Raw genomic sequence first — 111,003 nt, forward strand, 5'->3', positions numbered from 1 at the left:
TCTCCCCCGACAACCAGGACGACGCCATGCAGGTGAGCTGCGACGGTCAGGTGACCCTGGCGGTACACCCGGGGGACGAGATCCTCATCAAGAAGAGCCAGCACAAGCTGCACCTGGTGCATCCGCTGGATTACAGCTACTTCCACGTGCTGCGCAACAAGCTCGGCTGGGGCAGCAAGCTGTTCTAGCCTTGGCCCCCAGGCGGGCCACGCTTCAGCCGCAGCGGCTCGGGGTCGGCCTGGAAATGGACGCCATTTCGCCCCGTCGCCTTCACCCGGTACATGGCCTCGTCGGCCCGGGCCAGCAACTGCGCCAGCCCGGGTTCACCCCGGGCGCAGATCCCCCCCACGCTGACCGTCACCCCCTCGCACGGCGGGCAGGCGCCCTGGCGGGAGCCCGTCTCTATCTGGCGGCGGATCCGATCACAGATGGAGTGCGCCATCTGGCTGCTCACTCCTTCCATGATGATGGCGAACTCCTCGCCGCCGATGCGCCCCACCAGATCGTCCTTGCGCACCTCGGCCACCAGCACCCTGGCCACATAGCGGATCACCTCGTCACCGCAGCCATGACCATAGCTGTCATTGACCCGCTTGAAGTGATCGATGTCGAGCACCACCACGCAGCGCATCTGCCCCGGCGCCCCCCGCTCCCCCAGCCTGAACAGGCCGCGCCGGTTGAGCACCCCGGTGAGGGGATCCCGCTCCGAGAGGGCCAGCAGCGCCTGCTCCGTCTCCACATAGGCCACCAGGGGCAGCAGCAATACCGAGCCTATGGTCAGCACCATGTGCATGAAGAAGATGCCGTCCAGCAGCCAATGCCCCTCCCCCGTCTCTCCCCCCTGCGTCTGGGCCAGCAGCAATACCCCCTGGCTCAGCAGGATCGCGAAATGAAGCAGGTAGATGACAGAAACCGTGTAGAGCACCCGCTTCTGATGCTGGCTGAGGGAGAAGATCAGACAGGCGCACCACAGATAGACAACAGACTCCATCAGCGCCAACACCAGCCGCACGTCGGCCAGGCTAGACAGTCCCAGATAGGCAAGCAGCAGCAGGGCAACCCCTGTCCACAGGGCTCGGGGGCGCCAGGACAGACCATAGAGGGCATAAAAACCGGCCAGCAACAGCAATATGCTCATGAGGGAGGCAAGACCCCCGACCCGCAAGCCCAGGGCCGGGTGACCGGCCAATACCCCCAGACTGAGCAGCAAGATGGAGAGGGAGAAGAGAAAGGCCGACAGGGACCAGAGCAGGAAATTGCGCCGACCGGGCTTGAGGGAGTGGATGAATAGCATGAGCAGCGCCGACATCAGATTGATTGCCAGGGAGATCAACAGCAGGGTCGGGGTGTGGATCATCTTGACGCATCCTTGGTGAAGGCGGGAGGGCCTGCCCCGGCTCATCCTGAGCCATACCTGTCTCGAGTGTGTCTCAGCCATCCCGACTCCACAAGGCCCCTCCTCGACAAGCCCCGCAGGAGGCGAGCGATCCCGAGCCTGGCCCCTTCCTTCGCGACCCCCATCCAGGTTCACCGCCCCCCATCTGGAAAAAATCCCGCCACGCACACTTTACTGTATATAAGACCAGTATATACTGGATGCATACACAGTAATGTTGACCCATACAGGATGAGACCATGCTGACCCAGCTGACCGTCAACAACTTCGCCATCGTCAAGTTTCTCGAGCTCGATCTGCAACCGGGCATGACCTGCATCACGGGGGAGACGGGGGCGGGCAAGTCCATCGCCATCGACGCCCTGGGGCTGTGCCTCGGCGAGCGGGCCGAGGCCGCCATGGTGCGCCCCGGCAGCGACAAGACGGAGGTGAGCGCGCGCTTCCTGCTCGACGGCAACCCCCTGGCCCGCGCCTGGCTTGCCGGCAATGAGCTAGAGAGCGAAGGAGAGTGCATAGTGCGGCGCGTGGTCTCGGCGGAAGGGCGATCCCGCAGCTATGTCAACGGCGTCCCCGTCCCCCTGACCCAGTTGCGCAGCCTGGGGCAGCTGCTGGTCAACGTCCACGGCCAGCACGCCCACCAGCTGTTGCTCAAGCCCGACTACCAGCTCGCCCTGCTCGACGGTTATGCCGGCCATCATCTGTTGCTGGCGGACGTGCGCCAGCACTATCAGCAGTGGCGCCAGCTGCAAAACGAGCTCAATCGCCTCAAGGCCGAGCAGCAACAGCGGGAGGCCCGCCGCCAGCTCATCGAATATCAGGTGCAGGAGCTTGACGAGTTTGCGCTGCAACCCGGGGAATTCGAGGCCATCGAAGAGGAGCATCAGCGCCTGGCCAACGGCACCGAACTGATGCAGGAGTGCGGCTTCTGCCTCGACCTGCTCCATGACAACGAAGAGACCACCATCGCCGGCCTGCTCCAGGTGGCGGTGGACAGGGCGGAGGGGCTGGTCGCCATGGATGCCCGCCTCGCCCCCGTGCTGGAGATGCTGAACGAATCCCTGATAGGGGTGCAGGAGAGCCACAGCGAGCTGCGCAGCTACCTGGATCGGCTGGAGCTGGATCCCGAGCGTTTCAACGAGCTGGAAGCCCGGCTCTCCCGCGCCATCAATCTGGCCCGCAAGCACCATGTCAAACCCGCCGAACTGGCCCAGTTTCACCAGGATCTGGCCAGCGATCTCGCCCGTCTCCACTCCGATGAGGAGCGCCTCGAGGGGATGGAGAGCGAGCTGGCCGAGGCCCGCACCGCCTTCCTCCAGGCCGCCGAGGCCCTGAGCCAGAGCCGGCAACGCTACGGCGCCGAACTGGCCACCCAGGTCACCGCCAGCATGCAGGAACTCTCCATGGCCGATGGCCGCTTCGCCATCGAGATCAAGCCGGATGCCAGTGCCAGCCTCTCCCCCCTCGGCATCGATCGGGTGGAGTTCATGGTCACCACCAACCCGGGCCAGCCCATGCAGCCGCTGGGCAAGGTCGCCTCCGGCGGCGAGCTGTCTCGCATCAGTCTGGCCATCGTCGTGATCAGCGCCCGCAAGGTCGCTACCCCCACCCTGATCTTCGACGAGGTGGACGTGGGGATCAGCGGCCCCACCGCCGCCGTGGTGGGCCGCCTGCTGCGCCAGCTCGGCGAATCGACCCAGGTGATGGTGGTCACCCACCTGCCCCAGGTTGCGGGCAATGGCCACCAGCACCTGGTGGTGAGCAAGCACACCGATGGCAAGACAACAGAGACCCGCATGAGCGCACTTGACGACAGGGCCCGTCTCAACGAACTCGCTCGCTTGCTCGGCGGTGATCAGATAACCGACAACACCCTGGCCAACGCCCGTGAGCTGCTGCAGGCCTGATCCAGGCCCAGAGGCTGGCGGTGAAACAAGCGGCCACTGTGCTGAACGGCGCCCAGGCGGGAGCCGCAATAGAGACAAGCCGCCACTGTGCAGACCAGCCCCCATACGCCGCCGCAACCGGGTGTGAAGCAAATAGTCGGATAAGCCGCCCTAGCCGACGGGATGACAAACCCGGCCCATGGCGGCCAATGCTTATGCGATGCCGCAACCGGACACGGAGCCAGGCAGCAGGCAGACAAAAGTGCCCCCGCCCCACCCCCTGTTGTTCCCATTCGATATGTCCTCGACTCCGCGCCGATCCATGTCCTCTGGCCCCCTTGCCACCCCCCCCAATCCTTGGCGCCTTGCATCCCTCAGGCCCCTTGTCACCCGTCCCCGTGACCCCACCCCTTGGCTCCTTGCATCTCTCTGTCCCCCTTGTCACCCGTCCCCGTGACCCCAGCCCTTGGCTCCTTGCATCTCTCAGGCCCCCTTGCCATCCATCCCCGTGACCCCAACCCTTGGCGCCTTGCATCCCTCAGGCCCCATGTTCCCGGCCCCGGCTCTTTGCAATAATGAGTCCCCATCGTTTGCCTCGGCTGTTATGCTGATGCCCCTGCGTCCCGTGCCCAGCCCATCTCATCCGGAGGCCCTCATGATCCACGTATTCGGTCATCGCAACCCAGACAGCGACAGCATCTGCTGCGCCCTGGTGCTGGCGGACTGGCTCAATAGCCAGGGCCGTCCCGCCACCCCCTGGCGCCTGGGGGAGCTGCGCACCGAGACCCGCTTCATTCTCGCCAGTGCCGGCGTGGCGCCCCCCGATCTGCTGGCGCGGGAGGTCAGCGGGCTGGATGTCTGGCTGGTGGATTTCAGCGAGCTCGAGCAGGGGCCCGAGGGGCTGGCCAGGGCCAACGTCATCGGCCTGGTGGATCACCACAGGCTGGGTTCCCTGCGCACCGAGGCGCCGCTCGATGCCTGGATCCGCGCGGTGGGCAGCTCGGCCACCATAGTGCTGGATCTCATCGGCGAGCCGACCCGCTCCCAGGCCCGCCTGCTGCTCGGCGCCATCCTGAGCGATACCCTCTGCCTGCGCTCCCCCACCACCACGGCCCAGGACGAGGCCGCCTGCCAGCGGCTCGCCCCCCTGGCCGGGCTCGACCTGGCCGAGTTTGGCCAGCAGTTGTTGGCGGCCAAGACGGATCTCGGTGGACTGGACGCCGTCCAGCTGCTGCGCCAGGACGAGAAGGGCTACCAGCTGGCGGGGCGCAACCTGGTGATGAGCCAGATTGAGGTGGCCAGCCTGGGGCAGATAACGCCCCTGCTGGCGGCCCTCGAGGCCGAGATGGCGCGGCGGGTTCGGGAGGAGAACCTGGATGCCTATGTGCTGATGGTGACGGACCTTGGCGCGAGGGAGAGCCGGATCTCGGCCTGCTGCCACCCGGATCGCCCGGATCCCCGCCTGCCGTGCCAGCCCGTGACCCTGGCCGGCGTGGTGAGTCGCAAGAAGCAGGGTCTGCCCTGGCTCGGCGCCCAGCTGACCAGGGAGTGACCCGGACGCCCCGGCCGAAGCGCCGCGAACGGGCCGGGGCGACAAACGTTGTTACACCTTGGCGGCTGTCTTTTGGCCGCCTTTTACTGCAGGATATTTCCTTTTGTCTCTTCCTCTTGTGTGGATGTCAGCGAAATCATGAAGATGCCCCTTACTCCCAGGCTGCGCTGGCTGCTCGCCGCCCTGCTGCTGGCCCTGACTGTCTGGCTGCTCTGGCCGGCCAAGGCCCCCTCCCCCCAGCTCAGCGCCCCCGTGACCCGCGAGGACATCGAGGATGCGGTGCTCGCCAGCGGCGTTCTGGAGGCGGTGGAACAGGTCGATGTGGGCGCCCAGGTCTCGGGCCAGGTGACCCGCCTGCTGGTGGAAAATGGCCAACGGGTCAAACAGGGAGAGCTGCTGGCCGAGATAGATCCCCTCATCGCCCAGAACGACCTCAAGACGGCCCAGGCCGAACTCGCCAGCAGCCAGGCCCAGCTCAAGATCAAGCTGGCCCAGCTCAAGCAGTTCGAACTCGCCTGGCGCCGCCAGCAGCAGATGTTCGGCCAGCAGGCGAGCTCGAGAGCCGATCTGGAGAGCGCCGAGGCCCAGCTCGCGGTGACCCGGGCCGAGGTGCAAAATGCCCAGGCCAACATCGACAGCGCCACCATCAAGGTCGAGCGTGCCCGCACCCAGCTCGGCTACACCAAGATCCTGGCCCCCATGGATGGCACCGTCATCGCCATCGTCACCCGTCAGGGTCAGACCCTGGCCGCCACCCAGACGGTACCCACCCTGCTCAAGCTCGCGAACCTGGACACCATGACGGTCAAGGCCCAGATCTCCGAGGCCGATGTCAGCAAGGTCCATGCCGGCATGCCGGTCTATTTCACCCTGATAGGGGATCCCGACACCCGCTACCAGGCCAGGCTGCGCACCGTGGAGCTGGCCCCCACCAACATCAACGATCAGACCACCAGCACCAGCGGCACCAATGTTGCCGTCTACTACTATGCCCTGTTTGACGTGGCCAACCCCGACCATGCCCTGCGGGTCGCCATGACCACTCAGGTCACCATAGTGCGCGACCGGCGCCAGGGGGTCCTCACCATCCCCAGAACCGCCCTCGGCAAACGGCTGGGGCCGGGGGAATACCAGGTGCAACGGCTCACTGGCGACGCCCCCCAGACCCTCACCATCAAGACCGGGCTCCAGGACGAGATCAAGGTCGAGGTGCTGGCCGGGCTCGAGGAGGGTGACCGGGTGGTGATAGGCCAAGCCCCGGCGGCCAATGGCGCCCCCGATGAGACTGACGAGGACGAGCTGTCATGAACCAGGCTTCCATCGACGCCCCCCTCATCGCGCTCGAGGGGGTCAGCCGCCGCTACCTGAGCGGGGAGCAGGAGGTGACTGTGCTGCACCCCCTGAGCCTCACCATCCAGGCCGGGGAGATGGTGGCCATCGTCGGCGCTTCGGGCTCGGGCAAGTCCACCCTGATGAACCTGCTGGGCTGCCTGGACAGGCCGAGCGAGGGTCACTACCGCTTTCGCGGCCAGGAGACGGCAAGCCTGGACGCCCTGGCCCTGGCCAGGCTGCGCTGCCACCACTTCGGCTTCATCTTCCAGCGCTATCACCTGCTGCCGCACCTGGATGCCGCCGCCAACGTGGAGATCCCCGCCGTCTATGCCGGCATGGCCAAGGCGGATCGCCATGCCCGCTCCCGGGCCCTGCTCACCCGGCTGGGCCTGAGTGATCGCAGCCACCACACCCCGGGTCAGCTCTCCGGCGGCCAGCAGCAGAGGGTCAGCATCGCCCGGGCCCTGGCCAATGGCGGCGAGGTGATCCTGGCCGACGAGCCGACCGGTGCCCTCGACAGCCAGAGCGGCAAGGAGGTGATGGCCATCTTGAAGGAGCTCCATGGCCTGGGCCACACCATCATACTGGTGACCCACGACATGGCGGTGGCGGACCATGCCGATCGCATCATCACCCTCAAGGATGGCCGGGTGCAGAGCGACAGCGGCAGCCCCGCCTCCCTGCCTCCGCCACCGACCCCTGCCGCCATCCCCAAGGGCAGCCAGGGGCTGGATCGTTACCGCGAGGCCGCGCGCATGGCGCTGCACGCCATGCTGGCCCATCGCATGCGCACCTTCCTCACCATGCTCGGCATCATCATCGGCATCGCCGCCGTGGTGAGCGTGGTGGCGCTGGGCCAGGGGGCCCGCGCCAAGGTGATAGGCCAGATCAATGCCATGGGGACCAACACCATCGACATCTTCCCCGGCAAGGGCTGGGGCGACGAGAAGGCCGCCAGCATCCGCACCCTGAACGAGGGGGATCTGCGCGCCCTCCAGGGCCAGCCCTATCTGGAGGGGGCCAGTCCCCAGCTCTCCACCTCGGCGCAGCTGCGCTATCGCAACCAGACCAAGAGCGGCACTGTGAACGGGGTGAGCAGCGACTTCTTCCGGGTCAAGGGGATGACCCTGGTCGGCGGTCGCCTGTTCAGCGAGCGGGACAGCCTGGATCGGGCCTCCCTGGCCGTGGTCGATGCCGACAGCATCAAGGGGCTGCTCGGCGACGAGGATCCCATCGGCAAGGTGCTGCTCATCGGCACCCTGCCGGTGCGGATCATCGGCCTCATCAAGGAGGAGACCGGCTTTCGCCAGCCGAGCCAGTCGGTGAGCGTCTGGCTGCCCTACCGCGCCGTGATGAGCCGCCTCATCTCCCAGAACCACTTCAACCAGATCACCCTGAGGGTGCGCGATGGCGTCCAGCCGGCCCTGGCGGAGCGAGAGGTCATCGCCCTGCTGCGCCAGCGCCACGGCGGCAAGGATTTCTTCACCTTCAGCAGCGACAAGATATTGCAGTCGGTGGAGAAGACCACCGCCACCCTGACCCTGCTGGTCTCCGCCATCGCGGTCATCTCCCTCATCGTCGGCGGCGTCGGGGTCATGAACATCATGCTGGTCTCTGTGGTGGAGCGCACCCGGGAGATTGGGATCCGCATCGCGGTCGGCGCCCGCCAGTCCGACATCTTGCAGCAGTTTCTGATTGAAGCCGTGATGGTCAGCCTGCTGGGGGGCGTGCTCGGGGTCGGGCTCGCCCTCCTCATCGGCCTGCTGTTCTCCTCCCTGGTCGATGCGATGCAGATGCAGTTCTCCCTCTTCTCCATCCTGATGGCGTTTGCCTGTTCCACCCTGATCGGCATCCTGTTTGGTTACCTGCCCGCCCGCAACGCCGCCCGCCTCGACCCCGTGGTCGCCCTGGCCAGGGAGTGATGATGAGATCCGCAATGGTGAACATGAAAAGACTCAGATTACCCTGGTTCGGCCTCGCCTTGCTCCTCGGGGCCTGCGCCCAGCCAAGCCCCTATCACAGGGGGGATTACGCCCTGCCCGCCCAGTGGCAACAGCAAGATGCCCTGGCCGCGGCCCCGTCGTCCGGCCCCTGGTGGCGAGGCTTTCACGACCCGGCCCTCGACGCCCTGGTCGAGGCGGTGCTCGCCGCCAACACGGATCTCCACGTGGCGGGACTCAGGCTCAAGGGAGCCCGTCTCGCCACCGATCAGGCCGACACCAACCTGACCCCAGGGGTCAATGCCAGCCTGGATGCCAACGGCAACAAGAACCTCAAGAGCGGCGTCAGCAGCCACAGCATGGGCCCCACCCTGACCGTCAGCTATGAGCTGGACTTGTGGGGCAAGCTGGCGGCGGTGCGGGATCAGGCAAGCTGGGAGGCAGCCGCCAGCGCCGAGGATCTCGCCGCCACCCGCCAGAGCCTGATCCGCCAGGCCCTGCAGCAATACTGGCAACTCGGCTATCTCAATAGCGCCATCACCCTGGGGGAGCGCCAGCTCGCCAACCTCAACCAGATCCTGCGCCTGACCCAGGTGCGCCATGAGGCGGGCGCCGTGCCGCGCCTGGATCTCGTGCAGGCCAGCGCACAGCTCGCCGGCAAGCAGGCGGCCCAGGCCAGCCTGCGAAGCCAGAGGGTCGCGGCGGGCAATGCCCTGCTGCAGCTGCTCGGTCGCAACCGCGGACCCGTGCCGTTCGAACCAAAGGGGCTGCCCCTGACCCCGATCCCGGCCATCGCCGTCGGCATCCCGGCCGACCTGCTGGCCCGGCGCCCGGACCTGAAGGCCGCCGAGCTGCGCCTGCGCAAGACCCTCGCCAGGGGGGATGAGGTGCGCACCAGCTTCTACCCGGCCCTGACCCTGACCGGCAGCGCCAGCACCGCCTCGGACAGGCTGGCCCAGGTGCTGGAAAATCCGGTGGGCAGCCTGGGCGCCGCCCTCACGCTCCCCTTCCTCGAGTACAACAACAACCGGATCGCCGTTGCCAGCAGCGAGAACGACTACCAGATAGCCCAGGCCGAGTTTCGCCAGCGGCTGTTCGATGCCCTGTTCGAGGTGGAGAACGCCCTGGCCGCCCGCCGCTATGGTGAGGCCCAGCTCACCAGCCTCGCCCTGCAGCAAGGCTATGCCATCGAGGCGGATCGCCTGGCCCGGGTGCGCTACGAGGCGGGCAACAGCCCGGTACAGGAGTGGCTGGACGAGCAGAACCGCCGCTGGGATGCCGAGCTGGCCCTGCTCGCCCAGCAGCAGAGCCAGCTCAACACCATGGCGAGCCTCTATCTGGCCCTGGGGGGGCGCGATGACCCGGCAGGGGAGGCGCCCTCATCTCCTGAGCCCGCCAGCCGCCCCTAGGGCCAAGGTGGGAGCCCCGTCGATGGCATCCTCCCGTCTATGCCACATGCCGCACTGCCTATGCCCAGGCAGGGCGATGACTCACCGAGCGTGCCCATGCTCGCCCTGCAGACGGAAGACGTCGATCACGGCCCGCAGCGCCGCAGGCAACTGCCTGTGGCCGGGATAGTAGAGAAAGAAACCGGGGTAGCTGATCGACCAGTCGGCCAGGACCCGGATCAATCTGCCCGTGGCAACCAGCTCATCATGCTCGGGGCTTTGCGCCGTGTAGACTAACCCTATGCCGTCCAGTGCGATGCGGGTCATCATGCCGATGCTGTCGACCGTCAGAGGGCCGCTTACCGGCACCGCCAGGCGTCTGCCCTCTTTCTCGAACTCCCAGCGATATAGGGATCCCCCGCTGATCTCCCGAAGACCGATGCAGTCATGGTGTTGCAAGTCGGCAGGGGTCTGAGGGATGGCGCGCTGCTCGAAGTACGCCGGGGAACCGTACACAGCGACATGGAAATCCGCGGTCAGACGCACCGCGCTCATATCCTGCTGGATGTCGTCCCGGATCCGCACGCCCGCGTCGAAGCCTTCCCCGACGATATCCACGAAGCCATCATGGGTGGTCAGCTCCAGCCGGACATCCGGGTACCGACCAAAAAATGCCGGCAGCTGCGGCAGGAATACCAGGTCGGCGGCGATCCTGGGCATGTTGATCCGTACCCTCCCCCGCGGACTCTCCCTGAACGCATTCACGCTCTCGACGGCATTGGCAATGGTGTTGAACGCCGGGGCTATCTCCGCCAGCAGGGCCAGACCCGCCTGGGTCGGTGACACTGTGCGCGTGGTGCGGTTCAGCAGTCTCACGCCGAGCCGCTCCTCCAGCGCCCGCAAGGCGTGGCTGAGTGTGGATGCCGTGAGATTCAAGCGGGCAGCCGCCTTGCGAAAACTCTTCTCCTCTGCGACGGCCACAAATGCCGTCAGTTCGCCAAACTCACTCGTGCGCATGCCACCCCCTATTGATGAATATAAGCCAGCAAATCATGGGATATAACCCAGCTTATTCACAGCAATAAATCGACTTATAGTCTGGCCTCGGTTCAACATGCTCATTTGACGAGGTACAAACATGTCTCAATCATTACGTCTGCAAGGTCGCGTCGCGCTGGTCACGGGTGGGGGGAGCGGCATTGGTCGGGCGGCGGCGCTGGCGTTTGCCCGGGACGGCGCCAGCGTGGTGGTCGCCGGACGACGAGAGTCCGCGCTGCTGGACACGGTTCGTCTGATCCGCGAACAGGGGGGCGAGGCGCTTGCGGTGCCCACGGACGTCTCGAACGGCGATCAGGTACAGGCATTGATAGCCACGACACTGGCCCAGTTTGGGCGGCTGGATGCGGCCTTCAACAATGCGGGGGTGGAAGGGTTTGCCCCCATCAGCGAGATGAGCGAGGCAGAATTTGACCGCGTGATCGCCATCAACCTGAAGGGTGTCTGGCTGTCGGTGAAACATGAGTTGGCGGCAATGAGCGCCGGCCACGGTGGCGCGATCGTCAATACCTCCTCCTGGCTGACTCGCGGCGCGAGTGTGGGCTCGGCGGCGTATTCCGCCAGCAAGGGCGGGCTGGATGCCATGATCCGCGCCCTTGCGCTGGAGGCTGGCCCGCACAACATCCGCATCAATAACGTCAATCCCGGCATCATTGACACCCCGATGGCGCAACGAATGGGCGCCAATGAGGAGACCCTCAAACCCTTCGTGCACCTGACACCGGCAGGGCGCATCGGGAAAGCGGACGAGGTGGGCGACGTGGTCGCCTGGTTGTGCAGCGACGAAGCCCGGTTTGTCACAGGGCAGAGCCTGCTGGTCGACGGTGGCTTCACCATCGCCGGGTTGCGTTAATGGGCGGCGCGACTGCCCAGAGATAGCGCATCAGTCTGCATGGGTCCCAGCCCAGGCCCCATCGGCCTGGGCTCGGGACTCATTACCTTGGCGAAGACGTGGCGTGCTCAGACCCTGATCCGACGGGTGACCGCCACCGGCTATGCCCGGGTGTCGATCAGATGTTGCGCTATCCTGGCATCGGGCATCATCTGCAACAGCCCCTCCACCAGATCATTCGCCGCCGCCTGCAAGGCCTCAAGGGGCATGGGCGGCAGGCTCTCCAGGATGAACCACATCTGCTGCGCCGTTGCATCGAGGCGCGTCCTCACCCCCTGACGCCAGTTCCAGCGGCGGCAGGTCACCCCCTGCTCATCGCGCCAGATGACCTCCCCCGGCGCGGGGGATTCCTGGATGATGATGCCCTCCTTGACCGTATCGAACCGCTCACTGCCATCGGCGATGGTCAGGTGCGGCATCCCCACATAGGCGCCATAGTTTTCCCCACCGATCGGCACCCCATACATCAGGCTGGTGGCGTTATAGAGATCCACGACCGGGTCTATGGTCGGCAGGCTGCCGCCACGTTGGACGCGCTGGTAGAGCGCCTGCGCTGAGTTGGGGGTGCGCTGCGCCTTGGCACCAAAGCGCCGAAACACCTCAGCCCAGGCCGTGAAGTGCGTCTCCCCCCACTCGGGGCGACTGGCGAGGAGAGACTCGCAGGCCCGGGCTAGCCGCGCCCTGGCCACGTCGGGATGAAGGAGCGGGCCCGCCGCCACCGTGATGCTGATGGCACGAAAGCCTGGGGCTATCTCGGCGATCCTCGGGTCAATACGCGGTAAAACGGGGGACATACGCTCTCCTGTGATGGGGTTGGGTTGCTCGGACTATCCCCCTCAACCAACCGTCGCGGGGAAGCTGGCACCGGATCCCCCGCCATCGCGGCCTGAGCGGCCGGTCGGGGCACCTGGGTTCAGGGCGGTGATTTCCCATGGTAATCAGTAATATGGCGAGGCTGGGACAGTGCCGGTGTGCTCGCATTCTTGTCCGGCAAGCGCATTAGCTCAAATGATTAAAGTAGATATGCCATTAATTTTACTAAAGCCCACCCCGTTCCCAAGGCGCAGACCAGCTGACCGCAGACAACCCCACCAGCCGGTTTGGCGCCCGAGTCAGCCGAGCCGGTGCATCGATGTCCTGGTATGAGCCCTGCGGGATAGAGATGAAAAAAATCCGGAACCCATGCGGTGTTCCGGACTCTCCAGCCCTGTACTGGGCGCTTAACGGATCGGTTGTGTGGGTGACCCCGCCTTGCCTATCTGGCTGCCTGGCACCACCAGCGCCCAAACAGGCGATCCACCTGTGGGGTCAACCAGGCCAGTACCCGCTCGCAGAGCGGTGTGAGTAGCAACCAGGGCAGCATGATGAGGCTGATGGAGAGCGACCCCATGTAGATATCGGTGAACCAGTGCGCCCCCACCATGATGCGCGGCAGGGTAAACAGCACGACCATGGCGCAGGCAGCCCACCCCATCCAGCGTGGTGCGAAGCGCAACATAAAGGTGGCGAAGATCATCAGCATCAGGCCATGATCGCCAGGAAAGCTGTCACTAGAAGCGTCCTTGGTCGGAAAATCGATCAGGGTGGTCAGACGCAGCGCCCCCGGCATGCTCAGGGTCGGACTCGGACGCTCGAGCGGGATGAGGTGGCCAATGCGATTGAGCAGCAGGGCCGTCACCACCATCAGCAGACCCATGGCCACCCAGCGGGCGCGCCCCTGGCCGTCACTGCGCAGAAACAGCGTCAGCAACATCCCCACCATGCAGGAGAGGGAAACCAGATCAAACAGACGGTGGTTGGTGATGGCCATGAACAGCCGCCACGGGCCAGGCTCGGCGAGCAGGACGTTGAAGCCCCGGAAGATCCCCATGTCCCAACGCGCCCAGAGGCCGTGTCCAGGGAGCAGCCACCAACTCAATGCGACCAGGGCGCCCAACAGCGGGGCCACATACAGTCCAGCCTGTCTGTTCATGCTCGATTCTTCTCTCATCTGGGTACGAAGGGGGCAAATGTTAGTGCGCGCCCCTGGAAAAACAACCCACCAACTGTTTCCAGATGTTACACGCTGCCTTGGCGCGGGCGCCCTTTTCGAGCTAGTATGCCCCGCCCTCTTCTGACATGGATCCCGTCATGCGCAGCTATCTGAGAATGGTGCTGTTCGCCCTCGGCCTGCTGGCCGGCGTACAGCTGCCCGGCCTGCTCGAACTCTATTTCCAGCGGATCGATGCCCGCCTGCAGCAGGCCGAGCTCAGCCTCTCTCCCTTCCAGGCCAACGCCGAGCGTCACTTCGCCGGCGATCTCGGTGCCCTGCTCCACCATTATCAGGAGAGCCAGGACCCTGTGGTGCGCGACGACGCCGGCAGCATTCGCCAGCTGATCGAACAGCGGCGCATGCTCAGGCAGGAGCAGGCCCTGGCCGCCGCCCCCTGGTATCGCCAGACGCTGCACCTGCTCGGCGGAGCCAGCCGAGAACTGGTCAGTGACACCCTGGCCCACTACGGCTATGTGGTTCCCCTCAAGCAGGAGGCCATCGTCTGCGGTCTGCTGGGCGGCGTGCTCGGCGCCCTGCTCGGGGATCTGTTCTGGGCCTTGCTGGCCTGGCCATTTCGACCGGCGCCGCGCCGGCGTGGGGAACTGCGCTGACGCCATGGCACCGCCCGGTCCCAGGGCATCCCTGCAGATGCCGTTCAACGCATGTCGCCGGATCCCATGCCAGCCAGCGTCACATAGCATGGCGCGCAAATAAAAAGCCCGACCTAATCAATAGGTCGGGCTTGGTATGTGGCGGAGAGACAGGGATTCGAACCCTGGGTGGCATTGCTGCCACAATTGATTTCGAGTCAATCCCGTTCGGCCACTCCGGCATCTCTCCGTGGCGGCTATTCTGACTCACTCCCGGCGCGAAGATCAATCTCAATCTCTTTGAAGATCAACCAACTGGATAGAAATGCGCCGCCTGGGGCAACGCCCTGGGCCGCGCCCTCCTCCCCACCAGGGGAGAGGCTTGACCTGACTGGCTCCCACCTTGCCCCGGCAGGGACGCCGCCCTCCCCGGTTCGACTGCCGGGCTGGCTTTCACGGCCCGATTGGTTGACAATTTCGCCCTCATTTTCCCCTCCCAGAGGGACCCATTTCGACGACTTGGACTCATGATGCTCAACTTGCGTATTCTGCTGCCGCTCCTGACCGCCTGCTGGGCAGGCTCTGCCCTCGCCACCCGTTACCCCCTGCCCGAGGCCAACAGCCGCCTCATCGGCGCCCCCGAAGACTACATAGTGCAACAGGGGGATCACCTGGAATTGATCGGGGCGCACACCCAGACAGGCTTCCTCGCTCTGCTGGAGGCCAATCCCGGGGTCGATCCCTATCTGCCCAAGCCGGGCACCCGGCTGACCCTGCCGACCCAGATGCTGCTGCCGGACGTGCCGCGGGAGGGGATCGTCATCAACCTGCCGGAGCTGCGGCTCTATTACTTCCCCAAGGGCAAGGCGGAGGTGGTGGTGCTGCCCATCGGCATAGGTGACATCGGCCGCGAAACCCCCGAGATGACCACCACCGTCATCGCCAAGAACCCGAACCCCACCTGGACCCCAGGCCCCATGGTGCGCAAGTCCTGGCTGGAGCAAAAGGGCATAGACCTGCCCGCCGTGGTGCCCCCGGGCCCGGACAACCCCCTTGGCAAGTTCGCCATGCGTCTGGGCTATGGCAACAAGGACTACCTCATCCACGGCACCAACAAGGAGTTCGGCGTGGGGCTGAGGGTCAGTGCCGGCTGCATCCGGCTGCGCCCCGATGACATCGAGTCCCTGTTTGCCATGGTGCCGGTCGGCACTCAGGTTCGCGTCATCAACCAGCCGGTCAAGAGTGCCATCGAGCCCGACGGCAGCCGCTGGCTGGAGGTGCACTCCCCCCTGTCTCGCACCGAGCAAGAGCTGGAGCAAGGCGCCCCCCTTGTGCTGAGCCCGGCGGTCAAGGGCTTTATCGACGCCCCCGAGGTGGATGCGGGTCAGGCCAGCCTGGCGCTGGAGCGCAAGAGCGGCATGCCGCTGCTGGTGGGTGGCTGAGCCTGGCCATGATGCACTCCCTGATCCGGCTGCGGCCCCTGCTTCTCCTCTGCCTCCTGCTGGGGGCCGGCCCGCTCGCTGCCGCCGACATCCTCTGGATGCACAACGGCGATCGCCTGAGCGGCAAGGTCGAGGAGATGACCGACAAGATGGTGCGCATCAAGCTGCCCTATGGCCAGCCCCTCACCATAGCGCGCAGCGCCATCATGCGCTGGCGGCTCGACAAGCCCTACCAGCCCAGGCCCACCGCCAAGGGAGGGATCGACTTCAATCCCCTCGGGAATGCCGAGCGCGTCTGGCACATGGCGGGCAACGGTGACGTCAACATCAAGCTCAAGAGCAACACCAGCAGAAGCAACGACGTCAACCTCAAGGGGAACCTGGAGGTCGCCAACATGGATTGGCGTTACACCCTGGAGGGGGAGTACAACTACGAGACCAAGGATGGCAAGACGGACAACCACGACTACCAGCTCAAGCCCATCGTCGATATTTTCTTCGATCAGAGCTGGTTCTGGCGCAGCTCGCTGGATTACGAGTATGACCTGGTCGACACCAACTACCTCTCCCTCGACCTGGGTACCGGGCCGGGCTACCGCTTCTGGAACGACAAGAAGCGCCGCCTCGAACTCATCGCCCTTGGCGGGGTGCGCCACGCCTATTGGAACGATGACAACGACGCCATCATGGAACTGTTTGGCAAGCTGCATGCCTCCTACCCCTTCGCCAACCTCGGCTGGGACTATCGCCAGCCCATCTGGCACGAGCGCATCGAGCTGTTTAGCAAGGGGACCTATCTCAAGTACCTGGATCAGGACACGCCGCTGTTTACCCTCAACCAGAGCATCAACGGCAGCATAGGCATGCGCTACTACTTCAATGACAACGTGCGCCTCTCCTGGTCCAGCGAGCTCGACTGGGACGACGCCTGGTTCAATGGCCCGCAAGGGCGCGTCACGGTCGATGACAAGGAGTGGCGCCAGTACATCAGCCTGGGGGCCAGCTTCTAGGAAGGCGGCCCCTCGCTCGGGGCCAGCCATCAACCATCCACAAGCAGGCCAGCGGCTAGGGAGACGGTCCCATCCGGGGCCATCCATCAGCCATCAACAAGCAGGCCCGAGGCTAGGGACACAGCCCCTCATCCGGGGGCCAGTCATCAGCAAGGGGGCCAAGGCCCCCATGGTCGATGCGGCGCGCGGCCCCAGACGTTGTGCTCAGCCGCCCTTGACGCACTTCTGGATAAAGCTGCTTTTAGCCGCCCCCGCCAGCTGCTTGGCGCTGGCCGCCTGCTCGCACTGGCTCGCCTTGGCAGAGCCCCCCGCCGTCCCATCCTTCACGCATTTTTGGACAAAGCTGTTTTTGGCCGCTCCCGCCAGCTTCTTGGCGGCGGCCGCCTGCTCGCACTGACTCGCCTTGCCAGTGCCCCCCGCCACCCCATCCTTCACGCATTTTTGGATAAAGCTGGTTTTGGCCGCTCCCGCCAGCTTCTTGGCGCTGGCAGCCTGCTCGCACTGGCTCGCCTTGGCGGTGCCACCCGCCGCCCCATCCTTCACGCATTTTTGGACAAAGCTGCTCCTGGCCGCTCCCGCCAGCTTCTTGTCGGCCGCCTGGGCCTCGCACTGCTGTTGCGCCGTCATGGTGGCGCCGTGGGCCATGCCCACCCCCATCAAACAGACGCTCATCAGGATGACAATACGCTTCATATGACAACTCCCTACCCTTGGTTCCATTGTTGTTTTTCCGCATAGATCGGGCCAAACGAGGCACCCTCGCTACCTGCCCTACTATAGTCGTCCCGCCCCGTGACGAAATTTTGGATACGAAATGTGGGACACCCACCTTTTTAAGCAAGCCATCACCCGGCAGCTGGCTGTGAACAACCTGGTGGGGTGACCCAGGCGTCGGAGTGCCTCATCCATGAACTGGGTTCCATGCCGTATGTATCACCGGGGAATATTCCGAAGGGGTGGCGGAGCAGCAGGCGGGGCAATTTGTGCTGCCGGCACGCAGGGAGCGAGGTGACCCCCGCGGCGTGAGACCAAGGCCACAGCAGCACGGTGTGAAACAATCCAATAAAAACAATGCCAGTCCGCCTTGACTGACTGGCATTACGGCCTGGAGGGCGCGGTTTGCAACGCTTGTTGTTGATAGCGCGCTATGGTCCCCTCCTGCTTCATGTGTCGAATCACATCGGCCAGGGGGGCCAGCAGCGCTCTGTGTCTGCGATGGAGATAAACAAATGACTCGGCCGTGTCCATGATGCCTGCCACATAGACGCTGGCGCTCGCCCCCGGCCTGCCTCCCTGCTCCGCCAGGGCCTGCTGGGCGACGATGGTTTGCTCGATATAGATATCGCTGCGGCCGATCAGCAGCTTGCCCATTCCCTGCTCTACCGTGCCAATATCCGACAGCTTCTCTGGCGCGACCACCTTGCTCAGCGCGGCCTGTGCCAGCTTGGCCCCACGGCGATATTCCACCCGATAATCGGTTCCCCTCAGGCTATCCCATCCCCTCAGATGGATACCCGGGGTCACGGCGTACGCCTCATAGGAGAGCGTGAAGTGAGATTCGGGGACTTGCAGCAGGGTGCGGGTCTGCCGTTGATACTCGGCGGAGCGGTGGATCTCGCCATCGACCTCCCCCCTCTCGGCCATCTGGGGGGCCCGGCCGCCCGGATAACCGACATAGCTGAAGTCGTAACCCAGGCGGGCAAAGGCATCCTGGTAGATAAGCTCGAGCCAGCGTCCGTACATGGACTCCTTGGTATCTATCGAGCTCACCAGGGTAATCGTCTTCGTGGGTTCCCCCCAGGCCTGGGAGGCGAAGAGCAACCACAGCAGTGACGAGAGGCAGATCCTGGATACCGGCAGCATGGATTTTCCTGATGAGCAACGAGTCTTGACAGGAAACGGCTGGCGCAGCCTGATCCGCGGCGATTGCCGGTTCAGATGGCATGGCACTCAGCCGAGCCTGAAGAAGCGATGAGTCCCCAGCCCTTTCTATCTCCATGGCTGAAAATACCTCTTAACAAGTCATCTTCATACAACAAAAACAACCGCGGGCGCTCATCACTGGGGCCAGGGGAGTGATAACGTCATCCGTTGACCGCTTCGGCCGGTCAGCGCACGATCACCTTGGGGGTGCCGGCAATCGGGTCCGGGTGTATTTCTGCATCCAGGCCAAATACCCGGGCCAGCAGGGCCGGGGTCATCACCTCCCCCGGCGAGCCCTGCGCCACCACTCGTCCTGCCGCCATCACCACCAGCCAGTCGGCATAGCGGCACGCCTGATCCAGGTCGTGCAACACGGCCACCAGGGTCTTGCCCCTGGCCCGGAGATCGCCAAGCAGCCCCATCAGCTCCACCTGATGGTTGAGATCCAGATAGGTGGTGGGCTCATCGAGCAGCAGGTGATCCGTGTCCTGAGCCAGGGCCATGGCGAGCCAGGCTCGCTGGCGCTGACCGCCGGAAAGCTCGCTCACCGGCCGCTCGGCCAGGGCTTCGATGCCGGTGGCGGCCAGGGCCGCCGCAACCTGGGCCCTGTCATCGGCCCCCAGCCGCCCCCAGAACCCCGTGTAGGGCGCGCGGCCATAGCCGACCAGCTCCCTCACGCTCACCCCCTCAGGCACCTGCTGCACCTGGGGCAACAGGGCCAGCTCCCGCGCCAGCTGGCGAGCGGGCACGCTGGCGATGGGGCTATCCCGCCACAACACCCGACCGGCACTGGGATGAAGGATGCGGGCCAGCGCCTTGAGCAGGGTGCTCTTGCCACAACCATTGGGACCGATCAGGGCGGTGATCCGTCCCGGCGGCAGCACCAGATCGATGCCACGCACCACGGGCTCGCCGCCATAACCCACCACCAGTTGTTCCACAGCCAGCACTATGCAGCCCTCATCTTGAAAAGCAGGTAGAGAAAATAGGGGGCCCCCAGCAGGGCCGTCATGATGCCCGCGGGCAGCTCCAGCGGCGGCGCCAGGATGCGCCCAGCCAAGTCCGCCAGCAGCAACAGCAACGCCCCCACCAGCATGGCCATGGGCAGCAGACGCTGATGGCAGCCCCCCACCAGGGCCCGTGCCAGATGGGGGGAGACCAGACCGATAAAGGCGATGGGGCCGCAGATGGCCACGGTGGCCGCACTCCAGCATACCGCCACCAGCAAGGCCAGCAGCCGCACCCGGCCCACTCGCTCCCCCAGGGTCGTGGCCTGCTCTTCCCCAAGCCCGGCCAGGTTGAGCCGCTGACAGAGCCAGAGCACCAGCGGCAGCAGGCTCAACCAGGGCAGGAGCCCGAACAACTGGGGCCAGCCCCGTCCCCACAGGCTGCCGGTCAGCCAGAGCAGGGCGGCATTGATCTCCACCGGACGGGTGAGCAGCAGAAAATCCGTGATGCTGGCATAGAGGGCCGACAGTGCCACCCCGCACAGCGCCAACTTCACCGGCGCGGTGCGATGGGCACACACCAGCCAGAGCAGCAGGGCCGCCAGCAAGCCTCCGGCCAGGGCGATCCAGGGCAGCAGCCAGAGCGAGAGGCCGGGCAGCAGGGTCAACAGCACGACGGCCGCCAACCCGGCACCATGGCTGATCCCCAGCACATCGGGAGAGGCCAGGGGGTTGCGGATCACCCCCTGTACCATGACCCCGGCCACCGCCGACATGCTGCCTACCAGCAGCGCCAGCAGCAGGCGGGGCAGACGGTACTCCTGAATGGTGAAGTGATCGGCCCCGCCCCACAGCCCCTGCCATACCTCGGCCGGACTCAGGGGGACGGCCCCCAGGGCGAGGCTGACCAGCGCCCCGGCGACCAGCAGTGACAACAGCAGGGGAAACATCAGCAGACGGTTCATCGGCGTCCCCGCACCAGATAGAGGAAATAGGGCGCGCCCAGGAGGGCCAGCACGACCCCGACCGGGGTCTCGCTGGGGAAGACCAGGGCCCGGCCCAGCAGATCGGCGGTCGCCACCAGGGCGCCCCCCAGCAGCAGGCAGAGGGGCAGCACCCGGCGCATGTCCATCCCCACCAGGGCACGGGCCATGTGCGGCACCAGCAGGCCGACGAAGCCGAGGGCGCCGCAGGCGAAGACGGTGATCCCCACCAGCATCAGCACCAGCAGACTGCCCCAAAGCCGCAGCCAGCCCAGCCGCAGCCCCAGGCTGATGGCCCTCTCCTCCCCCACCCCCAGCAGGTTGAGGGCGGGGGCCAGCAGCAGGGCGAGCAGCAGCAGGGGCAAGGTCAGAGGCCACAGCAGGGCCACCTTGTCCCAGTCCGCCTGGGCCAGACTGCCCGCCAGCCAGCCGAGCACGGCCACCGCCTGATCCTCGGCCAGCATCACCAGGGTCTTGGTACCGGCGCCGCACAGCGCCGTCACCGCCACCCCGGCCAGCACCAGTTGCCCCTTGTCCCGCCCCGGCTGCCAGCCGCCTCCCACCAGCATCACCAGCAGCCAACCAAGGCCGCCGCCAAGCACGGCAGCCAACCCGCCCGGGACAAGGCCAAGCCAGGCCGGCAGCGTCGAGACCAGCGCCATGGCAAACCCGGCGCCGGCCGTGACGCCAAACAGGCCGGGGGAAGCCAGCGGGTTCTGGGTGATCCCCTGCATCAGGGCCCCGGCCACCGCCAGGGCCGCCCCCACCAGCAGTGCCAGCAAGAGGCGTGGCAGGCGCAGATCATGCACCAGCACCTGGCTTATCTGATCCCGATCCGGGCCCCAGACGCCCGCCAGGGCCGCCTCGGGGGTAATGGGGAACGAGGAGAAGGCAAACAGGCTGGTCCAGCAGATGAGCAACAGCAGACACAGCATACCGAGCAGCCGCATCAGGGAAGCAGTCCGTGCACCAGATCCTCGGCCATGGACTCGGCCGCCAGCAGACCCCGGCTGCGGGCCCAGCGATTGCCATCCACCTTGAGCAGATGACCCTCGCGGGCCGCCGTCAGCAGCGACCAGAGGGGTTCCCGCTGCCAACCATCCACCACGTTGGGGGAGGCATAGGTGCCGAGGATCAGATAGTCGGGATTGAGGGCGAGCAGTTGCTCAAGGCCTATCTGGCGAGAGGCCTCCTTGTCTCGCGCCGCCACCTCGGGCACCGTCAGGCCGAGGGCGCGGATCACCCCGGCGGCAAACGAATCGGGCGCATGGAGATAGAGGCCGTTCTCCCGTGCCACCGCAAACTGCACCCGGCCGGCCAGCTGCTTCAGGCGGGCACCCTGGCGGGCCATCCGCTCACCGTGCTGGGCGATGCGCGTCGTCATCGCCTCCCCCTGACCCACCAGGGTGGCGATGGTCTGGGCCGCCACCAGGCTCTGTTCATAGGTTTCGCGCCGGGAGGAGAGCATCAGGGTCGGGGCAATCTGACGCAGGGTGGCGGCGATGGCACCGTGACGCTCCCAGTCGGCGATGATGAGGTCCGGCTTGAGGGCGGCGATCACCTCCAGGCTGGGCTGAGCCCGGGTGCCCACCGACTGCCAGGGCGCCAGCCGCTCGCGCAGGGCGGGCAGCAAGCGGTCGGCATCCATGTCATCGGCGATGCCCACCGGGCTGATGCCGACCTGGACCAGGGCATCGACAAAGGAGAACTCGAGGGCGACGATGCGCGCCGGAGCCCGGCTCAGGGTCAGGGGACCATCTTGCCCCACCACAGTGACGGGCCAGTGTGTCGCGGCCCAGGCGCCTTGCCCCGACCAGAGCCCGGCCATCAACATCAGCAGGGCACCTGCCCGCCTGTACCACCCCATACCTCTCTCCGTCTCGTGACCATTTTGGACCCGCACGGTAGCAAAAAGCGCCGCCCAATGAAAACGAGAATTGCTGTTATTCAACACAAGCTGAATCGATTGAGCCGATAATGGTTTTCATTTAGGATCTGTCGTCCAATAACAATTCACATCAGAGTCAGACACACAGATGATCCAGCCCCCACGTCAACAGGCCCTCTGCCTGCTGTTGGCCGCCGGCAGCAGCCTGGCGCTGCCCGCCATGGCCGCCGATCCCATCCCCGATGAGACCATCACGGTCACGGGCCGCGCCCAATCCCTCTACCGGGTCGGAGGAAGCAGCCTGGCCACGGGTACCGAGACCCCGCTCGACGAGACTCCCCAGTCCATCCAGCTGCTGCCCGCCGCCCTCATCGAGGATCAGGCGGCTCGCCAGGTGACCGATCTCTACCGCTCCATCAGCGGGGTCAGCCAGTACTCCTACTCCGGGGTCACCTTCCGGGGGTTTCGCCAGGACGAGATCCGCTATGACGGTCTGCGGGGGGATCCCTTCAACGGCTTTGCGGTGCCCCAACTCGCCAGCATCGAGGAGGTACAGGTACTCAAGGGGCCCGCAGGCGCCCTGTTTGGCAGCGGTGAACCCGGCGGTCTCATCAACTATGTGACCAAGAAACCCGACGCCCACCACAAGAACCGGGTCAAGGTCACGGCGGGCAATCAGGACTTTGCCGGTGCGGCCATCGACCTCTATGGCGCCCTGTCAGACGATGGCAGCCACAGCTACCGGGCCGGGCTCTATCAGGATCACGAGAACCCGAGCCGCGACAACACGGATACCCGCAACCGCATCCTGGACCTTGGCTATGGTTGGGAGATAGGTGACAGCAGCCGGCTGCTGCTGCAATTTACCGACATCCAGCAGGTGCTCGGCGGGGCACGTCTGCGGGGGGTGCCGACGGATCAGGATGGCAACTTCCTGGCGGACATCGACTGGAACGCCAACGAGGCCTCGGACTATCAACGCCTCGATGCCAGGGTCTATCTGGCCCGCCTGAACCATGACTTCAACGACTGGCTGAGCGGCGATCTGGCCCTGCGTTACTACGAGAACCGCGAGGCCCAGGCCTATCACGAACCCTCCGGCCTCTCTGATACCAATGGCGATGGCGTGGCGGACTGGAGCGCACGGGAGTTTCGCGACCAGGTGCGCAACAACAAGGCGGGTACCCTGGCCGGCAACCTGACGGCCCGACTCGGGGATCACACCCTGCTGGCGGGGGCCGACTATTTTCGCCTCAAGGCGGACTACCTCTATTACCGGGCGCGCAAGGCGGACGGCGTCACCGGGATCAGCCTGAGCGATCCCGCCTATGGCACCAGCAGTGCCAGCGACTACAAGCAGAGCCTGGTCACCGACTCGGATACCCTCTCCGAGCGCTACGGCGTCTTTGTTCAGGATCAGTGGGCCATCACCCCGGATTGGAACCTGCTGGCGGGCAGCCGCCTCGATGGCTTCCGGGACAGGACCAGCAACAACCTCAACCAGGAGGTGGAAAGCTACCGGGGCAGCGGCGCCTCCTACCGCCTCGGCACCACCTATCAGCTGAGCGAGCAGATCAAGCCCTATCTGCTCTGGTCCACCGGCTTCGTGCCCCAGGATGCCGCCAGCCAGACCGGCAGCGTCGGCGGCCCCTTCAGCCCGGAAGAGAGCGAGTTGTGGGAAGCCGGGTTGCGCACCTACTGGTTCGATGACGCCATCAACCTCAACCTGGCCAGCTACCGAATAGTCAAGCGGAACCTGTTGCAGACCGATCCGAACGATACGGATCGCAAGGTGGCCTTCGGCAAGGTGCGCAGCCAGGGGCTCGAAGTGGATCTGCTGGGGGATCTCACGGACAACTGGGTGGCGAACCTCTCCTACGCCTACAACGACACCCGGATCAAGCAGTCCTACGACGGCCTGAGCAGTCAGGTAGGGGATCGCTTCGCCAATGCCCCCGCCCACCAGCTCGGTGCCTGGACCCGCTACGATCTGCCCCGCCTCGACTCGGCCGTGGCCCTGGGGATGGATTATGTCAGCGATCAGCTCAACCAGAGCGGCCAGACCGTCAAGCCCTACACTGTCTTCGACGCCTCCTGGCAGACCCGCTGGCAGGACTGGGAGCTGCAACTCAACCTCAAGAACCTGTTTGACAAGGAGTATGCGGTGAGCGGCTTTATCGAGCGCACCGGTCATTTCCCCGGGGAAGGACGCCGCGCTTACCTGAGCGTTAGCCGGGAGTTTTAGACCAGGATTTGGCATGCCATGCTGACACATCCCCCGACTCCGGGGGATGTTGCTTTACAGGCCCTTGAGATCGAGTGGCTGGTCATAGAGACGGCCATGGGGAGATGGCGAGGTTGCGGGTGCAGGAGACGAAACCAGGCAGACCCCGGATGCAACCGACCCCGCCAGGCGGGGTCTGTTCTTGGTCGAGACCGGCTGCGACCTTAGCGGCGCACGGCTTGACCCAGGATGTCGAACTGACCCAGGGGCAGGAAGAACATCAGGTAGCGCAGGGCCACGTACCCCACCACCAGGGTCGCCACCCCCAGCTCCAGATAGGCCAGCTGATGGAGCTGCTCGGCATAATGGGCCGCCTCTGGCCACTGCGACAGCAGCTGGCTCACCTTGAACAGGGCGGTGGCGCCGATCACCAGGGGGAAGGTGAAGGCGGCGTAGCCCGGCGAGAACGGCAGGCGCAGCAGCTTGATGAAGGCCAGGTAGATGATGCCGGTCATCAGCACGGCTATCCCCAGCAGCACCGCCACCAGCAGCAGGGAGGGATCCTGGCTCACGGTGAGGTAACCGGCCAGCGACAGGCTGGCGGGGGCCGCCAGGATGGCGATGGTGGGCTTGGCGGCATCCGGCACCTCGTGGCTGAAGATGAGACGATAGAGCATCAGCGGCAGCATCAGGCCGTAGCAGGCCATGCCGAACCAGAGCAGGCCGTTGGCCAGGGCGGCGAAGGGGCCGCCCGGGTAGGCGACGTCGGCCACTATGATCCCCACCGGCGGCACGAACCAGCTCGGCACCATGTGATGGATCTCGAACGCCTTGGCCCTGTGCCAGACGAAGGTGGCGAGGAAGGCCAGATGAATGGCCACCGCGAACAGCCAGAGCCCCTGGCCCAGGGTCGGGACCAGCAGCCCCACCGCCTTGGAGACCACCATGGTCCCCATGGCATAGGTGGGCACCACGCTGCCCACCACGGGATGGGCGAGATCCTGCCACAGCAGGCGCGGGTGCAGCAGGAATTTGAAGGTGAGGACGAGCAGCAGCACGGCGGCGATGGCGGCCCCCAGCAGTTGCAGGCGGCCATCGAACTGACCGGCATTCTCCCAACACCAGCCGAGGCTGGCGATCCCGAGCGCCAGACCGGCCATGGGGGTCGGGGCGGCGGCAAGGGAGCGACGGGTGCGTGCGATCATGACGGGTACCCTCTTGTTGATGACGATGGCCATAGGATAAAGAGGGTCTATCGTTTACGATATCTAAATGAATTGAACTAAGCGTTTAGGAAAATCAAACAACATGAAGCTGACCCTGCAACAGCTCAAGGTGTTTGCCACCATCGCCCGCCACGGCAACCTGGGGGGCGCGGCCAGCGAGCTCTGTCTCAGCAAGGGGGCCGTCTCCCAGTCGCTGCAGGAGCTGGAGCGCCAGCTCGCCACCCCGCTGTTCGATCGGGTGCATCCCAGGCTTCAGCTCAACGGCGAGGGGCGCCTGCTGCAACCGGCCGCCGAGGAGCTGCTGACCCGGATGCAGGAGATAGAGCAGCTGTTTCGCCCCGACGCCGAGCCGAGCGGCCAGCTGCGGCTGGGGGCCAGCCAGACCATAGGCAACTACCTGCTGCCCACCCTGCTGGCGGGGAGTGCCCAGGCCCTGGGGGCCGCCCCCAGGGTCACCATCGCCAACACCCACCTCTTGTGCCACGCCCTGGCCCACTTCGAGCTGGATCTGGCCCTCATCGAGGGGGAGAACCATCACCCGGACCTGGTGAGCGAACCCTGGCTCGAAGACGAGATGCTGATAGTAGCCCCGCCCCACCATCCCCTGGCCGGGCAGCGGGAGCTGCCCCTCGCCCGGCTCGCAGGCGAAACCTGGGTACTGCGCGAGGCGCAATCCGGCAGCCGCGAGCAGTTCGAGCAGCAGCTCCAGCCCCACCTGCCCCGCTGGCAGGCGGGACTCGAGCTCAACACCCTGGAGGCGGTGATGCTGGCGGTGGAGAAGGGGCTCGGCATCTCCTTCATCTCCCGCCTCGCGGTCTCCGATCGCCTGCACGGTGGCCGCCTGGTGGCGCTCACCCCGAGCCAGACCTTCCCCCGCCAGCTCTCCCTCGCCTGGCACAAGCAGAAGTTCCACTCCGCGGCCCTGCGCCGCTTCCTCGCCTTCTGCCGCGCCCAGTCCCTGCCCGCCCCCTGAGTCGGGCAACCCCAGCGGCGGCGCAGAGGGGTGGCACCCTCAGTCCTGCTGCTGTTGAGATATGAAGAGGGACGGCCCACTGCCTCCCCGATAAGCCTGTGAACTCGCGAGGCGGCGCGGGGAGGCTGACCAAAAACTGCCCGGAATGGCTCTCTTTCACTGTCTCTTGAGTAAAAAATGGCCCTATAGTGTCTTGAGTCCCACTACCCAAAGGTGTCCCATGACCGCCCCCCGCCCCCCCAGATGCACCCTGTCACTGCCCATCTTCATCCCCGGCCTGCTGTTCATACTGGCGCTGCTGGCCGTCTGCTCCCTGGCACCGGAGGCGGCCGCCCGCTTCTTCGGCGACGGCCAGAGCTGGATAGCCCAGCACTTCAGCTGGTTCTATGTGCTGGTGGTCGGCATGTTCCTGATCCTGCTGCTGGTGCTGGCCTTCAGCAGCTACGGCAGCATACGGCTCGGGCCGGACGATGCCAGGCCGGAATTCAGCTTCACCTCCTGGCTCGCCATGTTGTTTGCCGCCGGCATGGGCATAGGGCTGATGTACTTCGGGGTGGGCGAGCCCATGACCCACTTCGTCTCCCCGCCCCAGGCGGCGCCCCTGACCCCGGCGGCCGCCCGCGAGGCCATGGTCACCACCTTCTTCCACTGGGGCTTTCACGCCTGGGCCATCTACGCCATCGTCGGCCTGGTGCTGGCCTACTTCGGCTTTCGCTACAACCTGCCGCTGACCATACGCTCGGGCCTCTATCCCATCTTCAAGGAGAAGATCCACGGGCCCCTCGGCCACGCGGTGGACGTGTTCGCCTTGGTGGGCACCATCTTCGGCATCGCCACCACGCTCGGTTACGGTGTCTTGCAACTGTCGGCGGGGATCACCCGGCTCACCGGGATGGACACCTCGGGGGAGCTGTTTCGCTTCGGCCTCATCGGCGCCGTCATCACCCTGGCCGGCATCTCTGCGGTCACCGGCCTCGACAAGGGGGTCAAGCGCCTCTCCGAGCTCAACCTCTTCCTCGCCATAGTGCTGCTGCTGTTCGTGCTGGTGGCCGGCCCCACCCAGTACCTGCTGGGGGCCCTGTCCGAGAACATTGGCAACTATGTCTCCTCTTTAAGCCAGCTCACCTTCCGCACCTTCACCTACAGCGAGACCCGCCAGGCGGGCTGGTTTGGCAACTGGACCCTGCTCTACTGGGCCTGGTGGATCTCCTGGTCCCCCTTCGTCGGCCTCTTCATCGCCCGCATCTCCCGCGGGCGCACCCTGCGCGAGTTCATCCTGGGCGTCTTGTTCGTGCCCACCGCCTTCAACCTGCTGTGGATGACGGTGTTTGGCAACGCCGCCATCTGGGCCAGCCAGCAGGCGGGAGGCCAGGTTCTGATCGACTCGGTCGGCAGCGTCGATACCCTGCTGTTCAACTTCTTTGACCTCTTGCCGGGGGCCGACATCACCTCGGCGCTGGCGGTCATCCTCATCAGCGTCTTCTTCGTCACCTCCGCCGACTCGGGGGCCTTCGTCATCGACAACATCGCCACCCAGGGCAAGGCGCACTCCCCCATCTGGCAGCGCCTGTTCTGGGCCCTGCTGCTCGGTGTCACCGCGGGTACCCTGATGGCAACCGGGGGGCTGGCAGCGCTGCAATCCATGACCCTCATCGCCGCCCTGCCGTTCGCCCTCATCATGGTGCTGCTCTGCCTCGGCCTGGTGCGCGGCCTCATCGCCGACAAGGAGCACTCGGCCAGGCGCCTCTCCCCGGCCACCGATTTCTGGAACGGCAAGCAGTGGCGCACCCGCATGGATCACCTGCTGCGCCCCTCCACCGAAGGGGAGGCCAGCAACTTCCTGCGCGACATCGCCCTGCCCGCCCTCACCGCCCTGTGCCGGGAGTTCGAGGCCCGCGGGCTCGCCAGCCGGGTCGAGCAGGATGCGCAGCAGTGCCACCTGCTGGTGCCCCAGGAGGGACGGCGCGACTTCTGCTACGGGGTTCGCATCGAGGCCCGCCCCGCTCCCGCCTTCAACCCGTTGGAGGCGGCCCACAACCACGACCCCGAGGCCCGTATCTTCGAGCCCATCACCTTCTTCGCCGACGGCCGCGCCGGTTACGACGTCCAGTACCTGACCCGGGACGAGCTGAGCGCAGACGTCTTGCGCCAGTACGAACGCTATCTGATGCTGAGCCAGGATCAGGGGCAGGATCTGCTGAGTGGCGCCCCCGAACATACCCCGCCCGAAACCGGGGCCTGATGGCCCGCTGACGCGGGCGGGCAAACGGGCAGCGTCTTTGGCCCGACAGGTACTCCGAGCAGGCGCCCAACCCGAGCAATAACAATCCCCCATCACGGGGGATTGTTATTGGCAGCCATCTGGCTAGTTGACGGCGCTCCAGAGGGCAGCCCCTCTCCCTACCCAAAGGGGCAATAGGTGCGCTGGCGCAAAAAATCCAACCTTTCCCAGCAGCTGCGTCAAATTTTGACTGGTTTGCATATGAGGCTTGAGAGTATGCTGGTCATTCGGCGCCTACAGCACCATCCGGGCCCCGCCCGCTGGTCGATGGAGCGCATTGGAAGCTGTAATCCAGGGGCGGTAGCATGGGTTTTGCAATAATCAGCTCGTTTACACTAATGATCTAATCTATCTAAAACATCCAATAAAAATAACCACTTATTGTTTTTTGGCATTTCAATATCAGTAGAGAACTATACTTCCCACCAAGATAAAAGAACACACGCCTAATTATACGAAAAGCACAACCAATTGAAAATATTTTGAAAATAAGGCAGGTTATGTCAGATATACAGCGTTTAAGTGAAGATGAAGTACTCATGATACGTAGAAGAATGGCCACGTTGAAGATTGCAACTCAAGATGCTTTTGGTCACCCAGAGCCTATGAATGGAGACAAATTATCATCTGCTATCTATCGCCAATTTACCTCTGGCGGGGGAGTCTACAAATACAATACCATTCACGACGTAGCAGCTAACCTTCTTTATGGAATAGCTATGAGTCATGCTTTTGAAAATGGTAATAAAAGAACAGCTCTCGTTTCCACACTTGTATTTCTTGACAAAAACAAAACATTCCTCGTCAATACTGATGAGGATGAATTATATGAATTGGTACGTGATGTTGCTGCTCATGAAATTGAATTATCAAAAAACCAAACGCGGACTGTTGATGCTGAAACAGATGCTCTTTCATCATGGATTCGCGATCGAATTCGCCCTAAAACACTAGGCGATAAAGCGATGCACTTTAAGGACTTAAAAGAGCAATTAGAAGCGTTTGGTTGCACATTTGACAAGCCTGATTCAAATTACATAAAAATACACAGAAAACAATGGGTTGTGAAGACAGGATACCCTAAAGCAAATTTTGAACTTGGCGTCGCACAAGTTAAAAAAATTCGCAAGAGCTTACGTCTAGACGAAGTTCATGGCATTGATTCAGCAGGATTCTATGATCTTGAACACACCGTGGACGGCTTCGTCAACCAATACCGTAACCTAATGAAGCGATTGGCGGATTTATAACCCCCTATAAAATAGGCCGCATAAATAAATACCCACCAAATATAATATAGCATCACTTTACCTGCTATTTATGTGAGAGAACAGACTATGAATACCGCCCAGGTTATTTTCATACATGATTATTTAACAAGATATTTCAATTCAAGCGATGACCCTATATCTCCCTCAGGAATAAAAAACCTTACCCTACTAGACTCTGCAGTGAACAGACCATTCATGAGTGTTGGGGGTAGCGATGCCTATAACACTGTTTTTGATAAAGGAGCTGCACTATTTCACTCTTTGATAAACAATCACTGCTTCCACAATGGAAACAAACGAACCGCTCTACTTTCAACCCTTGTGTACCTAAGCGAAAATGGCTACTTGTTAAATTCAGCAACAGATGATGAACTATTTGAATTCACAAGAAAATCTGCCGCACATGAGTTATCAGAAGATCGCCAAAATGAACTCTCAATTATATCATCATGGTTAGAAAACAATTCTAGAAGAAGAAAGAGCGGGGAGCACCAACTTAAATTCTCGGACCTCAGAGAAATACTTATTGGATTCGAGTATGATATCACCGAGTGCACTGGTAGAACCCATGACATAATTAAAAATGGCGTAGTGGTTACATCTATATTACAGAAAGGAGGGAAAGGAAAAGAGGATTATGACAAACAATATATTTCCAAACTCAGAAAAAAATTAAAATTAACCTCGGATTATGGCGTAGACAGTTATATGTTTTATGGAGATCGGGGGTTTGACAAAACATTAGGTCGCTTCATGAAAATGCGAGATAAGGTTATGCGTGAGCTAGCAAAAATATGAAATCTAACACCAAATTTGGGATGTACAGATCTAGTTATCACCTGACACCGGCCTCAAACCGGTGTCTTGTTTACGCTACTTTAAGTGCGCACTTCCTTCGGTATCAATTTCAGAGGAAATCTAGGACACCCACCTTTTCAGCAGGCCCTAACCAGACTGTCGGCAAAGATCTGGGAGAAATCTGGAACTCCCGACTTTCTGGCCTTTCGGTCGCATCCACATGACCCTGTGGGTCGATCACCCCGGCTGGGGCTGACTGCAACCCAGGAGAAGCTGACGGGCCATGTATGCTGCCGTAACCAAGAGCGCGGGGCTATCCCAGCTGTAGGGTAAATTTGGGACACCCACCTTTTTCAGCAAGCCCTAACCAGAACTGTCGGCAAAGACACAAAAATCCGGGATAAATTTGGAAATCGGGCACTCCCGACTTTTTCACCTTTCGGTCGCATCCACATGACCCTGTGGGTCGATCACCCCGGCTGGGGCTGGCTGCAACTCAGGAGAAGCTGACGGGCCATGTATGTTGCCGTAGCCAAGAGAGCGGGGCTGGGCCAAGGCCACCGCAATACGCTGTGAAAAGCCAATAAAAACAATGCCAGTCAGGTTTGACTGACGGTAAATTTGGGACACCCACCTTTTTGGGAAAAGCCTAACCGAGCTGGCTATGGTCGTGCTGATGGATGACGGGGTGAGAGGTCAGAACCGGCAGGCCATTGTGGCATAACCAGCCTCTTGTTCAGGTGCGGCTCAGCTGGACATAGAACAACATGTCGGGATGGGGTATGAAACTAGGGGGATTAACGATTCAAAGGGATGGCTGATGGCATCGTCGCTGACCACAGTGCCGGGCGAATAGCAGGCAATGCTCCCTGTCACCCATTACTCTGAGGCCTTGTCGCCGAAACAACATCACCTGCTTCAGCCAACGAACCTCATCCAAACCTAACCGTTGCAGAATAGGGGCAAGGTGAGCAGGAATCTGGCCCCGTTTGTCGGTTCTGATGGCTCGTCCTGTCCAGTCCACCAGCCTCAGATAGTCTATGAAGGCATAGGGCAGGCCATCCAGTTTGCCCTGGCTGGCAAATGGCAGCAATAGCGGAGGTAGAATGTCGCTGGAAAGAAACTTGGGACACCCACCTTTATGAGCCAGCCATTACCTGGCTGGCTATCTCTCTCATCACACATATTTCCCCCAAGAGCCCGCTAGAGAAAAACCTAGGACACCCACCTTTCTGTGCCAGCCATTACTCGGCTGGCTAGAGATCGGACAAGCAAGCGATTTTTACGTGGCGGGCCGCGTGTTCAGACGTGGTAATGCCTGACACCAAACCAATGCCAAAGGAGGTAAACGGGATCTAACGGATTAACAAGGTGGCTGATGGCATCGTCGCTGGCCGCAGTGCCAGGCAAACTGCTGGCAGTGGGCTTTGTCACCCACCACTCTGATGCCCTGGCGTCTGAACTGTGTCACTTGTTTCAACCAACGGGCACCATCAAGGCCCAATCGCGCCAGAATAGGAGCCAGGTGAGCAGGTATATACCCCCGCTTGTCGGCTCTTATCGCGCGACCAGTCCAATCCACCAGCATTAGATAATCGGTAAAGGCATAAGGCAGGCCCTCCGGTTGGGCTTGGCTTGCGAATGGCAGCAACAAAGGTGGCAATGGCGCGCCTGGTTGCTCTCCCTCAAAGCGTTGCTTGATGCTGGTGTAATCGCTCTCCTCAGGTCGGTCCGCCAATGCCGCCCGTATCGGGTTGAGATCAACGTAGGCCATGCAGGCCAGCAGGGCTGATTCGGTGAGCAGGGCCTGACTCTTGAAGCGCCCTTCCCAGAAATGACCCTTGCAGCCATCTTCCCTATTGGCCTGCCGCGCCAGGGTTTCATTGAGCAGCCGCACAAACCAGCTGATGGAATGAAGCCGCTCCCGCCACTGCCCTATCAGTTGTTGCACCACAGTCCGTTCGGGCTCAATCAGGGATTCCCCCTGATACCAGCGCCGCACCAACAGCGGCCACTGGAACAATGCCGCCCAGCGCTCGGCCACCTCCCGCTCACTCCAACTGGCGGCGGTGTCGGGCTCCACCTTGAGCACCAGGTGATAGTGGTTGCTCATCACCGCATAGGCACAAACACCGATGGCAAACAGTCGCGACAGTTGGCCTAGCTTGTCGACCACCCACTGACGCCGATGTTCGTAACTCTGGCCAGAGTGGGCATCTTCCCCACATAGAAAAGCTCGCCGCACGCAGCGGCTGACCACATGGTAGTAAGGCGTATCCTGCAAACTGATTTGACGTGAACGGGCAATGGTCATGGCTCACCCCCTGGGCTGTAACCTCTCAAGCCAAGTACACGACTAAACCGCTGTCAAAAAGGTGGGTGTCCCAATTAAAATTGCCAATTAAAATTGGCAGGGTGTGAGCAAAAATATGGGTGTCCCAATTAAAAAGTGGCAGGGTGCGAGCAGGCCAGGGTTCCGGCTCGGTAAGGCGGCTTTGAGCCGCCTGGGTTTGGGACTGGGTTATGGGACAGCCACCAGCAGCGTTGTGCCGTAGGAGTTGTCTATGGTGCAATGCCACTGCCCGTCTCGTTCCTTGCGAAACACATAGGTGGCGCGGCGAGTCTCATCCACCAGGCCGCCTTGCCCGTTGGGGTAGCGCAGCCGGGTCTCCATGATCACCAGGGCATTGTCGGCCCCCTCGATCACCTCCATGGCCCCCTGGGTTACCTCAAGCTGGCCGTCAAAGTAATCGGAGATGGCGGTGAAGGCACGGCGGATGGCGGGAATACCGCGCGCCACCATGCCGGGCTTGACCACCAGGGCGGCATCCTCGGCGTAGAAGGCCATCAGGGCGTCGAAGTCGCGCCGGGAGATGGCAGCGTCACAGGACTCGATCAATGTGCGAAGGGGATTCTGGCTCATGCCGTGCTCCTTGTTTCAGGGCAAAAAGGTGGGTGTCCCACTTTAGAATCTCTGGCTCATGCCGTGCTCCTTGTTTCAGGGCAAAAGGTGGGTGTCCCAATTTAGAATCTGAAGTCGCGCCGGGAGATGGCGGCGTCGCCGGTCTCGATCAACGTGCGAAGGGGATGTGGATGCATCTTTGCTCCTCGGTGGTTGGCGGGGCGGTTGCCCGCCCTATGCCGGAAATAAAAAATCCCCCGCTCTCGTGGTAAAAGCGGGGGATCGTCAGCGTCTCATGGCGGCTTAACCGAGCAGGAAGGCCTTGAGGCGGCCAAAGTCTGCGGGCAGTTCGTGGGACAGGAGCGGCAGCGCGGCATGCTTGGCAAGCGGTGCTGGCAAAGGCACATCCAGCCCCAGGATCTCGTCCACCGACTCCTTGAACTTGGCCGGATGGGCGGTGCAGAGGAAGACCCCTACTTCGTCCTCGGCGAGCTGCTCGTTCAGCAGATCCCAGGCAATAGCCCCGTGGGGCTCGCACAGGTAATCGAGCTGGTGCAGGCGCTGCAACGCATCCCGAGTCTGGGCATCGTCACGCATGCCTGAGCCCAGGGTTTCCAGCGCCCAGCCGTTGCGGCGGCAAAGCTCCTCTACGCGCGGCCAGTTGTTGGGGCGGCTCACGTCCATGGCGTTGGACAGGGTCGCGACCGTCTGGTGTGGCTCCCACTGGCCGGTTTTCAGGTAGCGCGGCACTGTGTCGTTGGCGTTGGTGGCGGCGATAAAGCGCTTCACCGGCAGCCCCAGCGCCTTGGCGATGAGACCCGCGGTGAGGTTGCCGAAGTTGCCGGACGGCACGCTGATGACCGCCTTGGCGCGTTGGGCCTTCGGCAGCTGGGCCAGCGCTTCGAAGTAGTAGCAAACTTGCGCGAGCAATCGGCTGATATTGATGGAGTTGGCGGAGTTCAGGCCAATCGCCTGTTTCAACGCCTCATCGTCGAAGGCATCCTTGACCAGCGCCTGGCAGGCATCGAAGTCGCCGTCGATGGCGAGGGTGCGGATGTTGCCGCCGAGGGTGCAGAACAGCGCCTCCTGCAGCGGGCTTATCTTGCCTTTCGGGTAGAGGATCACCACTTCTATCCCCTCCAGGCCATAGAAGGCGTGAGCCACGGCGGCGCCGGTGTCGCCGGAGGTAGCGGTGAGTATGGTGATCTTGTCATTCTTTTCGGCAGATACGGTCCTGAACGCAGCCAGGCACTGGGCCATGAAGCGGCCGCCGAAGTCCTTGAACGCCAGGGTCGGGCCGTGGAACAGCTCCAGGGCATAGGTGCCATCTTTCAATTTCACCAGAGGTGCCGGGAAGGTAAAGGCGGCGTCGATAAGCTCGCTCACCTTGGCAGCAGGTACTTCGTCACCCAGCAGGTGGCTCAGGATGCGCGCCGAGCGCTCGGCCAGCGGCAGCTCCAGCAGGGCATCCACGTCCGCCAGCGGCTCGAGCTGTTCGGGGAAAAACAGACCCTGCTCGCGGCCCAGCCCCTGACGCACCGCCTGCGCGAAGCTCACCTGTTCACGCTTGTCCTTGATGTTGTAAAGATTCATAGCTCGCTTCCTGTTACCCGTGCCCCGGCCATGTCCAGTTTGCAGACCCGGGCAAATCCATCTTCATTGCGCACGAAGTGCGCTTCCATCCACTCTTTCATCCGCTCGGCCTGGGCCAGATCCTTCATCACCACGAACACGGTGGGACCGGACCCCGAGATGCCGGTGGCCAGGGCCCCGTTCTGGGCCCCCTGGGCCCGCACCTCGTTGAAACCTTCGATGAGCGCCGCGCGATAAGGCTCGGCAATCACGTCTTTCAGGACGCTGGCGGCCAGCCCTTCCTGGCGGCTGTAGCTGGCATGCACAAAGGCGGCCAGCCGGCGACCATAGGTGAGGCAATCCTGGCGGCGATATTGCGCCGGCAGGATAGCGCGGGCGGCGGCGGTGGAGACCACTGTGCCCGGGTAGCAGACCACCCAGTACCACTCGTCAAATACCGGGATGCCCTGGCTGATGACGCCTCCCTCCTCCAGCACCAGCTGCATGCCGCCGAGATAACAGGGGGCCACGTTGTCGTAGTGGACGGAGCCGGAGATCCTGCCCTCCATCTCCCCCATCAAGAGCAGCATATCGTGTTCATTGAGGGGGGCGCCGTGAAAGGCGTTGAGCCCTTCCAGCGCCGCCACCACGCTGCAGGCACTCGACCCCAGGCCCGAGCCCACCGGCAGGTTCTTCTCCAGCACCATTTCGAGCGGCTTGAGGCCAAGGCCGCGCTTCTCCAGCGCCTCGCCATAGGCAAGCCAGCAGTCATGGAGGATGTTCTTTTTCGGGTCATCCGGCAACTTGTGGGCGTAACGGCCCACACAAGAGAGGGCGAAGGGCACCTCTGCCGATCTGACCTGGACGCGATCCCCCAGCAGGGAGCCATCCACGGGGGCGAGCGCCGCCCCCAGTACATCGAAGCCCACGCTCAGGTTGGCGCTGGAGGCCGGGGCATAGGCCACCACGCTGCCGCCCACTTCTACATTCGGGTTCATCGCTGAACTCATGTTACAGCTCCTGCTTCCAGTTCTGGGTGCGCAGCACGTCGGCGAAGACACCGGCGGCAGTCACTTCGGTCCCTGCGCCATAGCCGCGCAGCACCAGGGGGATGGGCTGGTAATAGGTGGAGAAGAAGGCGAGCGCGTTCTCCCCGTCTTTCACCTTGAACAGGGGCTCGTCGGCGCCGACCGCCTTGATGGCGACCTTGCACTTGCCGCCCTCGATGGAGCCCACATAGCGCAGTACCTTGCCTTCACGCTGCGCCGCCGCGAACTGATCGCGGAACCAGCCGTCGGCCTCCGGCAAACGGGCCATAAAGGACTCCACGTCGCCACTGACATCAAAGCCAGGTGGCAGCGCCTGCTCCACTTCCACGTCACAGAGCTCCAGCGCCATGCCGGCCTCCCGGGCCAGGATCAGCAGCTTGCGGGCCACATCCATGCCGTTCAAGTCGTCGCGGGGATCCGGCTCGGTGAAGCCGTTGCCGCGGGCTATACCGGTGGCGTCGCTAAAAGACATGCCCTCATCCAGCTTGCCGAAGATAAAGGAGAGAGACCCGGACAGGACGCCGTCGAAGGCGCGCAGCTTGTCACCGGCCTTGATGAGGTTTTGCAGGTTCTCGATGACCGGCAGGCCGGCGCCCACGTTGGTTTCATACAGGAACTTGCGGCGGGTCTGGCGGGCGGTGCGGCGCAGCGCCTTGTAGTAATCCAGCGACCCTGTGTTGGCCTTCTTGTTCGGGGTCACCACGTGGAAACCGGCGGCCAGGAAGTCGGCGTACTGGACGGCGACCGCCTCGCTGGAGGTGCAATCGACGATCACCGGGTTGATGAGGTGGCTCTCTTCCACCAGCTTTTTGACCGCCTCCAGGCTGAAGCTGCCCTGGGCTTCCGCCAGCTGATCACGCCAGTTGGCGAGGCTCAGGCCATCCTTGTTGGCGACCATCTGGCGGCTGTTGGCGATGCCGACCACCCGCAGGCCGGTGCCCTGCTCGGCGAGCACGGGCTGCTGGCGGGCGATCTGATCCACCAGGGCCGCGCCGACGCCGCCGATGCCGACCACGAAGAGATCGATGAACTGCTGGCTGCCAAAGAAGTTCTGGTGGCACGCCTTGATGGCTTCCGCCACCTTGCCCGAGCGCACGACCGCGGAGATGGAACGCTCGCTCGACCCTTGCGCGATGGCGACGATATTGATGGAAGCCTGGGCCAGGGAGGTGAAGAAGCGGGCCGCCATCCCCTTGGCCGTGCGCATGCCGTCGCCGATGAGGGAGATGATGGCGAGATCCTGCATGATCTCGAGCGGGTCCAGCAGCTGGTTCTTGAATTCCAGCTCGAACTCGCGCTCCAGCACCTTGCGGGTCTTGTCGCAGTCATAGCTGTGGATACAGAAGCTGACGCTGTACTCGCTTGACGACTGGGTGATCAGCACTATGCTGACCCCGGCGCGGGAGACGGCGGAGAAGATACGACCGGCCATGCCCACCATGCCCTTCATGCCGGGGCCGGAGACGTTGACCATGCACATGCCGGACAAGTCCGAGATGGCCTTCACCTTCAGATCGTCATCCCCCTGCTCGGCGCCGATGAGGGTACCCGGCCCCTGGGGATTGAAGCTGTTTTTGATGAGGCAGGGAATGTGGAACTGGGCCACGGGGGCGATGGTTTTCGGGTGCAGCACCTTGGCACCGAAATAGGAGAGCTCCATCGCCTCTTTATAGGAGAGGGTTTTGAGCAGGTAGGCATCCGGCACCAGGCGCGGATCGCAGTTGTAGCAGCCTTCCACGTCGGTCCAGATCTCGCAGCATTCGGCGTCCACGCAGGCAGCCAGCACTGCGGCGGAGTAATCGGAGCCGTTGCGGCCCAGCAGCACGGTTTCGCCCTTGTCGCTGCCGCCGGTGAAGCCCGGCATCAGGTAGAGGCAATCGCTGCGCAATCCCTTGGTGGCGAAGCGCACCCGGGAGGCTTCGATGTCCACATGGGCTTCGAGGTAGCCGCCGTCGGTCACCAGCAACTGCTCCGGCACGATGAGATCCAGCTCGAGGCCACGCACCCGCAACAGCTCGTGCATGAAGGCGATGGAGAGGTTCTCTCCCCGGCTCAGGATATGGGCCTGGACATTGTCCGGGCACTGACCCAGCAGACGAATGCCCTGCATCAGTCGCTCCACCCGATCCAGTTCGGCAGTGAGGCGAGCCTGCAACGCCTTGTCATCCAGCGCCGGATAGGCCGCCTTCAACCCGGCCAGCAGGCGGGAGAAGATACCGTTGATCTCAAACAGGGTATTGCTGGCATCCATGCCGCGGCTGGTCTGCTCCACCAGGGCCACCAGGTGATTGGTCACCTTGGCCGGGGCCGACAGCACCAGGGCCACCTGGGACTGACCATGGGTATTGACCGCGATATCGGCTACCCGCAAGAAACGATCTGCATCGGCCAGTGACGACCCGCCAAACTTCAACACTCTCATTGCTTTCTCTCCCTGTAAACTGCGCAACAAAAAGGCCCGTACTGGGTGGGTACGGGCCTTTTTCTGATTTCTGTGCTTGTTCGTCAGCGCATCAACCGGCCCCAGTCCCACCTGTGGTGGTACCGGTAATAATGGTGGTGGTGATGACGTTGCTGAATAGCGGCATGACGAACACTCTTGAACGAAGCTGGCTTTTAGCAATACCCCGCCGGGCCTTGGGCTGTCAACCTAAACCTCATTGCTCCTTGCGTTCGAAGCGGCGAACAAGGTCTTTGCAGAGCAGATGCAGCATATTCAAATCCCGTTGCGGCAGCATGGGCACCCGGTCCATCACCCACTTGTGCAGTTTTTCATCCTGAGAAACACCGAGCTCACCAAGTATTTCTGCTGTTTTGCTCTTTAGCACCCGAACCTGGCCACTACTATCAATATTTTCTGCTACCGCTTCGGGTTCATCGAGCAGGGGACTCAGTTCGTAGGCATACAGCATGATCGCCTGTCCCAGATTCAAAGAGGGATAACTCACCTTGAGGGGCAGGTAACTGAGCAAGTCGGCCTGGGCGAGCTGCTCGTTGGAGAGGCCCGACTCCTCGCAGCCAAACAGGATGGCAACCCTCTCAAGGGAGGGCTTGGCGCGGATCTGATCGCGCACCTCCCCCGGGGTGAGGTAGTGCTGGTAGCGGCCGCGCTGGCGCGCCGTGGTGGCGATCACCAGGTCCATGTCCGCCAGGGCCTCTGCCAAGGTATCGAACGCCTCGGCATTGGCCAGGATCTCCTGGGCGCCGTGGGCGACCCAGCTCGCCTCCTCCTCCTGATGGACACGGCTCGCCACGACCCGCATGGCGTCAAAGCCCATGGTCTTCATGGCGCGGGCGGCCGCCCCGACATTCTGTGGGCGGGCGGGCGCCATCAGGACAAAATAGAGCTTCATGGGTACTTCCTCGCGGACAGGGCTGCAAAGGGGCGAAATCTACCGCTTATCCCCGAAAAATGCCACTTGAACAGACGTTTTAATGTTGCCATAGTGGCCGTGAACGTCGGTGAAATCAGGGGCAGATGGGGCCGAACAACCACAAGGAAGGTGGCAATGGAAACAACATTGGAACAGGCGGTGGCGGAGACCATACTGCAGCGGTTCGAGTCATTTTACAGCCGGTTTCTCGAGATAACCCAGGGCAGCAAGAGCCGCTTCGAGAACGGTGACTGGCTCGGCGTCCAGCTCGCGGGGCGCGAGCGGATCAGGCTGTATGACCATCATGTGGGGGCCACCACGGCGCTGATCCGCACCATGATGGGAGAGCAGCTCGCCACCCAGGCACTGCTCAAGCAGGTCAAGAACGCCTTCAGCGATCTGCTGCCGGGCTGCGCCAATTTCGAGGTGGCGGAGTCCTTCTTCAACTCCGTCTACCGGCGCATTTTCCGCCATCGCAACATCCGCGACGAGAATCTCTACATACACCCGTTTCACAGCCGCGGCGAACACCCTGACCTGTCGGCCCATCTGTGCATTTATCCCAGCAGCCAGGCAGACTTGCCCCAGACCCTGCGTCAGCTGTTTGCCGATTACCCCTTCACCCTGCCCTTTGAGGACAAGGAGCGCGACCTGGGTTACATCTGCCGCCATCTCCACGACCATGGCCCGGCACAGATGCGCGAGGGCCCCTTCACCCTGGAGCTGCTGCGCGAGGTGTTCTATCGCAACAAGGGGGCCTATCTGGTGGGGCTCGTCAGGGCCGGGGATCGGGTGTTTCCCTTCATTCTGCCGCTGCTGAGCACGGGGCAGAGCATCTATGTGGATACCGTCATCTTCGAGCCCGAGCTCGCCTCCATCGTATTCGGCTTCGCCCGCGCCTACTTCATGGTCTATGCCCCGGAGCCTGCGCTTGTCGTCGCCTTTTTGCGCCAGATCCTGCCCCACAAGCCGGACTATGAACTCTACAACACCATCGGCTGCCAGAAGCACGGCAAGACGGAGTTCTATCGCCATTACCGCCAGCATCTGGCCATGAGCCGGGATAGCTTCGTCATCGCCCCCGGTATCAAGGGGATGGTGATGAGCGTGTTCACCCTCCCCTCCTACGACGTGGTATTCAAGGTGATCAAGGACGAGTTCACCCCGCCCAAGGATGTGAGTCACGAGCAGGTCAAGGCGAAGTACCGCCTGGTCAAACAGCACGACAGGGTCGGCCGCATGGCCGACACCCAGGAGTTCACCAACTTCGAGTTTCCCCTGGAGAGGATCTCCCCCGAGCTGCTGGACGAGCTGCAACGGGTTGCCCCCTCGGCGCTGACCCTCACCGCCGACAAGCTGGTGATCAAGCACCTCTACACTGAGCGCAAGATGATCCCGCTCAACCTCTATCTGGATCAGGCGGACGAGCAGCAAACCCGGCTGGCACTTGAGGAGTACGGCAACGCCATCCGCCAGCTGGCGGCGGCCAACATCTTCCCCGGCGACATGCTGTTCAAAAATTTCGGGGTGACCCGTCACGGCCGGGTGGTCTTCTACGACTATGACGAGATCTGCTACATGACGGAGTGCAACTTTCGCCAGATCCCGCCGCCACGCTACCCGGAAGATGAACTCAGCGCCGAGCCCTGGTACTCGGTGGCCCCCAACGACATCTTCCCCGAAGAGTTCGCTACCTTCCTGCTGCAAAAGCCCCAGGTGAGAAGCATCATGATGGCGCTGCACAAGGAGCTGTTCGATGCCAACTACTGGAAGATGCTGCAGAGCAATATCAAGGAGGGGATGTTCGAGGATGTCTACCCCTATCGGCGCAAGAAGCGCTTTCGCTACCAGCAAGGAGAGGCAGAGCCAACGGAAGATCCATTCAGGGCGCAGGCGGCCAAGCCCTGAGCCCGAAACTGCAGAGGGGCGCCGCGGCGCCCCTCTCTTTTGCTCTGGCCAAAGCCAGCCCTGTCAGCCCAGAGTCATGAAGGCGTCAGGTCGGGTGGCGGACGCGACAGACTCTGACCCGCCACGGCGTGTCACTGGGCCGGTTTGGCCTCGAAGGTGAGCAGGATCGCCTGGCTCGCATCCTTGAGCACCAGCTGATTGGCGCTGACCTGGTAGCTGGCAACCTGGCTCAGCTTCTGGAAATAATCCCCCTCCTTGGCCATCAGATCCCCCGGGCACATCATGCGGGTTGCCCCCATGCCCGTCAGGGTCAGGGTCTGCTCGTCGAGCTGGGTGATCCCGCCAAAGTAGCGGTTGCACCCGCCCTTGCCGGCGACCTTGCCCTCGGCTACCTGCAGGGTAAAGCCATCGCCATCGGCCCCTTGCAGCTGCCAAGGGTGTGCCTGCAGTTGTGCCGTGTTGGAGCCGGATGTCATGGCGCAGCCTCCCAGGGCCAGGGCGGCCAGCAGCATCAGATTCTTGTTCATGGGATCCCCTCTCGGTTGTGTGCAATAAAATGGACGGCTCTGTTTACCATGCTGAACGCGCAAAGCAAACCCCTTCAATTTTGAATGAGTCCCTTTACAGCATGCTGGCATGTGCCATGCTTGTGATCCTGTTCGGGACCCATGGAGGGGGAATGAATGGCTAACTCACTCATCTGTCTGCTGTTATCTACCTGTAGCCTCAACTGCATCGCCGCCGACTGGGATTGGTTCGACCAGGATCCCGGTGAGGGGGAAGTCTATCTGAGGAGCTATTCGGGCATACTGCAAGACCCAAGAGGAGATGGCAGAGCAGACCCCTTCGATACCTGGCTTATCAACACGGGTTACCAGTACAACATCATGGATGATGTCACCCTCTTCATGGAAGGGGGGCCGGCCGGCTCGGGCGATACCCGCAAGGCCGGCTTCAACCTGGCCTCAGGATTACGTTACCAGCTCAATCCGCAGATCCATGTCGGCAGCCAGCTCAGTCAGCGCGAGCTGGACAGCGCCACCACCCAGCTCGAACTCAGCAGCCGCCTGCAGCTCCCCTACCTGGCGCTGACCGCCAACTATGGCATCAGCCCCCTCACGGCCGAGCAGTCGCTGAGCATCGGCATGGGTTTTCATTTCTGATTATCAGATGAGGCGGCTGGCACTGACCACGACGCCATTGAGATCGGCATAGACGAAATCCCCAGGCGATATGGTGACCCCGGCAAAATGCAGGACGGCCCCTTCCGTTCCCATGCCGCGTTTCTCGGTTTTGACCGGACAGGCCGCCAGCGCCTTGATGCCGAGCGCCAGTGTGTTGAGGGTGCCCACATCCCGCACGGCGCCATGAATGATGCACCCGGCCCAACCGGATTCGACCGCCTTGATGGCGAGCTGATCCCCGAGCAAGGCGCGCCGCACCGAACCACCGCCATCGATGACCATGACGCGGCCATGGCCGGGCCTGGCCACCAGATCACGCACCAGGCTGTTGTCCTCGAAGCAGGAGAGGGTCACCGCCTCGCCATAGAAGATGGCGTTGGCGCCAAAGTGTTGAAACAGGGGATCAGCCACTTGCAAGGCATCGCCATGCTCGTCGCAAAGATCCGGCAGCAGGTCCAGCATGATTCACTCCTCTCCTTGGATATGATGTTGCTCATTGTTCCATCAAGCGCGGGGATGGACAACCTTGAACGAGTCCTTCTTTCGCAGCAAACTCCTGCTCGCACAGAGTCCCGCCATCCCCCTTGGCGCTGTCACGCCCCCTGCCGCCAGAATGAGGTTATCTCCCCCAGACAGACGACGGGCCCTCCCAGCAAGACGGGCTTCAACCAGAGTTGACCCTGTTCAACCCGATAGAGGGCATTTTGGCCGAAACGCGCCGCCAGGGCATACCCCTCCTCGGCGGAGCATGCCAGGGCCAGTGACCACTCCTGCCAGTACATCTCGGGGTCACCGGCCAGGATCGGAAAGCGATGCTCCCACCCGGCGACGGCACGCAGCAGGGCCCGGGTGCGCCGCTCATTGCGCCTCTCCCCCACCGCCCGACTGGCGGGGTTGCAGGCGGTCAGAATGGTGTAACCGGGCCAGGTCGGGGCGGAAAACGGGGCGACAAAGCAGATATTTCTGTAGTTTTCCCACAAAATCATGTCAATCATATGTTACATTTCATTACATAAATAAGTGGCGAAAAGCGGGTCCAGCCCCACTATTATGCTGCCAGGTCAGGGTTTGACCTATATCAAACCAGAGTTAAAAAGTTGCTATCTGACAGCAAAGACTGTTGTTATGCGCCTGTTAACTGATAAAATGCGGCCACTTTACGTAATGGACTACTTTTCCGGCTTCTCTCTCCCGCCAGGGTTGAGAGCCTTCAGATGGCGCAGGGATGTTGGCCAGCATTGATACCAAATTCGTGATTACCCGATCCTAAGCTCATACCCAGGATGACGTAATAAATTTTCAGGCTCCGTCCTAGACGGCTCGGGTAACGCCAAAGTGTTAAAATTTAGCTAATTAACTGATAAGAATCTGGGAAAACTCATGCAAACACCACATATTCTGATCGTCGAAGACGAGCTGGTTACCCGCAATACCCTCAAAAGCATCTTCGAAGCCGAAGGCTACGTCGTGCTGGAAGCCAACAATGGCGACGAGATGCACCAGGCCCTGACCAGCCATACCATCAATCTGGTGATCATGGACATCAACCTGCCGGGCAAGAATGGCCTGCTGCTGGCGCGCGAATTGCGCGAGGATGACAACATTGCCCTGATGTTCCTGACCGGTCGGGATAATGAGGTGGACAAGATCCTGGGGCTGGAAATTGGTGCTGACGACTATATTACCAAGCCGTTCAACCCCCGCGAGCTGACCATACGGGCCCGCAATCTGCTGAGCCGCACCATGAATGTGCTGCCCGGTGGCGAAGACAAGAAGCAGGTCGAACGCTACCTGTTCAACGGCTGGGCGCTGGACATCAACAGCCGGGCCCTGGTCAGCCCGACCGGCGACATGTTCAAGCTGCCCCGCTCCGAGTTTCGCGCCATGCTGCACTTTTGCGAAAACCCGGGCCAGATCCAGACCCGTGCCGAGCTGCTCAAGAAGATGACAGGGCGTGAGCTCAAGCCCCATGACAGAACCGTGGACGTGACCATACGCCGCATCCGCAAGCACTTCGAGAGCGTGGGGGATACCCCCGAGATCATCGCCACCATCCATGGCGAAGGCTATCGCTTCTGCGGCGAGCTCGAGCAGGAATAAGCGAGCAGACGGATAAGGAAGAGGCGCCACCCGGGCGCCTTTTTGCTGCCCGGGCGCGAGGCAAGACGGATCACCGCTCGCGGCTCAGGCCCGGCAGCCAGATAACAAAAAGCCCACTCGCAGGAGTGGGCTTTTGCATGAAAGCTGGAGCGGGCAGCGGGAATCGAACCCGCATCATCAGCTTGGAAGGCTGAGGTAATAGCCATTATACGATGCCCGCCTGGCATCAGAGATGAGGGTGCATCAGTCGATGTCACCACGGCTTGGAAGCGCTGGGCTCCACATGCCTTGAATGTGGAGCGGGTGATGGGAATCGAACCCACGTATGCAGCTTGGGAAGCTACCGTTCTACCATTGAACTACACCCGCGTCAGGGCCTCTACTATATGCATTTTGTCGCCAAGCGCAATGGCACATTTCCCCTTTTTTACAGTAAATCAAGCTGTTCGACCAACGAATGAGCAGGTCGTTGCTTTTTCCAGCAGCTGGCGTCGTATCCAGAGATCGACAAGGTTGCCAAGGCCAGGGGCCGAGGATAGTCTTGCGCCACTCGAAGCGAGGAAGCTGGTAATGGATAAGAAAACCCAAACACGTCTTTATGGCTGGTTGCGCAAGCAGTCGAGTCACGGCCGCCGCTGGATCGGTCTCTCCATTGTGTGCGGGCTGGGTCAAGGGAGCCTGATGGTCGCTCAGGCCTGGCTGCTGGCCACCCTGCTGCACGGCTTCATCATGGCGGGTACCCGACCCGAGCAGCAGATCCCCCTGTTCATCGCTTTGCTGCTGGTCACCCTGGGCAAGGCGCTGCTCGCCTATGGCCGGGAGGTGACCAGCTTCAAGGCTGGCGCCGCCGTGCGCCAGACCATCAGGGATCTGGTACTGACCCGATTGAGCCGCCTTGGCCCCGCCTATATCCAGCGCCGACCGGCGGGAAGCTGGGCCAGCCTGCTGCTGGAGCAGATAGAGAACATGCAGGAGTTCTTCTCGCGCTACCTGCCGCAGATGGCCATCGCCGTCTTCATCCCCGTGCTGATCCTGGTGGCCGTGTTCCCGGTCAACTGGGCCGCCGGCATCATACTGCTCGGTACCGCCCCCCTGATCCCGCTGTTCATGATCCTGGTGGGAGTGGGCGCGGCCGATGCCAACCGGCGCAACTTCCATGCCCTGGCCCGCCTCTCCGGCCACTTCCTCGATCGCCTCAAGGGGCTGCGCACCCTGCAACTCTTCATGCGCACCCAGGCCGAAGGCAAAGAGATTGAAGAGGCATCGGAGGATTTTCGGGTGCGTACCATGGAGGTACTGCGTCTGGCCTTCCTCAGTACGGCGGTGCTGGAGTTCTTCGCCGCCCTGTCGGTGGCACTGGTGGCGGTCTACTTCGGCTTCTCCTATATCGATCACCTCAACTTTGGCAGCTACGGCGTCAAGGTCACCCTGTTTACCGGCCTGTTCGTGCTGTTTCTCGCCCCCGAGTTCTATGCCCCGCTGCGAGAGCTGGGCGCCCACTATCACGCCAAGGCCCAGGCCATCGGCGCCGCCGAACAGCTGCTCGAATTCCTGGAGGCCGAGGTCGCCGAACCCGCCAGCGGCAGCCTGCCCTTTGCGGCCACCCGCCCGATCCGGGTCGAGGCCCGGGGCCTGGAGGTGCTGAGTGCCGAGGGCAAGGTGCTGGTCGGTCCCCTCGATTTCACCCTGGCGCCCGGCTCGCGCACCGCCCTGGTCGGGGTCAGCGGGGCGGGCAAGAGCTCTCTGGTCAACGCCCTGCTCGGTTTCGCCCCCTATCGCGGCGAGCTCAAGGTCGATGGCCAGGAGCTGGCCAGCCTGGACATGAGCCAGTGGCGTCTAAGCCTGGGCTGGCTCTCCCAGAATCCACAGCTGTTTCATGCCTCCTTGCGCGACAACCTGTTGCTGGCCAGGCCCACGGCCAGCGACAGCGAGCTGGAAGAGGCCCTCAAGGGGGCCCAGGCCTGGGAGTTTGCCAGAGAGAAGGGGCTCGACTACCCCCTCGGCGATCAGGCCGGTGGTCTCTCCGTCGGTCAGGCCCAGCGCCTGGCCCTGGCCCGTACCCTGCTCAAGTCCACCCAGCTGATGGTGCTGGATGAGCCAACCGCCAGCCTGGATCGACTCTCGGAGCGGGCCATCATGGCGAGCCTGGAGCAGGCGATGGCGGATCAGACCCTGTTGATGATCACCCACAGACTCGATCAGCTCAGCACCATGGATCAGATCCTGGTGCTGGCCGATGGCAACCTGGTCGAACAGGGTCACTATCGCCCCCTGAGCGAGGGGCAGGGCCCCTTCGCCCAGCTCTTGTCCCAACGCGCCGGGGGATCTCTCGATGACTGATTTACTGCCGTTTCTGCGTCTTTATCGCCAGCACTGGCTGAGCCTCTCCCTGGGCTTGCTGCTCGCCCTGGTCACCCTGGTGGCCGGCATGGGACTGCTCTCCCTCTCCGGCTGGTTCCTCTCCGCCGCCGCCGTGGCCGGTATGGCGGTCGCCAGCCGCGACACCTTCAACTACATGACCCCGGCCGGTGGGGTGCGTTTTTTCTCCATCGTCCGTACCGCGGGTCGCTGGGGGGAACGAGTGGTCAGCCATGACGCCACCTTCCGGGTGCTGACCCGGCTGCGGGTCTGGTTCTGGCAAAAGCTCTCCCCGCTCTCCACCGGCGCCCTGGCCGGTTTTCGCCAGGCGGATCTGCTCAACCGACTGGTGGCCGACATCGACGCCATGGACCACGTCTACCTGCGCCTGCTCACCCCCATAGGGGCGGCCCTGCTAAGCTGCGCCGGCCTGGTCTTCTTCCTGTCGTTTTTTGACGGCCGCCTCGCCCTGATCCTCGGCGCCATCCTGCTGTTTGGCATGCTGGCCCTGCCCCTGGTGTTCTTCTTCGCCGGCCGCAGCCCAGGCCAGGCCCTCATCGCCGGCAAGGCGCGGCTGCGCACCCGGCTGGTGGATTACCTGGACGGTCAGGCCGAACTGCAGATGTTCGCCGCCGCCCCCCAGGTGCTGGCCGAGCTGCAAGAGGCCGAGCAGGCCCTGATCCGCGCCCAGGCCCGCATGGCCCGGGTGAGCGGCCTGGCCAATGCCAGCGTCCAGCTACTCAGCGGCTGGACCCTGACCCTGATGCTCTGGCTCGCCGGTCACGGGGTGGGAGGCGCGGTGCCGGATCCCAAGACGGCCCTCATGGTGTTCGCGACCCTGGCAAGCTTCGAGGCCCTGCTGCCCCTGGCCGGCGCCTTCCAGCACCTCTCCACCAGCCTGGCCTCGGCCCGCCGCCTCAACGAGATACTGCAAGATGCCCGTCCCCCCGTCTGGGGGCCCCACACCCGGCGCGCCGAAGGGGGGGCCTTGCAGCTGAACGAGCTCCACTTCGCCTACCCGGGCAATCCCCAGCCCGTGCTGCACGGCTGCTCTCTCACCTTGCAGGCCGGCGAGAAGCTGGCACTGCTGGGCCAGACAGGTTGCGGCAAATCCACCCTGATGGGGCTGCTGACCCGGGAGTGGACGCCCCAGTCCGGCCAGATCCGGCTGGCCGGGATCCCGCTCACCGACTACAGCGAGGAGGCCCTGCGCGCCTCCCTCTCCGTAGTGAGCCAGCGGGTGCATCTGTTTGCCGCCACCCTGCGAGACAACCTCATTCTGGCGGCGCCCGAGGCCAGCGATGCCCGGCTGACCGAGGTGCTGCAACAGGTCGGCCTCGATACCCTGCTCAAGGATGGGGCCGGTCTGGATGCCTGGCTCGGGGATGGCGGTCGTCCCCTCTCCGGTGGGGAGCGCCGCCGGATCGGCATCGCCCGCGCCCTGCTGCACGATGCCCCGCTCTGGCTGCTGGACGAGCCCACCGAAGGCCTCGACAGCCGCACCGAGCGCGACATCATGGCACTGCTGATGAAACTGGGCGCCGATCGGGCCATATTGCTCATCTCCCACCGCCTGACGGGTCTGGCGCAGATGGACAGGATAGCCCTGATGGAGGAGGGCCAGATCCGGCTGTGCGCCCCTCACCAGGCCCTGCTGGCGGACGACTACTACCAGAGCCTGCATCGGCGGCTGGCCCCGGCCTGATCGCCATCCACCCAGGTCCGGCTCCCCGGGCCGTCAGATAAAATAGGGGCTGGTCGCCGGTGGCGACTGGCCCCTATAATGTCGCCCTCACTGATCAACAAGATGCCCATATGAAACGCCTGATCCTGATGATGCCCCTGCTCGCCTCCGGCTGTGCCAACTTCGCCTTCAACAGCAACCTGGACAAGGAGAACTTCGATGAGTACTTCAAGCCGGGCCGCGTGACCATCTACGATCAGGCCGATCTGGCCGAACTCAACTACCTCTACCTCGGCACAGTGGAAGGGGAATCCTGCCAGAGCGATGCCAACCAGCCGATCCCCAATGCCGGGGAGGCGCGCACCCTGGCCCGACGCCGGGCGGCCGACATGGGAGGCAACGGCATCACCATCGACAAGTGCGCCGAGTACAGCGATGTCCCTGGCTGCCTCAAGCAGGTCATCTGCTACGGTCAGGCCCTCAAGGTCGCCGAACAGAAATGAGTCCCGACCCCGGCCTGGCCGGGGTTTCTGTTTCTTCCTCTCCCGGATCAACCCTGCCGCCCCCGGTTGACCCGCCCCCTCCACCGGGAGCAGGGTGGAGGCAAGCCGCCCCCAGGCGAGGCACAGCCTGGCCCTGCTTGCGGCCCCATCCCACCATACGGATTTCGCCATCGGCTGCTACTGCGAGCAGGAGGCCCACTGCCACCGCGCCGTGCTGCGCCAGTGGCTCGTCGCGCTGGGGGCCAGCCTGGCCTGATGCCGGGCCTACCAGAGATCGATCAGGGTCAGCAGCAAGATCCCCAGGGCCGCCCCCAGCATGCTGGTGAAGGTGAGTACCATGCCCAGGATCCGGAACCTGAACTCCTCTTTGGGCTGACTGATGCCATAGGCATGCAGGCTGCGGCCACACAGCAGAAGCAGCGACAGCCCGTGCACCAGAAGGACGGGGCCGCCCAGGCCGTCGAGAAAGAGGATGAGCAGCAGGCACAGGGGCACGTATTCGGCGAAGTTGCCATGGGCACGGATGGCGCGGGTGAGCCGCGGCTCCTGCCGGTCCCCCACCGCCACCTGAAGCTGGCGACGCAAGCGCACCACCCTCAGGCTCAGATAGACAAACAGGCAGGCCAGCAGGGCGGCATAGGGGGCGACTATCATAGGGGCTCCTCCAAGATGAGCGGGGACGATCAGTGGCAGCACTGTGGCAGCACTATAGCCGCGCCGCTCTCCCCTGGCGATGGCGCCCGCCTCGGCCCAGTCATGCCTTTTGCAGGGAACTGTGCTAGATTGCCCCCGATTTTCTACCCTCTCCATTTTGCTTGGGCCGCGCCGCGTGAAATTCGACATCGATACCCTGGGGGTGATCCACTCCCCCTACAAGGAGAAGTTTGCCATCCCTCGCCAACCCGGCCTGGTCACCGCCAGCCGCGCCCGGCTCGAGTTGCTGCCCCCCTACGATCAGCCCGACGTGCTGCGGGGCATAGAGCAATTCTCCCATCTCTGGCTCAGCTTCGTGTTTCACCAGACCATGGATCAGGGCTGGCACCCCACGGTGCGCCCGCCGCGCCTGGGTGGCAACGAGCGGGTCGGCGTGTTCGCCACCCGTTCCACCTTTCGTCCCAACCCGCTGGGACTGTCAGTGGTGGAGCTGCTCGGGGTAGGCCGCGAGCGTGGCAAGTTGTGGCTGGATCTGGGGGCCGTGGATCTGCTGGACGGCACCCCCATCGTCGACATCAAACCCTACATCCCCTACGCAGACAGTCTGCCCCATGCCCGGGGTGGCTTCGCCCCCGAGGCCCCCACCCCGCCGCTCACCGTGCGTTTCAGCCCAGAGGCGGAGCAGCAGCTGCAACCCTGGCGCCAGGCCCACCCCGAGCTGCGCCAGCTGGTGAGCGAGGTGCTGGCCCAGGATCCCCGTCCCGCCTACAAGCAGGGCAAACCGGACGACAAGGTCTACGGGGTTCGCCTGTTCGAGCTCAATGTGCGCTTTCGCATCCAGGAACCCGAGTGCGAAGTGCTGGCCATAGAGCCCGCCTGATCCTCTGCGCCGGGTCAGGCTTATCCCACAACACCCCATAAAGAAGGGCTCATAAAGAGCCCTTTTTCTGACATCATCCCGACGGCGAGACGTCCCCTCACCCCCGCTCGAGCAACAGGCTGCCGATGGAATAACCGGCCCCGAACGAGCAGAGCACGCCGCGGGCACCGCTCGGCAGATCCTGCTGATGCAGATGGAAGGCGATGATGGATCCGGCCGAGCTGGTGTTGCCGTAACGGTCCAGGATCACCGGGGCCTCCTCCTGGCTGGCGTCGTGGCCCAGCAGCTTGCGGGCGATGAACTGGTTCATGGTGAGGTTGGCCTGATGCAGCCAGAGCCGGCTCAGGCCATCGACTGCCCAGCCCTGGGCGGCCAGCTGATCGGCTATCTGATCGCACACCAGGGGCAGCACCTCCTTGAACACCTTGCGCCCCTGCTGGCGAAACAGCTTGTCATCGGCAAAGCGGGTGCGGGGGCTGAGCCGGTTGAGGAAGCCGAAGTTGTTGCGGATGTTGTTGGAGTATTGGGTGGTCAGCTTGCTGGCCACCAGATGCCAGGGCTTGGCCACCCTGCAATCCTCCGCGCGCTCCAGCAGCACGGCGGTGCAGGCATCGCCGAAGATGAAGTGGCTGTCCCTGTCACGAAAATTGAGGTGACCCGAGCAGATCTCGGGGTTGACCACCAGCGCCAGTTTCGCCGTGCCCGCCGCCAGCAGATCCGCCGCCGTCTTGATGCCGAAGGTGGCCGAAGAGCAGGCCACGTTCATGTCAAAGGCCATGCCGGCCGCCCCCAGATAGTGCTGCAGTTCGATGGCGAGCGCCGGGTAGGGACGGGGCATGTTGGAGGCCGCAACCATGACCAGATCGATCTCCTCGGGCCTGCGCCCGGCCGCGAGCAGCGCCTGCTCGGCGGCGGCGACCGCCATCTCCACCATGATGCTGGGCTGATCGTCGGGGCGCTCCGCCAGCAGCGGCTGCATGATGTCCGGATCCAGCACCCCCTCCCTGCTCATCAGATAGCGGCTCTTGATGCCGGACGCCTTCTCGATGAAGTCGCTGCTGGAGTGCTGCCTGGCCGCGAGCTGACCGGCATCGATGGCGGAGGCGTTCTCCTCGTTGTAGAGATCCACATACTGGTTGAAGGCATCGACCAGCTCCTGGTTGCTGACGGCAAAAGGCGGGGTATAGAGGCCGCTGCCGCTGATCACTATCTGGGTCATCTTTGCTCCTGTGCCGGGTTGGTTCCCGGCTTATCGGGGTCGAGGCGGGCGGGACGGCGACAGGTGAGGCGCAGGCCCGCCCCAGCGCCACCGTGGCCCAAGGGGTCGTTATAACCGGGTACCCGGCATGGGTCGGCGATTAATTCAGACGAGAGGGTATAAACCCTATATCTTGTAATAACATATTGTTATAACAAAACGTCACTTCTCATTCAGGAATCTCAGAGTAATCTTGTTTCATCGCCGTAACAAACAGGGATAGCACCATGAGCAAGATTTTTGAGGACAACAGCCAGACCATAGGTCAGACCCCGCTGGTTCGTCTCAACCGTGTTACCAAGGGCCGCGTGCTGGCCAAGATCGAGAGCCGCAACCCCAGCTTCAGCGTCAAGTGCCGCATCGGCGCCAACCTGATCTGGGATGCCGAGAAGCGCGGCGTCCTGACCCAGGGCAAGGAGATCATCGAGCCTACCAGTGGTAACACCGGCATTGCCCTGGCCTTCGTGGCGGCCGCCCGTGGCTATCCCATCACCCTGACCATGCCGGCCACCATGAGCCTGGAGCGCCGCAAGCTGCTCAAGGCGCTCGGCGCCAACCTGGTGCTGACCGAAGGGCCCCTCGGCATGAAGGGTGCCATCGCCAAGGCCAACGAGATCCTCGAATCCGAGCCGGGCAGGTACGTGCTGCTGCAGCAGTTCGAGAACCCCGCCAACCCCGAAATCCACGAGCAGACCACGGGCCCCGAGATCTGGGACGCCACCGATGGCGAGGTGGATGTGTTCGTGGCGGGCGTGGGCACCGGCGGCACCATCACCGGGGTCTCCCGCTACATCAAGCAGACCAGAGGCAAGGCCATCGTCTCGGTGGCGGTCGAACCCTCCGAGTCCCCCGTCATCAGCCAGAAGCTAGCGGGTGAAGAGATCAAGCCCGGTCCCCACAAGATCCAGGGCATAGGCGCCGGCTTCATCCCTGGCAACCTGGATTTGAGCCTGCTGGACCGCGTCGAACAGGTGAGCAGCGAGGAGTCCATCGAGATGGCTCGCCGCCTGATGGAGGAGGAAGGCATCCTGGCCGGTATCAGCTCCGGCGCCGCCGTGGTGGCTGCCGCCCGTCTGGCCGAGCTGCCGGAGTTCGCCGGCAAGACCATCGTCGTCGTGCTGCCGAGCGCCGCCGAACGCTACCTCTCCAGCGCCCTGTTCGCCGGCGTATTCAGCGAGCAGGAACTGCAACAGTAAGTGATCTTGGTTTCCATAAAAGTGGCGCCCCGGGTGGGCGCCGTTTTTTTTTACGCTAAACTTGTCGCCAAACAGTGCCAGTCGACCCCCTTATTTTTTGGGGTAAAATAACAAGGGTTGCTGCCACAAAAAAAGCAGACATTCTGTGATAAATCTCATATCCTGTGCGGCGTAACGCACCTTTTGCGGGTCAGGTATCACAAAGTAACAAAGTGTTATTTTTCGTTATAAAATAACGAAGAGCCAGATACAGCGCGGCTTGCAACACTTTGTCTCGGGAAACCTGGCAGAGACTGCAAATACTGAACAGAAAGTTGACCTGGATTAAGCTCTTGCGGGTCTGATTTCGTTACTTTACAACATATGCATACTTAAACGGTCGAATAGCGCGGCGTCAAGGCGGCCTGTTGACCATAAAATATCAATAATATGGGGTGAACCATGTACGAGAAGTCTGTTGTTATCACTGCTGAAAACGGCCTGCACACCCGTCCGGCAGCGCAATTCGTAAAAGAAGCCAAAGAATTCCAAAGCGAGATCACTGTGGTCTCCGGTGGCAAGTCCGCCAGCGCCAAGAGCCTGTTCAAGCTGCAGACCCTGGGCCTGACCAAGGGCACCAACGTCACCATCCAGGCCGATGGCCCGGATGCCAAGCAAGCCGTTGACAAACTGGTTGCCCTGATGGACGAGCTGGAGTAATCCGGCTTTAACTCCTCCCCCACAGTCGTTTTAATAGGAAGGATTATGATATCTGGCATTCTTGCGTCCCCCGGTATCGCATTCGGTAAGGCGCTTCTTCTGAAAGAAGATGAAATCGTTATCAATCAGGGCAAGATCCCTGCCGAACAGATTGACGCCGAGATCAACCGCTTCCTCGAAGCGCGCACCAAGTCAGCCGCCCAGCTGGAAGCCATCAAAGAGATGGCCGGTCGCACCTTCGGTGAGGAAAAAGAGGCCATCTTCGAAGGCCACATCATGCTGCTCGAAGATGAGGAGCTGGAAGGGGATATCAGATCCTTCATCAAGGACAACAAGGCCTCCGCTGACAAGGCCATCTATGAGGTCATCGAGCAATACGCCAAGATGATGGCCGACCTGGATGATCCCTATCTGCGGGAGCGCGCCACCGATTTTCGTGATATCGGCACCCGTCTGGTGAAGAACGCGCTGGGCATCGCAGTGGTCAACCTGAGTACCATAGACGAAGAAGTCATCCTGGTCGCCAACGATCTGACTCCGTCCGAAACCGCTCAGATCAACCTGAAATACGTGCTGGGTTTCGTCACCGACATCGGTGGCCGTACCTCTCACACCTCCATCATGGCCCGCTCCCTGGAGCTGCCGGCCATCGTGGGCACCAACGATATCACTCGCCGCGTCAACAATGGCGATCTGCTGTTGCTCGATGCGATCAACAACCAGGTCGTCATCAATCCGAGCCCCGAGCAGCTGGCCAAGTTCAAGGAACACCAGGCCCAGTTCCAGGCCGAGAAAGACGAGCTGGCCAAGCTCAAGGATCTGCCCGCCATCACCCTCGATGGCCATCAGGTCGAAGTCTGCGCCAACATAGGTACCGTCAAGGATACCGAGGGTGCCATCCGTAACGGCGCCGAAGGCGTGGGTCTGTACCGTACCGAGTTCCTGTTTATGGACCGCGATGCGCTGCCGACCGAAGACGAGCAGTTCAAGGCCTACAAAGAAGTGGCAGAGGCCATGCCGGATCAACCGATCATCGTCCGCACCATGGACATCGGTGGCGACAAAGAACTGCCCTACATGAACTTCCCGAAAGAGATGAACCCCTTCCTGGGCTGGCGTGCCGTGCGTATTTTCTTCGATCGCGAAGACATCATGCACGCCCAGCTGAAGGCCATCCTGCGTGCCTCCGCCTTCGGCAAGCTGCGCATCATGTTCCCGATGATCATCTCCGTCGAAGAGTTCCGCAGCCTCAAGGCCACGGTGGAACAGCTCAAGGCTGAACTGCGCGCCGAAGGTAAAGCCTTTGATGAATCCATCGAAGTGGGTATCATGATCGAGACCCCGGCCGCTGCCGTGATGGCTCATCATCTGGCCAAGGAAGTGGATTTCTTCAGTATCGGTACCAATGACCTGACCCAGTACACCCTGGCGGTCGACCGTGGTAACGAGATGATCTCCGCCATGTACAACCCGCTGTCACCCTCCGTCCTGACCCTGATCAAGATGGTGATCGATGCGTCCCATGCCGAAGGCAAGTGGACCGGCATGTGTGGTGAACTGGCAGGTGACGAACGCGCCACCCTGTTGCTGCTGGGCATGGGTCTGGATGAATTCTCCATGAGCGCCATCTCTGTGCCGCGCATCAAGAAACTCATTCGCAACACCAACTTCGAAGATGTGAAGGCCATGGCCGAGCAAGCATTGAGCTATGCCACCGCCGCCGAAATCGAAGCCTGTGTAGATAACTTTATAAAGCAGAAAGCAGTCTGCTAAGATCGGCTGCAAACAGCGACAATCATCTTTAGGAGCTTTTACTATGGGTCTGTTCGATAAACTGAAGAAGCTAGTTTCCGATGACAGCTCTGACACCGGCGGCATCGAAATCTTTGCCCCCCTGTCTGGCGAAATCGTCCCCATCGAAGATGTGCCTGACGTGGTATTCGCCGAGAAGATCGTGGGTGATGGCATCGCCATCAAGCCGGCTGGCAACAAGATGGTCGCACCGTGCGACGGCACCATCGGCAAGATCTTCGAGACCAACCACGCGTTCTCGCTGGAATCTGACACTGGCATCGAGCTGTTCGTTCACTTCGGTATCGACACCGTCGAACTGAAAGGCGAGGGCTTCACCCGTATCGCTCAGGAAGGCCAACAGGTCAAGAAAGGCGACACCATCATCGAGTTCGATCTGGCCCTGCTGGAAGAGAAAGCCAAGTCTACCCTGACCCCGGTTGTCATCTCCAACATGGATGAGATCAAGGAGCTGATCAAGATGACCGGCGCCGTGACCGTGGGTGAAACCCCGGTGATCCGCATCAAGAAATAAGGCGCCCCTGGCCCTGCGTCAGTGACCGCAATAAAAAAACCGAAGCCTGGCGCTTCGGTTTTTTTATAGGCAGCCCATGCTTGTCCACCGCACGCCCTCCCTTGTACTCAACAAAAAGGCCCCGATCATCGGGGCCTCTTGTCATGGGCGACGCATTCGTTCAGGGCATGACCACTCGGCTCTCGCCGCCGCCTAAGGCCTCCACCCTCACCTGCACACCGATGCGCTCCACCAGGGTCTGGACGTGGGAGATGACCCCGATCTGGCGGCCGGCCGCCTGCAGGGAGTCGAGGCTCGCAAGCGCCAGATCCAGGCTGTCGGGATCCAGGGTACCGAAGCCCTCGTCGATGAAGAGTGACTCCACCTGGGTCTGGCGTGACGAGAGGCTGGAGAGGGCCAGCGCCAGGGCCAGGGAGACCAGGAAGCTCTCACCACCGGAGAGGGAATCCACGGAACGCACCTCGTCCCCCATGTCGAGATCCACCACCTGCAGCGCCAGATCGGTGCCGGGCACCCGCTCCAGTCGATAGCGCGGCGACAGCTCCCCGAGCTGGGCATTGGCCTCCAACAATAGACGTTCCAGGGTGAGGCTCTGGGCGAAGGTGCGCAGCTTGGCGCCGCTGGCCGAGCCGATGAGATCACTGAGCCGCTGCCAGTGATCCGCCACCCCTTGCTGGGCGGCCAGCGCCGCCTGCAGGCTGCCCGCCTTCTGCGCCGCCGCCTCGGCCTGGGCCAGGGTGCTCTTGCACTGGAACAGCTGCTCGTCGAGCTCGCGGCAGTGGGTCTCGCAGCCCGCCAGTTCCTCGGCGAGGGCCTCGGCCGTGAGGGCAGCAAGCGCCCCATGATGCACCCGATAGTGCGCCAGCTTGGCCTCCTCCTGGGCCTGCGCCCGCTGGCGTTCGGTCAGCCGGGTGCGGGCCTCGGCCAGGGCATCGTCCAGCGCCTGCAGGGCGGTGCGGCGAGCCCTGAGTGCGTCGGGCGTGATGGCCAGCAGGCGACGCAGATCGTACTCGGCTATCCCGAGCGCCGTGACGTGCGCCGCCCAGCGCGCCAGCGCCTCGAGCCGCCCCTGGCGGCTCCTCTCCCGCTCCTGCTCAAGGTGAGTCAAACGGGCCTTGAGCTCGCTGTGACGCTCCCTCGCCGTGGCCAGGGCTGCCACCGCCTCCTCGTGCTGGCTGGCGGCCAGCTGCAGCCGCTGCTGCCACGCCTGTTCGACCTGGGCGACGGTGCGCCCTCCCAGGCAGGCCTCCCGGCTGGCCAGCAGCCCCTGGCGCTGCTGCTCGGCCTCCTTGTACTCCTGCTCGAGTCGTTGCAGCTGCGCGCTCTGGCTCTGCACCCGCGCCTCCTGGGCGCTCAAGGCGGGAGTCAGGCTGGCAAGCTCGTTGCCAAGCTGCTCCCACTCACTCTGCCCGCGCAGATAGTCTTCGCAGATCTGCTGCCACTCCTGCCACTGCCGGCTGCCGAGCCACTGGTGCCGGGACTCTGCCCCCATCTGCTCATCGAGGCGAGCCTCCCCCTGTGCCAGGCGCTGGCGCAGGGTCGCTTCCTGTTCGGCCAGCGCCTTGAGCTCGGCCTCCCAGGCTACCTGCTGACGCTCGGCCTCCTGCCACTGCTGCTCGAACTGCTGCTGACGGGCGGTCAACTCGCTCAGCTGGGCCCGCAGCGCCACCAAGGCCTGCTGCCCCTGCTGGGCCTGCTGCAGTTGCCGTGCGCCGACAGCCAGCGCCTGCTCCAGCGCCTCCCCTTGCGCCACCAGCTGTGCCAGCAGGCCGCTCCACTGTGCCGGCGTCTGACACAGGAGCAGCCCCTGATCCAGCAGGCTCTCCCCCCCCAGCTGCGACCAGCGCAGACTCAGCTGCTCGGATCTGGCCTCCAGTTCGGGAAGATGCTGCTGGCGAACGGCCAGCTGGCGCCCCAGTTCGGCCCGTTCCCCCTCCCCTTGAATGTGTTGATGAGTGAGCCGCTCCCACTCCAGATCCAGCTGGCTGACCCGCTCGGCCAGCTGAGTCAGGATGCCGGCCACCTGGGGTTGATGCCGGGTGTAGGGATGCGCCTCGGCGCCGCAGAGCGGGCACGGACTCCCCTCCTGAAGCTCGTGGCGATACTGCGCCAGGCTGGCCACGGCCCGGGCCTGCTCCAGGGCATGGCGCGCCTCGCTCCGCTGAAGTCCAAGGCGCTCGAGCGCCGGGACCAGCGCCTCATGCTGCTCGGTGAGCCGGGCAAGGTGCTGGGCAAGCTGCGCCATCTCCTGCTGCAACCGCGCCTGCTGCTCGCCGTGGTTGCGGCCCGCCTGGGCCAGCTCAAGGAGTTGACCCAGGCGGGCGAGCTGCTCCGTCCTGGCCTGGCGCTGCTCCTGCGCCCTGGCGACCTCGGTGTCCCACTCCTGGGCTTGCAGCTCATCATGCTGCTGTTGCAGGCGGACGCGGGCCTGTTGCAAGGCGTCGCGCTCCTGCCGCCCCTGGGCTAGCTGGCTGGTGAGATCCCGCAGGGCCTGGCCCTTGTGCTCGCGGCTTTGCAGCACCCGTTGCAACAGCTCCCTGTCTGCCGCCCAGTCCTGCATGGCCGCCAGCAAGGGCTGCCACTGTCGCGCCAGCGGGGCCAGAGCCTTGTGCTGCTCGAGCCAGAGTGCCCACTGCTGGCGGCGCGTCGTCAGTGCCGCCACCTTGTCTGCCTGCTGCCGCCATGCCTGTTGCAGCGCCAGTTGCGCCGTGCGGGCCTGCGCCCCTTGCTGCTGGATCTCCTGCCGCTGCTGGCTCTTCTCCTCGAGCCGGGTATCGAGTTCCTGGGCCCGTTTGAGTTCGGGTTGCAGGGCCCCCCACTCGCGCTCGGCGGCTATCTTGTCCGCCAGCCGCTGCTGCTCGGTCAGCTCGGCCCGCTGCCGGGCCTGCTCCCCCTGCTCGAGCTCGGGGCCCAGCTGGCCTATCAGCTGATCTTGCTGCTGCAACGTCAGGGTGAGGCGGGCCAGTTCGTCGTGGTCGGCGCGGGCCACCTGGGCCTGCTCGGCGCGGGCGAACGCCTCCCGCTCGGGGGCGGCTTCGTCATGGGCGGCCTCGGCGGCGGCCAGCGCCGCCTCCCCCTCCCGGCAGGCCTGCTGCTGGGCGGCAATCCGTTCATTGAGATCCCGCAGTGCCTGCAACAGCTGACGCTGCTGCTGCTCCTGCTTGAGGCGGGTGGCGAGGCTTATCTGCTGGGCCGCCCACTGCTCACGGGTCTCCTCGTCCATCAGCGCCACGTCGCCGAGGCGTTGCTGGAGGGCAGAGAGTGCCTGCTGCTCCGCTCGGGCGCGCTCATGGGTCTGGATGGAGATGGCGGAGTAGAGCTCGGTGCCGGTCATCCGTTCGAGCAGGGCGGAGCGCTCGTCGGCGCTCGACTTGAGGAAGGCGGCAAACTCCCCCTGGGGCAGGATGACGGCGCGGCGAAACTGCTCCCAGGAGAGCCCCACCAGCTCGTCGATGCGCTCTTGCAGCTCCCGCTTGCTGCCACTGAACACCTGGCCGGACTCAACGTCGGTCAGGCTGCGCTCCTGGGGCTGAAAGCGCCCCTCGGCGCGATTGCGGGCGCGGCGCACCGCCCAGCGGGCCAGATAGACGCGGCCATCGCAGCCGCGAAACTGCACCTCGGCACAGCCGCTGGCGTGGCCGCGACTGAGGATGTTTCTAACATCATTTGCTGTTAATTTTTCTTTTTCGTCTTCATCCGCTCGACCAATTTTTTCGACATTCTGACGCATTCCTATCAAACGCGGCATCCTGTCATAGAGCGCCAGGCAGATGGCGTCGAGCAGGGTGCTCTTGCCGGCGCCGGTATTGCCGGTGATGGCAAACAGACCGGCCGCCCCCAGCGCCCCACCGGCAAAATCGATGGTGAATTGACCGGTCAGGCTGGCGAGGTTCTCACCACTCAAAGAGAGGATCTTCATACGCCACACGCCTCCATCCATACCGACCCGATATCGCGCGTGCTCTTGCCCCCATCAGCCCGGGTATAGCCGGTGATGGCAAACAGACCGGCCGCCCCCAGCGCCCCCCTGGCAAAATCGATGGCAAAGGGGCCGGTCAGGCTGGCCAGATTCTCCCCTGACAGCGACAAGATTTTCATGAGTTGGCCTCCTTCACCTGCTCCAGGATCTCTTCAAACGAGGCCAGCAACGCGGCCTCCGGCTCCCCCTCGAACTGGCGCTGATAGCAGAGCCGGAACACCTCGGTGGGGGGAAGTTCATCCAGCCTTCGCCGCGCGCAGCCATCGGCCAGCCCCTGGCCCGAGCCCTGATAGCTGGTGGTGATACGGGCCAGGCGCACCGGTTTGCCCGCCATGGCCGCCAGGATGCGCTCGCGGATGCGCGCCTCGGGTTTGGGCAAACGCAGCCGCACCTCGAGGAAGGGCTGGGCCTCCTGGGGGCGGCCTGGCAGTTCGAGCGACTCGATGGCGGCCAGCGCCTCGTCGAGACCGCTTTGGGGCAGGCGGATCATCTCCACCGCGCGGGGCACCGGGATCCGCTCAAGCCGGGCCAATTTCCCCCCCTCAAACGTCACCTCCAGCACCTGATGGTTGTAATTTGCCTCGGCGAGCGAGAGCGGTAGCGGCGAGCCACTGTAGTGCACCCCCTCGGCCGGGCTCTGGGCCAGGTGCAGGTGGCCAAGGGCGGTGTAGTCGGCGGCGGCAAACAGCTCGGCTGGCAGGGCATGCTGGTTGCCGCCGAGCACCCGCCGCTCGGAGAGCTCGGAGAGCTGGCCCGCCGCCAGGTAGGCGTGGCCCATGGCGATCAGGGCCTGGCCGGGCTCGCAGCGCGCACGTCCCTCGGCCAGCACCGCCTCATACACCTGGTGCACCCCTTCGATCAGCCGATCCTGTCCCTCCTCGAGCCCTTCGGGGCGCAGATCGCTGCTGCGCAGGAACGGCACGGCGGCGCACCAGGCGGCCACCTCGCCATCCTTGCCCCGCAGCGGCACCAGCAGACGGTCGGTCTCGAGGCGCCCCTCGTCATCGCGGCTGATGCTGCCCACCAGATGCAGGTCGAAGGCACGCAGCAGCTCGTGGGGGGCATCCAGCTTGGAGGGGGAGTCGTGGTTGCCGCCGATGAGCACCATGTCCAGGGCGGGATGCTCGGCGCGCAGCCGCGCCAGGAAACGGTAGAGCTGCTGCCAGGCGCTGGCGGGGGGGTTGGCGGTATCGAACAGATCCCCTGCTACCAGCAGGGCATCTATCTGGCGCACCTTGATGATGTCGGTCAACCAGTCGAGGAAGGCGTCGTGTTCGAAGCGGCGATCGTGGCCATGGAGTTGATGGCCCAGATGCCAGTCGGCGGTATGGAGGATTTTCATTGGATCGGGACTCGGTCGCGGGGTGCCATGGGCGAATGTCGTCAACATGGTGCCTGAGCCCGCGCCTTTCAAGCAAGGGCGGGAGGGATTCAGGCGCCGAACCAGTGCATCCGGTACTGGCCGTGGCCGGTCAGGGGATCCTGCGCCTCGCCATCTATGATGAAGCCGTGCTGACGATAGAAGCGTACCGCAGGTTCATTCTCGGTGAAGACCCTGGCATGGAGGCTGCGGGCCTCCCCTTTGGCCGCCTGGAGCAGGGCATGGCCTACCCCCTGGCCCTGACGCTCGGGACGCACGAACAGGGCGGCCAGGTAGTCGTCGACCAGGGCGATGAAGCCTTGCAGCTCGCCACCCTCCTCATGGACCCAGATCCTGGCCTGCTCGAGGTAACGGGTGCGCAGCTCCTCCTGAGCCTTCCACCAGACCGAGGCATCGACGAAATCATGGGACTGCAATGACGCCAACAACCAGATCTCGACGATGCCATCCATATCCTCTGCCCGACTCGCTCTGAGCATACCCTCATCCTTATCCCTGACTCGCCTGCTGGCAGTCTAGGAGACTTTTTCCCCCCTTCTGCGTCGAGCCCTCATGGCCTGTGAGCCGCATCCGATTTTTTTCCCGGGAGTGATTGGTCGATCACAAAGCGCCGCTTTGCAGTACAATGCCCGCCGGACAATTTTGACGACCGAGGACGCCATGTGGTTTAAGAACCTGCAGATTTATCGCTTTACCCGCCCCTTCGACCTGACCGTCGACCAGCTGGAGCCCCAGCTCGAGGCCTGCGCCTTCACCCCGTGCGGCAGTCAGGACATCTCCCGGTTCGGGTGGGTCAAGCCGCTGGGCAAATTCGGTTCGACCCTGACCCACAGCGCGGCGGGTCACATCCTCATCTGCGCCCGCAAGGAAGAGAAGATGCTGCCGGGCACAGTGGTCAAGGAGATGCTGGCGGAGAAGGTGGAAGCGATCGAATTCGAGCAGGGCCGCGCCCTCAAGAAGAAGGAGAAGGAGGCGCTGAAGGAGGAGATCATGCACACCCTGCTGCCCCGCGCCTTCAGCCGCACCAGCCAGACCTTCGCCTGGATCAACCCCGCCGACAATCTGCTGGTGGTGGACGCAGGCTCCGCCAAGAAGGCGGACGATCTGCTGGCCCTGCTGCGCAAGAGCATAGGCTCACTGCCCGTGGTGCCGGTGGCCCTCAAGAATCCGCCCGAGATCACCATGACCGAGTGGCTCAACGAGGGCAACCTGCCCGCCGCCTTCACCCTGGAGGACGAGGCCGAGCTGCGCAGCGCCATGGAGCACGGCGGCATCATCCGCTGCAAGCAGCAGGATCTGATGAGCGACGAGATCAAGAATCACCTGGCCAACGACAAGCTGGTGACCAAGCTGGCCTTGAACTGGGGCGAGACACTGAGCTTCGTGCTGGGGGATGACCTCTCCATCAAGCGCCTCAAGTTCAGCGAAGAGCTGCGCGAGCAGAACGACGACGTCACCAGCGAGGATCCCGCCGCCCGTCTGGACGCCGACTTCGCCCTGGTGACCGCCGAGCTGGCCCAGTTCATCCCGGCGCTGTTTGCCGCCCTGGGTGGGGAAGAGCAGAGCCTCTGAGTTGTCCCCTGCCTGTAAAAAAACCGCCTCGGCGGTTTTTTTGATCCCGGGTGACGAGCCTGCACCTCAGAGCGCGCCGCGGGCCTGCAGCAGGCGATGCAACCGCTCGGCCAGGGCGAGGTACCCCTCGCCATTGAGGTGCACCGCATCGGACTTGAGCGCCGGGCTGCGCAGCAGCTCCCCGATGCTGTCGTTGTCCAGCACCAGTCCGTACTCTTGTGCCAGCTCCTCGTAGAGGGGGGCGCCATCGGCAAACAGGGACTTGCGGGGCACGGCCACCAGCAACACCTGGGCACCGCTGCCCTGCGCCGCCGCTATCATGGCAGCAAGATTGGCCTTGAGGGCCTCCTCCCCCGTGCCGCGCAAGATATCGTTGCCCCCTTCCAGCAAGATGACCAGGGCGGGCCTGTGCAGGGCCAGCAGCCCGGGCAGGCGGGCCCTGCCCGCCTGGCTCAGCTCCCCCGATACCCCGCCATTGATGACGGGGTGGCCGCTCAGGCTCGCCAATACCCTGGGGTAGCTCTGGGCCGGGGAGGCGCCGCGCCCCTCGGTCAGGCTGTCACCGAAGGCCAGTATGGTCTCCCCCGCCGCCAGGGGCCTGAACCCTGGTTCGCCACAGGCGACCAGCAGCAGGCAGAGTGCCCCTATCACGCCGCTTCTCATCCTCTTCCTCCCCCCACGGGCCATGCCGTCATTGATAGTTTTGTAAGCATTTGAGTATAAAGGCAATCTTTCCATCAGGTTTCAACTGTGCCACATTCGTTATTCCCGTAGAGAAAACAGACAAGGAGAGTGTCATGTCCCTCAAACCCCTCAGCCTGCTGGTTGCCTTCGGCCTGCTCGCCGGCTGCGCCCCTCGGGATGCCTTCCATTATGCCCCGCCGCCCCAGACCCTGATCGCCCCCGAGGCCGCCAGTGGCTGGACCGACAAGCAGGGCTGGCAAGGCAGTGCCTTCATGGTGGCCGCCGCCAACCCGCTGGCGGTGGATGCCGGCTATCAGGTGATCAAGGCGGGCGGCTCTGCGGTGGATGCCGCCATCGCGGTGCAGCTGGTGCTGACCCTGGTGGAGCCGCAATCCTCCGGCATCGGCGGTGGCTCCCTCATGCTGGTATGGGATGGCAAACGGGTGGCGGCCGTGGATGGCCGGGAGACGGCGCCCGCCGCCGCGACAGATCAGCTGTTCATGCGAGATGGCAAGCCGATGGCCTTCTACGACGGTGTGGTGGGTGGGCGCTCCGTGGGCGTCCCCGGCACGGTGCGCGCCCTGGCCCTGGCTCATCAGCGCTATGGCAAGCTGCCCTGGGCCAGCCTGTTCGCGCCCGCCATCACCCTGGCTGAGCAAGGGTTCGTGATAAGCCCCCGTCTCGCCACCCTGCTGGCCAAGGAGCCCTATCTCGCCAAGGACCCGGACGCCCGCGCCTACTTCTACCAGGCGGATGGCACCCCCAAGGCGGCGGGCACCCGACTCACCAACCCGGCCCTGGCCAGGGTGCTGCGTACCCTGGCAAGCGAGGGGGCCGACGCCTTCTACCGCGGCCCCCTGGCCGAGGCCATGGTCACCAAGGTGCGTGCCCACCCGGTCAATCCCGGGGTGCTGGCGGCGACGGATCTGGCCGGTTACAGCGCCAAGTTGCGCGATGGCCTCTGCTTTGACTATCGCCAGAGCGAGGTGTGCGGCTTCCCGACCCCCTCCTCCGGCACCCTGGCCCTCGGCCAGATCTTCGGCATGCTGGAGAGCCGCGACATGGCGGCCCTCACCCCCGTGCGGGGCGCCGATGGCAGGCTCAGCGCCAGTCCGGAGGCCATCCACCTCTACAGCGAGGCGGCACGGCTCGCCTTCGCCGATCGCAACCAGTATGTGGCGGACATGGACTTCGTCAGCGTGCCGGTGGCCGGCATGCTGGATAAAGGCTACCTGGCGCAGCGGGCACGCCTCATCGGACAGACATCCATGGGCACCGCCAAGCCTGGCACACCTCCCCTGGCCATCGCCCGTGGCAAGGACGCCACCCCCGAGCTGCCCTCCACCAGCCATGTCTCCATCGTCGACCGCCAGGGCATGGCGGTCTCCATGACCAGCTCCATCGAGGATGGCTTCGGTTCACGGCTGATGGTCAACGGCTACCTGCTCAACAACGAGTTGACCGACTTCTCCTTCACCTCGGTGGATGCCGCCGGCTTGCCGGTGGCGAACCGGGTGGAGCCGGGCAAGCGGCCACGCTCCTCCATGTCCCCCCTGCTGGTGTTTGACAAGGCAAGCGGCGAGCTCGAGATGAGCCTGGGATCCCCGGGGGGCTCGGCCATCATCAACTATGTGGGCAAGACCCTGCTCGGCACCCAGGATTGGGGCCTGAACCTGCAAGAGGCCATCAACCTGCCCAACTTCGGCAGCCGCAACGGCCCCACCGAACTGGAGCAGGGGCGCACCCCTGCTTTCGTGGTCGATGCCTTGAAAGCCAGGGGGCACGAGGTGGTGTTGAACGAACAGACCTCGGGGCTGCAGGGAGTCGAGCGCAATGCCCAGGGCTGGTTTGGCGCCGCCGATCCGCACCGGGAAGGCATCGCCAAGGGGGAGTGATCCCGGCTCCCCCGCCATGGCTCCTCTCGTGGCGGGGGAAGAGGTGAAGCAGAAGAGGATGATCAGGAACGGGGCAGGCTCACGGTCAGTTGAGCCTGCCCCGTTGCGCTGGCCTGTTGCCACTGCTGGCGTTCTATCCGCTCCAGTCGTGCCGCCTGGGTCTGGGACGTCTGGGCGGGGGCCACGGGCCAACTGGGCAGCGGCCACCAGGGCAGGGTCAGCAGCAGGGCGAACAGGGTTGCAAGATACCAGGCCATGGGGCGCTCCAGCACTGTGGGTTGTCTCACTCTCGATGGCCTATTGTCCCCCTCACCCATGACGGCGATGTGACAGCGCCCATCCTCCCCCAGCCCATACAGTGCCGCTAGTGCAGGTCGTGCTTGTCCAGCAGGCGATAGAGGGTCGCCCTGGAAATGGCGAGCTGACGGGCCACCTCTTCCAGCCGATCGGGAAAACGGGCCAGGGTCTGCAGCAGGGCCTGGCGCTCCGCAGCCTCGCGCACCGCCTTGAGCGAGCCGTCAAACAACAGGGATGCCGAGTTGGACAACTCCAGGTCCTCAGCCTCGATGCAGGGCCCCGCACACATGACAGTAGCCCGCTGCACCCGATTGCGCAGCTCGCGCACATTGCCGGGCCAGCCATAGGCCTGCATGGCCTGACGCGCCTGGTGGGAAAAGGTCAGGGGTCTGCTACCCCGCACCTCGGCCAGGATCTCGTTGGCCAGCAGTTGCACATCATCCCGCCTGTCTCGCAGGGCCGGGGTGCGCAGCCGCACCACATTGAGCCGGTAGTAGAGATCCTCGCGAAAACGCCCCTGTGCAACCGCCTGCTCCACGTCGATATTGGTCGCGGCCACCACCCTGACATCCACGCTGCGCGACGTATGGCTGCCGACCATCTCGATGCACTGCTCCTGCAAGAAGCGCAGCAGGGTAACCTGGTCTTCCAGCGGCAACTCGCCAATTTCATCGAGAAACAGGGTGCCGCCATCGGCCGCTTCGATCTTGCCGATCTTGTGGGCCTGGGCCCCGGTAAAGGCGCCTTTCACATGACCAAACAGTTCTGACTGGATCAGCTGGTGCGGCATGGCCCCACAGTTGACGGCCACGAAGGGCGCTTCTTCCCCGAAGGTGCCGTAGTGCAGCTCCCGGGCCACCAGCTCCTTGCCGGTACCGCTGGGCCCCGTCACCAGCACGGGGAGACGGCAATGCTGCAGTCGCACCATCTGCGCCCTGAGCTGGACGATGGGTTCGCTCTGCCCCTGAATGAGCCGCATCTTGCCAGACAAGGCACTGCGGTGATCCCCGATCAGGCGCGCCATCCCCAGGGCGTGCCCCAGGCTATGGCAGAGACGATCGGCATCGAGAGGGAAGGTATGGAAATCATGGAAGCAGGCGGCAAGCAGATTGCGCAACGCCTCATTGGCCAGTTGATCTCGCTCGACCAACCCTATCCAAAGCCGATTGGGGTGCAGGGCAATGAGCGCGCGCAGGGCGTCATTTTGCACGGGATCTATCACCACCAGCACCAGAGGGTAATCACCATTACGCAGCTTCTCTTCTGCCATGGCCAAGGTGCGCGCCTGAGATAAACGCCACTCTCCCCGAGCAAGCAGAGGCGGAAGGTCTGCACATGGATTGATGACCAGCAATGCTTCTTCCGGCATGTTGAATCCTCCTGTCTTCCGTGCCGATGGCGCCGCCTGTCATCGGCAGGCATATATAGCTAGAGACGATATCAAACGGAACTTAATTGGTGTGTTAATAACGGGGTAACTATAACGCATGCCGGATATAGGCTAATGACACAAAAATAATGAGACGCGAGATATAATGCTGAGAAAAAATAAATGCATTATTAAACATGAGGTTATTGGTCGATAAAATATGTCGCATCTCATAGATGAGATTAAATAACAAAAATCTCAATTTAATTTTTAATTAAAAACATACAGTTATGCCATGGCATGGCCATTGCTATATATTTCACGCCCCCCCTTGGCATGGAGAGAGAGTGTGAAAATATATATTGCATTGGCTGCTTATAACTTATTGCTGTTCACTGCACCATCCCACGCCGAAAATCAGGTCAATTTAGGCCAACAGGCCCTGAGTAATATTCGGGGCAGCATGGGGGTAAACATGGTGTCTGGCAGCAACAACCAGCAGGGAAACCTCGCCGCCATCGCCATTTCCGGGCCCGCTGTCATTCAGTTTAGTCAACAAACTCAAGCCATCTCGGCCCTCAATGGCAGCCAGCGCGTCGCCATCTTCGACTCTGCATTGACCCACAACAAAGGCCTCATTGGCATCAATCAAGGTGCCGGGGAGGCGAACCAACAAGTCAATGCCTTCGCGCTGTCTCTGGGTGACGACACCGGCATAGGCACGGTCACCGACATCAATCTCAGCACCAGTGTCGCCAAATTGCCCGCAGGCAAGGTACCGGCGAACACGACAACCAGCATCTATCTGGATGGCAACGCCCTCGCAGGGAGCAAGGGTGTCATCCAGGTTAACCAGGTCTCAGGACAAGGAAATCAGGCGGTCAATATGGTTTCCCTGCCCCTGACAGGCGCAGTAACGGCATCGCCTTGATGCCGCAAGGGATAGGAGGCCCAACCTGACGCTCCAGGGATAAAAGGAGCCGAAGGCAAGGCCCCCATGGCAAGCTCAATGGAGAGACTCATTATGCGTGGACTTATTTACAGCTCATTAGCCGCCGCGGTCGTCATGGCCATGTCAAGCACCGCATTCGCCAATGACAGAGGTGGTCGAGGCGACAGCGATGAAACCGGTGCCACCCTGACCAAGAAGGTCAAGGTCGAGGTGGATGTGGAATATGATGGTCGAGTCAACGTGGGTGGCTACATCAATGTCAACAAGCTGGGGATGGCCGTGGTGGATAACCAGCAATCCAGCTCCATGATAGGCACCTCCAACTACCGGACCGACAACACGAGCCGGATCAACGGATCCTTCCAGGGCGCATCCGGTAACATCGGTGCCAACGTGGCGGCCGGTGACTCCAACGTACAAGGCAACAGTGCCTCGATCGCAGCCTACGACGAGGTGGATGCCGCGTTCGTGATGGGCCGTGGCTATCCTGGTCAAAACGGGTCTGCGGGCGGTTCATCGGATGCGGAAATCTTCTCCGATCAGAGCGCCAGCCATAACTGGACCACCAACAAGGGTCATCAGAACAAGTCGGGGATCGGTGATGGTGCCTTCGATGGTGCGGCAGGCAACATCGGGGTCAACGTGGCATCCGGCTCGGGCAACGTTCAGGCCAATAACATGGCGGCCACCGTTTCGACCGGCAATATGGCGGTGGCGACCGTCGCCAACAGCCAAAATGTTTCCAGAAACCTCACCACCAACGAAAGCCTGAGCGCGACCAAAACGGTTGACAAGGCCGGCGTTTTCCTCGGTATCAAGGCTTGGGGAGATTACGAGGGCGGTGGTACTGGCAATGACGTCAAAAAAGGCCACGGCCACGACGACAGATACGGCAATAACAACCCGAAAGATGAAGGTAAGTTCGAGTTTGAAGAAGAAGGTGACATCAAGCTGCATGGGTACGCCGTCGGGTATGTTCCCGTGGTCAATACCTACACCAGTCGTGAAACCTTCAACCACGCCACCATCAATGGCGGAGCCTTCAACGGCGCCGTGGGCAACATTGGGGTGAACGTGGCCTCTGGCACCAACAACCTGCAAGCGAACAACCTGTCGCTGGCCGCAGGCTTTGCCAAGTAATCTGTCTATACAGGGGGCCTAGGCCCCCTCTTTTATCTGCTCAAGGAGGAGAAGATGCGCTGGCTACTGCTATTGCTGTTCTGCCATGGTGCCTGGGCAGCCAACCTGCCCATTGGCGATCATCTGCCGGCACTTGGCGGTCTTAACAAGCCAGTTCAGAGCATCATGGAGCGGCGCTTTGCCAATATTGAGCGCCAATATACCGATTTCAGCTGTGGGGCCGCCGCCGTGGCGACCATACTGCGCTACTCCTACGGCCAGGTGACCAATGAACGCTGGGTCATGGATGGCATGATGGCCATGGCCGATCCGGCCCTGGTACAACGTTACGGTTTTTCCATGCTCGACATGAAACAGTATCTGCAAATGCTGGGCATGCGGGTCAGGGGCTATCGACTTGGTGATGAGAAACTGCGCCAGGTGAGGGTACCGACCATAGTCCTCCTCAATATTCGTGGCTATCAGCACTTCGCCGTGCTGCGTGCCATCGACAAACAAGATCGCGTCTATCTGGCCGATCCAGCCCTTGGCAACCGCATCATCTCGTTCAACGAATTCAAACAGAGTTGGAACGGGATCCTGCTGGCGGTGATCGGTTCCGGATACCGTCCGGATGCCCCACTGGCCAACCCGGCTCCCCCGCTCTCGGTGCGAGGGAAAGATGGCCTGTTCGCGCCCATCAACGAAACCTCCCTGCTGGAGTTCGGATTTCAGCACAAGGAGCTTATGTGAGGCTGATATGAACAACCTGCACTCTGTGTGGCTCGCCAGCCTGTTGACAGGCTTGTCTGGCCCGGCCCTAGCACTACCGGATCCCCTGGCCCACCTCTCGGAGAGCTTTGCTCCCCAACTGGAGGACAGCGACCTTGCCAACCTGCGCGGTCGCTATGTCAACTCGCAAGGGATCCGCTATTTCGGCATCGAGTTCATCTCGACCCTGACCACGGCCCAGGCACAACAGACCGCAGCCATGAACCTGACCCTGAGCGTGATTCAAAACAGTCCCAAGCTGGACATCCGCATCAAGAATGATCCCGGCGCCACGCTCAAGAGCCAGACTCAGGATCAAGCCCCCGCCGCCAGCAACATCAATGGTTCTGGCCTGGTGCAGGTGCTTCAACTTCAAGGCAGTGGCAATAGCGCCGTCAACCAGACCGGCATCGCCATGAGCGCGCAACCCAATGTGGGTCAGAGCGTGACCGCTGGCCATTATGAGAGCCAAGGGGCTCTCGGCACCGCCAGTTATCGGATTTCAGGCAATTATGCCGGACTGCAACTAAACTCGGCCGATGGACACGTCCTACTGGAACAGAGTCTGCGAGGAGACAACTTCAGCCGGGGATTGTTGCAACTCAACCGAGTAAGAGGAGATGGCTTGCAAGCACTTAACCAGACCCGCATCTGGCTCTCCCGCTAACGTTTCTTGCTGACTTGGCATCATTGGACGGCGCTAACACAAAGACAAAAATCAACAAGGATGGATCCAATGAAGAAGCACGCCATTGTGTTATTGACACTGGCTCCGCTCAGCTGCTTGGCGGCCAGTGCGGAAGAACAAGCGCTGCAACAACAACTCGATCTGCTGCGACAACAGCTGATCCAACAAAACCAGGCTCTCCACCAGATACAGGCTCGCCTGGAGGCCGTCAAAGCCAGCTCAAATGGCGCGGCAGCCACCACAGGTGCCGTCGCGGGCACGGCTGGTACTGCCGCCAGTGCCCAAGGAGACGCCACTCGCCGCACCCCGGAGGCCGGGCGTAGCACGGAAGACTTGTTGATCGAACAGCACAATGTGTTCGACAGGGCTTGGGTACTCGACTTCGGTCTCTCCTATCAGCATTACAATCGCAAGGATCTCGCGTTGCGCGGTTTCCTCGCCCTCGATGCCATCTTCCTTGGTGAGATAAACCTCGACCGGGTTCGCTCGGATCAATGGGTTGCCGACCTCGTCACCCGCTACACCCTCAATGATCGCTGGCAGATGGAGCTGGCAGTTCCCTACATGCTGCGCAGTACCAACTACCAGAGCACAGGCAAGGAGAACTCCAGCCGTGACTTCGAGGAGGAGAGCGTCACCGATGGCGGCCTGGGCGACTTGAGCCTGGCCATCTACTACCGGGTGCTGGCCGAAAATGAGAGTTGGCCGGACCTGGTCTGGAACCTGCGCGTCAAGGCCCCGACCGGCAGAGACCCTTACGGCATAGGCGTCGATACCTCAGAATCAGGCAATCTCATCACCCCCAAGGAACTGGCCACCGGCAACGGCCTGTGGCAACTCTCGACCGGCTTCTCTCTGGTCAAGACCCTGGATCCCGCCATCCTGTTTGCCAATCTGAACTATGGGCATAGCCTCAAAAGAGACTTTAACGACATCTCCTTCCAACCGGGCAATCAGCCGGGCAGCATACAGCTTGGTGACTGGTACGAATATGGGTTGGGGGTTGCGTTCGCCCTCAACGAACGCTTCAGCCTGTCGTTCAACATCAACCAGCGCATCACGCTGGAATCGGAGCAGGGCGCCGAAGGCTTCCCCATGGAGAAGGTGACGGGTTCCGATGCCAATGCTGCCAGCTTCGGCATGGGGGCGACCTGGGCCATGACAGACAAGCTCTCCATGGCGGTCAACTGGTCTGCTGGGCTCACCACGGATGCACCTGACTACAGCATAGGGATCCGCTTCCCCTATCGCTTCTGAGGATAAGCACAGAGGCTGCACAGTGGGGATATTTCCCCACTATTTGCAGGTCGGTCCAGCTTGTCATTTTACAACATAGCTCTGTCCTCATCTCCCAGCCCCAGCTCGACAAAGCATGACTCCAACGCATCCAAGCCAATTATTTTAGGCCTTAAAAAGTAGCGCTCGCGCAAACGTTATCCCCAAAAAGAAAACGTTATCTGGCCAAAACGTTGTTTCTGGATCATAAAAAGTATTCAAAAACTGGTGTATATTGCTCGGCGGAAACTCCTTAACCATGAAGACTGACATGAAAAAGACCAAAATCGTCTGCACCATAGGTCCCAAGACCGAATCCAAAGAAATGCTGGCCAAGATGCTGGATGCCGGCATGAACGTCATGCGCCTGAACTTCTCTCACGGTGATTACGCCGAGCACGGTGGTCGTATCAACAACCTGCGTGAAGTCATGGCCGAGACTGGCAAGCAAGCCGCTATCCTGCTCGACACCAAGGGTCCGGAAATCCGTACCATGAAGCTGGAAGGTGGCAACGATGTCTCTCTGGTCGCTGGCCAGACATTCACCTTCACCATTGATCAGACCGTGATTGGCAATCAGGACAAGGTCGCCGTGACCTATGCCGGCTTCGCGAGCGATCTGCGCGTCGGCAACCGCATCCTGGTTGACGATGGCCTGATCGGCATGGACGTTATCGAGATCACCGAACGTGAAGTCATCTGCAAGGTGCTCAACAACGGCGACCTGGGTGAGAACAAGGGTGTCAACCTGCCGGGCGTCTCCATCAAGCTGCCGGCCCTGGCCGAGAAAGACAAGCGCGACCTCATCTTCGGCTGTGAGCAAGGTGTTGATTTCGTTGCTGCTTCCTTCATCCGCAAGCAGGAAGACGTGCTGGAAATCCGTGAGCACCTGAAGGCCCACGGCGGCGAGAACATCCAGATCATCTCCAAGATCGAAAACCAGGAAGGCCTGGACAACTTCGACGAGATCCTGGCCGTGTCCGACGGCATCATGGTTGCCCGTGGCGACATGGGTGTCGAGATCCCGGTAGAAGAGGTGATCTTCGCCCAGAAGATGATCATCGAGAAGTGCAACAAGGCGCGCAAGGTGGTGATCACCGCGACCCAGATGCTGGATTCCATGATCAAGAACCCGCGTCCGACCCGCGCCGAAGCAGGCGACGTGGCCAACGCCATCCTGGACGGTACCGATGCCGTCATGCTGTCCGGTGAGTCCGCCAAGGGCAAGTACCCGCTGGAAGCCGTGACCATCATGGCCACCATCTGCGAGCGCACCGATGCTGTCATGCCGTCCAACCTGTCTGCTGCCAACGACAGCAACAAGCTGCGCATCACCGAAGCCGTGTGCAAAGGCGCGGTGGAAACCTCCCAGAAGCTGGATGCCCCGCTGATCGTGGTGGCGACCGAAGGCGGCAAATCCGCCAAGGCCATTCGCAAGTACTTCCCGAAAGCCTGGATCCTGGCCATCACCACCAACAAGAAGACCGCAGCCCAGCTGGTACTGACCAAGGGTGTGGCGACTCACGTGGTTGACTCCATCGCCTCCACCGACGATTTCTATCGCATCGGCAAAGAAGCCGCGCTGGAAATCGGCATGGGCCTGAAGGGTGACGTGGTTGTCATGGTCTCCGGTGCCCTGGTACCGAGCGGTACCACCAACACCGCCTCCGTTCACGTACTGTAATCCGTACTGAACCGATGAAAACGGCGCCTTCGGGCGCCGTTTTTTTTATTGTCCCCTCTGCTTCACGAGCGAGGTGAGTGCTAGAATCTCGCGCAATTATCAGTGCGGGTCTGACCCGCTCTCAAGGTCATCAGCGGAACCTCTATGCCCTCATTCACGTTCAAACGAGTCGCCACCCTGCTGTCTCTGCTCGTCATGCTGGCGGCAGGCCAGGTCCTGGCCCAGGATCTGCCCCGCCAAGACGGCGTCCAGCATCAACTCGATGCCCTGTCAAAGTCCGATAACCTGACCGCGGCCCAGCAGGCGGACAAGGCCTTCTTGAGCGAGACCCTCGCCCTGCTCGACAGCATCGACAAGGAAAACACCAAGGCCAAGGTCCAGAGCCAGCGGCTCAAGACCCTGCCCGCCGATCTCAAGGAAATATCGACTCGCCTCGACGCGCTGACCCAGGGCAAGAGCGCCGAACAGATAGCAACCGAGTATGCCGCCATGAGCCTGGACGAGCTGGAGAGTCGCCAGCCCGAGGTGATGGCCAACATGCAGAATGCTCAGGAGTCACTGGGGGCCATCGCCAGCCAGATCACCAATCTGCAGACCCTGCCCGAGCGGGCACAGAGCACCATGAGCAAGGCGTATCAGCGCAGCCAGGAGCTGCGCAACCGCCTCAATGCCGGCGACGGGGTGAGCAGCGCCGAGCGCAGCAAGCTGACGGCCGAGCAGGCCCTGCTCGACCTGCAACTCGCCTATCTGCAAAAGGAGCTGGACAACCGCACCAGCATGCAGGATCTCGCCATCAAGCAGCGGGACTATCACAATGCCCACCTCGCCCTGGAAGAGCAGAAGCTGCAGTTGCTGCAAAAGGAGATCAGTGCCAAGCGACTCGGCAATACCGAGAAGACCGCCGAGCAGACGGGTGAGCTGGTCGCCAACCAGGACAACCCCCTGGTCCAGCGGGAGCAGGAGATCAACCACCAGCTCAGCCAGCAGCTGGTCTCGGCCACCAACAACCTCAACTCCCTGATGCAGAAGAATCTGCAGGCCAAAAGCTGGCTGGAGCGCGGCACCCAGACCGAACGCAACCTCAACGAACAGGTACAGATGCTCAAGGGCAACCTGCTGCTGTCACGGATCCTCTATCAGCTCTACCAGCAGCTGGAGGCGGCCCCCAGCAGCGCGGTCAAGAACCTGGAGGAGCAGATAGCCGACCTCCATCTGGCCCAGTTCGAATTGAGCCAGCAGCGGGATCAGCTGTTCCAGAAGAACCAGTTCCTCGACAAGCTGATCGACAGCAGCGGCCTCGCCGTCAGCGAGGAGGACAGGGACAACCTCTCCCATCTGCTCGATACCCGGGTCACCCTGCTCGATCAGCTCAACCGCCAGCTCGACGCCCAGCTCACCAATGCCATCAGCCTGCAGCTGACCCAGCAGCAGCTGGCCCGCATCTATGCCTCCATCGAGCTGACCCTGCAACAGCACATCTTCTGGGTCAGCAGCAACAAGGCCATCGACGGCAAGTGGTTTCTCTCCTGGCCGAGCCAGGTCGCCAAGCAGATAGGTGACTGGACCCTGACTCCCAAGGCCTGGCTCAAGGTGCTGCTCGCCATCAGCCTGCTCGCCCTGCCCCTGATCATCATAGGGCTGCTGCTGCTGTGGAAGCGCCAAGCCATCAAGCGGCGCCTGCAACGCATCAACAAGGAGTTGGGACGTTTTCGTCAAGACAGCCAGTGGCACACCCCCAAGGCACTGCTGATGACGACCCTGCTCTCCCTGCCGGGGGCGCTCTTCATCTGCGCCGCCGGCTTGCTGCTCGCCTATAACGGCCTGCTCAGCGTCAACCTGACCATGCAGATCACCCTCAACCTGGCCCTGGGTTACCTGGTGTTCAGCGTCTACCTCGCCGTCATGCGGCCGGGGGGCATGGGCGAGCTCCATTTCCGTCTGCCCAGGGAGGAGCTGATCAGCAAGCACAAGCATCTGCGCTCGCTCTGGTTCACCCTGATGCCCCTCATCATGCTCTCCACCAAGGCGGTGATCGAGCCCTCCACCCTGGGCAACGATGTGCTCGGCCAGACCATGACCCTGATCCTGCTGGGCCTCACCGCCTGGCTGCTCTACCCCTTGCTGCGCGCCAGGCTCAAGAGCGGCCTGGGCATGATGTCCTCCCTGTTCACCCTGCTGCTGGTGCTGACCCCCATCGCCCTCATCGGTCTGGTGCTGTTTGGCTACTACTACACGGCGCTCAAGCTCACCGGCCGGCTCATCGAGTCCTTCTACCTGCTGCTGCTGTGGAGCCTGGTCTATCGCAGCGCCCTGCGCGGCCTGGAGCTGGCGGCCCGTCGCCTCGCCTGGCGCCGTGCCGTGGCGCGCCGTGAGCACAAGGCCCAGGAGGATGCGGAAGGGAGTGAATCCATCGAAGAGCAGCCCATGGCGCTGGAAGAGGTGAGCCAGCAATCCCTGCGGCTGACCCGCATCGTGCTGCTCGCCATCTTCGGCGTCGCCTTCTACTGGCTCTGGTCCGATCTGATTGCGGTGTTCACCTACCTCGACAGCGTGGTGCTCTGGCACAAGAGCGAGGGGACAGGTGCCAACGCCGTGCTCTACCCCATCAGCCTGAGCGATGTCATCACGGGCCTGCTGATCCTCGGTGGCGCCTTGTCGCTGGCCCGCAACCTGCCCGGTCTGCTGGAGGTGCTGGTGCTCTCCAAGATGCGCCTCGCCCAGGGCTCGGCCTACGCCATCACCACCATGCTCAACTACACCCTGATAGGGGTGGGTACCCTCACCACCCTGGCCATGCTGGGGGTCCAGTGGGAGAAGCTGCAATGGCTGGCTGCCGGCCTCTCGGTCGGCATCGGTTTTGGCATGCAGCAGATCGTCTCCAACTTCATCTCCGGCATCATCATACTGTTCGAGCGGCCGGTACGGATCGGGGATACGGTCACCATTGGCACCATCTCGGGGACGGTCAACAAGATCCGGATCCGCTCCACCACCCTCACCGACTTCGACCGCAAGGAGGTGATCATCCCGAACCAGCAGCTGATGACGGAGCGGCTGATCAACTGGTCCCTGTCCGATACCGTCACCCGGGTCATCGCCCGGGTCGGGGTGGCCTATGGCTCGGATCTCGATCTGACCCGCAAGCTGCTGATGCAGGCCGCCCAGTCCAACAGCCGGGTACTCAAGGAGCCCGAGCCCCTGGTCTACTTCCTCACCTTCGGTGCCAGCACCCTGGACCACGAGCTGCGCTTCTTCGTCAGCGAGCTGGGGGATCGCAACCCCGCCATCGACGAGCTCAACCGCACCATAGACAGGTTGTTCAAGGAGCATGGCATCGAGATCGCCTTCAACCAGATGGATGTCTACATCAAGAACATGCAGGGACAGGAGCAGAAGATAGCGTCCCACCCCTCCCTCCCTGCGCCCGAGGAGGGCAAGCCGGCCTGATCACCTCTGCCCGCCCCCTGAGGGGCGACCCCCTTGCTACCAGACAGGCCCGCTTCAGGGCCTGTCGCTTTTGCCCGCTGCCGGCGCCAGTTGCGAACAGGAAGCCGCAAACGGCGATCACAAGAAAACAGGCCCGCGAAGGGGCCTGTCTGGTCTGTCTCTGTGTGCTGCCTCCTCAGCTGCAGGGGCCGATCAGCTTCCAGGGATCCCCGGCGCTCGGCACGTTGCCGCTGCTCCACCACTTGGCCTCATAGAGGTTGCCGTTGTAGGTCACCCGATTGCCCGTGGTATAGACGGAGCCGGTGGCCCAGCTCGCCGGGCAAGTGCTGCTGCTGCCAGGTTCGAAGCTGACCGACAGGCTATGAGCCCCATTGAGGCTGCTGAAGGTGTAGCTGCCAGTCACGGCCTGCGCCACACCATCGACGATGAGGGATTTCACCTTGTAACCACTATCGGGCAGCAGGGTAACGGTGAAGTGGGTGCCGCCTTTCCCTTGCAGGATGCCGTTCGCCGGTGCCGGTGAGATGGTACCGCCCGCCCCTATGTCCACGCTGATGTCGAAGAAGACGGGAATGTCGATGGTGGCTTCGCTGTAACTGCCGCTGAAACCGGCGAAATTGGCCGCCGTGATGCTGTTCAGCGCCGTGTTCTTCAACACTATCTTCTTGGCATCGCCCTTGGCGTAGGGCTCCACCAGGGTGATGACAACATCACTCCCCTCCTGGGTCAGCTTGACGCCGGAGAAGGGCACCGGCTGATTGCTCGGGGTGGTGATGACCGTCTTGGCCGGATCGAAGCGATTGGCCACCAAGGTCATGTTCCAGCCCCAGTTCAGATCAGGGACCTCCCCCCCAGGCGCCGCGCAGGTGCGCCGCCGCCAAGATGCCGGATAGGGTGGCCTGCACCTGGATAGGCTGACCGTTGTCATCGGTATCGGGCCAACTCTTGGCCAGGGCCTGGGCCCAGGTCATGTTGGCGTCCTTGAGCAGCTTGCTGATCACCTGATAGTTGAAGTGCAGGCATCGCGCATCACCAGCTCCTGCTTCTCGGGCAGGCGCAGATCCGCGAGGCTGTTGACGCCATGCTTGCCGACGAAGGTGCCCTGCCAGCGGTTCACGTCCGTCACATAGACCTTGTTGCCACCCGAGCCCTCGATCTCGGCCAGGGCCTCGGTCTTGCAACCGGCCCAGGTGGAGTCCGGCACGAACATGTAGAAGCCGTCGTACTCCTTGCCATCCACCGTCACCTGTTTCGGGCTGTAGTAGCCGGTATCGATCAGCACCGCCTCCCCCAGCTGATAGCCGATGAAGCCCCAGGCGTTCATGGAGTTGTACTGCATGGTCCTGAACATGGCCCCATCGGTCGGGGTGGCGGGGTTGTAGAGGCTGCCTATCCCCAGCTTGTCGAAGAAGCCGCTGATGGTGGTGGGTTCGAAGAGCAAGGTGCCTGTGGAGCAGTCCCGCACCAGGCGGCCCGGCGCCGTCACCTGGGCATAGGTGTAACGGGGTTGCCCTGGTTTTGCAGATAGAAATCGGCCAGCGCCGGGTTGATGCCTGACTCGAAGTCGCGCAGCGCATCCAGGCAGTCCTGGGTGCCGCCCTTCGCCGCCAGGGCGGGGGCAGCCAACGCCAGCAACACGGTTGCCGACACTATCTTCATGGTGGTTTGCAAAGCCTGAATCCTCGTATTAGTCCATTCATCACTGGGCAAACGCCCACACAAGCTCCCAACCACAGACACCCAGGAGAGCACCCGCCATCGGGGACGGCGGGCAAAACCAAACCTTAACTGACCAGGCTCACCGCCCTCCCCTGCTGGGTCGCCAACGTGCCGAGCAACACCTCGGCGGCGGCGCGGGCACTCTCGGGACGGGCCGAGTGGCTGCACAGGTAATAGCGCACATCCGGGTAGCCGAGCAGGTCGTACGGACTGCGCAGGGCCACGACGATCAGTTTCTCCACCTCGCGGCTGAGCCGGCGCACCAGGGCCTGGGCCTCCTCCTGGGCAAAATCCTCCCCAGGCAGGGGGTGATGTTCCGTCACCACCAGCAGCCAGCCATCCTCCACACTCTCCAGCCGATCGGCCGTCACGGTGCGCACCAGCCGGGTGCCCCGACTCAGGGCGGCGAGGAAGTGATCGAAGGCGGGTTCCTTCTGATTGGGGCCTATGCCCCTGGGGTTGGTGAGATTGTGATAGCTGGCCGCCGGGGTGGCGTTGAGCACATACAGGGGCGCCTCCCCCAGCTCGGGCACCTGACGCAGCCAGGTGAGGGCCGCCCCGGCGCAGCCGTTGGCCACCTGCTGGTTGCTGGCCATGTCGATAGGCTGATAGCGCACCATGGGCACCAGCTTGGCGAGCTTGAAGGCGACGATGCGGGCCAGGGCGGCATCGATCAGTGCCTCGTCCAGATCCCCTGCCGCCACCGCGGCCATGATGCCGTGGATCATGGCGAACTGCTTGTCGAGGTAGGCGTCGCTGTGATCGTAATGCTCCTCGGAGAGCATGATCATGATGATGCCCGCCTTGAGCGCCTGCACCGCCGCCGTGGCGGGGGAGTAGTGATGGACGATGGCCCCCATGTTCATGCTGTCTGAGATGATGATGCCGTCAAAGCCCATCTCGGCGCGCAGCAGATCCTGCAAGATGACTCGGGAGAGGGTCGCCGGGTGGTCGCCGTCGATCTGGGGGTAGAGGATGTGGCTGGTCATGATGAGATCCACCCCGGCATCGATGGCGGCCTGGAAGGGGCGCAGATCCTGCTCGCGCAGCTCGTCCAGGGACTTGTCGACCCTGGGGATCTCCCTGTGGGTATCGCCATGGGTATCCCCGTGACCCGGGAAGTGCTTGCCGCTGCCACAGATGCCCCCCTGATGCAGGCCACGCACCGCCGCCGCCGCATGGCGCGCCACCTTGGCGGGCCTGTCACCGAAGGCCCGGGTGTCTATGATGGGAGAGCCGGGATTCAGGTTGACGTCGCAGCAGGGGCCGAGGATGCAGTTAAAACCCGCAAAGCGCATCTCTTCGGCCATGACCCGGTACATCCGCTCCGTGCCCTGGCCCGTCTCGGCCACCCCCAGGGCCAGGTTGCCCGGCCCAGTGGTGGATTCCCCCACCAGCACGCCCCAGGCCCCCTCCTGATCCACCCCCAGCAGCAGGGGCAGGCGGTCCTGTTCGGCCCCTATGCTGGCCAGCGCCCGGGTCAGCTGCCGGGCCTCGGCGAAGGTCTCGCCGTTGTCCTGGCTCAGATAGCAGCCCCCCAGGTTGTACTCGGCGATCATGGGGCGGATCTTGTCGGCCGACTTGCCGGGGAAGGCCAGGATAAACAGCTGACCCACCTTCTCCTTGAGGCTCCAGCCGGAGATAATGCTCGCCACCTTGGGATCTATCTTCATGGTATTGTCCTTAACACTCTGATAAGAAAGTTATTTTTTGCGATGCTGCTTGAGCTGACCCATGGTGAAGGTGACGGCGACGATGACGATGATGCCCCGCAGGATCAGCTGCTGATCCACGTTGAGCCCCATCAGGATCAGGCCGTTGTTGACCATGCCCATGATGAGGGCGCCGATGACGGATCCCACCACCATGCCCTTGCCGCCAAACAGATTGGTTCCGCCTATGATGACCGCGGCGATCACCAGCATGAGGTCGTTCTCCCCCAGGGTGTAGCGGGCGCTCTGCAGCCGTCCCGAGTAGAGGATGCCGGCGAGGGCGGCGAGAAAGCCGTTGAGCATCAGCACATAGAGCTTGATGCGGTTGATGTTGATGCCCGAATACATGGCGGAGATCTTGTTGCCCCCCGTGGCCAGCACCTGCTTGCCAAAGCGGGTGTTGCGCAGCACCAGGGCCCCGATTACCGTCACCAGCAGGGCCCAGATGAAGAGCACAGAGACGGGGCCTATGTCTCCGGAGCCGAAGATGAACACATAGAGATCGTTGTCGATGGGGATGGACTGGAGCGAGGTGGACCAGCGGGCGACCCCAGTGATGATGCCGGTCGTCCCGAGCGTCACCAGGAAGGAGGGGATGCCGACCTGGGTCACGAACAGGCCGTTGATGGCCCCTATCATGGTGCCCACCAGCAGCGCCGCCGAGACCGCCAGCAGTATGCTGTCCGTCTCCTGCAGGGTCAGGGCCGAGACGATGGCGCTGAGGGCCACGGTGGCGCCGAAGGAGAGATCTATCTCGGCGGCGCTCAGCACGAAGGTCATGCCCACCGCCATGATGGCGATGGTGGCGGTCTGGCGCGCTATGTTCATCAGGTTGACGGCGCTCAGGAAGCCCTTGTCGTGGAGCACCACGGAGAAGAACACGAAGATGCCGACGAACACCAGGTAGATGATGTAGTCGCGCCAGTTGATGCGGCTCCCCTTGGGGACCGGCAGGGTTAATTCTTTCATCCTTGACTCCTCGTTTGTCATTGAACCGCCGCCAGCAGCGTCTCTTCATTCATCCGCCGCCCTTCCAGGCAGGCGACGATCCTTCCCTTGTTCACCACGTAGATGAGATCGCAGAAGCTGGCGACCTCGGCATACTCGCTCGACACGAAGATGGCGCCGTTACCTTCGGCGACATAGCTGTCCACTATCTTCATGATTTCGTACTTGGCATGGATATCGATGCCGAAGGTGGGATCATCGAGCAGCAGCACCTTGGCCTCGGTGGAGAGGCACTTGCCGATCACCACCTTCTGCTGGTTGCCCCCCGACAGGAAGCGCACCGACTGGCCGGGGCCGCTGGTCTTGACCCCCAGGCTCCTGATCTGGGCGCGCACCATGGCGTCGCCCTTGGGCTTGTCCAGACTCAGCCCCTGGGTGAGGCGGTCGTAGGCGGCCATCAGCATGTTGTCGGCCACGGAGAAATCGAGCACCAGCCCCTGGCTGCGTCGCTCCTCGGGCACCATGTTGATGCCATGGGCGATGGCCTGTTTGGGGGAGCGGATCCGCACCGCCCTGCCCTCGATGCGGATCTCGCCGGCCTGGATGGGGGTCAGGCCATAGATGGCCTCGAGGATCTCGGTGCGGCCGCTGCCAAGCAGGCCCGCCAGCCCCACCACCTGACCCGGCATCACCTTGAGGGAGATGTCGCGCAGCTGCCCGTTGCAGACGCCGTCCAGCTCCAGCAGGGGCACGGCATCGGCGCTCGGGGCCGGGCGTGGCCAGCTCAGGCTGGTGTCTCCCTTGCTGCCGAGCATGGCCTCGACCAGCGCCTCGACACTGGTGTTGCAGGTGTTGGTGGCGAGCACCGTATGGCCGTCCCGCAGCACGGTCACGGCATCGCAGACCCGCATGATGTCGCTCAAGTAGTGGGTGATGTAGATGATGGACATCCCCCGCCCCTTGAGGGTGGCGATCACCTTGAACAGCTCGTTGATCTCGTTGTTGGACAGCGAGGCGGTCGGCTCATCGAGCACCAGGACGCGAGCGTTCTGGGCCAGGGCCTTGGCTATCTCGACGAACTGCTGCTGGCCGACGCTCAGGCGCCCCACCTCGCAGGCCGGATCCAGCGTCACCCCCAGCATGGCCAGCAGGGGCCCGGCCCGGCGTATTCTGTCCCGGTTGGAGATGAGGGACCCAGGCTCTCCGCCACCGGCCAGGAAGATGTTGTCGGCCACCGACAGGGTCGGCACCAGGCTCAAGTCCTGATAGACCATGGCGATGCCCTCGGCCTGGGCCTCCTTCGGGCTGGCGAAGCGGCAGGGCTTGCCAAACAGCAACACCTCGCCCCCATCCCGGCCATGAAAACCGTTGAGCAGCTTGACCAGGGTCGACTTGCCCGCGCCGTTCTGGCCGACGATGGCATGCACCTCGCCCCGCTTGAGGCGAAACGACACATCCTTGAGCACGGGGATGCCGTCAAACCCCTTCTTGATCCCGCTCGCCTCGATGGCGTACAGCTCCATGTGATGACTCCTTCCCTGTGATAGGCGTGATGGCCGCCACGGCGGCGGCCCCTGGGGTTACTGGCTGAGGGCCTTGGTCACGGCGGCGGGCGGATCCCGGCGCAGGGCCTGCTGCCAGGCCTCGGCCAGATTGTCCCGGGTGACCGCATCGGCGGAGACGGTGACGAAGGGCGGAGTCTGCTCCCCCAGCTTGGCCAGGGTGCCCATGGTGGCCAGGGTCTGGCCGAGATCGTAGGGCAGGTCGGTCACTATGCCGGCCACGTTGCGCCCCTTGGCCATGTCCAGGGCATTGGCGGCCCCCAGATCCATGGTGATCACCTTGATGTCGCTGCGCCCGGCGGCGCGGGTCGCGGCCACCACCCCTTCGGCGATGGAGTCCCAGGGGGCATAGATAGCCTGGATGTCCGGGTGCTGGGTGATGAGGGCCGAGGCCACCACCTCGCCGTCATTGGCGTTGGCGATGCCCTGCCTGGCGAGGATCTGGACGCCGGGATGGCGCTTGGCCAGGTGGGTCAGCACCGCCTGGTCCCGCTGGTTGGTGACGTAGTAGTTCGCCTCGTGGTAGATGAAGCCTATCTTGCCCTGCTCCCCCACCGTCCTGGCCAGCATGTCGGCGGCCAGCCCTCCCATCTCGAACAGATCATCGGTGACGATGCCGGCGTAATCCTTGCCGTATTCAAATCCCGTCGGCAGGTTGCTGATCAGCACCAGCTTGCTGCCCTGCTGCACCGCGGGGCGAAAGGCGGCGGCGCCGGAGACGGGATCGACCACCAGGGTGAGAATGATGTCGGGGGCCATGGCCATCACGGTTTCCACGTCCGTCTTCTGCTTGTTGGCATTGAACTCGGCATCGGTGACCGCCACCACCTTGACATTCAACTCCGCAAACTTGTCCTTGGCCCCCTTGATGAGGGCACTCGACCAGTCCGAGGTGGTGTGCATCAGGATGGCGACCGTGTAGTCCTGGGCCCTCACCTTTTCCTGCTGGGCCGGGGTGAGTGTTACCTGGGTATAGGGGGTCGGCTGTTCACCGTTCGGCCCGAGGGTGGTGGTGATATCGGCGCCGTGGGCCGGGGTGCCCAGCAGCAGAGTGGCGATCAGTCCGGCCAGTAAACAGTGTGAGCGCGTTGCCAACATGGTATTCTCCCTATATCCATTGAGTGGTCGATAGGTATTATCTAGGTGTTTTATAGCCTTTAATGAGACATACCTCACTAAAGCTCGGGCTATTTCCGAGATCCCCCTCACGGAATGTTCAATTATTGTTAATTCCCAATCAGAAAAAACCTGGCCGCCTGGGTATTTCATGAGTAAGAAAGGCGCAAAAATCGGGGCGGATCGGGAGGCACGGACGAGATGAGAGAGGCAGGACTGGACAGGACATGAGTAACAAGCTGACCCCCATGGGCGAGCAGGGGCTCTGCCATCGACTGTTGGCGCGCAATGACATCTATTTCATCAGCTTCGATGAGCAGGAGCGGGTGGTGGCATCCAGCTATCCGGTGGATACCCTGACCCTCTGCCGCCTCGACGATCTGGTGTTTCTGGTCGGGCCAGATCATCTGAGGGCCATCCGCCAGCGGATCCGGGCCAACCTGCCGCCCCTGCGTTTCGAGATCCTCAACCTCGCCTTCGAGCTGTTCCCCCACGATGACGTGGACGGCGCCCGCATCTGGTGCCTGCAGATCAAGCCGAGCGAGGGTCAGGATGCCTCCGCCATCGAGCAGGATCACCGCCTCATCAACGAGCTGGGCCACTCCCTGGCCGCACTCGGCGACAACCCGGCGGCGTCCGGCGAGCAGCGTCAGCAACTGATCGCCCGCCATCTGCCCGAGGTAGAGCAAAAACTCGCCCAGATCCAGGACCCGGCCCTCAAGATGTGCCTGGAGCTCATCCGCACCAGCATGGAGAACAGCCTGCAGGAGGAGGGAAACCAGCGCCTGCTGGCGGTGCTGACCCCCTCGGAACTGCAGGTGGCCGAATTTATTCGCAGCGGCATGTCCAGCCAGGAGATCGCCAGCGCCCTCAATGTGGCGCGCAAGACGGTGGAGAATCACCGCAACAGCGTGCGCATCAAGCTGGGATTGGCCAATCGCGGCGTCAACCTGCGCAACTATCTGCTCAGTCTGGAAAAATAGACGGCCTGCTCACCAGCAGGAGGGGCTGGCCAGTCGCGGCGTCAACCTGCGCAACTACCTGCTCAGCCTGGAAAAATAGACGGCCTGCTCACCAGCAGGAGGGGCTGGCCAGTCGCGGCGTCAAGCTGCGCAACTATCTGCTCAGCCTGGAGAAATAGACGGCCTGCTCACCAGTAGGACAGGGCTCGGCGTCAAGGAGAACAGCATGCAACAAGTCGTCTATGTCGCCAATCCCCTCAGCGGGTTGATCCATGTCTTTGCGCTGACCGAGGATGAGCTGACGCCGTTGCAGCAGGTGCAGACCGGGGGCCAGGTACAGCCCCTGGTCATCAGCCCTGATCGGCGCTGGCTCTATGCCGGGGTGCGGCCCGACTTTCGAGTGCTGAGCTACCCCATCGCCGCCGATGGCCGGCTGGGGGAGCCCTGCTCGGCGCCCCTCGAGGGCAGCGCCTCCCATACCTGCACGGATGGGACTGGGCGCCTCTTTTTCGCCGCCTCCTACGCCTTCGACCATGTCAGCCTGTCCCCCATGGATGAGGCGGGCCGGGTGCAGGCTCCCCACCAGCGCCTCGACGGCCTGATGGCCGCCCACTCGGTGACCTGGCTGGTGGGGAAAGACGGGGTACAGGAGCTGCTGGTGGCCTGCCTCAAGGAAGATGTCATCCGCCGTTTTACCCTGGACGATGACGCTCGCCTGGCGCCCCACCCCCAGGGCGACATCCACACCGCCCCCGGCGCAGGACCGCGCCATCTGGCGCTGCACCCGGACAACGGCGATCTCTACTGCCTGAACGAACTCGATGGCACCCTCAACCGCTACCACAGGGAGGCGGACGGGCGGATCAGGGCGCGGCAGAGCCTGGACCTGCTGCCGGCAGGCTCTGAGGGGAAACGCTGGGGAGCGGACCTTCATCTCACGCCAGATGGCCGCTTTCTCTATACCAGCGAGCGGACCAGCAGCCTGCTCACCCTGTTCGGGGTCGACGAGGTGGATGGCGCCCTGGCGTCCCTCGGCCACTTCCCGACCGAATCCTGTCCCCGCGGCTTTGCCATCGACCACGGCGGCCGCTGGCTCATCGCCACCGGGCAGCAGTCTCATGAGGTGGCGCTGCACCGTATCGACCCCGATAGCGGCCGACTCACGCTGCTCGCGCGCCATCCTGTGGGAGAAGGCGCCATGTGGGTCAGGGTGCTGGATCTTGGCAAGGGCGGCCAGGGGCCCCTGGTCGCAGAAGTGGACGCGGCGCCTTGATAAGCGCCGCGCGTGGAGAGGACCCGCTCAGGGGTTATCGGGCCTCGTTGAGCTCATCATCCGGCCAGTATTTATAGCCCTGCATGGTGGCCTGCACCGCCACCCCCTGCTCGGTGAGCTGATACATCTTCACCTTCTGGAAGTCGGCGTTGGCGGCCTCGCTGAGCACGACCTTGCCATCGTCCGCCGACTTGGCGGCCAGATCCGCCTGGGCGCTGGCATCGAAACCGGTCGTGATGAAGCGATCCAGAGCGGCGACATCGTTGAAGATGATCAACGCCTGGAATTTCTTGATCCCCATGCCAATCCCCATCCCCGCCGTGGCCATCTTCATATAGGTGTCACGACCGGTGCGGTTGTCACGGAGCACGCCGTAACCACTGCCCGCGCTGAGCAACAGCAGGTTGTTGTTCACATTGGTAAAAACGGCATAACCGCGGGATCTCGTCACTTCCTGTCTGATGTTGGGATCCTGCCCATACAAGGTAGAGAGCGTCTGCTGACGCATCTGCAAAATGCTGCTGCGCTGCTCGGCCGGGGTATCCCCCTTGGCGGCGCAACCGACGAGCAGCAACACGGTTAACATCTGGATCCATTGACGCATTTCATGACTCCTTTCCATCTCGCTTGCGGGATGGCCAGATCCCTCTCCCATGTCTGCATGGGTCGGGGGCAATCCGGCCCCTTGTCAGTGACCATTCACCCTCTATCCCTTGGTCACCTCGCCGAGAAACTCGGTGAAGCGCAGCCAGGATTTGGCATCGGCGTCGGCACGGTAGTTGGCGCCACCCAGCACGCTGAAGGCATGGGGGGCGCCGCTGTAGCTGGTCGCCTCATGGTTGACCCCTGCCGCCTCCAGTTCGCCGATCAGGGTCGCCAGATCGGTGAGGGAGACGGCCTCGTCGGCGCTGCCATGCTGGATCAGCAGCCGCCCCTTGGCCTGCTGGTAATTCTGGTCGGCCGGGGTCTCCAGCCCGCCATGGACGCTGACTATCCCCTTGAGACTGGCGCCGCTGCGGGCCAGTTCCAGCACGGCGGCACCACCAAAGCAGTAGCCGATCGCCACCGCATTGTCGAGCCGCCCCCCCTGCCTGCCCGCCTCGGCGAGCCCCTCCTGCAACAGCCTGCGCATCTTGGCCCTGTCCTGATAGAGGGCCCCGGTGAGCCGCCTTCGCTCCTCCACCTCGGCCGGTCTGACTCCGGCGCCGAACAAGTCCACCGCGAACACGCTGTAGCCGAGCGCCGCCAGCATCTCGGCCCGCTTCACCTCGTACTCCGTCAACCCGTCCCAGTCGTGAACCACCACCACCAGGGGAGCCTGCTTGTCGGCGGCGGCCAGGTAATAGCCCTCGAAGGGCTGACCATCGACCTGGTAGCGTACCGCACCGGCCTGGGCTGCTGTCCCCCATATGAGCCCAAGCAGGGCCAGGATCCATCTCGTCTTCATCTTCCTCTCCTTGAGTGTGAACGACGCCCCTGAGTGTAGTCGCCAGCATCCCGGCCGTGGCCCGGGGCGCTGGCGGGGCTGGCATCTGCCGAGGATAGCCAGAGGAGCAACAGCAGTAGGCCACCCCAGGGTGGCCTCCTGTCATCGCCGTAGTTGACGAATCGTCTCTTAGTCCTTGGCCGACGCCATGACACCCTCTTCGGAGTGCTGGGGCAAGATGAAGCTGAGCAGGAAAGAGAGAGGCCACCCTAGGGTGGCCTCCTGTCATCGCCGTAGTTGACGAATCGTCTCTTAGTCCTTGGCGCTCTCCATCACCCCCTCTTCGGAGTGCTGGGGCAAGATGAAGCTGAGCAGGAAAGAGAGAGGCCACCCAAGGTGGCCTCTTGTCATCGCCGTAGTTGACGAATCGTCCCTTAGTCCTTGGCGCTCTCCATCACCCCTTCTTCGGAGTGCTGGGGCAGGATAAGGTTGAGCAGGATCGCGGCCACCGAGGCCAGGCCGACCCCGGCCAGGGCGAAGTCACCAATCTTCATCTCCAGGGCGCCGACGCCCACGGTCAGGGTCACGGCGACGATGGCGATGTTGCGGGCAAGGCCCAAGTCCACCTTGGACTCCACCAGGGTCTTGAGACCGATGGCGGCGATGGATCCGAACAGGAGCAGCATGATGCCGCCCATCACCGGCATGGGGATGGAGGTGAGCAGGGCGTTGAACTTGCCGAAGAAGGCCAGGATGATGGCGAACACCGCGGCCCAGGTCATGGTGACCGGGTTGAAGTTGCGGGTGATCATCACGGCGCCGGTCACTTCGGCATAGGTGGTGACGGGGGGGCCACCGATGAAGCCGGCGAAGCAGACACCGATGCCGTCACCGGCCAGGGTGCGGTGCAGCCCCGGGTTCTTGGTGTAGTCCTGCCCGGTCACGCCGCCGATGGCCAGCACGCCGCCGATGTGCTCGATGCAGGGGGCGATGGCCACCGGCAGCATGAACAGCGCCGCGGCCCAGTTGATCTCCGGGGTCTCGAAGTGCGGCAGCGCCAGCCAGGGGGCGTTGGCCATCCCCTCGAAGCTCACCTGCCCCATCAGCACGGCGGCCACATAACCGGCCACCACGCCGGAGAGGATGGGGATGAGCTTGATCCAGCCCTTGCAGAACACGGCGGCGATCAGGGTCACCGCCAAGGAGATCCCCGCCAGGATCAGGGCCGTGGTCGGGTCCACCACCTGTTCACTGCCGGCGCGGCCCATGGCCATGTTGCAGGCCACCTGGGCCACCGACAGGCCGATCACCATGATGACGGGGCCTATGACCACGGGGGGCAGCAGCTTGTGCACCAGGCCGATGCCGCGCACCCGTATGATGGCGGCCAGGATGAAGTACATGAAACCGGCGGCAAACAGGCCAAACATGGTGGAGGGCAGTCCCCAGGTCTGGGTGGCATAGATGATGGGGGCGATGAAGGCGAAGCTGGAGCCGAGGAAGATCGGGACCTGGCGGCGGGTGCAGAGCTGGAACAACAGGGTGCCGACACCGGCGCCGAGCAGTGCCATGGCGGGGTTCAGACCGGTGAGCAGGGGCACCAGCACCATGGCACCGAAGGCGACAAACAGGATTTGCAGCCCGGCGACACTTTGCTTGACTAAGGAAAACATGAGCGTCCTTACGATTTTGATGACTGACAGCTAAATGTCACACTTTTCAATCATCACAACATATTTTCAAGGCGGCAATGACACAAAAAAGCGTCAATCGTGACCTTTTACTGCTTGGGGAGGGCAGGAAACTAACCTTTTAGGCGGGATTCGTTGCTACAAGCATCGAGGACGCGATTTTACGCACCTTTCTCGAAAATGCCAATCGTTTGCCCGCGAGATATTGTTTTATTTGTCTATTTCGTGAGCCAGAGACGAACGAGGCGGCCCGAGGGCCGCCTGCTGATCATGACGCCTCGGCCTAGACCCGGCGATAGGGCAGATAGGTCGGCTCCCACATGTGGCTGAGGATGTGCTGCTCCAGATCCTGGCCGATCAGGGGATGACCCGGATCCCGACGCACTATGTCCTTGAGCACGGCGGTGGCGACCCGCACCGAGATGGCCCGCAGGGCGCGGATCGGCGGGAAGACGGTGCCACGGGCGAGATCATCCTGGCTCACGCACTCCGCCAGGGCGAAGGCCGCCGTGGTGAACATGTCGGCCCCTATCTCACTGACCTGGCCGACGATGGCCGCCAGCCCGACTCCGGGGAAGATGAAGACGTTGTTGCCCTGGCCGACCCGATAGCGTTCCCCCTCATACTCGACATCCGCGAAGGGGCTGCCGGTGGCGACCACGGCCCGGCCCTGGCTCCAGCGATAGATATCCGCCGGCAGGGCCTCGCAGTTGGCGGTCGGGTTGGAGAGGGGGAACACCATGGGGCGCTCGCAGTGGTTCAGCATCAGCTGGATGTGCTCCTCCCGAAAGGCGCCCCCCACCCCGCTGGTGCCCAGCAGCACGGTTACCGGCACCTGGCGCAGCACGTCCGCGAGGCTGGCGCGCCCCGCCGTCTCGGTGTCCCACTGCGCGAGCAGTGCCCCCGGCTTGGCGTAGCGGCGCTTGTATTCGTCCAGCCCCTCCCGGTTGTCGCACACCAGCCCCTGGCTATCGAGGATGTAGATGCGGTCCCGCGCCGCCTGGGGCTCAAGCCCCTCGCGGATGAGGCCGGCGCAGATCTGATCCGCCACCCCGACCCCGCCGGCACCGGCGCCATAGACCAGGTAGGTCTGCTCCCCCAGGGTCTCCCCCTTGGCCTTGACCGTGCCGATGATCCCCGCCAGCACCACGGCCCCCGTGCCCTGAATGTCGTCATTGAAGGAGGGCAGCGCCTGCTGGTAGCGGGCCAGGTTGTTGAAGGCGTTGGACTTGCTGAAGTCTTCCCACTGCAGCACCGCATTGGGGAAGTGACGCCGGACCCCGGCCACGAACTTGTCGATGAAGTCGTCATACTCCTTGCCGCGAATGCGCCTGTGGGGCTGACCCAGGTACATGGGATCGTCCAGCAGCGCCTGGTTGTCGGTGCCCACGTCCAGCGCGATGGGCAGGCAGCAGGCGGGGTGGATGCCGGCGGCCAGGGTATAGAGGGATAGTTTGCCGATGGGAATGCCCATGCCCCCCACCCCCTGATCGCCGATGCCAAGAATGCCCTGGCTGTCGGTGACCACTATGATGCGGATCGCCTTGCTGTCGAAGTGGCGCGCCTGGGCCCCCATCTCCTCGACATTCTGGGGCGTGATGTAGAGGCCACGCGCCTTCTGGAAGCGGTGGCTGAACTCCTGACACGCCTTGCCCACGGTGGGGGTATAGATGATGGGGGTCATCTCCTCCACATGGAGGGAGAGCAGGGCGTAGAACAGGGTCTCATTCCTGTCCTGCAGCGCCCGCAGGTACTGATACTTCTCGATGTCGCTGCAGGCGCTCTTAAATCCCTGATAGACCCGCTCCAGCTGGGCCTCGAAGGTCTGCACCTGGGGCGGCAGCAGGCCATCTAGGTCAAAATCGGCCCGCTCCTGTTCGGTGAAGGCCGTGCTCTTGTTGAGGTAGCGGTTGTTGAGCAAGTCTGTGCCGGTGAGGGACACGGGGCGAAAGGCGTTGCCTTCTGCATCTTTCCAGAGCAGATATTGTCCAGTAGCCATAGTCATTCTCTTTGATTTACATGAAGTTGCCAGTTGGCAGGAGTGCAAGACCCATAGGAAGAGATCATATGATGTTTGGCCGTTCGATTTTGTGAGCTTGGCCAAACCCTGTGGCCATACCTTAACGCCAAAAGAGGGACTCGACCAGCGGCGGTGAGCCACGGAGCCGTTGCTCTGGCCGACGCCTTGACGCAAGATGGCGGCTCGGGGGCGTCGCCGCTTCGCCAGACCAGGCGATCGCCCCATCTCTTCACCATGATGAACGACATGATTGAGCAATATGAGAGCCAACGACCCCGATCCCCATGAGTTCCCCGTATCTGCCGTGATCCTGGCCGGTGGCCGCGCCAGCCGCATGGGGGGCGACGACAAGGGCTGGGTGCCCCTGGCGGGCAAGCCGCTGATCGCCCACGTGCTCGAGCGCCTGCGCCCCCAGGTGGACGAGGTGCTGATCAATGCCAATCGCAGCGAGGAGCGTTATCGCGTCCTGGCCCCCGTCATCGCCGATCGGCGGGTCGATTTTCAGGGGCCCCTCGCGGGCATGGAGGCCGGTCTTTGCGCCGCCCGCCACGACTGGGTGCTGTTCGTGCCCTGTGACGGCCCGGCCCTGCCCCGGGATCTGATGGCCCGCTTTCGCGCCGCCATCGGCCCGGAGACCGAGCTGGTGGTGGCCCACGATGGCGAGCGCCTCCAGCCCGTGGTCGCCCTGCTCCATCGCGCCCTGCTCCCCTCCCTGCAACTGGCCCTGGCGTCAGGGGAGCGCAAGACCGGGGCCTGGTTCGCCCGCCACCAGATGGCGGTGGTGCCCTTTGCCGATCAGCCGGATGCCTTTATCAACCTCAACAGTCCCCTCGAACTGGCCGACTACGAGGCGCGCCTGCCGCCCACGACGGCGCACCAGACGGCCCCCTGACGCCGTCATGCCTCAGCCCGCGCCTCCCAGCCGCATGAAGGGGTCACCATGTTGATCGGGGCCCCGGCGGCGAAGGCGAGCAGGTTGTCAAACGCCTGTCCCAGATAGCGCTCATCGCTGTCCCGGGTGACATAACCCGGGGGCTCTCGCTCGAACAGGTCCAGGGCGGCAAAGCCGGGGCGCGGCCCCGAGCTCAGATGGAGAGGGCGGAGACCGTCTGGGAGACCCGGCTCGCCTCCTGGTGGATCTCTGTCATCAACCTGTCCACGCCGGCTATCTGCTGCTTGCCGAGCTCGGCGCTGCCCGCCACCCCGGCCATGTCCTCGGTCACCCTGGCGGTCAACTCCCGGTTCTTCTGCACCACCTTGGCTATCTCCCCGGTGGAGAGGCTGGTGCGGGCCGCCAGCTGGCGTACCTCGTCGGCGACCACCGCAAAGCCCCGTCCCTGCTCCCCGGCCCGGGCCGCCTCGATGGCGGCGTTGAGGGCCAGCAGATTGGTCTGATCGGCGATGGCGCTGATGGTCGAGACGATGGCCTCTATGCTCCTGGACTGCTCGTTGAGCTGAGCGATGAGGGCGGTGGCCTCATCCACCTGGCTGGCGATGAGAGAGGAGGTGTCGACCACGGCGCGCAGCAGCCCGGCGCCCTCCTCCGCACTGTGCAAGGTCTCCTGGGCCGTGCTGTGGGCGAGCCGGGCCGCTTCCCGGGTGGCATGGCTCTGATGAATGCGGGCCGTGATGTCGCTGGCGAACTTGATGACCCTGACCACCTTGCCGTGCTCGTCCCGGATCGGGTTGTAGGTGGCCTCCAGCCAGATGGCCTCCCCCCGGCTGTTGTAGCGCAGGAAGAGGCCGGACTTGAACTGGCCCCGGGCCAGCTCCTCCCAGAAGTGGGGCTGTTCGCGCCAGAAGGCCTCGTCGCAGAAGATCCTGTGATGCTTGCCCACCAGCTCGCTCAACCGATAGCCCATGGCGTCGAGGAAGTTGGCATTGGCATCGAGGATCTCGCCGTCCGGGGTGAACTCGATGATCGCCTGGGAGCGGTCCAGCGCCTGGGCCAGCGCCTCCAGCCGTTGCAGCCGCTGATGGCGCGCCGTCACGTCGCGGGCAATCATGACCACCCGGGTCACCCTGCCCTGCTGCTTCACCGGGAAATAGCTCGCCTCGAGCCAGCGGGTCTCCCCCTGCCGGTTGACGCGCTCGAAGGTGCCGGATTGGGGCTGCCCCTGGCGCAGACGGCTCCAGAACTGCTGATAGTCGCCAGACTTGTCCATCCCCCTTGGGCAGAGCAGGCGGTGGTGGCGCCCCGGCAGTTCGCTGGCGCCATATCCCATCAGCGCCAGGAAGGGGGGGCTCGCCTCCAGGATCGCCCCGTCCGGGCTGAAGAGGATGGCCGCGGCGCCTGCCTGGATCGCCACGACCATGCTCTGCGCCTCGTCGAGCCGGGTCTGACAAGCCTGCAGCTGTCCCTTGAGTTTGTGATTGAACATGACGCTTCTACCTCGTTGACGATCCGGAGTGGCACCCGGCCCCCAGTGATCCTGGTGGTCCCAGGTTCAGTGGTCAGAGCTCTGTGAAAGTGCGGGCGCGCAGTGTATAGAAAAGCGACTACGTCGCCAAGGACTCCAGTACGAGGCAGGCGCCCATCGGGATCAGTGTGAAAAGCGGGCGCCGGGCATCAGGGGGCTGGCGAGCACTCCAGGCAGGCTGGATTGCCCGCAAAACCGAATTGTTCGTACAGCGCTCGCCCCTGCGTGCTGGCATGGAGCCACAGCCCCCCCAGCTCGCAAAACAGCGCCATGCGAAGACGCACCAGGGCGGGAATATCGGCGGTCAGGGCCTCGCGCACCATCCTCTCTCTCCTTGGGTCCATGACGGAGACCATCGCCCCCGTCACCATGATGAACAAGAGGGGTGCTTATACCCCTCATTTGGCTCCCAACCTAATGGCCCCCGCGGCCCCTGGCAAGGCGCCAGCTGTCCAGCGCCAGGGGGCCTGCGCCCCACACCACCAGGGTCAGCAGCATCCAGCCCCACAGCTGGTGATCGTAAAAGCCCCCCGGCCACAGGGTGGGGTAGGAGATGACCGCCATGGCGTTGAAGCCGAACAGCAGCAGGGCGGCGGGCCGGGTGAAGAGGCCCGCCAGCAGGAAAAGGGGCAGCAGCAGCTCGGTCGCCGTGCCCAGATAGGCCGCCCACAACCAGGGCAGCAGGGGCACCTGATACTCGAACTCGAACAGATAGAGGGTGGAATCCCAGGCCGTGAACTTGAGCCAGCCGGCTCTCAGGAAGACGGCGGCGACCCAGAGCCTGGCCAGCAGCAGTACCGCCCCCGCCAGGGCCCCTTGCCAACGTTCGGCCCATTGCTGGCCCCGTGCGATCCATGCTCTCATCGACTCTCTCCTTGTGTATCGGCGAACCCGGCATCGCCGGGCCCTGTCCCGGCCAATGGCATGGCGGCAGATGGCGCTGCGACGGGATCATCCTCATCTTGTGAAAACCCCACCAGCAAGCCCCGCCTCACCAGGGCTGGCAGCAAGGTTGCCAGCTCGGGCTCAGCGTCGAGGGAGGCCAGAGTCGCCCCCAACTGGCAGGCATGCAGCAGCCGATAGTGCCCCTCTGCCAGGGGCAGGGGCACGACGCTGAAGTCCGGCTGTTTTTGCAGGGCGAGCCAGCAGGGGGCGTTGGGATTTGCGGGGAGATCCCCTTGCGCCAGCGCCATGCGCCACAACCCGACCACATCGGCGCGGCAATGGAGCAGGGTCAGGTTGTCGGCCAGCAGCAGTCGCACCCGCCCCCAGGCCTCCAGGGCCAGGACCGCCAACGCCTGCCCCTGCCAGCGCCGCGTCTCGGGCGGCAGCAGGGCGGTGCGCTCGAGTTGCCACTCGAACAGCGCCAGCTCGGGCAACCAGGGCAGGTGCGCCGTGGTCGGCAATCCGCGCAGCCAGTCTGCAAACCCGGCGCCATAACCCATGACGTACCCCTCCTCAAGGGGAGAGGCCAGGATGAAGCCGCGGGCGGCGGCATCGAAGAATGCCTCGCCGACCATGGCCCGGGTCGCGCCATAGGTCGCGGCCAGCACCTCGGTGAGGCTGAGGATGAAGTTGTTGCGATAAAGCTGCAGCAGGGCCTCGGGCGTGAAGCGGCCCGGCCTCACCCGGGCGGCGACCTCATCGGAAATCCCCAGCTGGCTGGCGGCAAACGCCCGCTGCAGGCCGAGCAAGTCAGGATCATGGGCCATGGCGTCAGACATGGCTCAGCTCCTTCCCCTCGGCCAGGGCCGCCTCCAGGATCAGGCTGGCCTTGTCCGCCTCGGCGATAAGTACGGGCAGGGCCGGGATCTCGCTGTCCCATTCGATCAGGGTCGGCCTGGGCCCCCTGGCACAGAGGCTGCGGTACAGGGCCCAGACGGGCTCGGCCACGGGGCAGCTGTGGGTGTCGATATAGAGGTGCCCCTCGGGGAGCGCCTTGTCGGTAAAGCCGGCCAGGTGGATCTCCTTGACCGTCGCCAGATCGATGGCGGCCAGGTAGTCGGCGCAGGAGAAGCCCTGGTTGAAGGCACTGACATGGAGGTTGTTGAGGTCGAGCAAGAGGCCGCAGCCACTTTCTTGCTGCAGCCGGGCCAGAAATTCCCACTCCGGCATCTCCCCCTCAAATTGCAGGTAGGAGGAGGGATTCTCGATCAGCAGCTCGCAGCCCAGCAGATCCTGCACCCGCTTCACCTTGTCGCTCATCCTGGCCAGGGCCGCCCGGGTGTAGGGCATGGGCAGCAGATCATTGAAGTAACGGCCATCCACGCTGCCCCAGCTCAGGTGCTCCGAGACTCTCGCCGGCTTGAGGCTGGCCACCAGGGCGCGCAGCCGGGCCAGATGGTCAGGGTCGAGGGGATCGCTTGATCCCAGCGACATGCCGATGCCGTGCAGGCTGACGGGGTAGTGTTCGGCCAGGGCCGACAAGACGGCGAAGGCGCGACTGTGGGGCTCGAAATAGTTCTCGCTGTGGACCTCGAGCCAGCCGATGGCGGGCCGGGTCGCCAGCATGACGTCATAATGGGGCGGGCGCAGACCGATGCCGATGGCGCTGTGCATGGTTTCTCTCCTCATCTGACCCCTGGGGTGGCGTCATGACGGCGCCACCCCATGAGTGCTCACTTCGGCTGCAGGCTGCCACCGACCAGTTTTTCGCACAGCCCCTTGGGCATGACCACGAAGGCGTCACCTGCGGCATCCGTCTTGGCGGTACCGGCGCAGGAGCTGCTCTTGGTCGCGCAATCATTCTGGCCCGCCTTGACGACGCCGTAGCACTTCTCTTTCTCCTCGGCCGCCTGGACGGGCGCGGCGATGAACTGGCTGCCCAGGGCCAGCAGGCCTGTCATGGCACAGGCGTGAGCGATCGATATCTTCATGTTCAGCTTCCTTATCAATAGAGAGGTCGACGGGTTGAATGAACCGCGGCGCGGATCACTCTATAGAACCGGCCCCAGGCCACAACGCTTTCAGCCTGGCCTCTCATAAAGGGCATCCCCCCCACTTTCCCTGCAAGGAAATATCCCTAAAACTCTGTTTTAAAACACAAAAAAAAGAAATAAAAAAAAGGCAGCCCATGCTGCCTTTCTGCCGTTTGCGTCTCGACGTCTTCTGCCTGGGTCAGTAGAAGATGCGCTCGCCCCGTTCGCTCATCTTCAGCCAGACGGGTTTGGTGCTGGTCTTGCACCAGACCCGGTGCAGATAGCTGTAAAAATGGGCCCGATCGCGGCGAAACAGCATGACGGGCAACGCCAGCGCACCGATCAGGAGCACCAGGGTACGACGCACGAGGATGTGTATCAGGGAGAAGGGATGAAACATGATGGAACGCCTCACTGGTAAGACCACTGAACAAAGTTTACGCCAATCGTTGTTGGATTACTACACCATTTTCCCTTTCATGGTCAACGCTTCGCCGCAAAGGCTAAAGATGAGTGTGAATTACGTTTTTTAACGAAAATACAACATGACTTGTCAAGGCCGGATCCCTTGACCAGAGTTAGCACAGGGATGGCAGGGAGGCATGAAGGATGAAGGTTGGCAAGCTGATGATCCTGGCGCTGCTCGCCCTCTTGGCCCATGGCGAATGGCAGCAGTGGCGCGGCAATCTCGATGACAGGATAACCTTCGCTGACAAGGGCGTACCCAGCGTCAGCCTGTGGCAATGCGGCCTGCTCAGGCAGCAGATGGCCGAGCTGGAGGAGAGAAGGATGCCAGCGTCGTCCATGCCGCAGCAGGAGGCGAAATCATTGCAACGCTATCTGGTCGGCAAATGGCAGACGCTCGGGTGTGAATTCTTGCTGGATCAGGGATAGCGAAGGAGATGGCCGAAGGCGATCTCTGGCCGATGCTGCAAAGATAACGGCAGAGAAGAGGGCGTTTTCATGCTTGAAAGCACGGATAGAACGAGGGAGATGCCTTGCCGATGCGACAAAACAGCGGCAGAGAAGAGAGCGTTTAGTACTGGTAAGCAGGGATAAAACGAGAAGGAAGATGGAGGCACGTTCCGGAGTCGAACCGGACTAAACGGATTTGCAATCCGCTGCATAACCGCTTTGCTAACGCGCCACACGGTCAAGGGCAACCCTTGATTTGACATCTCATCCTTGGTGTCGATGAGACAATTTGGAGCGGGAAACGAGACTCGAACTCGCGACCCCGACCTTGGCAAGGTCGTGCTCTACCAACTGAGCTATTCCCGCCTGAACTTCGCTGCCCGGCCTTGCCTGACAACGAGGCGCATTATACGTACCCCGAGAGGCAGCACAACCCTTTTTTGCGGCTTTTTCCCCTCTCCCCCACCGTTTGCTCAGGCTTTATTCGCTTTGCGTAAAAAAAGTGCGCCCCCTGTGACCCCACAGGCGAAATTTGGATAAAGCCATTGAAATGACTACTCTTTGGCCCGAGACTGCCGTGGTTACTAACTGGCTTCTCAATTGAATGATGTGTTGACGATGAAATGGATTTTCAAGGCGCGCGGACTCAAGACACAGCTGATGCTGGCGTTTTTCATGCTGGGCATGGTGCCCTTCCTGGTGGTCGCCCTCTTCTTTCTCCATACCCATGGCAAAGACCTCACCGCCCAGACCTCCAATCATCTGGTGTCGGTGCGCAACATCAAGAAGAGCCAGCTGGAAGACTACTTCGCCAACCTCAAGGCCCAGATCCTCGCCTTCTCCCAGCAAGACTTTGCCGGCAACAGCATAGGCCGCTTCTACGGCTTCACCGGCGCCTTCGAAAAACTCGGCACCACGCCCCAGGCCGCCCGTCAGCGCGCCCAGCAGCGCTACATCACGGGGTCCTGGGATCAGCTGCGCAAACCCGACAGCCAGAGCGCCGACATCGAGCCCGCCATCAGCGCCCTCATACTGGCGGACGAGATGTATGGCCGGGTCCATCAGCGTTTTCACCGCGGCTATGCCGACATGGTGCGCAAGTCCAACTACAGCGACATCTTCCTCATCGACATCAACGGCGATGTGGTCTACTCGGTCACCAAGCGCGCCAACTTCGCCACCAACCTGCTGTCGGGCCCCTACCAGGGCAGCGGCCTTGGCCACACCTTCACCCGCATCAAGCGCCGTCTCGACAGCGGCGAGGCACCCCAGCAGATCTTCGAGTTCACCGACTTCGGCCGCAACGAGCTGACCGGCGAAGTGGTCGCCTACCTCGCCACCCCTGTGATGCAATATGACTATGTGCGCGGCGTGGTGGTCTTCGAGCTGCGCCCGGACAAGCTCAACGAGATCATGGGGGAGCGGGAGGGGCTGGGGGAAACGGGCGAGACCATCCTGATCGGCCCGGACAAGCGGATGCGCGCCGATGCCTGGCTGGCGCCGGATTTCAGCGTGGAGAAGAGCTTCTCCCCGGATTTTCGTCCCCCCGAGACCCCGCTGATCCTCAAGGCGCTCTCCGGCGAGCAGGGTGTGGGCCTGTTCGAATCTTACCAACGGGACCAGGTGCTGGCGGCCTACACCCAGGTCAAGGTATTCGACACCGAGTGGGCCTTCATCGCCGAGATCTCGACCCGGGAGGCCTATGATCCCATTCGCAAGCTGGAGACCCTCTCCCTGCTGCTGGGTCTGAGCTCCCTGGTGCTGTTGATCCTTTTCTCCCGCTGGCTCTCCAACTCCATCACGGCCCCCCTGCGCTCCCTCACCGCCGCGGCCGAGCAGGTGGCCGATGGCGCCCTGGATCACCCCATCGCCATCCCCCGTACCGAGGATGACATAGACCGCCTCGCCCAGGCATTTCGCCACATGCAGCGCTCGGTGAAGGAGAAGATAGAGCTGATCGAGCGCCAGACCCTGGAGCTGCAACAGCAGGTGAAGCTGACCCACAAGCAGAACCTCAGCCTGCAACAGGCGGACAAGCTCAAGGATGAGCTGCTGGCCAACACCTCCCACGAGCTGCGCACCCCCATCCATGGCATCAAGGGGATGGCGGAAGCCATGCTGGCGAGCCGCCGGCAGCTGAGCGACGGCCAGCAGCAACAGCTGGGCCTCATCATCAAGAGTGCCGATGGCCTGGCGCGCCTGGTGGACGATCTGCTCGATTACCATCAGATGCGCTACGGCCAGCTGGAGATCCACTCACGGCCGGTCAACCCCAAGGGGGTGGTGCGGCTGGTGCTGGATCTCTGCCAGCACCTGGTGCAGGCCAAGCCGCTGACCCTGGTGGACATCACCCCGGACGAGCTGCCCCCCGTGCTGGCGGACGAGCAGCGGCTCGAACAGGTGCTCTACAACCTGGTGGGCAACGCCATCAAGTACACTCCCCAGGGCAAGGTGGTGCTGAGCGCCAGCCAGGATGAACAGGGACTCTGGCTCAAGGTGACGGACACCGGCATCGGCATAGCACCGGACAACCTGGAGCACATCTTCGAGCCCCTGGTGCAGATGAGCAACGAGGCGGGCAAGCAGGGGGCCGGCCTCGGCCTCTCCATCACCCGCCAACTGGTCGAGCTGATGGGAGGCAGACTGACGGTGCAAAGCGAGCCCAGCGTCGGCTCCACCTTCAGCGTCTGCCTGCCCCTTTCCCATCAGGATGCCCTGCCCGCCCCCGGCGAGCCTCGCCCCAAGGAGCTGGCCCTGGTGCGCCACATGCCCCTGAGCCTGCCCGAATGGGAGAGCGAAGATCTGCCTCCCCCCCCTCCCGGGGCCCCCCTGCTGCTGGTGGTGGATGACGAACCCATCAATTTGCACATACTGCGCCACCTCTTGCAGCCCTGCGGCTATCGCATACTGCCGAGCAGCGACGGCCACGACGCCCTGGCCAAGCTGGCGAGCGAGCCAGTGGATCTGGTGCTGCTCGACGTCATGATGCCCACCCTGTCGGGGTTCGATGTCTGCCGGCGCCTGCGCCAGCAGAGCCCCAAGGATCAGCTGCCCGTGCTGCTGCTCACCGCCCTCAATCAACCCAAGGAGATAGAGGAGGGGTTCAATGCCGGCGCCAACGACTATCTGGTCAAACCCTTCTGCAAGGAGGAGCTGTTCGCCCGGGTACGGGCCCTGCTCGAGGCGAGGCAAGGGCGGGCCACCCTGGTGGAGAACCGTCTGCTCAAGCAGGAGATAGAGCACAGGCTGAGCCTGCAGGAGAGCCTGCGCCAGGATCAGCAGCGGCTGCTCGCCCTCATCGGCGAGGGGGGGGATGCCATGGCCTTCATCGACGAGCAGGGGGTGGTGCTGTTTGCCAGCCGCGCCCTGGCCACCCGCCTGGGCCAGGAGCCCGAGGCCATGGAGGGGCTGCCTCTGGACGAGTGGCTCAACCAGCCCCTGAATGAGCAGTGGCCGGACATGGCGAGCCGCACCGAACAGAGCCTGGGGTTCTGCGTGGCAGGCCAGAGCGAATCGACCCTGGTGCGGGCCCTGCCCATCCGCCTCAACGACCGCCACGCCTACGCCCTCATCTGCAATCAGATAGCGCCGGATGAATACAGGATCACCGCCCTGGAGAACGCCCTCAAGAGCCTGTCGCGCCAGGCCATCATAGAAGACGACCACCTGCTCGGTGAGCTGAGCCGGCTCGGGGGCGAATTCCGCTCCCTGGCCGACAACCTGATCCGCCAGCAGGATGAGGATCCCCTGCGCCACGCCCTGGTCGACACCATGCGCCTCGCCCTCGATGCCTGGCAGCAGAGCACGGGCAAGGGCAAGATAGTGCTGGCCGAGAAGAGCAAGCTGTGGCGCGTCTACATGGACAGATCCAGCCCCCAGACCCGCACCCTGGACAAGTACCTGAGCCTGGACACCCTGCCCAAGGCCCCCCGCTGGAAGACGGTGGTCGCCACCGCTGAGTACGTACTCAAACAGTGCCCACTCGGCGAGACCCAGCAGCAGAGCCTGAGCCAGAGCGCCCAGCGGCTGCGCCAGCTCGCCAACCGCAAGGGGTGATCCCGAGCCGGGGCGGGCCTTGCCACGCCGCCCAGCGCCCCTGCCCCTGCCAGGCTCCCTTATCTAGGCCCCTTCGGTGAGGTGCGGTGCATCAGGCCCACGACGGTGGCCCAATCGGCCTGCCAGCCCAGCCTTCCCCTTGCCGCAGCCTCGTTGTCGCCCAACCATGGCAATCGACGCCCCGGCCGCGCCATGATCCTGCCCACCATCAGGACCTTGGCACCGCCGTGCTGCGCCAGGGGGTCAAATGGTCCGATGGCGAAGGCTTCGATGCGGACGACGTGATCTTCTCCTTCAATCTGGTCAAGGCCCACAAGGCCCTGGACGAGCGGGCCATCTGGACCCAGATCACCGGGGTCGAGAAGCTGGACCAGTACAAGGTCAAATTCGATCTGGCCCGGGTCAATACCGGGGTGGTCAACCAGATAGCCCTGGTGCCCCTGGTGCCGGAGCATCAATGGAAAACGGTGAAAGACCCGGTCGCCTTCACCAACGACCAGCCGGTCGGCACAGGCCCCTTCACCCAGGTGGACAACTTCTCCGCCCAGCTTTATACCCAGTGCCGCAATCCCCACTACTGGGACAACGCCAACCTGGCCATTGACTGCATCCGCATGCCGCAGATGGCCACCAACGACCAGGTGCTGGCCGCCGTCATGAAGGGGGATGTGGACTGGTTTGGCTCCTTCGTGCCGGACATCGAGCGTCTCTATGTCGGCAACGATCCCAAGCACAACAAATACTGGTTCCCTGCCTCCGGTACGGTGGCCTTCAACGTCAACTTCCAGAGCAAGGATCCGGGCAACCACGAAGCCTTCAACGACGTGAACTTCCGCCGCGCCTTCTCCATGGCCATGGACAGACAATCCATGGTGGACATCGCCGGTTACGGCTACCCCACCATCAACGAATACCCCTCTGGCCTTGGCAAGCTGTTCGACAGCTGGAACAACCCGGAGGTGGATCAGAAGTACGGCAAGTTCAACAAGTTCGACATGGCCGCCGCCCAGGCGCTGCTCAAGCAGGCTGGCTACAAGGATTGCGACGGCGACAGCTTCCTCGATACCCCGAGCTGCAAGAAAATTGCGTTCAAGATCATAGTGCCCAACGGCTGGACCGACTGGGTCAACACAGTCCAGATCGGGGTGGAAGGACTCAAGGCCCTGGGGATAGATGCCAAGACGGCCACCCCGGAAGCCGCCGTCTGGACCGACAACCTGGTCACGGGCGACTTCGATGTGGCCCTGCAGGGTTACCTGACCGGCGCCAACCCCCAGAACTACTTCGAGACCGCCTTCCACTCCCGCAACATGGGTGAGCGCGGCAACCGCTTCGCGGCGCCCCGCTACCAGGATCCCGCCCTCGACAAGCTGATTGACGGCTTCAGCCAGACCGCGGATCTCGCCAGGCAGAAGGCCATCATGAACGAGATCCAGGAGCGGGTCGAGGCCAACCAGACCATCATCCCCGTCTACAACAACCCCACCTGGTATGAGTACAACACCAAGCGCTTCCATGGCTGGTTCAGCGCCGACAACCCGGTCGCCAAGCCCCAGGTCCACAGCAATACCCCGGAGCGCCTGCTCCACGTGCTCGCCCTCAAGCCCAACGCCTGAGGCCACACCACCCTGCACACGGGCCCCCAACGGGGCCCGCTTTCATGGCGCCCGCCGCCATCCCGGATACGCCCGTGCCCTTCTCGCTCTCATGGCACTGCCATGGCCCCTTGCCCCGGCGTCGTGGCGGCGCCCGCTCGCCGGAGCCCCCGCCCTTGCTCGCCACACTCTCCCTGCCCATGGCAGCTCCCTTGCCGCGATACTTGCCTTGTCCATGACACCTTGGTGACGCCAGGCGCCACCAGGCCGGGACAGGATTGGGGGCTGGGCTGGGCTGGGCTGGGCGGCAAGCGGTCGCCATCGCCGCCGCACTGGCAAGAGCGGAGGAGTAGCCTGAGGCCAAGACCGAAGCTGAAGCCGAGGCTGACCCCCTGGCAGCCGAACCCGGACCTGAAGCCGAGCCTGAGCCCCTGGCGTCCAAGCCCGGGGCAGCCAGGCTTGGCATCCAGCTCCGGGCACCCGCCTCCAAGTTCAAGTTCAAGTTCAAGTTCAAGCCCTCATCTTGTCCCCCAGCCCTCCCCGTCGCCAATCTGCCCCTTCGGCACAGCCGGGTCCATTGTGTGAACAGGCGCACGGAGTCAGAGGGTCTTTTGGCTCTTGTTTTTTGCGCCAAAAAAAGGGCGGCAAAGAGCAGAAAAAAGAGGGACGATCAGCTTCACACTATCGGCAGACGTCGGGTTTTCTGCGTCACTTGATGCTTGGCGTGAATAAATATAACTCTATAATTTAAAAGGATTTAAAAGCCATTTTAACGAGAATGACGAAGGGGGTGCAGTTTTTACGAAATCGACGAAATCAGCACTTGTTGTTCTTCTGTTAACTCTGCTTTGCTAGGGGCGTTGGATGAGATAACGACAAGGGTGAAAAACCTGACCAACATCGAGGGCCGGTATCCAAGCATGGGATCCGGTGCTCCATTCCAAAACATGGAAGACCAATAAGAAAGGAAAAAATATGCTTGCCAAAGTATCCAAAATAGCCACCTCAGTCATGCTGGGAACCCTGATGATCGCTGGTGCCACCAGCAGCGCCATGGCCGCCGACAAGACTGTATTGACCCTGGTCGCCCAACAGGAGACAGCCTGGGTCAAGAACTTCAACCCCTTCCTGCAGGCGGGCCTGCTGCACACCACCCGTCACTTCATCTATGAGCCCCTGGTGATCTTCAACGACATGCAGGGTGGCAAACCCGTCTATCGTCTGGCCACCAATTACGCCTTCGCCGATGACCTGAAGTCGGTCACCTTCGACCTGCGCGACGGGGTCAAATGGTCCGATGGTGAAGCCTTCACCGCCGATGACGTCATCTACTCCTTCAACCTGGTCAAGGCCAACAAGGCCCTGGACGAACGCTCCATCTGGACCCAGATCAAGGGCATAGAGAAGCTGGGTGAGCACAAGATCAGGTTCGATCTGGCCGAGGTGAACACCAACGTGGTCAATGACCTGGTGCTGGTGCCCATCGTGCCAGAGCATCAGTGGAAAGCGGTGAAAGACCCGGTCGCCTTCACCAACGACAAGCCGGTCGGCACCGGCCCCTTCACCGAGGTGGACAACTTCTCCGCCCAGCTCTACACCCAGTGCCGCAACCCCCACTACTGGGACAACGCCAACCTGGCCATCGACTGCATCCGCATGCCGCAGATGGCCACCAATGACCAGGTGCTGGCCGCCGTCATGAAGGGGGATGTGGACTGGTTCGGTTCCTTCGTGCCGGACATCGAGCGTCTCTACGTCGGCAACGATCCCAAGAACAACAAGTACTGGTTCCCCGCCTCCGGCACGGTGGCCTTCAACGTCAACTTCCAGAGCAAGGATCCGGGCAACAAGGAAGCCTTCAACGACGTGAACTTCCGCCGCGCCTTCTCCATGGCCATGGACCGTCAGTCCATGGTGGACATCGCCGGCTACGGCTACCCCACGGTCAACGACTATCCGTCAGGTCTGGGCAAGGCGTTCGCCTCCTGGGACAACCCGGCGGTCGAGAAGCAGTACGGCAAGTTCAGCAAGTTCGACATCGAGGGTGCCAAGGCACTGCTCAAGCAGGCCGGCTACAAGGACTGTGACGGCGACAAGTTCCTCGATACCCCGAGCTGCAAGAAGATCGAGTTCAAGGTGCTGGTACCCAACGGCTGGACCGACTGGGTCAACACAGTCCAGATCGGCGTGGAAGGGCTGCAGGCCCTGGGTCTGAACGCCAAGACCTCCACCCCGGAAGCCACCGTCTGGACCGAAGCCCTGGTCACCGGTGACTTCGATGTGGCCCTGCAGGGATACTTTGCCGGCGCCAACCCGCACAAGTATTTCGAGACCGCCTTCCACTCGCGCAACATGGGCGAGCGTGGCAACCGCTTCGCGGCCAACCGCTACAAGGATCCCGAGCTCGACAAGCTGATCGACGACTTCACCCAGACCGCCGATGGGGCCAAGCAGAAGGAGATCATGTTCGCCATCCAGGAAAGGGTAGGTGCCAACCAGACCATCATCCCGGTGTTCAACAACCCGACCTGGTATGAGTACAGCACCAAGCGCTTCAATGGCTGGTTCAGCGCCGACAACCCGGTCGCCAAGCCCCAGGTCCACCCGGACACCCCTGAGCGTCTGCTGCACGTGCTCTCCCTCAAGCCGAACAGCTAACCACCTCGGCCCCCTGCGGGGGGCCTTCTTCCCCGTCGCCCACCCATTGCCCGGATCTGCCGGGGTTGGGGTAGCCATGCCCGGCGCGGGGCAGGCTTGCAGTAAAAGGTATCATCATGGGATTTATACTAAGACGCTTCTCCTTCTATCTGGTCGCCTTTCTGGTGGCCGCCACCATTAACTTCCTGCTACCCAGAGCCATGCCAGGGGATCCCGTCTCCGTCATGTTTGCCCGGGCCGGCGCCATGATGGAACCCGCCGCCCTCGAGGCACTCAAGGCCACCTTCGGCTTTGTGGATGGCCCGATTGGCGCTCAATTTCTCACCTACGTGAAGAGTGTCTTCACCTGGGATCTCGGCACCTCGGTGCGTTACTACCCGCAGCAGGTGGCCGACGTGCTCGGTCGCGCCATCGGCTGGACCCTGTTCCTGGTGGGCACCTCCACCATCATCAGCTTCTCGCTCGGCTCCATCGTCGGCATCTTCGCCGCCTGGTACCGGGGCGGTCGCATGGACAGCATCCTCTCTCCCCTCACCCTGGTGATGCAGGCCATCCCCCCCGTGGTGGTCTCCCTGCTCGCCCTCTTCCTGTTCGGGGTGAGTCTGGAGTGGTTGCCCATCGGCTACGCCTACAGCCCGGAGATCACCGCAGATTACGGCTGGGAGCACATCAAGAGCATCATGCTGCACGCCATCATGCCGGTGGGCACCCTGGCCATCGTCCAGATTGGCGGCTTCCTCATCACCATGCGCAACAACATGATCAACCTGCTCGGCGAGGATTACATCACCATGGCCAAGGCCAAGGGGCTCTCCAGCAACAGGGTCATCTTCAACTACGGCGCCCGCAACGCCATCCTGCCCAGCGTCACCGCCCTCTCCATGGCGCTCGGCTTCGTCATCGGCGGCTCCCTCATCACCGAGGTGATCTTCAACTACCCCGGCCTCGGCCTGACCCTCTATCAGGGCATACTGGCGCGCGACTACCCGCTCATCCAGGGGCAGCTGCTCATCATGACCATCACCATGCTCAGTTTCAATTTCCTGGCCGACATGCTCTACGTCTTCCTGGATCCCCGTCTGCGTACCGGAGGTAAATAAGATGCGTATGCCTACCATCCTCAAGATTCTGTTACCGGGCAACAAGATGCCTATGCCCACCATTCTCAAGATCCTGCTGGGCAACAAGAAGGCCGCCTTCGGCCTCGCCATCGTCGTCTCCTTCGTGCTGATGGCGCTGTTTGCCCCCCTGCTCGCCAGCAACGAGCCCACCAAGCGGGTCGCCCGCCCCCACCAGCCCCCCAGCGCCGAATACGTGATGGGCAGCACCCGCATGGGCCACGACATCTGGGCCCAGTTCACCAACGGCGCCCGCATCTCCCTCATGGTGGGCTTCGGGGCCGGCCTGCTGGTGTGCGTCCTGGCCATCAGCATCGGCATCACCGCCGGCTACTTCGGCGGCCTCATCGACGAGTGCCTCACCTTCCTGATGAACGTCATGCTGGTGATCCCCGGGCTCCCTCTGTTGCTGGTGCTGGCCAGCTTCATCGGCGAAGCCTCTCCCCTGGTGATCGCCCTCATCATAGGGCTGACCTCCTGGGCCTATGGCGCCCGGGTCATCCGCGCCCAGACCCTGGCCCTTAGGGAAAAAGAGTTCGTCATCGCCGCCGAGGTACTGGGGGAGCCGGCCTGGCGCATCATTCTGGTGGAGATACTGCCCAACCTCATCTCCATCATAGGGGTGAGCTTCATCGGCTCCATCATCTACGCCATCGTCACCGAGGCGACCCTGGAGTTCCTGGGGCTGGGGGATCCGACCGTGGTGAGCTGGGGCATCATGCTCTACAACGCCCAGACCTCCAGCGCCATCCTGGTGGGCGCCTGGTGGGAAATTCTGGCCCCCTGCTTCGCCATCGCCACCCTGGGCGCAGGCCTGGCCATGCTCAACTTCGCTATCGACGAAATCGCCAACCCGCAGCTCCGCTCCCACAAGGGTTTGAATCGCTGGAAGAAACTCGCCGCCCCGGCCCCCGTCATCACAGCCCAGGAGAAGACAGCATGAAGCAGCCACCCCTGCTGTCGGTACGCAAGCTCTGCGTCGACTACATCACCGAGAACGGCGACGTGCGCGCCGTCAATTCGGTCAGCTTTGACATCGCCCCCGGCGAAGTATTCGGCCTCGCCGGCGAGTCCGGCTGCGGCAAGTCCACGGTCGCCTTCTCGGTGGCCCGGCTGCACAAGCCGCCCGCCTACATCAGCGGCGGCGAGATCCTGTTCAAGGGGGAGAACATCCTCGGCTTCGACGACGAGCGGCTGCGCAGCTACCGCTGGCGCCAGGCGAGCGTGGTGTTCCAGTCCGCCATGAATGCGCTCAACCCGGTGCTGCGCATGGAGGAGCAGTTCTGCGACGTGCTGCAAGCCCACAACCCGGGGCTGACCCGCGTTGATGCGATCAAGCGCGCCCAGGAGCTGCTCGCCATCGTCGACATCCACCCGAGCCGGCTCAAGGATTACCCGCACCAGTTCTCCGGCGGCATGCGCCAGCGGCTGGTGATCGCCATCGCCATGGCCCTCAACCCCGAGCTGCTCATCATGGACGAGCCCACCACGGCGCTCGATGTGGTGGTGCAGCGGGAGATATTGCAGAAGGTCTATGCCCTGAAAGAGAAGTTCAACTTCTCCATCCTCTTCATCACCCATGACTTGTCGCTCATGGTCGAGTTCTGCGATCGCATCGGCATCATGTACGCGGGGGAGCTGGTGGAGGTGGCGCCGTCCAAGGCGATCCTGACCGCGCCCCTGCACCCCTACACCCGGGGTCTTGGCAACTCCTTCCCGCCCCTGCACGGCCCGAAAACCGTGCTGGAGGGAATACCGGGCACCCCGCTCAACCTGCTGGAAGTGCCGGTAGGCTGCCGCTTCCAGGCCCGCTGCGCCAAGGTGCACGACCGTTGCCGCCAGGAGTACACCGCCCTGGCCGAGATCCGTCCCGGCCAGCAGACCGCCTGCCACCTCTATGCCGATGGCCTCGGCGACGAACAGGCATCCGACCCTCTCATCTTCGCCAAGGCCGCTGGCTGTTAAGGAGTCTTCCATGCACATCGCCGATACCCAGGCTCCCATCATCGAGGTCCAGCACCTCTACAAGGACTTCGCGGTCAACTCAAACGCCATCAAGAGCGGCAAGATGCGGGCGCTGTCCGACATCACCTTCAACCTGCACCGGGGCCGCGCCCTGGCGGTGGTGGGAGAGTCGGGCTCGGGCAAGAGCACCATCGCCAAGATCATCGCCAAGATGTACAAGCTCTCCAGCGGCCGCATCCTCTATCGCGGCCGGGATCTGGAGGAGTTCAACAAGGGCACGGCCCTGCTGGACTACCGCCAGAGCGTGCAGATGGTGTGGCAGGACCCGTTCGGTTCGCTCAACCCGACCCACACCATCTATCACCACATCGCCCGCCCCCTGCTGCTGCACAGCAAGGTGCTGGACAAGCGGGATCTGCCGGACATGGTTTATGGCCTGCTTGAAAAGGTGGGGCTGACCCCGGCCAAGGCCACCGCGGCCAAGTACCCCCACCAGCTCTCCGGTGGTCAGCGCCAGCGGGTCAACATCGCCCGCAACCTGGCGGTGGAGGCGGAGGTGGTGCTGGCGGACGAGCCCACCTCCATGCTCGACGTCTCCATTCGCATCGGCATCCTCAACCTGATGGAGCAGATGAAGAACGAGCTCGGCGTCTCCATGCTCTACATCACCCACGACATCGCCACCGCCCGCTACGTGGCCGAAGATCTGGCGGTGATGTACGTGGGTCACATGGTCGAATGGGGCGAGGTGGACGAGATCCTGCACCACCCCCAGCACCCCTACACCCAGCTGCTCATCTCGGCGGTGCCCGACCCCGAGAAGAGCATCCACGCCGAGCTGGAAGGGGGGCGCAAGGGGGAGATCCCGCTCTGGACCCCGGAATCCCTCGGCTGCCCCTTCGCCGGGCGCTGCCTCCAGGCCATGGCCCGCTGCAAGGAGGCCATGCCGCCGGTGACCCGGCTCGCCGACAACCACTTCGTGCGCTGCTATCTGCACGAATGAGGACGGGGGGGGGGCCCGCCCCCCCCCCCCCCCCCCCCCCGGGGGGGCCCTGGTCGTTTCTGGCGATGTTGTGAATGGGAGCCGTCAGTTCAGGCCCGTTATCTAGCCGCTATCGATATGGCGGGGCAGGCTACCGGTG

93 protein-coding genes, 5 tRNA genes, 3 pseudogenes and 1 other annotated feature (1 of these 102 only partly in view) are annotated in these 111,003 nt (G+C 63.0%); of the genes and pseudogenes, 48 read left to right on the forward strand and 53 right to left on the reverse strand.

The window, feature by feature from the left end:
• Positions 1–188 carry the final stretch of an NAD(+) kinase gene (gene nadK / locus ACW5W4_RS05775; protein ID WP_427260583.1) on the forward strand. Its footprint begins 697 nt before the window's first position, so only the last 188 of its 885 coding nucleotides appear in the window; its start codon lies beyond the left edge, outside the window; it ends in the stop codon at positions 186–188.
• Here the strand turns inward: nadK and ACW5W4_RS05780 are convergent.
• The gene (locus ACW5W4_RS05780; protein ID WP_456688713.1) at positions 185–1,357 is read right to left on the reverse strand and encodes a diguanylate cyclase; all 1,173 of its coding nucleotides are present in this window, start codon (positions 1,355–1,357) and stop codon (positions 185–187) included. The two genes, nadK and ACW5W4_RS05780, sit on opposite strands and share 4 nt — an antisense overlap.
• 278 nt (positions 1,358–1,635) lie before the next feature.
• Here ACW5W4_RS05780 and recN point away from each other — a divergent pair, with 278 nt between their 5' ends.
• The 5 genes from recN (at position 1,636) to ACW5W4_RS05805 (ending at position 9,512) form a co-directional block, all read left to right on the forward strand.
• Positions 1,636–3,300, forward strand: a complete 1,665-nt coding sequence (gene recN / locus ACW5W4_RS05785) for a DNA repair protein RecN (RefSeq protein ID WP_456688714.1) — start codon at positions 1,636–1,638, stop codon at positions 3,298–3,300.
• 634 nt (positions 3,301–3,934) lie between these two features.
• Complete coding sequence (locus tag ACW5W4_RS05790; RefSeq protein ID WP_456688715.1) at positions 3,935–4,831, forward strand: DHH family phosphoesterase; 897 nt, start codon at positions 3,935–3,937, stop codon at positions 4,829–4,831.
• Between the two features lie 144 nt (positions 4,832–4,975).
• Positions 4,976–6,139 (forward strand): efflux RND transporter periplasmic adaptor subunit, encoded by a 1,164-nt coding sequence (locus ACW5W4_RS05795; RefSeq protein WP_456688788.1) that lies wholly within the window; start codon positions 4,976–4,978, stop codon positions 6,137–6,139.
• Positions 6,140–6,150: 11 nt separating this feature from the next.
• Positions 6,151–8,085, forward strand: a complete 1,935-nt coding sequence (locus ACW5W4_RS05800) for a MacB family efflux pump subunit (protein ID WP_456688789.1) — start codon at positions 6,151–6,153, stop codon at positions 8,083–8,085.
• A gap of 23 nt (positions 8,086–8,108) precedes the next feature.
• Positions 8,109–9,512 carry an efflux transporter outer membrane subunit gene (locus ACW5W4_RS05805; RefSeq protein WP_456688716.1) on the forward strand — a complete coding sequence of 468 codons (1,404 nt, stop codon included), beginning with the start codon at positions 8,109–8,111 and terminating at the stop codon, positions 9,510–9,512.
• A gap of 81 nt (positions 9,513–9,593) precedes the next feature.
• Here the strand turns inward: ACW5W4_RS05805 and ACW5W4_RS05810 are convergent, their stop codons facing one another.
• The gene (locus tag ACW5W4_RS05810) at positions 9,594–10,508 is read right to left on the reverse strand and encodes a LysR substrate-binding domain-containing protein (RefSeq protein ID WP_427260577.1); all 915 of its coding nucleotides are present in this window, start codon (positions 10,506–10,508) and stop codon (positions 9,594–9,596) included.
• 121 nt (positions 10,509–10,629) lie between these two features.
• On the opposite strand from ACW5W4_RS05810, the gene ACW5W4_RS05815 reads away from it, so the two are divergent.
• Complete coding sequence (locus ACW5W4_RS05815; RefSeq protein ID WP_456688717.1) at positions 10,630–11,400, forward strand: SDR family NAD(P)-dependent oxidoreductase; 771 nt, start codon at positions 10,630–10,632, stop codon at positions 11,398–11,400.
• A 140-nt stretch (positions 11,401–11,540) separates the two neighbouring features.
• On the opposite strand, the gene ACW5W4_RS05820 is transcribed toward ACW5W4_RS05815, so the two are convergent.
• The gene (locus ACW5W4_RS05820; RefSeq protein WP_456688718.1) at positions 11,541–12,233 is read right to left on the reverse strand and encodes a B3/B4 domain-containing protein; all 693 of its coding nucleotides are present in this window, start codon (positions 12,231–12,233) and stop codon (positions 11,541–11,543) included.
• A gap of 461 nt (positions 12,234–12,694) precedes the next feature.
• Entirely contained in the window at positions 12,695–13,411 is a 717-nt protein-coding gene (locus ACW5W4_RS05825; protein ID WP_456688719.1) for a hypothetical protein, read from the reverse strand.
• 158 nt (positions 13,412–13,569) lie between these two features.
• Between ACW5W4_RS05825 and ACW5W4_RS05830 the strand changes: the two genes are divergently transcribed.
• Entirely contained in the window at positions 13,570–14,082 is a 513-nt protein-coding gene (locus tag ACW5W4_RS05830) for a DUF2937 family protein (RefSeq protein ID WP_456688720.1), read from the forward strand.
• 139 nt (positions 14,083–14,221) lie between these two features.
• Here the strand turns inward: ACW5W4_RS05830 and ACW5W4_RS05835 are convergent.
• A tRNA-Ser gene (locus ACW5W4_RS05835) sits at positions 14,222–14,311 on the reverse strand.
• A 280-nt stretch (positions 14,312–14,591) separates the two neighbouring features.
• Between ACW5W4_RS05835 and ACW5W4_RS05840 the strand changes: the two genes are divergently transcribed.
• On the forward strand, positions 14,592–15,503 hold the full coding sequence (locus ACW5W4_RS05840) for a L,D-transpeptidase family protein (RefSeq protein ID WP_427260615.1): 912 nt from the start codon (positions 14,592–14,594) through the stop codon (positions 15,501–15,503).
• A gap of 8 nt (positions 15,504–15,511) precedes the next feature.
• Positions 15,512–16,513 (forward strand): DUF481 domain-containing protein, encoded by a 1,002-nt coding sequence (locus tag ACW5W4_RS05845; protein WP_456688721.1) that lies wholly within the window; start codon positions 15,512–15,514, stop codon positions 16,511–16,513.
• 309 nt (positions 16,514–16,822) lie between these two features.
• Here ACW5W4_RS05845 and ACW5W4_RS05850 read toward each other — a convergent pair.
• A pseudogene (locus tag ACW5W4_RS05850) lies at positions 16,823–17,206 on the reverse strand (hypothetical protein); the annotation flags it as partial.
• 195 nt (positions 17,207–17,401) lie between these two features.
• Here ACW5W4_RS05850 and ACW5W4_RS05855 point away from each other — a divergent pair.
• Positions 17,402–17,601, forward strand: a pseudogene (locus ACW5W4_RS05855) (IS4 family transposase); the annotation flags it as partial.
• 10 nt (positions 17,602–17,611) lie between these two features.
• Here the strand turns inward: ACW5W4_RS05855 and ACW5W4_RS05860 are convergent.
• From ACW5W4_RS05860 to ACW5W4_RS05880, 5 genes are all read right to left on the reverse strand, one after another.
• Positions 17,612–18,376, reverse strand: a complete 765-nt coding sequence (locus ACW5W4_RS05860; RefSeq protein ID WP_427260571.1) for a hypothetical protein — start codon at positions 18,374–18,376, stop codon at positions 17,612–17,614.
• Between the two features lie 245 nt (positions 18,377–18,621).
• On the reverse strand, positions 18,622–19,386 hold the full coding sequence (gene fecE, locus ACW5W4_RS05865; RefSeq protein WP_456688722.1) for a Fe(3+) dicitrate ABC transporter ATP-binding protein FecE: 765 nt from the start codon (positions 19,384–19,386) through the stop codon (positions 18,622–18,624).
• Entirely contained in the window at positions 19,386–20,348 is a 963-nt protein-coding gene (locus ACW5W4_RS05870) for an iron chelate uptake ABC transporter family permease subunit (protein ID WP_427260569.1), read from the reverse strand. The genes fecE and ACW5W4_RS05870 overlap by 1 nt, the downstream gene beginning before the upstream one ends.
• A complete protein-coding gene (locus tag ACW5W4_RS05875) occupies positions 20,345–21,316 on the reverse strand; it encodes an iron chelate uptake ABC transporter family permease subunit (RefSeq protein ID WP_456688723.1) in 972 nt (323 codons plus the stop codon). Before ACW5W4_RS05875 ends, ACW5W4_RS05870 begins: the two co-directional genes overlap by 4 nt.
• Positions 21,316–22,233: a Fe(3+) dicitrate ABC transporter substrate-binding protein gene (locus ACW5W4_RS05880; RefSeq protein ID WP_456688724.1), complete on the reverse strand. Its 918-nt coding sequence runs from the start codon at positions 22,231–22,233 to the stop codon at positions 21,316–21,318. The genes ACW5W4_RS05875 and ACW5W4_RS05880 overlap by 1 nt, the downstream gene beginning before the upstream one ends.
• Positions 22,234–22,402: 169 nt before the next feature.
• Between ACW5W4_RS05880 and ACW5W4_RS05885 the strand changes: the two genes are divergently transcribed.
• A complete protein-coding gene (locus ACW5W4_RS05885; protein ID WP_456688725.1) occupies positions 22,403–24,499 on the forward strand; it encodes a TonB-dependent siderophore receptor in 2,097 nt (698 codons plus the stop codon).
• 203 nt (positions 24,500–24,702) lie between these two features.
• Here the strand turns inward: ACW5W4_RS05885 and ACW5W4_RS05890 are convergent, their stop codons facing one another.
• Positions 24,703–25,683, reverse strand: coding sequence for a TDT family transporter (locus ACW5W4_RS05890; RefSeq protein ID WP_456688726.1), 981 nt, complete (start codon positions 25,681–25,683; stop codon positions 24,703–24,705).
• 103 nt (positions 25,684–25,786) lie between these two features.
• On the opposite strand from ACW5W4_RS05890, the gene ACW5W4_RS05895 reads away from it, so the two are divergent.
• The 4 genes from ACW5W4_RS05895 to ACW5W4_RS05910 all read left to right on the forward strand — a co-directional run bounded on the left by ACW5W4_RS05895 (position 25,787) and on the right by ACW5W4_RS05910 (position 31,027).
• Positions 25,787–26,677, forward strand: coding sequence for a LysR substrate-binding domain-containing protein (locus ACW5W4_RS05895; protein ID WP_456688727.1), 891 nt, complete (start codon positions 25,787–25,789; stop codon positions 26,675–26,677).
• Between the two features lie 220 nt (positions 26,678–26,897).
• The gene (locus tag ACW5W4_RS05900) at positions 26,898–28,919 is read left to right on the forward strand and encodes a BCCT family transporter (protein ID WP_456688728.1); all 2,022 of its coding nucleotides are present in this window, start codon (positions 26,898–26,900) and stop codon (positions 28,917–28,919) included.
• A 539-nt stretch (positions 28,920–29,458) separates the two neighbouring features.
• Positions 29,459–30,208 carry a type II toxin-antitoxin system death-on-curing family toxin gene (locus ACW5W4_RS05905; RefSeq protein ID WP_456688729.1) on the forward strand — a complete coding sequence of 250 codons (750 nt, stop codon included), beginning with the start codon at positions 29,459–29,461 and terminating at the stop codon, positions 30,206–30,208.
• 87 nt (positions 30,209–30,295) lie between these two features.
• Positions 30,296–31,027 carry a type II toxin-antitoxin system death-on-curing family toxin gene (locus tag ACW5W4_RS05910; protein WP_456688730.1) on the forward strand — a complete coding sequence of 244 codons (732 nt, stop codon included), beginning with the start codon at positions 30,296–30,298 and terminating at the stop codon, positions 31,025–31,027.
• A gap of 1,363 nt (positions 31,028–32,390) precedes the next feature.
• Here the strand turns inward: ACW5W4_RS05910 and ACW5W4_RS05915 are convergent.
• The 6 genes from ACW5W4_RS05915 to ACW5W4_RS05940 all read right to left on the reverse strand — a co-directional run bounded on the left by ACW5W4_RS05915 (position 32,391) and on the right by ACW5W4_RS05940 (position 39,903).
• Positions 32,391–33,341 (reverse strand): transposase, encoded by a 951-nt coding sequence (locus ACW5W4_RS05915; RefSeq protein WP_456688731.1) that lies wholly within the window; start codon positions 33,339–33,341, stop codon positions 32,391–32,393.
• Positions 33,342–33,548: 207 nt separating this feature from the next.
• A complete protein-coding gene (locus ACW5W4_RS05920; protein WP_456688732.1) occupies positions 33,549–33,950 on the reverse strand; it encodes a YybH family protein in 402 nt (133 codons plus the stop codon).
• A gap of 282 nt (positions 33,951–34,232) precedes the next feature.
• Positions 34,233–35,522: a threonine synthase gene (gene thrC / locus ACW5W4_RS05925; RefSeq protein ID WP_456688733.1), complete on the reverse strand. Its 1,290-nt coding sequence runs from the start codon at positions 35,520–35,522 to the stop codon at positions 34,233–34,235.
• Positions 35,519–36,499 (reverse strand): homoserine kinase, encoded by a 981-nt coding sequence (thrB, locus tag ACW5W4_RS05930; RefSeq protein WP_456688790.1) that lies wholly within the window; start codon positions 36,497–36,499, stop codon positions 35,519–35,521. Before thrB ends, thrC begins: the two co-directional genes overlap by 4 nt.
• A 13-nt stretch (positions 36,500–36,512) precedes the next feature.
• Positions 36,513–38,972 (reverse strand): bifunctional aspartate kinase/homoserine dehydrogenase I, encoded by a 2,460-nt coding sequence (thrA, locus tag ACW5W4_RS05935; protein WP_456688734.1) that lies wholly within the window; start codon positions 38,970–38,972, stop codon positions 36,513–36,515.
• 25 nt (positions 38,973–38,997) lie between these two features.
• Positions 38,998–39,131, reverse strand: a sequence feature (Thr leader region).
• 76 nt (positions 39,132–39,207) lie between these two features.
• Positions 39,208–39,903, reverse strand: coding sequence for a tRNA/rRNA methyltransferase (locus ACW5W4_RS05940; protein WP_456688735.1), 696 nt, complete (start codon positions 39,901–39,903; stop codon positions 39,208–39,210).
• A 156-nt stretch (positions 39,904–40,059) separates the two neighbouring features.
• Between ACW5W4_RS05940 and aceK the strand changes: the two genes are divergently transcribed.
• The gene (aceK, locus tag ACW5W4_RS05945) at positions 40,060–41,832 is read left to right on the forward strand and encodes a bifunctional isocitrate dehydrogenase kinase/phosphatase (RefSeq protein WP_456688736.1); all 1,773 of its coding nucleotides are present in this window, start codon (positions 40,060–40,062) and stop codon (positions 41,830–41,832) included.
• A gap of 131 nt (positions 41,833–41,963) precedes the next feature.
• Here aceK and ACW5W4_RS05950 read toward each other — a convergent pair whose 3' ends face one another.
• Positions 41,964–42,359: an META domain-containing protein gene (locus tag ACW5W4_RS05950; RefSeq protein ID WP_456688737.1), complete on the reverse strand. Its 396-nt coding sequence runs from the start codon at positions 42,357–42,359 to the stop codon at positions 41,964–41,966.
• A 156-nt stretch (positions 42,360–42,515) separates the two neighbouring features.
• On the opposite strand from ACW5W4_RS05950, the gene ACW5W4_RS05955 reads away from it, so the two are divergent.
• Positions 42,516–42,995 (forward strand): hypothetical protein, encoded by a 480-nt coding sequence (locus ACW5W4_RS05955; RefSeq protein ID WP_456688738.1) that lies wholly within the window; start codon positions 42,516–42,518, stop codon positions 42,993–42,995.
• A gap of 3 nt (positions 42,996–42,998) precedes the next feature.
• On the opposite strand, the gene ACW5W4_RS05960 is transcribed toward ACW5W4_RS05955, so the two are convergent.
• Positions 42,999–43,478: a putative 4-hydroxy-4-methyl-2-oxoglutarate aldolase gene (locus ACW5W4_RS05960; protein WP_456688739.1), complete on the reverse strand. Its 480-nt coding sequence runs from the start codon at positions 43,476–43,478 to the stop codon at positions 42,999–43,001.
• A gap of 131 nt (positions 43,479–43,609) precedes the next feature.
• The gene (locus ACW5W4_RS05965) at positions 43,610–44,011 is read right to left on the reverse strand and encodes a DUF3293 domain-containing protein (protein ID WP_456688740.1); all 402 of its coding nucleotides are present in this window, start codon (positions 44,009–44,011) and stop codon (positions 43,610–43,612) included.
• A 385-nt stretch (positions 44,012–44,396) separates the two neighbouring features.
• On the opposite strand from ACW5W4_RS05965, the gene arcA reads away from it, so the two are divergent.
• Positions 44,397–45,116 carry a two-component system response regulator ArcA gene (gene arcA, locus ACW5W4_RS05970; RefSeq protein ID WP_041999962.1) on the forward strand — a complete coding sequence of 240 codons (720 nt, stop codon included), beginning with the start codon at positions 44,397–44,399 and terminating at the stop codon, positions 45,114–45,116.
• Between the two features lie 145 nt (positions 45,117–45,261).
• Here the strand turns inward: arcA and ACW5W4_RS05975 are convergent.
• Positions 45,262–45,336: transfer RNA gene (locus tag ACW5W4_RS05975), tRNA-Gly, on the reverse strand.
• Between the two features lie 75 nt (positions 45,337–45,411).
• Positions 45,412–45,485: transfer RNA gene (locus ACW5W4_RS05980), tRNA-Gly, on the reverse strand.
• Between the two features lie 201 nt (positions 45,486–45,686).
• Here ACW5W4_RS05980 and cydD point away from each other — a divergent pair.
• The 4 genes from cydD to ACW5W4_RS06000 all read left to right on the forward strand — a co-directional run bounded on the left by cydD (position 45,687) and on the right by ACW5W4_RS06000 (position 49,917).
• A complete protein-coding gene (cydD, locus tag ACW5W4_RS05985; protein WP_456688741.1) occupies positions 45,687–47,456 on the forward strand; it encodes a heme ABC transporter permease/ATP-binding protein CydD in 1,770 nt (589 codons plus the stop codon).
• The gene (gene cydC, locus ACW5W4_RS05990) at positions 47,449–49,179 is read left to right on the forward strand and encodes a heme ABC transporter ATP-binding protein/permease CydC (RefSeq protein WP_456688742.1); all 1,731 of its coding nucleotides are present in this window, start codon (positions 47,449–47,451) and stop codon (positions 49,177–49,179) included. The genes cydD and cydC overlap by 8 nt, the downstream gene beginning before the upstream one ends.
• A 110-nt stretch (positions 49,180–49,289) precedes the next feature.
• Positions 49,290–49,661 (forward strand): Rcs stress response system protein RcsF, encoded by a 372-nt coding sequence (gene rcsF / locus ACW5W4_RS05995; protein WP_427260549.1) that lies wholly within the window; start codon positions 49,290–49,292, stop codon positions 49,659–49,661.
• A gap of 94 nt (positions 49,662–49,755) precedes the next feature.
• The gene (locus ACW5W4_RS06000) at positions 49,756–49,917 is read left to right on the forward strand and encodes a DUF488 family protein, N3 subclade (protein WP_456688743.1); all 162 of its coding nucleotides are present in this window, start codon (positions 49,756–49,758) and stop codon (positions 49,915–49,917) included.
• Positions 49,918–49,925: 8 nt separating this feature from the next.
• Here the strand turns inward: ACW5W4_RS06000 and ACW5W4_RS06005 are convergent, their stop codons facing one another.
• Positions 49,926–50,315: an MAPEG family protein gene (locus ACW5W4_RS06005; protein WP_427260547.1), complete on the reverse strand. Its 390-nt coding sequence runs from the start codon at positions 50,313–50,315 to the stop codon at positions 49,926–49,928.
• Between the two features lie 175 nt (positions 50,316–50,490).
• On the opposite strand from ACW5W4_RS06005, the gene tsaA reads away from it, so the two are divergent.
• The gene (tsaA, locus tag ACW5W4_RS06010) at positions 50,491–51,195 is read left to right on the forward strand and encodes a tRNA (N6-threonylcarbamoyladenosine(37)-N6)-methyltransferase TrmO (protein WP_456688744.1); all 705 of its coding nucleotides are present in this window, start codon (positions 50,491–50,493) and stop codon (positions 51,193–51,195) included.
• Between the two features lie 97 nt (positions 51,196–51,292).
• On the opposite strand, the gene ACW5W4_RS06015 is transcribed toward tsaA, so the two are convergent.
• The gene (locus ACW5W4_RS06015; RefSeq protein ID WP_456688745.1) at positions 51,293–52,414 is read right to left on the reverse strand and encodes a beta-ketoacyl-ACP synthase III; all 1,122 of its coding nucleotides are present in this window, start codon (positions 52,412–52,414) and stop codon (positions 51,293–51,295) included.
• Positions 52,415–52,680: 266 nt separating this feature from the next.
• Between ACW5W4_RS06015 and cysK the strand changes: the two genes are divergently transcribed.
• From cysK to crr, 4 genes are all read left to right on the forward strand, one after another.
• Positions 52,681–53,649 carry a cysteine synthase A gene (gene cysK / locus ACW5W4_RS06020; RefSeq protein WP_456688746.1) on the forward strand — a complete coding sequence of 323 codons (969 nt, stop codon included), beginning with the start codon at positions 52,681–52,683 and terminating at the stop codon, positions 53,647–53,649.
• 441 nt (positions 53,650–54,090) lie between these two features.
• The gene (locus ACW5W4_RS06025; protein WP_041999934.1) at positions 54,091–54,348 is read left to right on the forward strand and encodes an HPr family phosphocarrier protein; all 258 of its coding nucleotides are present in this window, start codon (positions 54,091–54,093) and stop codon (positions 54,346–54,348) included.
• 45 nt (positions 54,349–54,393) lie between these two features.
• A complete protein-coding gene (gene ptsI / locus ACW5W4_RS06030; protein WP_408797595.1) occupies positions 54,394–56,121 on the forward strand; it encodes a phosphoenolpyruvate-protein phosphotransferase PtsI in 1,728 nt (575 codons plus the stop codon).
• Positions 56,122–56,164: 43 nt separating this feature from the next.
• A complete protein-coding gene (gene crr / locus ACW5W4_RS06035) occupies positions 56,165–56,674 on the forward strand; it encodes a PTS glucose transporter subunit IIA (RefSeq protein WP_041999928.1) in 510 nt (169 codons plus the stop codon).
• 160 nt (positions 56,675–56,834) lie between these two features.
• Here crr and ACW5W4_RS06040 read toward each other — a convergent pair whose 3' ends face one another.
• The 4 genes from ACW5W4_RS06040 to ACW5W4_RS06055 form a co-directional block, all read right to left on the reverse strand.
• Positions 56,835–60,593, reverse strand: coding sequence for an AAA family ATPase (locus tag ACW5W4_RS06040; protein ID WP_456688747.1), 3,759 nt, complete (start codon positions 60,591–60,593; stop codon positions 56,835–56,837).
• On the reverse strand, positions 60,590–60,772 hold the full coding sequence (locus tag ACW5W4_RS06045) for an exonuclease SbcC (RefSeq protein ID WP_456688748.1): 183 nt from the start codon (positions 60,770–60,772) through the stop codon (positions 60,590–60,592). The genes ACW5W4_RS06040 and ACW5W4_RS06045 overlap by 4 nt, the downstream gene beginning before the upstream one ends.
• Positions 60,769–61,995 (reverse strand): exonuclease SbcCD subunit D C-terminal domain-containing protein, encoded by a 1,227-nt coding sequence (locus ACW5W4_RS06050; protein ID WP_456688749.1) that lies wholly within the window; start codon positions 61,993–61,995, stop codon positions 60,769–60,771. Before ACW5W4_RS06050 ends, ACW5W4_RS06045 begins: the two co-directional genes overlap by 4 nt.
• Positions 61,996–62,084: 89 nt before the next feature.
• Positions 62,085–62,513, reverse strand: a complete 429-nt coding sequence (locus tag ACW5W4_RS06055) for a GNAT family N-acetyltransferase (protein ID WP_456688750.1) — start codon at positions 62,511–62,513, stop codon at positions 62,085–62,087.
• Between the two features lie 181 nt (positions 62,514–62,694).
• On the opposite strand from ACW5W4_RS06055, the gene rdgC reads away from it, so the two are divergent.
• Positions 62,695–63,606: a recombination-associated protein RdgC gene (gene rdgC, locus ACW5W4_RS06060; RefSeq protein ID WP_408797589.1), complete on the forward strand. Its 912-nt coding sequence runs from the start codon at positions 62,695–62,697 to the stop codon at positions 63,604–63,606.
• A gap of 66 nt (positions 63,607–63,672) precedes the next feature.
• On the opposite strand, the gene ACW5W4_RS06065 is transcribed toward rdgC, so the two are convergent.
• Positions 63,673–64,269 carry a GDSL-type esterase/lipase family protein gene (locus tag ACW5W4_RS06065; RefSeq protein ID WP_456688751.1) on the reverse strand — a complete coding sequence of 199 codons (597 nt, stop codon included), beginning with the start codon at positions 64,267–64,269 and terminating at the stop codon, positions 63,673–63,675.
• Positions 64,270–64,403: 134 nt separating this feature from the next.
• Between ACW5W4_RS06065 and ggt the strand changes: the two genes are divergently transcribed.
• Positions 64,404–66,185, forward strand: coding sequence for a gamma-glutamyltransferase (gene ggt, locus ACW5W4_RS06070; RefSeq protein ID WP_456688752.1), 1,782 nt, complete (start codon positions 64,404–64,406; stop codon positions 66,183–66,185).
• Positions 66,186–66,247: 62 nt separating this feature from the next.
• On the opposite strand, the gene ACW5W4_RS06075 is transcribed toward ggt, so the two are convergent.
• Both ACW5W4_RS06075 and ACW5W4_RS06080 read right to left on the reverse strand, forming a co-directional pair.
• Entirely contained in the window at positions 66,248–66,442 is a 195-nt protein-coding gene (locus ACW5W4_RS06075) for a hypothetical protein (RefSeq protein ID WP_456688753.1), read from the reverse strand.
• Positions 66,443–66,549: 107 nt separating this feature from the next.
• Complete coding sequence (locus tag ACW5W4_RS06080; RefSeq protein WP_456688754.1) at positions 66,550–67,851, reverse strand: sigma 54-interacting transcriptional regulator; 1,302 nt, start codon at positions 67,849–67,851, stop codon at positions 66,550–66,552.
• Positions 67,852–68,200: 349 nt separating this feature from the next.
• Between ACW5W4_RS06080 and ACW5W4_RS06085 the strand changes: the two genes are divergently transcribed.
• From ACW5W4_RS06085 to mscK, 7 genes are all read left to right on the forward strand, one after another.
• Entirely contained in the window at positions 68,201–68,782 is a 582-nt protein-coding gene (locus tag ACW5W4_RS06085) for a hypothetical protein (RefSeq protein WP_456688755.1), read from the forward strand.
• A 93-nt stretch (positions 68,783–68,875) separates the two neighbouring features.
• Positions 68,876–69,943, forward strand: coding sequence for a hypothetical protein (locus ACW5W4_RS06090; protein ID WP_456688756.1), 1,068 nt, complete (start codon positions 68,876–68,878; stop codon positions 69,941–69,943).
• 54 nt (positions 69,944–69,997) lie between these two features.
• The gene (locus ACW5W4_RS06095; RefSeq protein WP_456688757.1) at positions 69,998–70,675 is read left to right on the forward strand and encodes a C39 family peptidase; all 678 of its coding nucleotides are present in this window, start codon (positions 69,998–70,000) and stop codon (positions 70,673–70,675) included.
• A 7-nt stretch (positions 70,676–70,682) separates the two neighbouring features.
• Positions 70,683–71,360 carry a hypothetical protein gene (locus ACW5W4_RS06100; RefSeq protein ID WP_456688758.1) on the forward strand — a complete coding sequence of 226 codons (678 nt, stop codon included), beginning with the start codon at positions 70,683–70,685 and terminating at the stop codon, positions 71,358–71,360.
• A 69-nt stretch (positions 71,361–71,429) separates the two neighbouring features.
• Positions 71,430–72,638 (forward strand): transporter, encoded by a 1,209-nt coding sequence (locus tag ACW5W4_RS06105; protein ID WP_456688759.1) that lies wholly within the window; start codon positions 71,430–71,432, stop codon positions 72,636–72,638.
• Positions 72,639–72,927: 289 nt separating this feature from the next.
• The gene (gene pykF, locus ACW5W4_RS06110; RefSeq protein WP_456688760.1) at positions 72,928–74,340 is read left to right on the forward strand and encodes a pyruvate kinase PykF; all 1,413 of its coding nucleotides are present in this window, start codon (positions 72,928–72,930) and stop codon (positions 74,338–74,340) included.
• A 144-nt stretch (positions 74,341–74,484) separates the two neighbouring features.
• On the forward strand, positions 74,485–77,787 hold the full coding sequence (gene mscK / locus ACW5W4_RS06115; protein WP_456688761.1) for a mechanosensitive channel MscK: 3,303 nt from the start codon (positions 74,485–74,487) through the stop codon (positions 77,785–77,787).
• Between the two features lie 175 nt (positions 77,788–77,962).
• Here mscK and ACW5W4_RS06120 read toward each other — a convergent pair whose 3' ends face one another.
• The 8 genes from ACW5W4_RS06120 to ACW5W4_RS06155 all read right to left on the reverse strand — a co-directional run bounded on the left by ACW5W4_RS06120 (position 77,963) and on the right by ACW5W4_RS06155 (position 84,826).
• Entirely contained in the window at positions 77,963–78,604 is a 642-nt protein-coding gene (locus ACW5W4_RS06120) for a carbohydrate-binding protein (protein ID WP_456688762.1), read from the reverse strand.
• Between the two features lie 19 nt (positions 78,605–78,623).
• On the reverse strand, positions 78,624–78,758 hold the full coding sequence (locus ACW5W4_RS06125; RefSeq protein WP_427260532.1) for a hypothetical protein: 135 nt from the start codon (positions 78,756–78,758) through the stop codon (positions 78,624–78,626).
• 26 nt (positions 78,759–78,784) lie between these two features.
• Positions 78,785–79,273 carry a hypothetical protein gene (locus tag ACW5W4_RS06130; RefSeq protein ID WP_456688763.1) on the reverse strand — a complete coding sequence of 163 codons (489 nt, stop codon included), beginning with the start codon at positions 79,271–79,273 and terminating at the stop codon, positions 78,785–78,787.
• Positions 79,270–79,458 (reverse strand): hypothetical protein, encoded by a 189-nt coding sequence (locus ACW5W4_RS06135; protein WP_456688764.1) that lies wholly within the window; start codon positions 79,456–79,458, stop codon positions 79,270–79,272. The genes ACW5W4_RS06130 and ACW5W4_RS06135 overlap by 4 nt, the downstream gene beginning before the upstream one ends.
• A 113-nt stretch (positions 79,459–79,571) precedes the next feature.
• Positions 79,572–81,179: a glycoside hydrolase family 3 N-terminal domain-containing protein gene (locus ACW5W4_RS06140; protein WP_456688765.1), complete on the reverse strand. Its 1,608-nt coding sequence runs from the start codon at positions 81,177–81,179 to the stop codon at positions 79,572–79,574.
• A 30-nt stretch (positions 81,180–81,209) separates the two neighbouring features.
• Positions 81,210–82,187 carry an ABC transporter permease gene (locus ACW5W4_RS06145; protein WP_456688766.1) on the reverse strand — a complete coding sequence of 326 codons (978 nt, stop codon included), beginning with the start codon at positions 82,185–82,187 and terminating at the stop codon, positions 81,210–81,212.
• Positions 82,188–82,204: 17 nt separating this feature from the next.
• Positions 82,205–83,689 (reverse strand): sugar ABC transporter ATP-binding protein, encoded by a 1,485-nt coding sequence (locus tag ACW5W4_RS06150; RefSeq protein ID WP_456688767.1) that lies wholly within the window; start codon positions 83,687–83,689, stop codon positions 82,205–82,207.
• 57 nt (positions 83,690–83,746) lie between these two features.
• Positions 83,747–84,826, reverse strand: coding sequence for a substrate-binding domain-containing protein (locus tag ACW5W4_RS06155; RefSeq protein WP_456688768.1), 1,080 nt, complete (start codon positions 84,824–84,826; stop codon positions 83,747–83,749).
• A 245-nt stretch (positions 84,827–85,071) separates the two neighbouring features.
• Here ACW5W4_RS06155 and ACW5W4_RS06160 point away from each other — a divergent pair, with 245 nt between their 5' ends.
• Together ACW5W4_RS06160 and pgl are read left to right on the forward strand one after the other, a co-directional pair.
• On the forward strand, positions 85,072–85,827 hold the full coding sequence (locus ACW5W4_RS06160) for a helix-turn-helix transcriptional regulator (RefSeq protein WP_408797559.1): 756 nt from the start codon (positions 85,072–85,074) through the stop codon (positions 85,825–85,827).
• 205 nt (positions 85,828–86,032) lie between these two features.
• Positions 86,033–87,079 carry a 6-phosphogluconolactonase gene (gene pgl, locus ACW5W4_RS06165; RefSeq protein ID WP_456688769.1) on the forward strand — a complete coding sequence of 349 codons (1,047 nt, stop codon included), beginning with the start codon at positions 86,033–86,035 and terminating at the stop codon, positions 87,077–87,079.
• 34 nt (positions 87,080–87,113) lie between these two features.
• Here the strand turns inward: pgl and ACW5W4_RS06170 are convergent, their stop codons facing one another.
• From ACW5W4_RS06170 to ACW5W4_RS06185, 4 genes are all read right to left on the reverse strand, one after another.
• Entirely contained in the window at positions 87,114–87,683 is a 570-nt protein-coding gene (locus ACW5W4_RS06170; protein WP_427260526.1) for a lipid-binding SYLF domain-containing protein, read from the reverse strand.
• Between the two features lie 102 nt (positions 87,684–87,785).
• Positions 87,786–88,526: a dienelactone hydrolase family protein gene (locus tag ACW5W4_RS06175; protein WP_456688770.1), complete on the reverse strand. Its 741-nt coding sequence runs from the start codon at positions 88,524–88,526 to the stop codon at positions 87,786–87,788.
• 413 nt (positions 88,527–88,939) lie between these two features.
• Complete coding sequence (locus tag ACW5W4_RS06180; protein ID WP_456688771.1) at positions 88,940–90,178, reverse strand: uracil-xanthine permease family protein; 1,239 nt, start codon at positions 90,176–90,178, stop codon at positions 88,940–88,942.
• A 301-nt stretch (positions 90,179–90,479) separates the two neighbouring features.
• On the reverse strand, positions 90,480–92,195 hold the full coding sequence (locus ACW5W4_RS06185) for an NAD-dependent malic enzyme (protein WP_456688772.1): 1,716 nt from the start codon (positions 92,193–92,195) through the stop codon (positions 90,480–90,482).
• A 280-nt stretch (positions 92,196–92,475) separates the two neighbouring features.
• Between ACW5W4_RS06185 and mobA the strand changes: the two genes are divergently transcribed.
• A complete protein-coding gene (gene mobA, locus ACW5W4_RS06190) occupies positions 92,476–93,108 on the forward strand; it encodes a molybdenum cofactor guanylyltransferase MobA (RefSeq protein WP_456688773.1) in 633 nt (210 codons plus the stop codon).
• A gap of 193 nt (positions 93,109–93,301) precedes the next feature.
• Here mobA and ACW5W4_RS06195 read toward each other — a convergent pair whose 3' ends face one another.
• The 7 genes from ACW5W4_RS06195 to ACW5W4_RS06225 form a co-directional block, all read right to left on the reverse strand.
• Positions 93,302–94,597 carry a methyl-accepting chemotaxis protein gene (locus ACW5W4_RS06195; protein ID WP_456688774.1) on the reverse strand — a complete coding sequence of 432 codons (1,296 nt, stop codon included), beginning with the start codon at positions 94,595–94,597 and terminating at the stop codon, positions 93,302–93,304.
• Positions 94,598–94,785: 188 nt separating this feature from the next.
• Positions 94,786–94,959 carry a hypothetical protein gene (locus ACW5W4_RS06200; protein WP_456688775.1) on the reverse strand — a complete coding sequence of 58 codons (174 nt, stop codon included), beginning with the start codon at positions 94,957–94,959 and terminating at the stop codon, positions 94,786–94,788.
• Positions 94,960–95,050: 91 nt separating this feature from the next.
• Complete coding sequence (locus ACW5W4_RS06205; RefSeq protein ID WP_456688776.1) at positions 95,051–95,500, reverse strand: DoxX family protein; 450 nt, start codon at positions 95,498–95,500, stop codon at positions 95,051–95,053.
• Positions 95,497–96,360 (reverse strand): HvfC/BufC N-terminal domain-containing protein, encoded by an 864-nt coding sequence (locus ACW5W4_RS06210; protein ID WP_456688777.1) that lies wholly within the window; start codon positions 96,358–96,360, stop codon positions 95,497–95,499. The genes ACW5W4_RS06205 and ACW5W4_RS06210 overlap by 4 nt, the downstream gene beginning before the upstream one ends.
• Positions 96,353–97,195, reverse strand: a complete 843-nt coding sequence (gene bufB / locus ACW5W4_RS06215; protein WP_456688778.1) for an MNIO family bufferin maturase — start codon at positions 97,193–97,195, stop codon at positions 96,353–96,355. The genes ACW5W4_RS06210 and bufB overlap by 8 nt, the downstream gene beginning before the upstream one ends.
• Positions 97,196–97,254: 59 nt before the next feature.
• Positions 97,255–97,512, reverse strand: a complete 258-nt coding sequence (locus tag ACW5W4_RS06220) for a BufA1 family periplasmic bufferin-type metallophore (protein WP_456688779.1) — start codon at positions 97,510–97,512, stop codon at positions 97,255–97,257.
• Positions 97,513–97,753: 241 nt separating this feature from the next.
• The gene (locus ACW5W4_RS06225) at positions 97,754–97,954 is read right to left on the reverse strand and encodes a YbfA family protein (RefSeq protein ID WP_456688780.1); all 201 of its coding nucleotides are present in this window, start codon (positions 97,952–97,954) and stop codon (positions 97,754–97,756) included.
• A gap of 209 nt (positions 97,955–98,163) precedes the next feature.
• Here ACW5W4_RS06225 and ACW5W4_RS06230 point away from each other — a divergent pair, with 209 nt between their 5' ends.
• Positions 98,164–98,448, forward strand: coding sequence for a hypothetical protein (locus tag ACW5W4_RS06230; protein ID WP_456688781.1), 285 nt, complete (start codon positions 98,164–98,166; stop codon positions 98,446–98,448).
• Positions 98,449–98,627: 179 nt separating this feature from the next.
• Here the strand turns inward: ACW5W4_RS06230 and ACW5W4_RS06235 are convergent.
• Together ACW5W4_RS06235 and ACW5W4_RS06240 are read right to left on the reverse strand one after the other, a co-directional pair.
• Positions 98,628–98,701 (reverse strand) — tRNA-Cys (locus tag ACW5W4_RS06235).
• A 58-nt stretch (positions 98,702–98,759) separates the two neighbouring features.
• Positions 98,760–98,835: transfer RNA gene (locus ACW5W4_RS06240), tRNA-Gly, on the reverse strand.
• A gap of 252 nt (positions 98,836–99,087) precedes the next feature.
• Here ACW5W4_RS06240 and ACW5W4_RS06245 point away from each other — a divergent pair.
• The 7 genes and pseudogenes from ACW5W4_RS06245 (at position 99,088) to ACW5W4_RS06275 (ending at position 110,864) form a co-directional block, all read left to right on the forward strand.
• Positions 99,088–102,525, forward strand: a complete 3,438-nt coding sequence (locus ACW5W4_RS06245; protein WP_456688782.1) for an ATP-binding protein — start codon at positions 99,088–99,090, stop codon at positions 102,523–102,525.
• A gap of 230 nt (positions 102,526–102,755) precedes the next feature.
• A pseudogene (locus tag ACW5W4_RS06250) lies at positions 102,756–104,141 on the forward strand (ABC transporter substrate-binding protein); the annotation flags it as partial.
• 954 nt (positions 104,142–105,095) lie between these two features.
• Complete coding sequence (locus ACW5W4_RS06255) at positions 105,096–106,778, forward strand: ABC transporter substrate-binding protein (protein ID WP_408796384.1); 1,683 nt, start codon at positions 105,096–105,098, stop codon at positions 106,776–106,778.
• A gap of 116 nt (positions 106,779–106,894) precedes the next feature.
• Positions 106,895–107,878: an ABC transporter permease gene (locus ACW5W4_RS06260; RefSeq protein ID WP_041999795.1), complete on the forward strand. Its 984-nt coding sequence runs from the start codon at positions 106,895–106,897 to the stop codon at positions 107,876–107,878.
• Positions 107,879–107,924: 46 nt separating this feature from the next.
• On the forward strand, positions 107,925–108,839 hold the full coding sequence (locus tag ACW5W4_RS06265; protein ID WP_456688791.1) for an ABC transporter permease: 915 nt from the start codon (positions 107,925–107,927) through the stop codon (positions 108,837–108,839).
• On the forward strand, positions 108,836–109,861 hold the full coding sequence (locus ACW5W4_RS06270; protein WP_456688783.1) for an ABC transporter ATP-binding protein: 1,026 nt from the start codon (positions 108,836–108,838) through the stop codon (positions 109,859–109,861). Before ACW5W4_RS06265 ends, ACW5W4_RS06270 begins: the two co-directional genes overlap by 4 nt.
• 10 nt (positions 109,862–109,871) lie before the next feature.
• Positions 109,872–110,864, forward strand: coding sequence for an ABC transporter ATP-binding protein (locus ACW5W4_RS06275; protein WP_408772242.1), 993 nt, complete (start codon positions 109,872–109,874; stop codon positions 110,862–110,864).
• Positions 110,865–111,003 lie beyond the last annotated feature (139 nt).

Source organism: Aeromonas crassostreae, assembly GCF_054052445.1.

Excerpts from the sequence above, each read along its gene's own strand:
- ACW5W4_RS05780 (WP_456688713.1), bottom strand. The coding sequence starts at position 1,357 with ATGATCCACACCCCGACCCTGCTGTTGATCTCCCTGGCAATCAATCTG.
- recN (WP_456688714.1), top strand. The coding sequence starts at position 1,636 with ATGCTGACCCAGCTGACCGTCAACAACTTCGCCATCGTCAAGTTTCTC.
- ACW5W4_RS05790 (WP_456688715.1), top strand. The coding sequence starts at position 3,935 with ATGATCCACGTATTCGGTCATCGCAACCCAGACAGCGACAGCATCTGC.
- ACW5W4_RS05795 (WP_456688788.1), top strand. The coding sequence starts at position 4,976 with ATGCCCCTTACTCCCAGGCTGCGCTGGCTGCTCGCCGCCCTGCTGCTG.
- ACW5W4_RS05805 (WP_456688716.1), top strand. The coding sequence starts at position 8,109 with ATGAAAAGACTCAGATTACCCTGGTTCGGCCTCGCCTTGCTCCTCGGG.
- ACW5W4_RS05810 (WP_427260577.1), bottom strand. The coding sequence starts at position 10,508 with ATGCGCACGAGTGAGTTTGGCGAACTGACGGCATTTGTGGCCGTCGCA.
- ACW5W4_RS05815 (WP_456688717.1), top strand. The coding sequence starts at position 10,630 with ATGTCTCAATCATTACGTCTGCAAGGTCGCGTCGCGCTGGTCACGGGT.
- ACW5W4_RS05820 (WP_456688718.1), bottom strand. The coding sequence starts at position 12,233 with ATGTCCCCCGTTTTACCGCGTATTGACCCGAGGATCGCCGAGATAGCC.
- ACW5W4_RS05825 (WP_456688719.1), bottom strand. The coding sequence starts at position 13,411 with ATGAACAGACAGGCTGGACTGTATGTGGCCCCGCTGTTGGGCGCCCTG.
- ACW5W4_RS05830 (WP_456688720.1), top strand. The coding sequence starts at position 13,570 with ATGCGCAGCTATCTGAGAATGGTGCTGTTCGCCCTCGGCCTGCTGGCC.
- ACW5W4_RS05840 (WP_427260615.1), top strand. The coding sequence starts at position 14,592 with ATGCTCAACTTGCGTATTCTGCTGCCGCTCCTGACCGCCTGCTGGGCA.
- ACW5W4_RS05845 (WP_456688721.1), top strand. The coding sequence starts at position 15,512 with ATGATGCACTCCCTGATCCGGCTGCGGCCCCTGCTTCTCCTCTGCCTC.
- ACW5W4_RS05860 (WP_427260571.1), bottom strand. The coding sequence starts at position 18,376 with ATGCTGCCGGTATCCAGGATCTGCCTCTCGTCACTGCTGTGGTTGCTC.
- ACW5W4_RS05870 (WP_427260569.1), bottom strand. The coding sequence starts at position 20,348 with ATGAACCGTCTGCTGATGTTTCCCCTGCTGTTGTCACTGCTGGTCGCC.
- ACW5W4_RS05875 (WP_456688723.1), bottom strand. The coding sequence starts at position 21,316 with ATGCGGCTGCTCGGTATGCTGTGTCTGCTGTTGCTCATCTGCTGGACC.
- ACW5W4_RS05880 (WP_456688724.1), bottom strand. The coding sequence starts at position 22,233 with ATGGGGTGGTACAGGCGGGCAGGTGCCCTGCTGATGTTGATGGCCGGG.
- ACW5W4_RS05885 (WP_456688725.1), top strand. The coding sequence starts at position 22,403 with ATGATCCAGCCCCCACGTCAACAGGCCCTCTGCCTGCTGTTGGCCGCC.
- ACW5W4_RS05890 (WP_456688726.1), bottom strand. The coding sequence starts at position 25,683 with ATGATCGCACGCACCCGTCGCTCCCTTGCCGCCGCCCCGACCCCCATG.
- ACW5W4_RS05895 (WP_456688727.1), top strand. The coding sequence starts at position 25,787 with ATGAAGCTGACCCTGCAACAGCTCAAGGTGTTTGCCACCATCGCCCGC.
- ACW5W4_RS05900 (WP_456688728.1), top strand. The coding sequence starts at position 26,898 with ATGACCGCCCCCCGCCCCCCCAGATGCACCCTGTCACTGCCCATCTTC.
- ACW5W4_RS05905 (WP_456688729.1), top strand. The coding sequence starts at position 29,459 with ATGTCAGATATACAGCGTTTAAGTGAAGATGAAGTACTCATGATACGT.
- ACW5W4_RS05910 (WP_456688730.1), top strand. The coding sequence starts at position 30,296 with ATGAATACCGCCCAGGTTATTTTCATACATGATTATTTAACAAGATAT.
- ACW5W4_RS05915 (WP_456688731.1), bottom strand. The coding sequence starts at position 33,341 with ATGACCATTGCCCGTTCACGTCAAATCAGTTTGCAGGATACGCCTTAC.
- ACW5W4_RS05920 (WP_456688732.1), bottom strand. The coding sequence starts at position 33,950 with ATGAGCCAGAATCCCCTTCGCACATTGATCGAGTCCTGTGACGCTGCC.
- thrC (WP_456688733.1), bottom strand. The coding sequence starts at position 35,522 with ATGAATCTTTACAACATCAAGGACAAGCGTGAACAGGTGAGCTTCGCG.
- thrB (WP_456688790.1), bottom strand. The coding sequence starts at position 36,499 with ATGAACCCGAATGTAGAAGTGGGCGGCAGCGTGGTGGCCTATGCCCCG.
- thrA (WP_456688734.1), bottom strand. The coding sequence starts at position 38,972 with ATGAGAGTGTTGAAGTTTGGCGGGTCGTCACTGGCCGATGCAGATCGT.
- ACW5W4_RS05940 (WP_456688735.1), bottom strand. The coding sequence starts at position 39,903 with ATGAAGCTCTATTTTGTCCTGATGGCGCCCGCCCGCCCACAGAATGTC.
- aceK (WP_456688736.1), top strand. The coding sequence starts at position 40,060 with ATGGAAACAACATTGGAACAGGCGGTGGCGGAGACCATACTGCAGCGG.
- ACW5W4_RS05950 (WP_456688737.1), bottom strand. The coding sequence starts at position 42,359 with ATGAACAAGAATCTGATGCTGCTGGCCGCCCTGGCCCTGGGAGGCTGC.
- ACW5W4_RS05955 (WP_456688738.1), top strand. The coding sequence starts at position 42,516 with ATGGCTAACTCACTCATCTGTCTGCTGTTATCTACCTGTAGCCTCAAC.
- ACW5W4_RS05960 (WP_456688739.1), bottom strand. The coding sequence starts at position 43,478 with ATGCTGGACCTGCTGCCGGATCTTTGCGACGAGCATGGCGATGCCTTG.
- ACW5W4_RS05965 (WP_456688740.1), bottom strand. The coding sequence starts at position 44,011 with ATGATTGACATGATTTTGTGGGAAAACTACAGAAATATCTGCTTTGTC.
- arcA (WP_041999962.1), top strand. The coding sequence starts at position 44,397 with ATGCAAACACCACATATTCTGATCGTCGAAGACGAGCTGGTTACCCGC.
- cydD (WP_456688741.1), top strand. The coding sequence starts at position 45,687 with ATGGATAAGAAAACCCAAACACGTCTTTATGGCTGGTTGCGCAAGCAG.
- cydC (WP_456688742.1), top strand. The coding sequence starts at position 47,449 with ATGACTGATTTACTGCCGTTTCTGCGTCTTTATCGCCAGCACTGGCTG.
- rcsF (WP_427260549.1), top strand. The coding sequence starts at position 49,290 with ATGAAACGCCTGATCCTGATGATGCCCCTGCTCGCCTCCGGCTGTGCC.
- ACW5W4_RS06005 (WP_427260547.1), bottom strand. The coding sequence starts at position 50,315 with ATGATAGTCGCCCCCTATGCCGCCCTGCTGGCCTGCCTGTTTGTCTAT.
- ACW5W4_RS06015 (WP_456688745.1), bottom strand. The coding sequence starts at position 52,414 with ATGACCCAGATAGTGATCAGCGGCAGCGGCCTCTATACCCCGCCTTTT.
- cysK (WP_456688746.1), top strand. The coding sequence starts at position 52,681 with ATGAGCAAGATTTTTGAGGACAACAGCCAGACCATAGGTCAGACCCCG.
- ACW5W4_RS06025 (WP_041999934.1), top strand. The coding sequence starts at position 54,091 with ATGTACGAGAAGTCTGTTGTTATCACTGCTGAAAACGGCCTGCACACC.
- ptsI (WP_408797595.1), top strand. The coding sequence starts at position 54,394 with ATGATATCTGGCATTCTTGCGTCCCCCGGTATCGCATTCGGTAAGGCG.
- crr (WP_041999928.1), top strand. The coding sequence starts at position 56,165 with ATGGGTCTGTTCGATAAACTGAAGAAGCTAGTTTCCGATGACAGCTCT.
- ACW5W4_RS06040 (WP_456688747.1), bottom strand. The coding sequence starts at position 60,593 with ATGAAGATCCTCTCTTTGAGTGGTGAGAACCTCGCCAGCCTGACCGGT.
- ACW5W4_RS06045 (WP_456688748.1), bottom strand. The coding sequence starts at position 60,772 with ATGAAAATCTTGTCGCTGTCAGGGGAGAATCTGGCCAGCCTGACCGGC.
- ACW5W4_RS06050 (WP_456688749.1), bottom strand. The coding sequence starts at position 61,995 with ATGAAAATCCTCCATACCGCCGACTGGCATCTGGGCCATCAACTCCAT.
- ACW5W4_RS06055 (WP_456688750.1), bottom strand. The coding sequence starts at position 62,513 with ATGCTCAGAGCGAGTCGGGCAGAGGATATGGATGGCATCGTCGAGATC.
- rdgC (WP_408797589.1), top strand. The coding sequence starts at position 62,695 with ATGTGGTTTAAGAACCTGCAGATTTATCGCTTTACCCGCCCCTTCGAC.
- ACW5W4_RS06065 (WP_456688751.1), bottom strand. The coding sequence starts at position 64,269 with ATGAGAAGCGGCGTGATAGGGGCACTCTGCCTGCTGCTGGTCGCCTGT.
- ggt (WP_456688752.1), top strand. The coding sequence starts at position 64,404 with ATGTCCCTCAAACCCCTCAGCCTGCTGGTTGCCTTCGGCCTGCTCGCC.
- ACW5W4_RS06075 (WP_456688753.1), bottom strand. The coding sequence starts at position 66,442 with ATGGCCTGGTATCTTGCAACCCTGTTCGCCCTGCTGCTGACCCTGCCC.
- ACW5W4_RS06080 (WP_456688754.1), bottom strand. The coding sequence starts at position 67,851 with ATGCCGGAAGAAGCATTGCTGGTCATCAATCCATGTGCAGACCTTCCG.
- ACW5W4_RS06090 (WP_456688756.1), top strand. The coding sequence starts at position 68,876 with ATGCGTGGACTTATTTACAGCTCATTAGCCGCCGCGGTCGTCATGGCC.
- ACW5W4_RS06095 (WP_456688757.1), top strand. The coding sequence starts at position 69,998 with ATGCGCTGGCTACTGCTATTGCTGTTCTGCCATGGTGCCTGGGCAGCC.
- ACW5W4_RS06100 (WP_456688758.1), top strand. The coding sequence starts at position 70,683 with ATGAACAACCTGCACTCTGTGTGGCTCGCCAGCCTGTTGACAGGCTTG.
- ACW5W4_RS06105 (WP_456688759.1), top strand. The coding sequence starts at position 71,430 with ATGAAGAAGCACGCCATTGTGTTATTGACACTGGCTCCGCTCAGCTGC.
- pykF (WP_456688760.1), top strand. The coding sequence starts at position 72,928 with ATGAAAAAGACCAAAATCGTCTGCACCATAGGTCCCAAGACCGAATCC.
- mscK (WP_456688761.1), top strand. The coding sequence starts at position 74,485 with ATGCCCTCATTCACGTTCAAACGAGTCGCCACCCTGCTGTCTCTGCTC.
- ACW5W4_RS06120 (WP_456688762.1), bottom strand. The coding sequence starts at position 78,604 with ATGACCTTGGTGGCCAATCGCTTCGATCCGGCCAAGACGGTCATCACC.
- ACW5W4_RS06125 (WP_427260532.1), bottom strand. The coding sequence starts at position 78,758 with ATGACCTGGGCCCAGGCCCTGGCCAAGAGTTGGCCCGATACCGATGAC.
- ACW5W4_RS06140 (WP_456688765.1), bottom strand. The coding sequence starts at position 81,179 with ATGAAGATAGATCCCAAGGTGGCGAGCATTATCTCCGGCTGGAGCCTC.
- ACW5W4_RS06145 (WP_456688766.1), bottom strand. The coding sequence starts at position 82,187 with ATGAAAGAATTAACCCTGCCGGTCCCCAAGGGGAGCCGCATCAACTGG.
- ACW5W4_RS06150 (WP_456688767.1), bottom strand. The coding sequence starts at position 83,689 with ATGGAGCTGTACGCCATCGAGGCGAGCGGGATCAAGAAGGGGTTTGAC.
- ACW5W4_RS06155 (WP_456688768.1), bottom strand. The coding sequence starts at position 84,826 with ATGTTGGCAACGCGCTCACACTGTTTACTGGCCGGACTGATCGCCACT.
- ACW5W4_RS06160 (WP_408797559.1), top strand. The coding sequence starts at position 85,072 with ATGAGTAACAAGCTGACCCCCATGGGCGAGCAGGGGCTCTGCCATCGA.
- pgl (WP_456688769.1), top strand. The coding sequence starts at position 86,033 with ATGCAACAAGTCGTCTATGTCGCCAATCCCCTCAGCGGGTTGATCCAT.
- ACW5W4_RS06170 (WP_427260526.1), bottom strand. The coding sequence starts at position 87,683 with ATGCGTCAATGGATCCAGATGTTAACCGTGTTGCTGCTCGTCGGTTGC.
- ACW5W4_RS06175 (WP_456688770.1), bottom strand. The coding sequence starts at position 88,526 with ATGAAGACGAGATGGATCCTGGCCCTGCTTGGGCTCATATGGGGGACA.
- ACW5W4_RS06180 (WP_456688771.1), bottom strand. The coding sequence starts at position 90,178 with ATGTTTTCCTTAGTCAAGCAAAGTGTCGCCGGGCTGCAAATCCTGTTT.
- ACW5W4_RS06185 (WP_456688772.1), bottom strand. The coding sequence starts at position 92,195 with ATGGCTACTGGACAATATCTGCTCTGGAAAGATGCAGAAGGCAACGCC.
- mobA (WP_456688773.1), top strand. The coding sequence starts at position 92,476 with ATGAGAGCCAACGACCCCGATCCCCATGAGTTCCCCGTATCTGCCGTG.
- ACW5W4_RS06195 (WP_456688774.1), bottom strand. The coding sequence starts at position 94,597 with ATGTTCAATCACAAACTCAAGGGACAGCTGCAGGCTTGTCAGACCCGG.
- ACW5W4_RS06200 (WP_456688775.1), bottom strand. The coding sequence starts at position 94,959 with ATGGTGCGCGAGGCCCTGACCGCCGATATTCCCGCCCTGGTGCGTCTT.
- ACW5W4_RS06205 (WP_456688776.1), bottom strand. The coding sequence starts at position 95,500 with ATGAGAGCATGGATCGCACGGGGCCAGCAATGGGCCGAACGTTGGCAA.
- ACW5W4_RS06210 (WP_456688777.1), bottom strand. The coding sequence starts at position 96,360 with ATGTCTGACGCCATGGCCCATGATCCTGACTTGCTCGGCCTGCAGCGG.
- bufB (WP_456688778.1), bottom strand. The coding sequence starts at position 97,195 with ATGCACAGCGCCATCGGCATCGGTCTGCGCCCGCCCCATTATGACGTC.
- ACW5W4_RS06220 (WP_456688779.1), bottom strand. The coding sequence starts at position 97,512 with ATGAAGATATCGATCGCTCACGCCTGTGCCATGACAGGCCTGCTGGCC.
- ACW5W4_RS06225 (WP_456688780.1), bottom strand. The coding sequence starts at position 97,954 with ATGTTTCATCCCTTCTCCCTGATACACATCCTCGTGCGTCGTACCCTG.
- ACW5W4_RS06230 (WP_456688781.1), top strand. The coding sequence starts at position 98,164 with ATGAAGGTTGGCAAGCTGATGATCCTGGCGCTGCTCGCCCTCTTGGCC.
- ACW5W4_RS06245 (WP_456688782.1), top strand. The coding sequence starts at position 99,088 with ATGAAATGGATTTTCAAGGCGCGCGGACTCAAGACACAGCTGATGCTG.
- ACW5W4_RS06255 (WP_408796384.1), top strand. The coding sequence starts at position 105,096 with ATGCTTGCCAAAGTATCCAAAATAGCCACCTCAGTCATGCTGGGAACC.
- ACW5W4_RS06260 (WP_041999795.1), top strand. The coding sequence starts at position 106,895 with ATGGGATTTATACTAAGACGCTTCTCCTTCTATCTGGTCGCCTTTCTG.
- ACW5W4_RS06265 (WP_456688791.1), top strand. The coding sequence starts at position 107,925 with ATGCCTATGCCCACCATTCTCAAGATCCTGCTGGGCAACAAGAAGGCC.
- ACW5W4_RS06270 (WP_456688783.1), top strand. The coding sequence starts at position 108,836 with ATGAAGCAGCCACCCCTGCTGTCGGTACGCAAGCTCTGCGTCGACTAC.
- ACW5W4_RS06275 (WP_408772242.1), top strand. The coding sequence starts at position 109,872 with ATGCACATCGCCGATACCCAGGCTCCCATCATCGAGGTCCAGCACCTC.